Genomic DNA, 115,343 nt, shown 5'->3' with positions numbered 1-115,343 from the left:
GCCGCCTTCGGCCTGGCCGAGGGCGTGCGGATGCGCCTGTACCAGCAGCGGATCGAGGCCGTCGCCCGGGAACTGGACCGCGACCCGCGCACGATCCAGCGCCGCATCGATGACGGCGTCAAGCGCGTCGCCGAACTCGCGGCCGAATCGATGGCCCAGGAATCACTGGCCCAACAGTCGGTTTCCGCCCAGGGGGCGCCGCGGTGGCGGACCGTGGATTTGCGGGCGGCGGTGGTGCTCGACCTGCCGGTGCCCGAGGTGGTCGAGTTCCGCCGCATCGTCGCCGACCACGACGGCCTCGATGAGGTGGAACTCGGCATGACCGTCGCGGGCGGCGCGGGCATCGGCGAGATCGGCGTGGACGTGCTCTACGGCGGGGTGCTCGCCAGCCAGGCCAAGAAGTCCAGCAGCCGCGTCGGTTTCGCGCTGCGTCCGCCGCGGCCGCTGGAGCGCGGCGAGGAGCACGAGTACGCGCTGCGCGTGCGGTTCCCGCACGGGCACGGCATGGCCCCGTACTACATGTGCACGCCCCGGTACCCGTGCGCGCTGTTCCGGCTGCACGTGCGCTTCGGCCCCGGCCGGGCGCCCTCGGCGATCTGGCGGGTCCGCGACGCGCTGCCGCTGGAGATCGGCGACCCGGAGGCGTCCCGGGAGCCGGTGACGGCCGACCCGTGCGGCGAGGTGCACGCGGTGTTCACCGACTTGCAGCCCAACCTGTCCTCGGGCATCGGCTGGAGCCCACCGCGCCCGCCCAACCCGCTCACGGCCGTAGGTGCCCGAACGCGGCCGTGATCAGCGCCTTGCTCACCGCTGGCGCGAGCCCCGGCGGCGTGGCCCCGGATCGGTAGACCTCCGCGGAGATCGGGCCAGCCGGGCCGAAGGTCTCGACCCGCACCACCAGGTCGATGGCGCTGCCGTCGCGGACGCCCGCCTCGGCGAGCGGCCGGTCGGCCAGCGGTGTCTGGTCGTGCCGGAGCTGGTAGTCGAATCGCATTCCCATGGCGCCGCCGAACTTCGTCTCCACCTCGGGCAGCGCCAGCGCCGCGCGCACCAGCCGCTCCGCCTGCTCGCCGGTCGCCGCGGCGGGGACCGCGACGACGTGCGAGACCGACAGGGCGCGGTTGCGCACGTAGAGCACGATCCGGTCGGGCTCGGCCGCGGCCGGGTCGGGCACCGGGGCGGGCAGCACCGGGGTGTCCAGCGCCCGGTCCAGCCGCCAGCTCCGCACCAGCCGCTCGACGGTCTGCTCCCACGCGCCGAACGCGTCGAGGAACCGGCGCGGCGCGAGCAGCGGCGGCAGCGGGGTCTCGTCAAGCCGCACGATGAACAGGAAAGCGCGGCGGGTGTTCAGTTGCAGCGTGTACGCCGCGGTCCATTCCGCGTCCACCCACTCGCGGTGCTCCGCGGCGTGCCGGGACCACAGCAGCACGTAGTAGTCCGAGGTGGCCAGGGCGTGGTTGATGGCGAGCACGAGGTCGTCGCCGGGCGGGATGTCGTCGTCGTCCACGAACGTGTCGACGCCGTGCCCGCGCAGGTCGGCGGCGAGGCGCTTGGCCACCGGGCGGTCGTTTCCGGCGAAGGACAGGAACGCCCTCGGCCGGTCACCGGGCCGCGACGGCATCCGCTGGGGCGACGGGACCGGGCGGGCTGGCTGGGGCGAAGGAACTGCGTTGCGCGGCATGGTTTCTCCTGGAGTCGAGGACGCGGCGGACCAGTCGGCGTGGCGGACCGGCTCCGGTCTGCCACCCGGGGTCGCCGTAGAGGGTCCAGCAGGCCCAGCGGGCCGGATGGTCGTGCGGGACCGGGCCGACGGGCGCGCCCGCCGCGCCCTGGCACAGGTCCCGCAGCGCGCGCCGCAGGGCCACGTCGCGCGGCAGATAGCACAGGTAGCGCTCGAACCGGTCGAGGACGGCGGCGGCGCCGGAGTCGACCGCTTCCCAGCGCGCCGCGACGACGGCCGCCGCGCCCGCGTGCAGCGCGGCCCGGACGTGCCCGACCCGGTCGTCGCGGCCCCGGCGCTCGGCCATGCCCGAGTCGCACGCGCCGAGCACCAGCGTGGCGCAGCGGCCGAGGTCGACCGTGCGCAGGTCGTCGGGGAACAGCTTTCCGTCCGTGTCGTCCTGGGCCAGTTGCAGCCAGGACCGCGCGGTGTCGGTCTCGTCCCATTCGCCGTGGGTGTCGATCCGCACGTGGTGGTACCGGCCCGCGCGCACCGTCTCGCGCAGCCGCGCCGCGGTGGCGTCCGCGCCTTGGAGCAGGGTGCGGTTCGGGGCGGGGGCCGCCGGGCGGAGGTCGTCCGCGGGCGGGCGCACGAGCAGCACCCGGTCGCCGCGGCGGCCGAGCGCCCGGCGCCGCAGCGGGGCACGGGCGGACAGGCACGGCAGGTCCGACAGCGCGAACCGGAGGCCGAACCGGTCACCGGTCTCGGGCAGGGCCATGCCCGCGAACGGGATCTCCGACAGCAGGCCGCCCGCCACGATCGCGATCCGGTCGACGTGCGCGGGCACGGCGGCGACCACGTCGGCCACCCCGGTCAGGTCGGCGAGCGCGGCCAGCGTCTGGTCGAAATCGCCGCTCTTGACGCTGGGCTCCAGCGCGCTCGCGCACGCCGCCATCATGGTCACGGTGTCGGACAGGGCGGCCCGGTTCGCCGTCGTCGCCAGGTGCCGCAGCAGGGTGCGGCCCAGCAAGACGTGGTGCACCCGCTTGTGCGTGGCGTGCGCCAGCCAGACCACCTGGTCGCGCGGCAGGTCTCGGGTCACCCTGGCCACCCACCGCCAGGCGCCGCCGAGGTCGCTGGGCGGCGGCAGGTCGCGGGCGAAACCTGCGTGGGCGGGCAGGATGCCGCCCAGGATCGCGGCGCCGCGGGCCGCCTCGATGGCGACCGCCACCCCCGCGGCGGCCACCGGCCCGCGCTTGTCGATCGCCCGTGCCGCGGCCTCGACGCACTCGTCGTGCTCGTCGGACGCCAACTCCAGCATGCGGATGCGCCCGTCGTCGCTGAGCTGCCGCTCGGCGGCGTGCTCCTCGATCCGGTACGCCTCCCGCCAGCACGCGCCCGCCTCGTCATGCTCGGCGCGGGCGAAGCGCACCCGGCCGAGCTGCTTGAGCGCCCAGGCCCGCACCTCGGCCAGTGGCGTCGAGTCGGCCCGGCGCACGGCGACGGTGAGGTGGCCCACGGCCTCGGCCAGGAACTCCGGCTCGCCGGACTCGGCGAACCGGGCGGTCTCCAGCTCCCCGGCGGCCAGATGCCAGGTGGCGACGTCCCGATCGGACTCCGCTTCCTCGCGCAGGTCGGCGAGCAGGTCTTCGGCCTCGGTCAGCTTCCCGTCCCGGGTGAGCGCGCGGACCCGGTGCAGCCGCCGGTCGATGCGCGCCGACACCGGCCCCTCGCCGGTCAGGCTCTCCAGCGCCGCGGCGGCCGCCGCCGGGTCGGGGCTCGCGGCGACGGCCTCGACCAGCAGCGGGAACAGCCGGTCCACGGCGTCGTCGTGGCGGGTCAGCCGCAGCAGCACGGCCAGTTCGCGCAGCACCGGGAAGCGCTCCGCCGGGTCGAGGTCGGGCCGGATCACCGCGCGCAGCAGCACGTCCCGCGCTTCTTCGTAGCGCAGCTGGCGTTTGAGGGCGTGCGCGCGCCGCAGGTGGTCGGGCGCCACCCGGGGCTCGGGCGCCGCCAGTTCGGCACGCACGGCCCGCTCGTCGCCCTGCCGCACGCCGACGGTCAGCCGGTCGAGTTCCACCGCCGCGCTGCCCGCCTGGTTCCCCGCCGCCCGGAACCGCCGCTGGGCCTCCGCCAGCCGAACATCGGCGGCGGCCAGGTCCCCGCGCTCGACGGCGGCGAGGGCCTCCACCCGCAGCAGCCGCGCCTCGTCGTCTGGCCCGAGCGCGGGCACTCCCCGCCCGAGCGCGTCCCGGATCGCCTCGGCGTCCGCGCTCGCACCCGCGTGGTCACCGAGCGCGGAGCCGATTTCCGCGTGCTGCAGGCGCAGCACAAGATGGTCGGGATGCCGCGCGCGGTGCTCCCGGCAACGCCGCCGCGCCAGCGTGAGCGCCCCCAGGTCCACCAGCCGCGCCACATGGTCGACCGCGAGCGCCGCCGCCAAATCGGCGGTGAGACCGGCGGTGCCGCGGTCGGCGGCAGCGAGATCAACGGTGGTGCGGCGAGCGGCGAAGAGATCGGCGACGGTCAACCGGGCGACGGTGAAGTCGGCGGTGAAATCAGCGGCAACCGGACCAGCGGCGGCAAAACGATCGGCGGGACCGGCGGCGGTAAACCGGGCGGCGGTGCGGTCCGCCGCAGCGGAATCAGCGGCAGCAACACCAGCGGGATCGGCAGCGGTGGAACCGGCGACAGCAGGATCAGCGGCAACGGGACCGGCCACAAGATCAGCAGCGGCAAACCCGGCCGCAGCCATACGATCGGCGACAGCAGGATCAACGGCGCCGGAACTGCCTCCGAGACCAGCAGCGGAAAACCGAGCGGCAAGATCCCCGACACCGGAATCAGCAGCGACCACCCCAGCCTCGACCCCGCAATCAGCGACAGCAGGATCAACAGCGGCAAACCCGGCCGCAGCCGTGCGATCGGCGACAACGGGATCAGCGACGCCGGAACTGGCTCCGAGTTCAGTGGCGGTAAACCGGGCAGCAAGGTCCCCGGCACCGGAATCAGCGGCAGCGACAGCGGTGCCAGCGAGATCGGCGGCAGCGGAATCAGCGGCAGCAACAGCTATGCCCGCCAGATCGGCTGCGGCAGAACGGGCTAGCGATTCGGCTGCGGCGAGGTGGGCGGCGTCCACGGCGGCCACGTCGCGGCGGGCGAAGGCCGTCGCCGCGGCGGTGACGGCCGCGGCGGCGGGGTGGTCCGGGGGGATCGGGAACGACTGGGCCATCAGCCCTCGCAGCCGACGAGCGGCTGGTCGGTGTCCGGGCAGACCAGCAGGATCGTCAGGCCCGGCACGGCGGCGGTCCCGGTGGGCGCGGTGGTCCCGGATGCCGTGGTGGTCGTGGGCGTGGGGTTCGACCCGCCCGACGAGGAGAGCCGTGGGCGCAGGTCGACCCGGTGCCACTGCGCGCCCGAGTGCACCCGGACGTCGGGCTGCTCGGCGGCCGCCTCAACCGTGGCCAGCCGCTCCACCCGGGCTTCGCGCACCGTCACTTGAGCCGCGCGCGGCACGGCCGAGGCCGTGATCGCGCCGTCGTCCTGCGACCATTCCGCCCGCAGCTGCTCGTGCACCATGACAACACTTTCCGGCCGGTCCATCACCTCGCCCATCTCGACCGACGTGCGAGCCCCGGACTCGGTCAGCGGGGCGGCGTCGACGTGCACGAGCCGGTCGCCGGAGACCCTCAGTGTGGGGATTCGGCTGGCGTCGGCGCCGATCGCGCGCACCACCCGCTCGGCCCAGGCGTCCGCGCTCGACACGAGCCAGACCTCGCCGGGGCCGACCAGGGCCACCCCGTCGGAGCCAAGGTCCAGTCCGCGCAGCAGCCCGTCGCGGGCCTCGCTCGCCAGCCGCATCGCCTCTACCACGCGGGGAAACTCGCGCAGCAGCGCCGCGCCCTCAACGCTTCCGTTGTGCCCCACCAAAGCGTCGCCCACGGGCGCGAACACGTGGCCCTCGGCCCAGTGCACCTCGACCACCGTTCCATCCTTTGTGGACACTCGTGCGGTGTTCGCGTTGGCTGGCGGTTCGGTGACGAAGGTCGCGGTGGCTGGCCCGTCCGGGCTGGTCCGGATATCGATCCACCGGCCGGACGCGGTGGGCGGCGGGACGAGCGCGCCCAGCGAGAACTGGCCGCCGCCGTCCGGTCCCGGGGTGCCGAGGCGGAACCCGAGCGCGCCGCCGGGCGGCGGCACGGCGCCGTTGACGGCGAGCCAGGGCTCGTTCGGGCCGCCGACCCGACCGCGGCCCTCGACGGTGTAGAGCACGCCGCTGGTCATCGGCGGCACGCCCGCGCCCGGGTTCTCGGTGAACCGGGCCTGCACCGACTCCAGCGCGACGCGCGCCCGATCGACCAAGCCGCGGTTCCACCGCACGGTCACCAGATCGCCGCTCTTGACCGCCACCAGCGCGCCCATGTCGTACCCCTGGAACGCGACCCGCTGGGTCACCTGCCTGCCATCCGCGTGCAGGTCCAGATCGACCTTCCGGTTGACCTTCTGGTCCAGCCAGACCTTGACCTTCCCGAGCGGGGAGACCTTGCGGCCGGACGCGGTGACGCCGACCGCGACGCCGCCGTCGTCCACCGGCCGCAGGACGCGCTGGACCGAGTCGGCGACCTTGCCGTCCGCGCCGACCGAGACCTGGGTCAGCTCGCCCGTCCCGCTCGCCGGATCGTAGGTCGAGCCCCGGTCGTGCGGCCCGGCGCGGCCGGCGGCGCCCGGGATGTCAGCCTGGAACTCCGCTCCCCCGGCGCGCGCCCGCACGTCGGCGAGGGAAACTCCGCCAGAGATATAGGAAAGGCCGCACTTCTCGTACTCCTTCGACGGGATCTGCACCACGGCCTCGTCGGTGGCCGAGGGCGGCGCGACGAATCCGACCGAGGACCGCTCCTTGAGCGCGTCGTTGCCCGCGTACCAGTCGGCGAACTTCAGATCCGTGCGGATCGCGCTGTCGGCCACCTCCGGCAGTCGGGTGGAGTCCTTGTCCGTCAACCATTCCAGCGCGCCGCTCCAGCGCATGATCTGGTCAAGCCGGGCGTACTCCGACTCATAGTCGGCGACCGCCTGGTAGTGCTGGTCCCACCACCGCAGTCCGCGGCCGAAGGCGAAGGACGGCTCGACCTCCTCGCCGCCCCCGCCCGGGGCGTCCGACCGGCTGAACAGCCGAGTGGAGTGCGCGCCGATGCTGACCCGGTCGTCGTCGAAGGCGAACGCGGAATCGTTCTGCGCGAACCAGAGTCTGCCGCTCTCTCCGCCGGTGGTCGTCGCGTCGCAGTGGCTCCACGGTGTGATCGCCTTGGTGTCGGGGAGAAATCCGGGGACGGCGTTCTCCGGAACGCCGTCGCCGATGTCCGAAGTCCAGTTTTTGGCGACGTAATCGGTGTAGAACAGGGTCATGCCGACTTTGGTGCCCGCCAGGCCGCCGTAGTAGGTCGCCTGGCTGTAGGTCGGCTGCCCGTTGAGGTAGCCCGCCAGCGCCCACAGCGCGACCCGGTCCTCGGGCAGGCCCACCTCGGCCAGCACGTCCGCGGGCACGTCGCCGCCGAACAGCGCCTGGTTGACCAGTACGGCGAGTTCCCCGGCGGAGCGGACGTACGGCGCGCCGGTCCAGTCGTCGGCCAGGATGTGGTCGGCCAACTCCGGGCGCAGTCCGGGAATCGTGACGAGAAGGTCCTCTTTGGTCTCTTCGCTTTCGGGCGGGTCCAGGGAGAAGGCGGGCGTCGTCCCGCCGTTCTTGGCGTCCGCGTATCCGCGCTGCAACACGGTGATGTCCTCGGCGTCGACCAGGCCGATCCGCTCCCCCGGCCAATTCCAGCCGCCTGCCCAGATCTCCGAACCACGGCGCTCCACAAAGGACAGAGAGGTGGTGTTCGCGAGGAAGTCGGCCAGGCCCTCCGCGGTGTCCACCCGCTTGTGCACGTAGCCGTTCCTGGCCCTGGCCTCCTCCGCGGTCGTCGGGTCTTCCGAGGTCACCCGGACCGTGTGGGTCGCGCTGTCGATCGCGTAGCGATGCACGCGCACGGACTTCGGGTCGGCCCCGGTGTCGGTGCGGTGCTGGTCGATCTGCCCGCCGATGGCCCGCGCGGCGTGCGGATCTCCTTGCGGCGTCAGCACATGCAGCACGCCGTCGCCGTCGCTCAGCGACCGGCCCGGTCCGGTGGGCTGCCGGGCGAGGTCGGCGAAACCGGCGTCGCGCACCGGAAGCGTGTCGTAGAGCCCGTCCCGCAGCCGCGCGGTGTCCAGTTCGAGGTGGGCGGCCAGCGCGGTGCGGGTCCAGTCCCGCACCTGTTCCTCCGCCTCCAGGTCGTCCAGGTCCGCCAACCGGTTCGCCGCGCCCGCGTAGGACACGGTGAACCCGGGCCCCTCGGCGCGCGCGGTCTGGGCCGGGCTGGGCCACAGCAGCCACGCCGTCAGCGCGGCGGCCAGGATCACCGCGGTGGACAACAGGGCCCAGTGAAGCCGGTTCGTGCGGTCAAACATCGCCAGTCCCTCGCCGAACGTGCGCGTTGTCGATCGCCGGGCAGACAGGTGATCGACTTGCTTTCGGCGCGAGCGTAGCCGGCGGCGGGGCGCGTTCGCGGGTGGCGCGGACTCTTGTCAGGTTTGTGTCCAGAAACTGTCGTTCCCCGGATCAGCGTGCCGCCCCCTGGCGCGCGCGGTCGTCGTGGCCTTCTGCTTCGCGTTGGCGGAAAAGGTGTTCACGGGCGCCGCCGTCGTCGGATTCCTGAGCCAGCCCCTGATACATCTTGTCGGCCTTGGCGTCGGACAGGTGCGGGGCCAGCAGCGGGACGGCCGCGTCGACCACCGCCTCGATGACCACAGGCCGGTCGGCGTCGAACGCCTGGCGCCAGGCTCCGGTCACCTGCCTCGGCGAATCCACCCGGACACCGCGCAGGCCCAGCAGGTCGGCGTAAGCGGCATAAGGGAAATCGGGCACCCGCTGCGACGTCGGGAACCGCGGGTCGCCCTCCATCTCGCGCTGCTCCCAGCTGACCTCGCTGAGGTCGCGGTTGTGCAGCACCAGCACGACGAACCGGGGATCGGCCCAGGAGCGCCACCGGTCGGCGACGGTGATCAACTCCAGGAGGCCGTTCATCTGCATGGCCCCGTCGCCCGCGAGGGCCACCACCGGGCGGTCCGGGGCGTCGAGCTTGGCGGCCAGCGCGTAGGGCATGGCGCAGCCCATCGACGCCAAGTAGCTGGAGACGTGCGCGGGCGTCCCCGGCGGCAGCGCCAGGTGGCGGGCGTACCAGTAGGTCGTGGAGCCGACGTCGACGGCGACCCGGGCCCCCGCCGGGAGGTGGTCGGACAGCTCGCGGATCACCAGCTGCGGATTGAGCGGGTCGGCGGGGTCCATGGCGCGCTGTCGCGCCAGCGACCGCCACCGGGACACGCTGGCGGCCACCTCGTCGTGCCAGCCGCGGTCGGTCTTGCGCGCCAGCAACGGGATCAGCGCGCGCAGCGTCTCCGTGGTGTCGCCCACCAGCGGGACCTCCACCGGGTACTTGCCGCCCACCACGCGGGCGTCGAGGTCGATCTGCACCGCCCGCGCCTGCCCCGGGCGCGGGTAGAACTCCGTCCACGGGTCATTGGAGCCCACGATGAGCAGTGTGTCGCAGCCCGCCATCAGCTCCGCGCTGGCCGTGGTGCCCAGGTGGCCCATGACCCCGGTGTGCCAGGGCGCGTCCTCGGGCAGGACCGGTTTGCCGACCAGCGACACCGTCACCCCCGCGCCCAGCAGGTCGACCATCCGCTCGACCTCCGGACAGGCGCCCGCCGCGCCCCGGCCGACCAGCAGCGCCACCTTGCGCCCCTGGTTCAGCAGGTCGGCGGCCCGGCTGAGGTCGGCGTCCTCGGGCAGGACCCGGGGCCGGGCGATCACCGCGCTGGACGGGACGACGCCGTGCGCGTGCGGAATCCGCTTCGGCATCTCGGCGCGCTGCACGTCGTGCGGCACGATCACGCAGGTCGGCGTCCGCTCGGCGATGGCGGTGCGCATCGCGTTGTCCAGGATCATCGGGAACTGCTCCGGCGCGAACGCGGTTTGCAGGTACTGCCCGCACACGTCCTTGAAGAGGGTGTGCAGGTCGACCTCTTGGAGGTAGCCGCTGCCCAGCGCGGTCGACACCACCTGCCCGACGATCGCCACCACCGGCCTGCGGTCGAGCTTGGCGTCGTAGAGCCCGCCGAGCAGGTGGATCGCCCCCGGCCCCTGCGTCGCCAGGCACACCCCCGGCGAGCCGGTGTACTTGGCGTGCCCGGAGGCCATGAACGCGGCCATCTCCTCATGCCGGACCGGCACGAACTCCGGGTCGCCCCCCGCCCTGCGCAGCGCGGCCAGCAGCGGATCGATCCCGTCGCCCGCGTACCCGAACACCCTCGGGACCGCCCACACGCGCAGCCGCTCGACCAGCGCGTCCGCCACGGTGTTGGTCGTTTCCTGGTCGGCCATGACCCGCCCTCTCGGCCGGAGTGTCTTACGGTTCGGATGCGGGTATCCGCACGACCGGAGACGAAACCCTCGCCAGCCCGACAGGAGGAACGGCGATGCCCACGGACCGACACCGCACGCGAGAGCGGCCCAGGATGTCCGAGGAAGCCACCCTCCAGACGGCGATCCTCGCCCGCTGGGGCCTGCCGGTCGTCGCCGCCCTGGCTCTCCTGTGGCTCCTGCTCCGCCGCCGCCGCTGAAACCGCGCGCCAGCCAGCGAGCGGCGGCTCACGGGCGGCGCCGCGTCGGTGCGGACGTTGCTACGGTGACGGCCGACATCACCGGATCGTGAACCGGATCGTGGAGGAGTTGGACATGGCGGAGCCCGTCCTCGTCGAGGGTGGGGTTCGCAGCTGAGCGGCCCATCCCGGTGGGCCACCATTCCGACCGAGCGGCGGGTGCTGGCCGTGGTGCACAACGTCACCGCAGCCACCCGACTGCTCGACGTGCTCGACCTGGTGGCCGGCGACAGCAGAATCCAGGTCGAAGTCAGCGTGCCCGGGTCGTCGCCGTTCACCGCCGGGACCGAAAGGTTTCTCCACGATCGCGGAATGGCGCCGACCCCGTGGGCGCACGCCCGAACGGCTCCGTTCGACCTGGCGATCTCCGCCAGCCACGGCGGCGACCTGCACCGACTCACGCCGCCGCTGATCATTCTGCCGCACGGAATGGGTTACAATAAATACTTGCGCCGGGAATCCGGGAATCCGGGAATCCGGTCTTTGGTCTGTCGCCCGAATGGCTGCTCGCTGACGGAAAGCCCGTTCCGTCGAGTCTCGTGCTGTCCCATCCGGAGCAGTTGGCGCGGCTGGCCCGGTCCTGTCCCGAGGCCGCCGAGGTGGCCGTCGTCGCGGGCGACCCGTGCTTCGACCGGATCCTCGCCAGCGGCCCGCTGCGCGCGGTGTACCGGCGGGCGCTGGGGGTGTCGCGGGGGCAGCGACTGGTCGTCGTCTCCTCCACCTGGGGGCCGCCGTCGCTCTACGGGACGCATCCTGACCTGGTCGCGCGGCTGGCCGCCGAGTCCTGTCTGGACGAGTGGCGGATCGTGATGGCGCTGCACCCGAACGTGTGGCACTGGCACTCGCCGTGGGCCGTGCGGCGGTGGGCGGAAGGGTGCCGCCGCGCGGGGGTGACGCTCCTGCCGCCAGAAGAGGGGTGGCGGGCCGCGTTGGTCGCCGCCGACGTCGTGCTCGGCGACCACGGCTCGGTCACGTTCTACGGCGCCGCTCTCGGCACGCCCACCGTCCTGGCCACCGCGCCCCGGCACACGGTCGCGCCCGACTCGGCCGTGGCCAGGCTGCTCGACACCGTCCCCTGCCTCGACCACGCCCGCCCGCTCACCGAGCAACTGGACGCGGTGATCAAGGCGCACGACCCAGACCGGGAGCCGTTCGCGTCCGTGGCCGCGCTGACGACCTCGGTCCCCGGCCAGGCGATGCCGCTGCTGCGCGCGGAGTTCTACCGGCTGCTCAAGCTCGCCGAGCCCGACGTCCCCGCCGAGGTCCGCACGGTCCCGGCGCCAGCGGAGCCGCCGGTCGAGCCCGGCGCCCAAGTGGTCCGGGTGGACCTGCTCGGCGCGACCGCCCGGGTCACCCGGCGGCCCGCCGAGCTGCTGCGGCTGACCGGCGGCCTCCCCGAGGGCACGCACCTGAGCGTCGACGCCGACGAGCCCTACCGCCGGTTCCTCGACCTGGCCGAGATCGTCGTGACCCCCGACGGACGGGACGCCGCCGACGTCCTTGCCGCGCTGCCGGGAGCGCTGCTTTCCACCGGCCCGGTAAACGGGGACGACTGGCTTGTCGTGGACGCGGATAACCGACCGCTGCGGTTTACCGGCGCGGGGGACGCGGGCCGGGTGTGCGCGTCGTTCGTCCACGCCTGGCTTACCGAGAACCGGTCTATCGACACGATCCCCACCGAAATCACGCTCACGCTCGGAACCCGCGTTCTCCGCGTCACGGTAAGCAGTTAATGCTCAGCTCGCGGCGACGGCCAGCAGCTTCCCCTGGACCCGCCGGGCCTCGCCGACGAACCCGGACGACTCCGTGATCGCCAGCGACTCGCGGTAGCGGTCGGCCGCAACGGCCGGGTCGCCGCTGGCAGCATCGAGGTCGCCGATCGCCTCCAGCACCTGGGCTTGGTCGAACGGCCTGCGGTGCGCCCGCATCACCGCCAGCGCCTGGTCGAGGCTTTCCCGCGCCGCGGAGAACCGGGACAGCCGGGTGAGCGTGCGACCCAGCCACAGCCGCGCCTTGGCCGCGTTGTAGTCATCCACCGGGTCGAGGCCCGCGAAGCCCGCCAACGCCGCGTCGAGCAGGACCAGCGACTCGTCCGGCCCGGTCACCTTGGCCAGGTGCAGCCGGGCCAGCGCGAGCCTGCGCGGCACGCCGATCTCCTCGGCCAGGGCGAGGTTGCGGCGCAGAGCCGCCACGGCGTCGTCGTCGCGTCCGGCGGCGATCGCGGCGAGTCCCAGCGACTCCAGCGCCGTCGCCCGCAACTCGACCACGCCCGCGGCGTCGGCGGCCTCGACCGCCTGCCGGAAGGTCTCGTGGGCGCGGGCGCTGTCGCCGCTGTGCAGGTAGCCGAACCCGAGCTGGGTCGTGGCCAACGCGAGCAGGTCGGCGCGGCCGAGTTCGCGCGCCGCGGTCACCGCCCGGGTGTTGACCTCGATGAGGTCCTCGGCGTGCTTGCCGCGCTCGTGCAGCGGCCACAGCGCCACCGCGAGCAGGCACACGTCGGCGAAGCGGGCGTCGTCGTAGAGCCGCTCGACCACCGCGCGCAGCGTCGTCCGCTCGACCTCCAGCCAGGCCATCGGCTCGTCGGGGGCCGTGCGGTTCAGGTGCTCGCCGAAGAACGCCGTCAGCCAGCCGCGCAGCGGCATCGCGGCGTGCCCGGCCGCGACCGCCGTGCGCCGGTAGTGCTCGACCATCCGGCCCGCGACGGCGGCGCTCTCGTCCGCGACCGCGGCGGCGACCTCGTGCGCGTGCAGCCGCACCAGGGCGTGCGGGACGTACCGCTCGTCCGCCGTCGCCCGCAGCAGGCCCGCGGCGACTAGGTCGTCCACAGCGTCCTCGGCGCCCTCCCCCAGCGCGGCCAGCAGGACATCGACGCCCACGTCACCCATGCCGGGGTGCACACCGAACGCGCGGTAACAGCGCTGCGCCGCCGGGGACAACCGCCGGTACGCGGTGTTGAACACGGCCGTCACCGACAGGTCGTCGTCCCGGGACAGCGCCGCCAGCCTGCGCCGCTCGTCGCTCAGCTCGGCGACCAGCCGCGCGATCTTCCGCGTCGGCCGCCCGACCAGCAGCGCCCCGACCACGCACAGCGCGATCGGCAGCCCCGCGCACAGCCGCACCAGCGCCTCGACCGCGTCCGGCTCGCCCTCGGTGCGGGCGGTCCCGACCATCCGGGCCAGCAGCTCCCGGGCGGCGTCGTCCTCGAACGGCGCCAGGTCGATGAACGTCACCGCGTCGCGCACCGTCAGCCCCGACAGCGGCCCGGCCGCGGTCACCAGCACCACCGACGGCCCCGGCCCGGGCGAGAGCATCCGCACCTGCCTCGGCGTCATCGCCTTGTCGACCGACACCGCGACCCGCTTGCCCGTCGACCAACTCCGGAACGCCGCCGCACGGCCCTCCGCCGAATCCGGGATGGCCGCGGCGTCGACGTCGGCGGCCAGCAGGAAGTCCCGCAGCCGCGCGCTCTCCAGGCCGGTGTCGTCCAGCCCGCCGGAGAGGTCGGCGTGGAACTGCCCGTCCGGGAACAGGTCGGAGTGGCAGCGCAGCCAGAACCGCGCCACCTCGCGCTTGCCCACCCCCGGCGGCCCGCTGAACACCAGGATTCGCGGCCCGGCGGGCGCCTGCGTGGTGACCGCGGCGTCCGCCTCGGCCAGCACCCGGAGCTGGTTGGTGAAGTGCGGCGTCGGCGGCGGAACCAGCCGGGCTGGCTCACGGCGGCGGCCGTGGAAGTGCACGCCCCCGGTCACCTGCCCCGCCTGCACGATGATCTCGGCGTTCCCGCCGACCACATTCCGCACGGCGGACTCGTCACCGCTCACCCGGCCTCCCCACGCCCTGGCCCATCCAGCCCACCGTACCGAGATCACTACCCAAGGTCACACGAAACGGGAGAACCGGCGACACGCACTATGCTCGGCCGTCGTGTCTACGCTCCGGTTTCCCCACGTGCGTGCCCTAAGATTTGAAAAATCGCCCGGAAGCCGGAAGCCGGAAGCCGGAAGCCGGAAGCCGGAAGCCGGAAGCCGGAAGCCGGAAGCCGGAAGCCGGAAGCCGGAAGCCGGAAGCCGGAATGCGCGGACCGCCCGCGGAGGCGATCACTGTGGCTAACCTGCCGACGGACAGCGCGCGCTGGGACACGTTCCGATGGCAGCGCACCGTCCTCGCGGTAGCGCGGACCATGACCTCCGCGATCCGCCTCCTCGAAGCCCTCTCCGTGTTCGCGGGCGACCCTCGGGTGCGCGTGGTGTTCACCGTGGACCCTGGTTCCGAGTTCTCCCTCGGCGTCGCCGAGTATCTCCGGTCGCTGCCCGCCCGCGTCGAGCCCTGGGAGACGGCGTCCACCGTGGACTGCCAGCTCGTGCTCACCGCGAGCGAGAAGGTCGACGTCGAGCAGGCGGACCGCGTTCCGCTCATCGTGGTCCCGCACGGGATCGGCTTTCACAAGATCGTGCCCGACGCGGACGGCCCGGGCGACCGGCTGTCCGGCCTGGTCGCGCTGGAGGTGCTGCGCCGGGGTCAGGTGCGCCTTCTGGTCACCCACCCTGACCAAGAGGCGCAACTCGCCGCTGTTTCCCCGGAGACGATAGGACTGACCGCGCTAGGCGGCGACACCAGCTACGACGGCCTCTTAGCGTCCCTGTCGCACCGCGACCGGTATCGCCGCGCGCTCGGCGTCGCCGATCATCAGCGGCTGGTGCTCGCGAGTTCGACCTGGCGCGGGCAGTCGCTGGTCGGCGGCCGTGAGCACCTGCTCGAACGCCTGCTCGGCGAACTGCCCGCGGACGACTACCGGGTCGCCGCCGTGGTCCACCCCAATGTGTGGACCCAGCACGGCGCCGCCGAGGTGCGCCGGATCCTCGACCCCGCCCTGCGCGCCGGGCTGCTGCTCATCGAGCCGACCGCTGGCTGGCACGGCGCTCTGGTCGCCGCCGACGCGGTCGTCGGCGACCACGGCTCGGTCAGCCTCTACGCGGCCGCCATCGGCAAGCCCCTCGTGCTCGGCGCGTTCGGCGCGGACGAGGTCGTGCCCGGCACTCCGCTGGCCGAACTCGGCCGGACCGCGCCCATGCTCGACCACGCCGAGCCGCTGCGCCCACAACTGGACAAGCTGATCGCGACCCACATCCCCCCTGCCGGGCTGGCGGAGCGCCTGTTCGCGCGACCGGGCGAGGCGGCCTGCCTGCTGCGGCGGCTCTGTTACCAGGCCATCGGATTGCCCGAGCCCGCGCACGAGCCGCCGACCCTCGCGATGCCCGAGCCGCGGCCGAAGGTCACGCCGGTGTGGTCTTACCAGGTCGCGGGCAGGGTCACCGCGCCGCGCACTGTCACCCTGGCCCGATTTCCCGCCGCCGTGCGCGCCTACCGCCCCGACCCGCATCCCGAGGAGTCGCGGCACCTCGCTGTCGGCCTTGACGAACGCAACGTGCGGCTGTTCAACGACGCGGCGGTAATCGTCGCCTCTCACGGCCCGGTAGACCTACCGTGGCTCGCAGAGACGCTGGCCCGCTATCCGTTCAGCCGTCTCACCGCAGGCCCCACTCTTACCGGCTGCGCGATAGCGCTACGCGGCGGCGGCAAGCTCCTCGCCGAGGGCGCCGGTGCGGACCCCGCCGCGGTCGGATCGGCCCTCTACACGCTCTGGGTCGCGGGAGAACCCCTCGAAGGCCCGCTCACCGTGCGGATGGGCGCGACCGAGTCCGTGGTCACGGTGTGCCGGGGCTGAGCCGCGCCAGCCTGGCCACCAGGTCGGTGACGTCGGCCCCGCCCTTCTCGTGGATCTCCAGCACCCGCCGAAGCTGCGTCCGCGCGCCGTCCAGCTCCCCCGCGCGCTCCAGCAGGTCGGCCAGCGCCAGCCTGGCCTCGGCCTCGTAGGTGGCCGCCCCGCGCTGCGCAAGCACCTCAGCGGACTTCCCGAGCGCGTCGCGCGCCGCGTCGACCTCCCCGGCGCGCGCCCGCGCCACGCCGAGGCTGAGCAGGGCCCGCGCCGCCATCCTCGGGTCATTCATCTCGGTCAGGGACTCGTGCGCCTCGGTCAGCAGTGGCAGCGCCCCGGCGTGGTCCCCGGCGGCGTCGAGCGCGCGGCCCAAGAAGTAGGTCGCCAGCGCGACGCCCCGCAGTTCGCCCGCGGCCGTGTTGACCTCGATCGCCCGCCGGTAGGCGTCGACGGCGGCGGCCGGGTCTACCCGGTCGAGGTAACGGCCGGTGAACTCCCACACCGACGCGATAAGAACTAGATGCCCGGACTCCCCCGCCAGCTCCCGGGCCGCGCGCAGCTCCTCGCCCGCCCGATCCAGCTCGCCCAGGTCCGTGTAAGCGCGAGAGACCAGGCTGCGCAGCCGCGCCTCCGCGGCCGGATTGCCCGCCAGCCGGGCGGCGACGGCGCCGAGTTCACTCGACTCGATCCAGTCGGCCAGGTAGCCCTGGTTGAGGTACAGCGGCACTAGCGCCTCGGCGAGCTGCCAGGCCAGCTCATGCCAGCCCCGGTCGGCGACGGCGCGCAGCACGTGCAGCAGGTTCGCGCGCTCCCGCACCTGCCACTCCGTCGCCTTTACCGAGCTGCCGTCAAACGGGTCTGTCAGTCCGTCGGTAAGCGCTGTCGGATCGGCTATCCGGAGACGGTTAGCGCCCATGGTGGCCAGGTCGGCGAACACCGCGCGGGGAAGGTAGTGCTCCGCCACCGCGCGGACGACGCTCGCCGCCACTTCGGCGGGTTCGTCCTGGGCCGCGCGCTCGCGGGCGTGCAGGCGCACCAGAGCGTGGAAGCGGAGGCGGTCTCCCTCGACCTCGGTGAGCAGGTTGGCCTCGATGAGCCGCTGCACCGCGTCGTGAACGCCCGCGACGTTCGGGGCGGCGGTTTCGGCGACGTCCCAGGAGATGTCGAGGCAGGGCACGCACCCGAGGCGGCGGTAGACCACGGCCGCTTCGTCGGGCAGATTCCGGTAGACGTTGTCGAACACCGCGGACACCAGTCGCTCACCTCGCCTCGTGAAACCATGCAGCCTGCGGTTCTCGTCCGCCAACGTCCGCGCCAGGTCCCCGATCCGCAGCCGAGGGCTGGCCGCCAGCCGCGCCGCCGCGACCCGGAGCGCGATCGGGAGACCGGCGCACAGGTGGACCAACTCTCCGGCCGCCTCTTGCTCGGCCAGCACTCGCTGCTCACCGCACAGCTCTTGGAGCATCCGCACGCCTGCTTCCGCGTCGAGCGGTTCGAGGTTGACCGGTTCCGCGCCTTCCAGCCACAGGTCGACCAGCCGGTCGTTGCTGGTGACCACGACCGCGCTGCCCGGCGCGTTCGGCACGAACGGCAGCACCTGGGCGGGCTCGGTCACGTCGTCGAGGACGATCAGGCACCGCAGGTTCTCGGTCTTGGTGCGGAACAGCCCCGCCCGCCCGGCGGAGGACGGCGGGATGTGGTCGTTGGCGACGCCGAGACTGCGCAGGCAGTCGGCCAGCGCGTCGCCGACGGCGGTGCCCGACTCCGTGCGCAGGGCGGCGTAGTCCACATAAAACTGACCATCCGGGAACCGGCTCTTGGAAGCGTTGGCCCAGCGCAGGACGGTGGCGGTCTTGCCGACTCCCACGAGCCCGCTGACCACGCCGAGCCAGGGCCCGTCCGCGCCGCGCGCGGTCAGCCGCGCGTCGAGGTCGGCCAGTTCCGTCACCCGGTTCACGAACCGCAGCGGGGACGCGGGGAGCTGTCTCGGCACCGTCCTGCCCGCGCCCGATTCCCTGCCCGCGCCCGACCCGAAGATCACGTCGCCGGTGAGCGAGTTGACTTGCACCACGTTCCCGCCCGCGTCGGACACGATGTTGCGCACGCTCGGCTGCCCGTCGTGCCCCCGCGCGCCGGGCATCTCGCTGGGTATCGCCATCGTCCGCCCCATCCCGTGCGCCCCCGTGATCGAAGGCCACGCTACGCCCCCACGTGTCCGGACCCCGCCGACCTGATCTTCCTCGCAGGCGCGGGCGCGCGTCAACGCCGCGGGCGATGGTATTCGCTTGTCGGCGCGCCGCTATGTCCGGCGGCATATTGCATCGTGCCGTCGGCAATGATCCCGAGATAGTGCCGGAGTTCACCGAGATTCACCGGATCGGGTATGAGTTCGGGGTCTTTGCATCCGTCTGGCTCGCCGATCGCTCCTGTTTATGACAGCCCACCGCGGTCGGGGGTCGGGGTCCGGGCGGCAGCGTGCCCACCCGGCCGCGCGCGGTCGCGGCCACGCGCCCCCGACCTGCGATTTCCCCGCCCAGGCCAGGCGATCCGACCGGGTCTACCGGGGCGGGCGGAGCCGGTGGGCGAACCCCGAAAATGATCATGGTCAGCCGGACTTCCCGTGTTGTGGAAATCGTTTTGTGTCCATCAGGATTCCCGCTATGAATCACTCCAGGCCCGCAATGCCCGGGCTGTGGACTCCGGTGGCGGAGTCGGACCGAATCCCGGTCGAGTTGCGGCGCGAGGGCGCATTCACCCCGTACCCGTTGCGGACGAATCTGGTCTTGTCACCGCGCTCAGTCCGCGTGCTGGCCGACGCGCAGGAGAAGTTGGGGAGGCTGGACGAGGCGGCGCTGCGGCTGTCGCACTCCACGACGCTGGTGCGGCTCACCCAGGTACGGGAGGCGCACCGGTCGGCGGCGGTGGACGGGGTGCCCTCGGCGCTGCGCGAGGTGCTGGCCTCGCAGTTGCCCGGCGTGCGCAGGCGCAACGACCTCGAACCCGGGATCGACCGGTACCTCCGCGCCAGCGACGTCGCGTTCACCGCGCTGCGCCAAGGCGTTCCGATCGACGTGGCGCTGCTGCAGACCGTGGCCGCCGCCTTCGCTGGCGAGGGCCACGCCCCGGAGCGGGTGTGGCGCACCGAGCACACCGCGATCGGCGCGGCCAGCGTCGGCGAGGTGCTGGTGGCCACGCCCCCGGGCGCGGCGGCGCGGGCGGGCCTGGAGCAGTTGGTGACCTGGGCGGCCGAGGACGACTACCTGCAGATCGTCGGGCGGATGGCGCTGGCGCTGTACCAGCTGGAGGTGCTGCGCCCGTTCGGCTTCGGCAACGGGCACATCGCCCGGCTGTTCATCGCGATGCAGTTGGCCAGGGCCGGGCTGGTGCGCGACCACCTACTGCCCATCTCGGAGGTGATCGACAGCCGCAGCACCGAGTACTGGTCGCACATCCGCCGCATCGCCGACACCGGCGACATCGAGCCGTGGCTGGTGTTCATCGGCGAGGCGATCATCACCGTCTGCGAGGCCGAAGTCCGGCTGATCAAAACGTTGGAAGACCTGCGCAAACACCTGGTCCAAACCCTGCCCAAACGCTGCACCGGCGTCATCCGCGACGTCACCGCGGGCCTGATCGACAGCCCGGTGACCAACCCCGGCGCGATCGCCGACCGCTACGGCATCTCCATCTCGAAGGCGCACGACATCACCAACCGGCTGATGGCCGCCAAGGTGATCACCCCCCTGGACGACAAGACCTACGGCCGCGCATTCGTCTGCGAAGCCGTGCTACGCCACCTCACCCCCGGCGAGGCCCTGGCCCCGGACTCCGACGCCGCCATCACCTCCGGCGCCAGTTAGCCCTGACCGTCTTCCGGTCAGCCCCCGTCGGACAGGTCCCAGTCGGCGCCCCGCACCCGCTCAGCGCCCTCCACCCAGGGAACCCAACCCAACCCGCGAGCACGCTCAACCGAACGCTGCGGACCCAGCCACCATCAATCCTGCTCGGGCAGATCCCCTCCGCGCGCAACAACACCCACACCCGCTCAGCGAACTCATCACCGACATCCACGGCCAACGCCACCGCACGACGAAAACCACGCCGGGTCCCGCCTCGGCACCCGCCCAGCGCACCCGACCTAACCCGCAAGCGCACTCGACCGAAACCGCGGACCCAGCCACCCATCAGTCCTCATCGGGCAAGTCCCCATCCGCGCCCAACAACACCCGCACCCACTCAGCGAACCCGTGATCGACATCAACGGCCACGCCAGCGCACCGTGAAAATCACGCCGGGCCCCCGCCTCAGCGCCATCCTCCCAACGAACCCGACCCAACCCGCGAACACGCTCAACCAAACACCGCGGACCCAACCACCCCTCAATCCTCGTCAGGCAGATCCCCATCCGCGCGCAACAGCACCCGCACCCGCTCAGCGAACTCGTCATCAACGTCAACGGCCAACGCCAGCGCACGGTGAAAATCACGCCGGGCCCCCGCCTCGGCGCCATCAGCCCAGCGCACCCGCCCGAGTCGCACCAGCACGCGGGCCTGCTCGACCGGGCGCGGCGCGGTCAACCGCGCGTACGCCTGCTCCGCCTGCCCCAGGTAGTCGATCGCCGACGCCGACCGCCCGCCGCGGGCCATCAGCTCGCCGAGCCGGGCCAGGGTGCGCGCGACGTCGAGGTCGCGCTCGCGGCCGCGGTGCTCGCCCAGCATCTCGAACGCCACGTCCAGCGCGCGGTGCAGCCTGCCCCACCGCACGTACAGGTCGATCAGCGACTCCATCGCCGCCACCATCCGCGCCTCGTCCCGGCACGCCCGCCACAGCGCCACCGCGCGCACCCACTGCCGCTGCGCGGTGTCCAGGTCGTCGACGTCGGTCGCCACTACGGCCGACCGCTCCACCAGCCCCGCCAACGCCACCGCGTTCTCCCACTCCAACGCCGCGGCCTCCCCAGTCGAGGCGAGCTCCCGCCGCCACCCCGAGTCGTCCTGCAGGGCCGAGCGCTCCGCGGTGCTCGACCACAGCCGCCGCGCCAGTTCGCACGCCAGCGCGTGCAGGCCGTGCTCCCGCCCCGCCCGCACCCCCGCCAGCAGCAGCCCCCGGTGCTCCAGCAGCACCCCCGCGTCGTCCTCGCCCCCCACCTCGACCCCGGCGGCCGACACGAGCCGAGCCAGGAAGCGCCGCTGCCCACGATCACCGGCCGGATCAGCCAGCCCCACCGCCTCCCCCTCCGGCAGCCCCGTGATCGCCGCCACCGCCCACACCGGAGCAGGAACGTCCCCCACCCCCAACGCCGAACACACCTCGACCACCCTCGACCGGGTCCACCCGCTGCTCACCCGCCACCTCCCCCGGCCAGCCATCGAGCGATCCCGCACCCCCGCCGTCGCCGCGTCGAATCCCAGCGCCCCACATCCATCTTGGGTGACGACCAGCAGGGGGAACCACGCCCGCACCCCCCGATTCACCCAGAAGAACCCCACCATCCCCCGAACCGGACTCCCAGACCGACAGGCAGTCGTTCCCCCAAATCACCCGAAGTGATGGCACCCATTGACACACCACTGCCCCCTGGGTCACACGCCATGCGTCACCCGCCTGCCATCGTTCGGAGGGCACGATGAGGCCACTGTCCTCCGCGTTGCCGGGAGCGATCCTGGTAGCAGGCTCCGCAACGCATCCGATCACGCCAACCTCGACTCATCGCCGGTTCCGCCGGGTCGAAGGACGCAGGCGACCTTGACGCATCCGCGGCCAATCGGAACCAACCGGCCGCACGCGCGGAGGTTGGCGGTAACCACCCACGTCGCTCCCTCGCCCAGCTTGACCTTGTCTTATTCCAGCGCATCCAACGGATAGTTGTCCAGTAACACACGTACCGCTTTGGTTACTTGAGCGACCGTGTTGAGTTTTCGTATTTTCCGAAGAGAATCCTTGCCGACATACAACCAAAAACTCGATTAGTTCTGCTCGGTGAGCCGGTTTGTGAGATCGTCCAGGCAGGTGCCGAGTTCTTGCGGGCTCGCCAGGTCGTAATGAACATGGTCGATGACGCCAGCCGCGAGGTCCCCGGCGACGAGTTCGGCTTCGCTGCTGGTCCACACGATGAGCTGACCTACCAGCTCGCCGGTCTCGCAGTCGACCCACGCGGCGGATTTGTCGCGCTCGGGGCCGAACGTGAGCCGCCACCGGATTCCCGCGCTTTCCCACCGCGGCGCGTATGCGCGCACGGCGGCAGCGAACTGGGCGAGGTCGAGTTCGATCACGCCGGTGATGCTATGCGGCTGTGGTGGGTCTCCGGTGCCCGGTAGGAGGTGTTGGCGCGCGGCATCGGGAACAGGACATCGCGGCGGCGTCGAGCCAACAGATCAGGGCAGCATGGCATTTCTTGCCCTCAGCCCGTTTTCAGTCGCGGGTGACCGGGGCGATGCAGGCCAGGCGTAGGCGGGCAGATGACCGGAGGACTTGAACGCCGAGGCGTCGCCGATTTCAGCAGGATGCGGGCGGCCGTGTCCTATTCAACGCTCGCCACCACGAACGGATGAGCTTGCGAAGCTCTGTTTCCACATCCTCTTTCTGAATTTTTACGGCAAGCACGCATTTCACCATTCGAGCGGCTATCTCGAACACCGGAGACGCCGACTCCTGCTCATCAAATCCGGCCCGGTCGACGCGCAATTGACCGGCGGGCAAATCAGCCGAGCAGGAAGAATCATCTAATAAACCATGTAGCACCGCCTGCGCGAACTCTTCGGGAAGTCCCGCGATGAAGGGACGCCCGCGATGCCGTAGCCGAGAAGGGAACAGTGTTGCCGACCCAGACTCCACGAGGGCCCGACAGCCGTCCGCGACCTGCACCTCGAACTCCGTTTCACCACCGGTCCCGCCCACGAACTCCCCTCCCAACACGGCGGCCGGGGCATGTCCGCCATGCCTGCGTTGAATCTCCACTACTGTGCGCACCGACACAGCCGGACCCCGCCTGCCATCAGCTGACCGTGCCGCGTAAAGGCGGTTCACCGCACGGTACCGCGCGCGCTCGTCATCGCCATCAACCGCTACGAGTCTGCCGCCAATCTCAATTCTTATCACCGCGTGCCCAATCCATGTGTGCGGCCCCGGGTCCAGCGCGCCTGGCCCGGTCGACCGCTGGGGAGTTGTCCATGACAGGTCAGGATGTTCATCGCCGCCGATCCGTCGTGAGAATGCCGAGGTCTTCCGAACGGCGCGGACAGCCTCAACTATCTGTTTAGCCGCGGACCGCTCCCCGCTTGCCCAGATTCTGACCGGAGTCACCACAGTTGGCACCAACCGCAGCAACGTCTTGTCCGCTGCCCAAGATCATGCTCCATGCCAAGAGACCTAGGTGAGACCCTCTTAGCCCTCGATCGTGGGGACGCAGGGAGAGAGAAACGGATCGGTTCGCCGGGTGATCAGATCGCGGGCGAGGACCTGGACATTGAACTCGTTCGGCCCGGGTGGGGTTTGCGCCCCATCGTCCCGCAGTCGTCCTCATCAGTCGTCTCAGAGAGACTGAACCAGCCATGAAACTCGTACACTCATCTTCCCAGCTGCTCTATATCGATCGTGACTACCGCGCCGGTTCTGACTGTGCCGCTCCAGCCCGGGAGAAGCGCACGCCGTCGCCCAAGGGGCCAAGGCGGAGTAGGGCTATGTCGCGGGGATAGTTCTGGTGCAGGCGCCAAGGGGTGGCGGGGCCCTGTTTGGGGAGGCGGTGGCGGGCGCGTTCGACGTAGCCGGAGGTGAGGTCCAGGAACGGTTCCCTTGGCAGGGCGGGGTCTGGGGCCAGTGGGGTGCACTGGTCCAGACCGTTTTTGGCCATGTGGTTGAGCAGGCGGCAGACGTAGTGGGCGACCAGGTCCGCTTTGAGGGTCCACGACGCGTTGGTGTAGCCCATGGTCAGGACTAGGTTGGGGACGCCGCTGAGCATCATTCCCTTGTATGCCACGGTGTCGGCCGGGTCGATTGGGTGGCCGTCCACGGTGAGCGTGATGCCGCCCATCATGAGCAGTTCGAGGCCGGTGGCGGTGACGATCACGTCGGCGGGGAGGTGGTCGCCGGAGGTGAGGGCTATGCCGGTCTCGGTGAAGGTCTTGATGGTGTCGGTGACGACCGACGCCTGGCCCTTGCGCACGGCGCGGAACAGGTCGCCGTCGGGGACGAAGCACAGGCGCTGGTCCCACGGGTCGTAGGCGGGGCGGAAGTGGGTGTCCACGTCGTAGCCCGCGGGGAGCCTGCGGACGGCGTCGCGGCGGAGCAGGCCGCGGACCAGGTCCGGTTTGCGCCTGCTGAGCTGGAACAGCAGCGTGGCCAGCAGCACGTTCTTCCACCGCACCAACGGATACGCGACCTTCGCGGGCAGCCGCTCGCGCACCCAGTCGGCGATCGGGTCGCGGGAGCCGAGGGTGAGCACGTAGCTCGGGGAGCGTTGCAGCATGGTCACGTGCTCGGCTTTGCCCGCCATCGCGGGGACCAGGGTGACCGCGGTGGCGCCGCTGCCGATGACCACGACCCGCTTGCCGGTCCAGTCCAGCTCCTCCGGCCAGTGCTGCGGGTGGACGATCGGGCCCGCGAAGCGGTCGGCGCCGGGGAACTCCGGGGTGTAGCCCTGGTCGTAGCGGTAGTAGCCGGTGCACAGGTAGAGGAAGGCGCAGGTCATCCGCACGGTTTCCGCGCCGCGTTCCACGGTGACCGTCCACAGTGCCCGTTCGCTCGACCATGCGGCCGCGACGACCCGGTGCTGGAAGCGGATCTTCTCGGCGACGCCGTGCTCGGCGGCCACCTCGTTGATGTACTCCCGGATCGCCGCGCCGTCGGCGATGGCCTTGGCCTGGGTCCACGGGCGGAACGAGTAGCCGAGGGTGAACATGTCCGAGTCCGAGCGGATGCCCGGGTAGCGGAACAGGTCCCATGTGCCGCCTGCCGCGGCGCGCGCCTCCAGGATCGCCAGCGACTTGCCGGGGCACTTGCGGCGCAGGTGGCAGGCCGCGCCGACGCCGGACAGCCCGGCCCCCACGATCAGGACGTCAACGTGCTCGGCAGCCATGCGGGTTCCCTCCAGAGCGAGCGCCACCGGAACCTACCAACCAGTCGGTCCAGCGGAAAGGGTCAGGCTGGCTCGGTGAACCAGTCGAACGGCCGCGAGCCGCGGAACTGGATCGTCGGCAGCACGAACGGCGTGAACGCCAGGCCGAGCGGGTTGCCCTGGGCCAGCAGGGCGATGCGCGCGTGCCGCACGGCCGACCCGATCGGCAGGCCCTGGGCGAGGAAGCCGCGCAGGCAGTCCTCGGCGAACGCGGCCGCGGTCTCCTCGAACACGGTGACGTCCGCGCCGACCACCCCGCACGCCTCGGCGTCCTGGACGAAGTAGCCGACGAAGTCGAGCACGGCCTCCGGGGTCAGGCCGGGCGCGCGGCAGGCGTTGAGGAACACCAACGGCCGCCGTGTGGGCCAGCTGATCCGGCTCTGGTAGAGCGTGTCGGGGGTGATGACCGCGCCGCTGCTCACCCGCAGGTACGGCACGTGCTGCTCCACGCCGCCGCGACAGTGGAAGTAGACGACGTCGGGCTCCCCGGACCGCAGGTCGCGCAGCACGTCGTCGGCGTCCTCCGACAGCGCCACCCGGGCGAGCTTGCCCAGGGCGGCCTCGTGCTCGTGGATCTGCGGGAAGTCCCGGTTGACGCCGCCGACGAGGTCGACCCCGCCGCCGCCGAGTTCGTCGGGCAGCCCGGCCGCGGACCCGACCGACACCGGCAGGCCCAGCGCGTGCCGGTAGCCCCAGAACCCGCCGGGGCACACCACGACCGGGTCGGGCGCGACCGCTTGCGCGCACTCGCCGCGGAAGCAGTCGGCCGCGGCGACCGTGCCCTGGCGCACGGCCCGGTCGAAGTCCGCGCACAGCCGCAGCAGCGGCGCGTCGGTGTCGAGCGGGTAGTCGTACAGCAGCGCGGCGGGCAACACGTGCCGCGCGCCTTCGCGCAGGGCGATCTGGACGTAGCCGGGGCGGGCGAGGGCGGAGCGCACCGGCTCGGCCAGGTCGGGGGCCTTGCCGGTCGAGCCGAGGCCGCGGGTGAGCAGGTGGTGCAGCCGGTGCCCGGCGACCGCGAGACCGGCGAGGTCGTCGGCGAGCCGCGAGTACGACGGCGGGGTCGCGTACCGGTAGGCCAGCCCGTCGCGCCACGGGCCGTCCGCGCCCCAGGCCACCCGGTGCAGCGCGGCGCGGGCGTGGCCGATCTGCGCGCTCAGCGGCCCGTCGCCGACTCCTGCCTGCGCCCGCAGCAGCCGCGTGCCGTCGTCGGCGAAGACCCGCAGCGCGTGCGTGCCGGAGCCGTCGTCGTCCAGTTGCAGGCTCGCGGCGTATCTCGGTGCGGTGGACTCCGCCAGCGACACGGCGGGGTCGGCGACCCGGAAGTCCAGCACGGACCGCAGCGCCCCGGACAGCGGGGTCGGCTTCGCGGCCACCACGACCTCGATCAGCCGGGACTGCAACAGGAGCTGGTTCCAGTACACGTTGCAGCGCATCCGGGCGGCGCCGCGGCGGGCGGGCATCCGGACCGGGAAGGCGAGCCGGTCGGCCCACCAGCGCTTCTCGGCGAACTGGAATGGCTGGTGCAGCACCACGGCGCCGCTGTCGTGCAGCCGGAGCTGGCCGATGGTCGCGCCGTCGCGCAACTCGATCTCGCCAGGGTAGTCGAACAGCACGACGGTGACGGTCGCGTCCGGGGGCAGCTCGCCGGGCTGCGGCGGGCGCTGGGCGCCGTCGGTGTCGGCGGGGCCGATGGTGAGCCAGAACAGGTATTCCTGGCCGCTGGTCAGCGTCGTGTTCGGGTCGAGCAGCCGCGGCATCGCGCTGCGGTCGGCGAACCCGGTGCTCACCACCTGCTCCCCCGGGTCGGCGCGGCGCACCGGGATCGGCGCGCTGACCTCGGCGGCGGTCTCCGGCGGAACGTCATCGACGGGCCTGCGGCGACGCCGGTGCGCGGGCTCCTCGTGAACCGCCCCGCCCTCGTCGAAGACCGCCTGCTCGCCGAAGACGGCCCGTTCGGCGAAGGACGCGCTTTCCTCGAAGTCGGGAAGCACGAACTCGCCGCTCCCCGGCCCGCTGTCGGGAACGGGCACCGCCCCGGCAGGCCCGCCCGGTCGGCGCACGGCGGCTTCGAGAACGCCCCGGACCAGGTCGACGGGCGGCTGCGGGCCAGTCTGCGCGAGCAGCGAGCGCACCCGCCCCCGATCCGCCTGCTCGGACAGCCGGGCCGCCGCGGCCAGCCGCCGGTCAGCGGTGCGCCGGTCCCCGTGCTCCAGAGCCGTCACGGCGTGCCGCAGGGCGTCGACCAGGCTCGTCTCCAGCAGCCGCGGGATCATCACCCGCCTGCCCCAGGCCGCCGGGTCCGCCGAGTCGGCCAACCGCCAGCGCACAAGGTCGACGGCCAGGTCATGGCCGTCGGCGGCGGACAACCGCACGTCGAGTTCGGCGTCGCCAGGAGCGGGCAGGTCGAGCCGGACCAGAAACTCGTCCATACCGGACGCCGTCCACGCGGGCCCGTCGTGCTCCCCGCGCGGCCGCCACGCCGGATCGATGACCGGACGCACCCGCCGCACCGACACCCGAGTGGCCGGGTCACCGGGCCGCAGCCGCAACCGCAGCGCCTCCCCCAAGTGCCCCTCCAGGGAGAACACCGTGACCAGCGCGTGCGCCCGCCTGCCATGCCGAGGCAGGACGACATCGTGCACGACGCTCAGCCGGGGCGGCAGTCCACCCGGGTCGTCTTCGGTCATCGGCATCCCGCCCGCTCACACCTTTCGACCAGCGAAAAGATCGTCGTCTCGGTGTCGCCGGTCCAAAATGCTCCGTTACACGGGAGCCTAGCCGCACTTCATCGGGTCGGAAGGCCGATCGCGGCGGCGATCATCGGGCGCAGGCTGCGACTGAACTCCAGGTTGAGGTGGTTCGCGTCGTAGTAGACGACGACATCGCCGACGACCCCGTAGCACTGGCGCTGGTCGCAGAAGTAGTCCGTGAGGTCGATGTAGGTCACGCCCGGGTTGTCGGTCGCCTCGGCGGCGGCGCCCAGCGGGTCCGGCGGCTGCGCGACGGCCCGGTCGACCGCGCAGGCCACCGGGTCCTCGGGGTTGAGGGCGACGCAGTCCGCCGCCCGGACCTCGCCGTTGAGCGGCGGGTCGCCGAGCACGTGGACCTGGGCCCCCGCGTCGGTCCAGCGCCGCCAGTACGGCTCAAGGCCGTCGCGGTAGTGCTGCTCCTGGGTGCGGGCGGTCTTGTCGCGGGCGGGCTGCTTGCGCGCGTAGAACGAGGTGAACACCCGGTCGGGCCGGTCCTTGGCGATCTCCTCGGCCATCATGGCGGTCCAGTCGGTGCACCGCTTCGCGTCCGCGGGCGACGCCGACCCGTTGAACCCGACGAAGGGGATCTTGGCGAACGGGCAGCCGCCGAGGTAGCTGAGCTTGAGCACCCACCGGTTTTCCCGGGCCAGGTCGAGCAGCGGCCCCTGCCACTGCTGGGCATGCGAGTCGCCGACGAGCCAGACGACGGCGGGTGATGGCGCGCCGCCGCTGTAGTCGCACACCTTCGTGGTCTTGCGGTCCCCGGCGAGGTAGATGTCCAGATCCTCGCCGCACTCCGGCGGCGGCACGAAGTACTCATTGGCCGGTCCCATGTGCACGACCTTCGCCGGGCCGAACGGGTCGGCGCAGCCGCTGCCGGGAGCCAGCGCGGCTGCCCCGTGGCACGGGTCGGCGGCCGTGGCGCGCGCCTCCCGGGCGGCTTGGGCGACATGTCGGTCGTAGGTCCAGGTGAGCCCGCCCGCGACCAGGGCGATCGCGGCCATCCCGGCGACCATGGCCGCGAACGTGGCCGGGGTGCTGTTCGCCAGCGGCGCCCAGGTCATGCCGCGGTCCTCGACCAGCCGCTTGGACAGCCAGGCCAGCGCCACCGCGGCCACCAGCACCCCGACCCGGTGCGCGAAGGTCAGCGTGCCGTCGTCCAAGAGGTCGGCAAGGGCGTACGGGGCGAGCACGATCAGCGGCCAGTGCCATAGGTAGAGCGAGTAGCTGATGTTCCCGAGGAACTGCACCGGCGCGGACGAGGTCACCGCGGTGTGCCACTGCCGTTCGCCGGTGGCGCCCGCGACGATCACCAGGCCCGTGCCGACGGTGGGCACGAGCGCGAGCAGGCCCGGGAAGGCGGTGTGGTGGTCGAACAGCACAGCCGAGCCGACGATCAGCGCCAAGCCCGCTGCGGCCGCGACCCCGGCGGCGACCCTGGGCAGCGCGAGCCGCGCCCCGGCCAGCGCGATCAGGGCGCCGATGGCGAACTCCCACACCCGGCCCGGGGTGACGAAGTACGCCTGGCTCTTGGAGACCTCGGTGAAGTACACGCAGAAGGCGAGTGAGGCCGCACCCACGGCGAGGATGCCCACCATCTGCGCCCGCCTGCCGCGGATCTTGAACAACAGCAGCAACAGCAGCGGCCAGAGCAGGTAGAACTGCTCTTCGACCGACAGCGACCAGTAGTGCTGGGCGAGGCTCGCGGCGGCCGTCAGCGCCGAGTAGTCGACCGAGTTGACCGCGAGCAGCCAGTTCTCGCAGTACAGCGCGGCGGCCAGCGCCTCATGGGCGTTGGCCTGCCACTGCGGGTACGGGAGCAGGAAATACGCCGCGGCCAGGCTCGCGAGCAGCACCAGGAACGCCGCGGGCAGCAGCCGCCGAACCCGGCGGGCGTAGAACCGGCCGAGGCGGACCCGGCCGGTGCGCAGGATCTCCCGGTCAAGGTGGGAGCTGATGAGGAACCCGGAGATGACGAAGAAGACGTCCACGCCCACGTAGCCGCCGGTGAGCCCGGTTGGCCACAGGTGGTTCACCACGACCGCGAGAACCGCGACCGCGCGCAGCGCCTGGATGTCGGGTCGGAACCCGTTCGGGGTGCGGGAGGTGGCATCCGGCGGCGACTGTGCCCGGACTTGCGTAGCCATCTCCACTATTGGTCATCCCCCACAAGCGCGAAGCAAGGTCGGGGAAGTGTACGAGACGGCTCCGCACCGGAAAGGGGGCCTCACCCTGGCACTGTGGCCCCGGTCACTAGCGCGTCGGCAGGAGGAGCGTCGGACGTGATCGCGGGGGTGATCGTCGGGGTGATGCCGCCCGCGGCGGCCAGCGCGCGGTGTAGGGCCAGCTCAGCGGTCCGCCCCTCCGTCAGGAGAATGCCGGTGCAGCCCCGCTGGTCACCCAGGTGCTGGATCTGCGCGCCCACTTCCGCGGTGGGGTACCACTCGGGGGTCCCAGGGAAGGTGGGCAGCCGGTCGAGGCCGGTCCACCCGGTCAGGGTTCCCGGCTGGTTCGGGTAGACCAAGACGAACGCGACGGCCGGGCCGGTGCCGAGGGGGGCGTCGAGCAGCGCGGGCGGCTCTCCGAGTGCCATCGACACCATCGCGGTGTAGACGTTGGTGTCCAGTGACCGGCACAGCGCCTCGCCGACCAGCGCGCCGCCGATTCGCGCGTTGATTTCGACTACCTCGGGGCCGTCGGCCGTGAGTACGAACTCGGTGTGTGCGAAACCCTGCGCGTGTCCGGCCGCGGCGAGCACCCGGGTGATCCACTTTTCCAGGTCCGCGGTGTCAGCGGTGGGGAAGGCCACGGGGAACGCGGCGGCTTCTTCGCGGCGGGTTGGTTCCGGGGAGAGTTGGCGGCTGAGCACGCCCAGCAGGCGGGTGCGGCCCTGCCAGGTCACGGTTTCGGCGCTGTAGAGCGGGCCCGCGAAGAACGGCTCGGCGATGAGGTGGCCCTTGAGCGGGGTGCGGGCGGCCTCCCGCCGGACGCGGTCGAGCTCGTCGGGGTCGCGGACTAGCCAGACCGCGCGGGACGACGTGCCCGCGGAGTCCTTGACGATGAACGGGAATCCGACCGTGTCGGCCGCGGCGCCGATTCCGTCCGCCGACACGGCCATGGCCGGGGCGCGGCTGAGGCCGTCCGCGTGCAGGGCCGCGCGCACCACGCCCTTGTCCCGCAGCCCGCGCACCGCGGCGACGTCCGGGCCGGGCAGGCCCAGGCGGGCGGTGATCTCCGCGCCGGGCAGCGCCCAGGTGTCGGTGGAGCTGATCACGCCCGCCAGGTCCGCCACCGCGCGCAGCGCCGCCTCGCAGGCGGCGATGTCGGTGGTGTCGATGTCGATCACGTCGATCCGGTCCGGGGGCAGGGCGGCCAGTTCGTGGGCGTAGATCGACCGGTCGCCGGTCAGCAGGCACAGGCGGTGCCCGGCGTCCTCGGCGGCGTCGGCCAGCCTGCCCAGGCCGAAGGTGAGGGCTTCCAGCAGTGCGACGGTCACGACGCCCATCCTTCCCGCTGGGCTTCCCGGTGGTGCTGGGTGGGGATGAGGACCGGGCCGCCGTAGTCGCGGCGCGCCCAGTGCATCGCCGACCAGGGCGGCGCCAGCTCGTCCAGCGAGTCGATCTCGACCGGGGCCAGCCGGGCCGGGTCGAGCGCTTCGCGGTGGCGGGCGAAGACGCGCTCAGTGTAGCGGTGGCCGGTGTCCGCGCCGATCACCAGGTGGGTGCGCTCCGGGCGGCGGCGGGCCTCCCACGCCGCGACCAAGTGGGCGGCCCCGGTGGACAGCCCGGCGAAGACGGCGTGCTCGCGCAGCAGGCCGACCGTGCCCGCCATGGCGTGCCGGAAGTCGAGCCAGTGCACGTCGTCGTAGAGGTCGTGGTGGACGTTGTCGAACGGGATGGCGCTGCCGATGCCCGCGATGATGGCGTCCGGGTCGGTGAACCGGTCACTGCCGAAGGTGACGCTGCCGAAGGGCTGCACCCCGACCAGCCGCACGTCCGGGTCATCCGCCCGCAGCGCCTCGACCAGGCCGCCGGTGGACGCCCCGGTGCCGACGCTGCCCACCACGGTCAGCGGCCCCGCGCCGAGCGCGGCGCGGGCCAGCTCGGCCAGTTCCGCGTAGCCGAGGTAGTGCACCGGGTCGTGGTACTGGCGCATCCAGTGCATCGTCGGGTCGCGGTCGAGCAGCTCGCGCACCCGCTCGACCCGGCGCCGCTGGTCCAGGCGCAGGTCGGCCGAGGGCGGCATCTGGTCGACGGTGGCGCCGAGGATTTCCAGCTGCGCGCGCATTGTGGCGTCCACTGTGGTCGACGCGACGATGTGGCAGCGTAAACCGTAGCGGTGGCAGGCCATCGCGAGCGCCAGCGCGTAGATGCCACTGGAACTGTCCACAAGAGTCTGTCCAGTGTGGACGGTTCCGTTGGCGATCAGCGAGCGCACCGCGCCGAGCGTCGCGTAGACCTTGAGGGTCTCGAACCGCGCGAGAACCACGTTGTGCGACAGGCGGATCAGGCTGGGCGCCTTGATGGCGTCGGTGATGTGGGCGTGCACCACCGCGCCGGTCGCGGGTGCCACCGCGCTCACCGGCCGAGGGAGCGCAGGTAGGCGGCGAGGCTTTCCGCGCCTTGAACGTTGCGGGGCCCGCTGACCATGTCGCCGTAGGAGATGACGTGGAAGCGGTTGTCCCGCACCGCCGGGCTGGACGCCAGGGCCGGATTCGCCTTCAGGTAGGCGATCTTGTCCGCGGCGGGCTGGTCGGCGTAGTCGACCACGATGATCACCTCGGGCTCGGTCTTGACCACGGCCTCCCAGCCGACCGCGCCCCAGCCGTCCTCCAGGGTGTTGAACACGTTGACGCCCCCGGCCGCGGCGATGACGTCGTTGGGCGCGGCGTGGCGGCCCGCGGTGAACGCCTGGTCGGTGCCGGAGTCGTAGACGAACACCCGCACCGGCGGCTTGTCTTTGGGCGCGCCAGCGCGCACGGTGTCCATCCGGCCGCGCAGCTCGGCGACCAGTTCCTCGGCGCGCTTCTGCACCCCGAAAATCTGCCCGAGGTTCGTCAGGTCCGTGTAGAGCGCCTCCATCGGCGTCACGTCGGCCTGCGACTTGGGGTAGTCCCAGCAGGTCTCGGTGTGCAGGTAGCTGCGGATGCCGACCTGCTCAAGCAGGGTCGGGGTGATGCCGCGCTCCTCGCTGAACCCGGAGTTCCAGCCCGCGATGACCCAGTCGGCCTTGGCGTCGACCAGGATCTCCCGGGTGACCCGCTTGGTGCCCAGCCGCTCGACCTTGGCGTAGTCGTCCTTCCACGGGGAGCCCGCGATGGACGGGTCGCCCAGGGAGTTCATGACGTAGCCGCGCATCCGGCCAGCCAGGCCGAGGGAGAACATCTTCTCCACGCCGGACACGTCGTAGGCGACCGGCCGCAGCGGGACGGGGTAGGTGACCTGCGCCCCGCAGTTGGTCACCGTCGCCTCGGCCGGAGTGCTCGCGCCCGGGGCGGCGGGCTGGACCTGGGCTCCGCAGGCGGCAAGCAGCAGCGCGGTAGACGCCAACAGCGCGGCGCGGGTCCGTGTTCTGTGCGGCAGAGTCGGCGAAATCATGGTGCGATCCCCTCGGGGGTGGTGTCGGCGGTGGACCGATCAGTCCCATTAGGACTGTGGGCGGGCATGTCGTAGAGCAGTTGAAGAACACCGGTGCGCGGATGGGTGACGGCCGTGGCGTCGACTCCGAACACCGAGCGCACCAGCTCGGTGGTGAGCACTTCGGCGGGCGGGCCGCAGGCGACCAGCGCGCCCGAGCGCAGCACCGCGATCCGGTCGCAGGTGGCCGCGGCCAGGTTGAGGTCGTGCAGCGCGACCAGCACCGTGAGCCCGCAGCGGCGCAGGAACCCGAGCAGCTCGATCTGGTGGCGCACGTCGAGGTGGTTGGTCGGCTCGTCGAGCACCAGCACCGCGGGCTCCTGCACCAGCGCCCTGGCCATCAGCACCCGCTGCCGCTCGCCGCCGGAGAGGGTGAGCACGCTGCGGGTGGCCAGGTGGGTGATATCCATGCGGCGCAACGCTTCCCGGCACAGCTCGCGCTCGCGGCCGGTGAGCCGCGCGGAGCCGTTCTGGTGCGGGTAGCGGCCGAGCGCGACGATTTCTTCGACGGTGAAGTCCAGTTCGGCGCGGCTGTCCTGGGTGAGCGCGGCGATGCGCCGGGCGGTATCGCGGATGCTTTGCGCGGACAGGGCTTCCCCGTCGAGCAGCACCGCCCCCGCGGTGGGCCGCATGGCCCGGTAGACGCAGCGCAGCGCGGTCGACTTGCCGCTGCCGTTGGGGCCGAGCAGGCCGAGGACTTCCCCGCCGCCGACGTCCAGACTCAGCTCGCGGATCAGCGTCGTGCCCGCGACCTCGACGGAGATCCCGCGCAGGGACACCGGAAGGGCGGACATCAGCGGCCCCCGAACGCGTAGCCGCGGCGGCGCATCACCACGAGGAACACCGGCACGCCGATCAGCGCGGTGATCACGCCGAGCGGCAGTTCCTCCGGCGGGACCAGGGTGCGGGCCAGCACGTCCACCCAGACCAGGAACACCGCCCCGGCCAGCGGGGCCACGGCCAGCACCCGGCGGTGCCCGGAGCCGACCATCATCCGCACCACGTGCGGCAGCACCAAGCCGACGAAGCCGATGGAGCCGCTGACCGCGACCAGCAGGCCGGTCACCACGGCGGTGAGCGCGAACAGCCACCGCCGCAGGCCCGCGGCGTCAATGCCCAGGCTCGCCGCGGTTTCGTCGCCAAGGGAGAGCACGTCCATCGCGGTCCCGAGGTACATCAGCACGATCACCGCGATGATCACCCCGATCAGCGCCATCGGCAGCGACGCCCAGGTGGCCGCGCCGAGGCTGCCGAGCAGCCAGAACAGCACCGTCTGCGCGGCCTGCCCGTTGGGCGAGAGGAAGACCAGCACGCTCATCAGCGCCTGGAAGGCGTAGGCGAGGGCGACCCCGGTGAGCACGAGCCGCAGCGGGGTCAGCCCCATCGCGCTGCGCGCGGCGAAATAGACCAGCACCGTCGCCACCAGCGCGCCGAGGAACGCCGCGACCGACAGCGCGAGCACGCCGAGCCCGGCGAACAAGCCGAACACGACCACCGCCGCCGCCCCGACGGACGCGCCGGAGGAGATGCCCAGCACGAACGGGTCGGCCAGGGCGTTGCGGACCAGCGCCTGCACAGCGACGCCGATCACCGCGAGCCCGGCGCCCACCACGGCGGCCAGCAGCACCCGGGGCGTGCGGACCTCCCAGACGATCGAGTAGCCGGTGACCTCGTCGGCGCGGATCTCGCCGCCGGTCAGCGCCTTGCCCAGGAAGCGCAGGACGTCGCCGAGCGGCACCACGGTCGGCCCGAGCGCGACGCCCGCCGCGACCGACAGCGCCAGCGCCACGGTGAGCCCGATCAGCGGCAGCACCAGGCTGCCCGCGCGGCGGCCCGCGCCCTCGACTTCGGCGAACAGTCTGAGGTCTGGGCTGGTCACCGATGTCACCGATGTCTCAGTCCTCATCGGACCCCCGGACACCGCGCACGATCAGCCGACGCGCCTTGTTGTCATACGGAGAGCCGTCGAAGTCGCCGAAGCACTCCACGCCGGTGAACCCGACCGACTCGAACAGCGCGCGCAACTCGGCGGCGCTGTAGAGGAACGACAGGATCGACGCGTGCCGCACGGTGTCGCCGCGCACCAGCGTCCAGTCGGTGCGCAGGCGGGTCCAGTCGTCGAGGATTGTGTCGCGCATGAACACCGTGCCGTCCTCGGTGTCCACGGCCTGCGGGCGGCCCACCCAGCTCGCCAGGACCTCCTTGCCGAGCACGTCGATCAGTAGCGTGCCGCCGGGCGCCAGGCTGGTGAAGGCGTTGCGCAGCACCGTCAGGTTGTCGCCGGGGTCGGTGAAGTAGCCAAAGGAGGTGTACATGTTGATGATCAGGTCGTAGCGGTCCGGCTCGACGTGCTCGCGCATGTCCGCCTGGACGAACCGCGCGCTCACCCCTGCCCGTGCGCAGGTCTCGCGTGCCCGGGCCAGCATCGCCGCGCTGAGATCCACTCCGGTCACCTCGGCGCCCCGGCGGGCCAGCGGGGCGACGTGGAACGCGGGCCCGCAGGCCAGGTCCAGCACCCGTGCCCCGGCCGCGACCTTGAGCAGCGGGGAAGTCTCGATCAGGTCGGCGGCCTCGGCCTCCCGGCGCGCGGGGAACATCGCGCCAGCGAAGCCGACCCACAGGTCGTCGTCCTCGAACCACTGCATACGGCTGCCACTCCTCGCCCGCTCGGCTGTCCGTCCAAGGAGTCGCCCCGCCGCCGCCGGTGGTTCCAGCGCGGGCTCACGATCTTGCAGTGTGGGAAAAACACGGGAAAGGATGGGAAATCGCGGGAAACCCGCAACCGCCGGGAACTCAGGTCACTCGGGAACGACCGAGCGCGCGCGGCACCAGCAGCGCGGCCGCCACGCCCGCGGCGGTGATCGCGCCGAACACCGCGGCGGCGCCGGGGTATCCGGCCAGGCCCAGGCCGAGCGCGCCCAGCGCGGAGCCGGTGAAGGTGCCCAGGCTCATCGCCGCCCCGTTGACCGCGAGGGCCGACCCGCGCAGCGCGCCGCCGTGGCGCACGAGCAGGGTCACCACGCAGGCGGCGACGGTGGCGTGGCTCGCGGCGAGCAGGGCGGTCAGCGCCAGCGCGGCGGGCAGCTTGGTGGTGAAGAAGATTCCGACCACGGCGCCGAGCGCGACCAGCAGGCCGACGAGCAGCAGGCGTTCGGGCGGCAGCCACGGCCGGGTGGCGTTGGCGATTCGCCCGGCCGCGAGGTTGCCGAGGAAGAACGCCGCGCCGCTGAGTGTCCACACCAGAGCGAACGGGCCCGGCGCGAGGTGGAAGCGGGTGTCGTAGAACGCGGCCAGATAGGACAGGTAGCCCATGAACGCCGCGGTGCGCAGCAGCGCGACGGCCAGCAGCGGCGCCAGGCCGGGCACCCGGGCCAGCGCCCGCAGCGCCGCGCGGTAGCCGACCCGTTCGCCGGTGCCCGGACGGCGGGCGGGCTCGCGGCGGACGAAGACGGCGGCGAGTCCGGCGGCCAGCACCGCGATCGCGATCAGGTCTCCGCGCCAGCCCCAGACGGTGGCGGGCAGGGCGATCACCGGGGCGGCGAGCATCGCGGTCAGCGACTGGGTCGCGGTCACCAGCGTCGCCGCCCGGCCCGCGGCGGGGCCGTCGAACCGGTCGGCGGCGATCGCGCCCAGCGCCGGGGCCAGCACGGCCATCGCCGCGCCGACCAGGAAGCAGAACACCGCCAGCGCGGCGAACTCGCCGAGCGCGCCGATCCCGGCGGCGACCGCCAGCAGCCCCAGGCTCCCCGCGACGCTGCGCTCCCGCGGCCACCGGTCGATCAGCGGCGCGGCGGCGGCTCCGACGACCAGCGAGGCCAGCCCGCCCAGCCCGCGCAGACCCCCCGTCTGGGCGATTCCGGCGCCAGCCGCGTCGGCGATCGGCACCAGGAACGTGCTGAACACCGTGTACGGCAGCAGCCCGGCCGCCGAGGCCACCAGCACCGGCCACAGCGCGCGGGCCATGCGCAGGTCGCCCGGCGGCGCGGGCGCCCGGTCGTTGACGCAGGTCACTAGTCCGCCTCCCCGGAATTAACCTTGGTGGGCACGTTGGGTTTGGATTGGCCGGTTGACGGGGTTTCGGTGGCTAGGTCGCATCTCGGTCCCCTTGGGTGCGGCGGGCAGCCACGCGACGCTGGTCGGCGACCGGGGAGTGACCCAGCGGGTTCATCGCTCGCTCTCGCGCTGGTGGCCGCTGGTCACGATCCGGCCTCGGGACGGGCACTCCCCGGGCGTCGCCGCCGCTGGACTCACTCGTTGGAGTATCACTGGTTTCGGGCAGGCTATTGTCACCCACGTACGAAACGTGATCGTGGTCGACCGGAAGAGTGAGCGTCCGGTCGCTCGGCGACGAGCAAGGCTCACGGTCTCGTACCAGCGGCCCGCACCTGGGCGCGTTCGCTCACAGGCGTCATAGGATGCGGGACACATCACAGAAACGGGTGGCCCGAGCGGGGTGAGTGGGACGACGGTGTTCACAGTCAACGGGGAAGGCGCGGTCGCGGGCTCCCTGCCCGCGGAGGTCACCACCTACGTGGGCCGCCGCGCCGAGCTGGCCGAGGTCAGGCGGCTGCTGACCAGCACGTGCCTGGTGACGCTCACCGGGCCCGGCGGGGTCGGCAAGACCCGGCTGGCCACCCGGCTGGCGAGCGAGGCCGAGGACGACTTCCTCGATGGCACGGTGTTCGTCGGGCTCGCCGAGCTGCGCGACCCCAGCCTGCTGGTCAGCACGGTCGCCACCAGCCTCGGTCTCGGCGACCGCTCCGCGCGCCCCGGCCTCGACCTGCTCATCGACGCGCTGCGCCCGCGCAAGCTGCTGCTGGTCCTGGACAACTGCGAGCACATGGTCGACGCGTGCGCCCGGTTCGCCGCCGCCGTGCTGGCCAACTGCCCCGACGTGGTGGTGCTGGCGACCAGCCGCCAGTCCCTGGGCGTGCCCGGCGAGCGGGTGGTCCCGGTGGGGCCGCTGGCGGTGCCCGAGCCCGGCGTGCCGCCCGCGCGGCTGATGAACTACGACGCGGTGCGGCTGCTGCGCGACCGGGCCACCGCGGTGGTGCCCTCGTTCCAGATCACCGACGACAACGTCCAGGACGTGGCCCGGCTGACCCGGGCGCTCGACGGGCTGCCGCTGGCCCTTGAGCTGGCCGCGGTGCGGCTGCGGGTGCTCTCGGTCGGCCAGCTCGTCGACCGGCTCGACCACCGGCTCAACCTGCTCAGCGGCGGCAACCGGCGCGGGCCGAGCAGGCACGAGACGCTCACCGCGCTGATCGACTGGAGCCACGAGCTGTGCACCGAGCCGGAGCGGCTGCTGTGGGCGCGGGCGTCGGTGTTCAGCGGCGGCTTCGACCTCGACGCGGCCGAGGAGGTGTGCTCCGGAGCCGGGCTCGACCGGCACGCGGTGCTCGACGTCATCGACGGGCTGCTGGACAAGTCGATCCTGCTGCGCGACGAGCACCGCGGCGTCGCCCGCTACCGGATGCTGGAGATGGTCCGCCAGTACGGCGAGAACCACCTGCGCGCGGCGGGCGAGCTGGTGCGGCTGCGCCGCCGCCACCGCGACTGGTGCCTGGAGCTGGCCAAGCGGTGCGAGGCGGACTGGTTCGGGCCGCGCCAGGTCGAGTGGATCGGGCGGCTCAAGCGCGAGCACGCGAACCTGCGGGTGGCCCTGGAGTTCTGCGCGGGCGACGCCGAGGAGGCCGTCGTCGGCCTGCGGATGATGTTCGCCATCAAGGAGTACTGGATCGTCCGCGGGTTCAACACCGAGGGCCGGATGCACACCGACAAGCTCGTGCGCGCCGCCCCCGACAACGCCCCCTACGCGGCGCACTCCCTGTGGATTCACGGGTTCTTCGCACTCGTGCAGGGCGACCTGCCCGCCTACGAGCGCACCGTCGCCGAGGCCGCGCGCATCGCCGAGGAGACCGACGACGACAAAGCCCGCGCCTACGTCAACCATGTGCGCGCCTACGCCGCGCTCATCGGCAACGACATGCCCCGGGCCGTGGAGCTGTTCGGCGCCGCGAGCGAGATGTTCGCCCGGCAGCGGGACCCGGGCGCGCAGCTGTGGTCGCGGTTCAACTACGGCTTGGCGCTGAGCCTCGCCGACAGCCTGGACGCGGGCAGGCAGGTGCTGATCGAGTGCGTCGACACCTACACCAAGCGGGGCGAGGTCTTCTGGCGGGCGTGGGCGCTGTGGTCGCGCGGAGCCGCGGAGTACCTGCACGGCGACATCGCCGAGTCCCGCGCGGCGTGCCTTGAGGTGCTGCGGATACAGCGCCGCCTGGGCGACCAGGTGATCCTGGCGTTCTGCCTGACGGTGCTGTCCGGCTGCGCCGCGCACAGCGGCGAGTACCCCAAGGCGGCCCGCCTGCTCGGCGCGGCCACCACCGTCTGGCAGTGGCTCGGCGCGTCCCCGATGAGCTACGGCGCGTTCGTCGAGCCGATCCAGCGCGACATCGGCCTGGTGACCAAGGAGCTGGGGCCGGAGGCGGCGGCGGAGGCGTTCCTGGAGGGCACCAACCTGTCCACCGAGGAGGCCACCCTCTACGCGCTCGGCGAGGCGACCCGCCCCGAGGGCGCGGCCCAGCCGGTGGAACACCCGCTCACCAAGCGGGAAGCCGAGATCGCGGGCCTGGTCGCCAAGGGGCTGACCAACCGCGAGATCGCCGCCAAGCTCGTCATCGCGCAGCGCACCGCGGAGAGCCACGTCGACCACATCCTGACCAAGCTCGGCTTCACCAACCGCGCCCAGATCGCCGCCTGGGTCGTGGAGACCCGCGCGGTCTGACGGCCCGCCCGACCCGGCTGCCCGGTACTGAGGTCAGCGGCGATTTCCCCATCACGTTAGATGGGAGGCCGGTCCAGGCAGCGGCAGCGGAGGAGTGAGACGTGGGAACCAGCGGTGGCGCCGACACCTTGGCGTCGGATGTGCTGACCGCGGCGGGGCAGCGGCGCACGTTCGCGGTGATCAGCCACCCGGACGCGGGCAAGTCGACGCTCACCGAGGCGCTGGCGCTGCACGCGAAGGTGATCACCGAGGCGGGCGCGGTGCACGGCAAGGCAGGCCGTCGGGGCGTGGTGTCGGACTGGATGGAGATGGAGAAGGCCCGCGGCATCTCGATCACCTCGGCCGCGCTGCAGTTCGCCTACCGGGACCGGGTGATCAACCTGGTCGACACCCCCGGCCACGCCGACTTCTCCGAGGACACCTACCGGGTGCTCACCGCGGTCGACAGCGCCGTGATGCTGCTGGACGCGGCCAAGGGCCTGGAGCCGCAGACGCTCAAGCTGTTCGAGGTGTGCAGGCACCGGGACATCCCGGTGATCACGTTCATCAACAAGTGGGACCGCCCCGGCCGCGACGCGCTGAGCCTGTGCGACGAGTTGGTGGAGCGCATCGGGTTGCAGCCGATGCCGCTGACCTGGCCGGTCGGGGAGCCCGGGCACTTCCGCGGCGTGGTCGACCTCGCCGAGGGCGGGTTCGTCCGCTACCAGCGCACCGCGGGCGGGGCCACCGCCGCGCCGGAGGAACGGCTCACCGCCGAGGAGGCCGAGGCCGCCGAGGGCGAGGAGTGGACCCGGGCGGTCGAGGAGGCGCACCTGCTCACCGAGTCCGGCGGCGGGTTCGCCGCGTCCCGCTACCTGGCCGCGACCGCGACCCCGGTGCTGTTCGGGGCCGCCGTGCTCAACTTCGGCGTGCGGCACCTGCTGGACCTGCTGGTGTCGCTGGCGCCGGGCCCCGGCCCGCGCCCGGACTCCCGCGGCACGCCGCGGCCGGTGGACGCGCCGTTCTCCGGGTTCGTGTTCAAGGTGCAGACCGGCATGGACCCCGCGCACCGCGACCAGGTCGCCTTCGCCCGGGTGTGCTCGGGGACCTTCGAGCGCGGCATGGTCGTCACCAACGCCACCACCGGGCGGCCGTTCGCGACCAAGTACACCCAGCAGATGTTCGGGCGCGAGCGCACCACGGTCGACACCGCCTACCCCGGCGACGTCATCGGCCTGGTCAACGCCACCTCGCTGCGGGTGGGCGACACCCTCTACGCGGACAAGCCGCCGGTGAAGTTCCCGCCACTGCCGACGTTCGCCCCCGCGCACTTCGCCGTGGCCCGCCCGGTCGACCTGGGCAAGGCCAAGCAGTTCCGCCGCGGCGTGGAGCAGCTCAACGCCGAGGGCGTCATCCAGGTCCTGGTGTCCGACCGGCGCGGCGACGCGGCCCCGGTGTTCGCCGCGGTCGGGCCGATGCAGTTCGAGGTGGCCGCGCACCGGATGGCCGCCGAGTTCAAGGCCGCGATCCGGCTGGACCCGCTGCCCTACTCGACGGTCCGCCGGTTGAGCGACCCGGCGCAGCGCGCCATGGTCGACTCCGGCTCCCGCGGCGAGGCCCTGCTGCGCTCGGACGGGGTGTACCTGGCGGTGTTCAACGACGACATCGCCCTGGGCATGGCCCGTCGCCAGCACCCGGACCTGAAACTCGAATCGGCGCTGCACGACGCCTGACCGGCGCGCCCGACCGAGCACCCGAGGCCACCAGATCACCCAGATTGTCGCCACAGACGGTGACCGCCTGCCAGGATGGCAGCGGACACTGGTGACAGGGAGTGCGGGCTGGAGGTGTGCGGAAGGTGTCGGACTCGGCGGCGGCACGCCCCCCGGCCACCACCCTGACGACCGAGGTGACCAGTTACGTCGGCCGCGCGGCGGAGATCAGCGAGGTCAAGCGGATGCTGGGCGTGTCGTCGCTGGTCACGGTGACCGGGCCGGGCGGGGTCGGCAAGACCCGGCTCGCCGCCGAGGTCGCCGCGGCGGCGCGGGCCGCGTTCGACGACAACGTCGTCTGCGTGGCGCTCGCCGAGCTGCGCGAACCGGAGCTGGTGGTCAACACCGTCGCCGACCACCTCGGTCTCGGCGACCGCTCCCGCTCGCCGATCGAGCTGGTCATCGAGCACCTGCGGGAGCGGCGGATGCTGCTGGTGCTGGACAACTGCGAGCACCTGATCGAGCCGTGCGCGCGCCTGGTCCACGCCCTGCTGAGCAGTTGCCCCGAGCTGGTCGTGCTGGCCACCAGCCGCCAGTCGCTCGGCGTGGCCGGGGAGCGGGTGCGGCCGCTGGCCCCGCTGGCCGTCCCCGAGCCGGGCGAGCAGGTGGCGGGGGTGCAGCGGTACGACTCGGCGCGGCTGTTCCTGGACCGGGCGACCGCGGTGGTGCCGTCGTTCGCCATCACCCAGGCCAACGTCGAGGACGTGATCCGGCTGTGCCGGGCGCTCGACGGCCTGCCGCTGGCCATCGAGCTGGCCGCGGTGCGGCTGCGGTCGCTGTCGGTCCGCCAGCTCGCCGACCGGCTCGACCAGCGGTTCACCCTGCTCAACCGGGGCCGCCGGTGGGCGCCGAGCAGGCACGAGACGCTGCGGGCGCTGGTCGACTGGAGCCACGAGCTGTGCGACGAGCGCGAACAGCTGCTGTGGGCGCGGGCGTCGGTGTTCTCCGGCAGCTTCGACATCGACGCGGCCGAGGAGGTGTGCGCTGGCGACGGCCTCGACCGGGACGCGGTGCTCGACGTCATCGACGCGCTGATCGACAAGTCGGTCCTGGTCCGCGAGGAGCACCACGGCACCGCGCGCTACCGGATGCTGGGGACGCTGCGCCAGCACGGCGAGGACCGGCTGCGGGAGACCGGTGAGCTGACCCGGATCCGGCGGCGGCACCGCGACCGGTACCTGGAGCTGACCCGCCGGTTCGCGGCCGAGTCGCTGGGCCCCGACCAGGTCCGCTGGCTCGACCGGCTCACCGTCGAGCACCCCAACCTGCGCCGGGCGCTGGACTTCTGCGCCAGCGATCCGGCGGAGGCCGCCGTGGGGCTGCCGATGATCCCCGCGGTCAAGGAGTACTGGATGGTGCGCGGGCTCAACACCGAGGGCCGGATCTGGCTCGACCGGCTGGTCAGGGCGGCCCCGGCGGACGCGCCGGGCCGGGCGGACGCGCTGTGGATGCACGCGCTGCTCGCGCTCGTCCAGGGTGACCGGCCCGCGTTCGCCGCCATGCTCTCCGCCGCCGCCGAGACCGCCGAGGCCACCGGCGACGACCGGGCCCACGCCTACGTCCGCCACGTGCGCGGCTACCAGGCGCTGATGGACGCCGACGGCTCGGCCGCCGTCGACCTGTTCGGCACGGCGGCGGCGATGCTGCGCGCGCACGGCGACGTGAGCGGCGAGCTGTGGGCGACGCACAACCTCGGTCTGGCGATCAGCATCGCGGGCGACCCGGAGCGCTGTCGCCGGGTGCTGCGCGACTGCGTCGCCGCCTGCGTCGCGCGCGGCGAGGTCGTCTACCGGTCGTGGGCGCTGTGGTCGCTGGCCGCGTGCGAGTACCTGTTCGGCGATGTCGACGCGGCGCGGGAGCACGCGCTGGAGGTGCTGCGGCTGCAACGCCGGGTCGACGCGCGCACGATCACCGCGTTCACCCTGGCGACCCTGGCCGGGTGCGCGACGCACGCGGGCGACCTGCGCCGGGGGGCGCGGCTGTTCGGGGCCGCCGCGGCGGTGTGGCGGTCGCTGGGCTCGTCGCCGAACAAGTACCCCGCTTTCGACGAGCCGGTCCGCGCGGCCACCGAGGTGGTGATCGCGGGCCTGGGCGACGGCGAGGCGCTGGCCGAGTTCGCCGCGGGCGCCGCGTTGGGCTTCGCCGACGCGGTGTCCTACGCGCTGGGGGAATCGGCCGAGGAAAACGAGCACCAGATGGCTCGGCGCGACGATCCGCTCACTAAACGCGAACGCGAGATCGCCGAACTCGTGGCCCAGGGGATGACCAACCGGGAGATCGCGGGCAGACTGGTGATCGGCCCGCGCACAGCCGAATCACATGTGGAGCGGATCCGGACCAAGTTGGGTTTCACCAACCGCGCGCAGATCGCCGCGTGGGTGGCCCGGCGCGGTTCAAACCGATAGCGGGAAAGCATTATTTGTGCGCTGAGGTGAACCACGTCACGTGTTTTTATGCCATTGGCTCAGGTGACCCTCCGTCGCCGAACGGCGACGCTCTGAGTAGAGTATGCGCCGGTCGGAGCCCCGGAACCCAGTCTCACCAGGCAGGATGTTGGCTGCGTCACAAACCGGCGGGTCCATGATGTGCGGCCCGGTGATAAATCGTCGCTGGTCCTTGTGTGAAGTTCTTGTTGCTGTCTAATCTGTCAATCGGCGGCTATCGAAGAGACTTCCACCTCACTTCCACCGGAATACTCGCCCCTGGCACTACCGAGCGAATCGCTTCGCTCACGTATCACCGTTGATACCTTAGGAAGGAAAACCCCCGTGACTCCTCGCAAGGTTTCCAAGAAGCTGGTGGCGGGTGTCGCCGCGACCAGCGCGGCCGGGCTGGTCGCCACTGGCCTGCTGCTCGGCTCGGGCACGAGTTCGGCGGCTCCGGTCTCGCTGACGCTGAACTACACGTGTCCGTTCCCGCTGATCGGCGACCAGCCGATCAAGGTCGTGATTCAGAGCGACATGCCCGCCTCGATCGGTGTGGGGCAGCAGACCGGCGTGTTCGACATCAAGGCGACCTCCACCGTTCCGGAGACCGCGACCCAGGGTCTGACCCTGGTGGGTGCGACCACGATCGAGGGCAAGGCCGTCTCGGGCGCCAAGGTCGACGCCCCCGGCATCTCGCTTCCGGTGAACGTCCCGGTGACGATCGCCAAGACCCCGGTTCCGGCTTCGGGCGCGTTCGACGTGGTGGCCACCGGCCAGACCCCGTCGCTGTCGTTCACCCAGCCGGGCACCGCGAAGATCACCGTCAGCGAGCTGAACCTGACGCTGACCCCGCGCAAGGCCGACGGCACCGAGACCGGCCTGGGCACCTTCCCCTCGGAGTGCAAGCTCAACCCGGGCCAGAACAACGTCCTGCACACCTTCGAGATCACCGGCGGCAGCAGCACCACCCCGCCGTCGAGCACCACCCCGCCGAGCAGCACCACGCCGCCCAGCAGCACCACCCCGCCGAGCAGCACGACCCCGCCGTCGAGCACCACGCCGCCCAGCAGCACGACTCCTCCGTCGAGCACCACGCCGCCGAGCAGCACCACCCCGCCGCCGAGCAACGGCGTGAACATCAGCTACGGCCTCAAGGGCACCTCGACTCTGAAGGCGCTCAACGGCTCCGTCGCCCTGGCGGGCAGCTTCGACGCGGTGGCCGACCTGGCCGCGGGCAAGTACACCGGTGACCTGAAGCTGAACCCGACCTCGGGCAAGTTCAAGATCGTCGGTTTCCTCCCGGTCGACGCCAACATCAAGTTCGCCCCGGTGGGCAAGTCGAACGGCACCGTGGCCACCGGCGCGATCACCTACGAGTCCAAGCTCGACATCATCCTGACCAAGATCTCGGTCTTCGGTTTCCCGATCTACCAGGGTGACACCTGCAAGGCGCCGAACCCGACCGACATCAAGCTCAAGTCCGTCGGCACCTTCGACGTCCTCAAGGGCGGCAAGCTCCAGGGCACCTACGACCTGGCCTCGCCGACCAACTGCGGCGCGCTCAACGACTTCATCGGCCCGCTGGCGGCCAGCCCCGCCAACCCGATCGATCTCGACCTCGTGAAGAAGTAAGCGCGTCACCGCTCCCCTGAGACAGGGTCTTCCCGGCTTCGGCCGGGAAGACCCTGTCCTTTTTTTCCGGCCCGGAACAGCGAAGGACCCCGCCACCTGATCGCTCGGTGGCGGGGTCCTCGGCCGGTCCGGGGGAACTCAGAACCCGGAAGCCGGGCCTTCCTCGGCCGGGTTCTCCTGGGCGGCGCGCAGCAGGGTCGCGCGCACGGCCAGCTCCAGGTCGAACCGGTTGCGCGGGTCGGCGAGCTGCTCGCCGAAGAGTTCCTGGAGCCTGCCGACGCGGTAGCGGATGGTCTGCGGGTGGACCCGCAGCCGCTCCGCCATGTCCGCGACCCGGCCGCGGGTGGCGAACCAGGCGCTGAGCGTGGCGAGTAGGCGGTGCCGCTGGTAGGCCTTGAGCGACTTCAGCGGCGCCAGTTCCCGCTCCACCAGCTCGGCCATGAGGAACTCGTCGGCCAGCAGCGTCAGGGTCAGCAGGTGGTCGGCGCAGTGCACGATCCCGGCGGGGTCCTCGACCTGGATCAGCCCGCGCTCGACCAGGTCGATGGCCAGGTTGGCCACCCGCAGCGAGTCGCGGACCTTGCCGATCGGGGTGACCGGGCCGATCGCCGCGGTCCAGCCGGGCAGCGCCGTGCGCAGGGTCGTCGCCAGCCAGGTCGCGGGCACCCGGCTCGCCGCGACGACCGCGCACGGCCGCGGGCCGTCGAGGTCGAGCAGGACCTGCGCGCCGAGGTTGGCGCGCGGGGTGTGGTCGGCGCCGTCGCGGCGGCGCAGCGCGACCACCCGGACCGCGGCGTGCAGGTCCCAGTCCGCCTCGGCGGCGACCTCGGCCAAGTGCGGCCCGCTCGCGGCCTGCTCGTCGAGCAGCATCCGCAGCAACCGGGCGCGGACCACCGCGACGGAGGCCGCCGCGGTGGCGGGCGGGGCGAAGCTCGACACCGCGGTCAGGTAGGCGAAGATCACTTCGGCGCTGCGGGCGACCGCCGCGGACGACACGCCGTGCCGCCGGGCGTACTCCGACGCGTGCCGCCACGCGATCTGACCGCCGATCCGGTAAGCGCGCAGCAGCAGTTTGCGGTGCGCGCCCTCGGTCAGCTCGCCGCGGCGGAAGCGGAAGATCGCCGCCCACTCCTCCCCCACGTATTCCTCGGGGTGGACCATCGCCTCGACGCAGCCGAGCACGGTCGTGCGGATGGTGTCGACCAGCGGCTCGATCAGCGCCTCCGGCAGGCGGGCGATCTCGGCGTGGCCGCGCGCCTCGGCCGCGATGTCCCGCCGCAACTGGTCGCCCGACCCCCGCTGTCCCGGCTCTGGCGCCCGCGCGCGGTGATCCACGACCTGCGATGCAGTCATCTTGGCTCCGTGTACCTCATGGCGTGTCTCTCCGGTTGTGGCCATCGCAGGCCAACCTGCTTGACCGGGATGCGAATCACATCTGTAGATCTACCGAGTTACTTACGGAAGGCCCCCACGTCACCCGGATGCCGGGAACCAGGCCGCTACTCCGAACGACCTAGTGATCGCCCTGCATGGGCCACGCACGCCGGGTCGGTCCGCGCCTCGCCCACCGACCCGGCGTCCCTTTTAACACCTCACACCGCCCCGTCCCAGGTTGCGAGATTCTCGGTTCCTGATGGTTACCTCGGGTTGCCTGGAACACGCGAACGTCCACTACGTTTCCGGAGGTGTGAGTGGATCAGGACTGGCACCCGACGAGGTCACCGCGTGGGCCTTCGCCGCCCAACGCGGCGACCGCACCGCCCTGGAGCGTTTCGTCCGAGCCACCCAGCACGACGTCTGGCGGTTCGTGGCACACCTTTCCGACGTGCACTTGGCCGACGACCTGGCCCAAGAGACGTACCTACGGGCCCTGACCGCCCTCCCCCGGTTCGAGGGCCGCTCCTCAGCCCGCACCTGGCTACTGTCCATCGCCCGCCGCGTAGCCGCCGACCACGTCCGAGTGGCCCGCATCCGCCCCCGCCGAGCCAACGTCGCCGACTGGCAAGACGCGGCGGAACGAGCCCTATCCCCCGGCGCCTCCCGCTTCGAGGAACACCTAGCCCTAGGCGAACTGGTCAACGCCCTATCCCCCGACCGCAGAGAAGCCTTCGTCCTCACCCAAACCCTAGGCATGTCCTACGCAGAAGCCGCAGAAGTCTGCAACTGCCCCGTAGGCACCATCCGCTCCCGAGTAGCCCGAGCCCGCGACGACCTCATCACCGCCACCCGCGAAACCGACCGCCCCGACGGCCGACGCCTGGCCACCTGACTCCCACAGGCGCCTGAACAAAGCGGACAGGGCCGCAGGTTTCCACAGTGGCCGTAGCGCCCGGTGGAAAGCAGTGGCCAAAGAGGACGGAAAAGCACACCCGCTCGGCCAACCCAAGCCTGACTGTGCCAACTACCAGACAGGTGAAGCAGGGAGCACAACGCCCACCTGCCAACCGTGCCCGCCCCCAAACCGCGCGATGACCTCAGGGAACACACCCAAGCATCTGCCAGGCCGCACCCACCCCTGCCAGGTGCTCGACAGGAGCGGAACAGCAAACCCACGCCCCAACCAGGCCGCACCCGAGCCTGCCAGGTGCTCGATGGGGTGGAGTGGTTTCTTTGGGGGTGAAGGAAGATCCCTAAACTCGCCGTGGTCGTGGGGCCGAAGGCTCCCCACCCGTCTTTCCCACGACGGGATCTTCCTTCGTAGGGGCCCCAAAGAAACCACTCCACCCCATCGAGCAGACAGCACGCAAGCGAGCCCCCGCGACACCCCAAGAGGCATCGCGGGGGCCCCGAACCCTACCCAGCGAGCTGAAAACCAGCCCCCGACACCACCGCATCAAGATCAGCCCCAGCAACAGGAGCCTCACTGACAATCGCCAGCCTCCCACTGGCAACGTCAACCTCCACTCCAGTCACCCCAGCCATAGCCCCCACCTTCTCCGTCAACTTCGACGCGCAGTGCCCACACGACATACCGCTGACCGTGTAACTGGACTCATGCATCACGAACCCCTTCCAAGACGATGTCGTACTGACAGAGTCGGCTACCGACGCACTCCAGTTCCCCGCACAACCTTCCGAGCGGCGTCCAGCACGACAAAGGCGACCAGACTGACGCCAAAGACCGGCATAGCCCACCCCAGCCCAGCGATCACCAGCACGATCACGAAGACCACCGGCTGCGACATCCGCCCCCAAGCCGCGGGCGGAGCCGCGCCAGCGGGCCGCCGCTTCCACCACATCCGGTACCCCAGCGCCAACAGCACCAAGGTCCCCAAGGCGAGCAGCCCCATCGCGATCTGATTCACCAGCCCCAGCAGCGTCCCGCTGTGCGCCTGAATCCCCAGCGTCGTCAGCTTCGCCAGCAGCGGGTAGTCCTGCCAGCCCATCCGCCCCGTCACCTGCCCGGTATACGGATCGATCGCGACGCTGTCCTTCTGAATGGGCAATCCCTCAGCGGACTCGTTCACCTTGAACGGCTTGTCGTTAGCCGCAGGCAGGGTCAGCGTCACCTGCCCCGTCAGCCCCTCGGCGCGGGCGATGTCGATCACCCGGTCCACACTGATCCGCTCTCCCCCGTCCGGAACAGCCACCTTGGGCGCGCTCAGGCTCGGCGATTTGGCGTCGAGCGCCGCGATCAACTGGTCGACCCGTCCACCCGCGTAGGTCGACCAGGTCAACCCGGTGACGCTGACCGCGAGCAGTCCGATCGCGAGCCACAGCCCCAACGGCCCGTGCAGTGCCCGCGCCCGCGGCCGACCGGCCGGGAGTCCCCGCGCGGGCAGCAGCAGCCCCCGCAGTCGGTTCTTCCGCCGCCGCTGCCCGATCCAGAGCACCAGCCCGCCGATCACGATGATCGGCAGCCAGCTGGCCACGAACTCCGAGTAGAGCCGCCCCGGCTCCCCCAGGTGCAGGTTGCCGTGGAACTCGCGCAGCCACACCTGCGCGGGCGGCCGGTTGTTGACCGTCACCAGGTCACCGGCGACCCGAGCCGTGTAGGGGTCGACGTAGACGGTGCGCATCTCGGCGGAGAAGGCGTCACCGGGTTTCAGGGTCGGATCGGCGAGCACGACCTGCGTGGTGCGGTCGGCCTCAGCGGCCGGAATGACGCTCCGAAGGGAACCCTGCGGATAAGCGGCCAACGCGGCGTCCACCTGCTCCGACACCGGACGGGTCGGTCCACTTTGGATGTCCACATAGAGCTTGTCCGAGTAGAACAGGTCGTTGATCTGCGGGCTGAACGCGTAGGCGAGCCCGCTTAAGCACAGAACCGCGAGGAACGGGGCCACGAACAACCCGGCGAGAAAGTGCACCCGCCGAGCGAGCATCCGCAGCGCCACACCGGGCCGCGCGGACGGTTCCCGGGCTCCGGTTTCCGCGGCCTCGGCGGTGGCGCTGGGGGTGGTGGGGTCTTCGCCGGGCGGGGAGGGGTCGGTGATGGTGGTGGTCATGATCACTCCAAAGAGGACTGTGCGGCAGGGAAAGTTTTTCGGGGTCGCCGACGGCACCGGTCAGCGAGACCGGTGTGGGCGAGACATGGCAGGGAACCTCAGCCAGCCGCGGGCGGGCCGCGCAGGACGATGGCGTGGCGCAGGAGCACCGGCCGCCGGACGGGCTCGGCGGGGCCGGTGGGGACCCAGGTGGTCACCGCGCCGAGCGGCCGAGGCCGGGCGGTGGCGGCCGACAGCACGGCCGCGATCACCCGGCGAGCGCACGCCCAAGCCGCGCGCTCGCCCCGGCGCAACCACCACCCGGCGACCAGAGCGGCGGCCAGGTGGCCAACCAGCGCGGGCCCGGCGGGCAACACGTCCAAGGCGGTCGCCACCGGGTGGTGCCCCGCGCCGGACGGCGCGAACAGAACCAGTGCCGCGTGGGTGAGCATCTGCCCGACCACCAGCAACGCGGCGATGGCGGGCAGCCGCTGCTCCCGCCGCGTCAGCAACCAGGCAGGACCAACCAACACCACCGCGGCGACCAAAATCGCCCGCGCCGACCACGGCCCGACCATGGCCAGGTGCCCAAGACTCCCGGTGACCAGCGCGGCCGCGACGCCACTGAGCGCCCGCACCCCACGGGCAGGCGGGACCCTCAGCTCCCCGCGCCTACCCGCTCCCCCACCCCCGCCGTCCAACCCCCCACCCCGGCGAGCCACCGCGACAGCGGCGAAGCCACCCTGGCGAACCATCCGCCCGACACCACCGAAACCACCCTGACCGGACGCCCCACCACCAGCGGAGCAGGCTCGGCCACCCACCCCGCCACCACCAAGACCAACCCGACGAACCGCCCCACCACCAGCGGAACCGCCCCGGCCAACCAGCCCAACGCCCCCACCGGCGAAACCGACCCGACCATTCGTCCCACCACCAGCCGAACCGGCCCAGCCAACCACCGCACCAACACGACCGGCGAAACCGACCCGACGCTTCATCCCACCAGCACCAGCGGAACCGGCCCAGCCAACTACCCCACCAACACCACCACGACGAACCGCCCCACCACCACCAGCCGAACCAACCCGACCAACCACCCCAACGCCACCACCGGCGAAACCGACCCGGCCCACCACCCCAGCACCACCATCGGCAGAACCGACCCGACCATTCGTCCCACCAGCACCAGCCGGACCGCCCTGGCCAACCTGCCCGCCAACACCACCAGCGCAACCGACCCGGCCGACCACCCCACCACCAACGCGACGAACCGTCCCGCCAACACCAACCGAACCGGCCCAGCCAACTACCCCAACGTCACCACCGCGACGCACCGCCCCACCAGCACCAGCCGAACCGGCCCAGCCGACCACCCCAACGCCACCACCAGCGGAACCAGCCCGGCCGACCACCCCAGCACCACCGGCGGAACCGGTCTGGCCGGTCGTCCCACCACCAGCCGAACCGACCTGGCCAACCTGCCCACCAACACCACCAGCGGAACCAACCCGGCCAACCACCCGATCGACACCAACGCGACGAACCGTCCCACCCGCGCCAGCCGGACCGGCCCGGCCAACCAGCCCAACGCCACCGCCGGCGGAACCGATCGGGCCAACCACCCCAGCACCACCACCGGCGGAGCCGGTCTGGCAGGCCGTCCGGTGGGCGCCGGTGGGTGGGCGGTCGGTGGGCGGGGGCGCCGCGTCGGAGGTGGGGCGGGGCATCGGGGTCAGCCCAGCATCTGGGCGAACATGTAGGCCATGGCCAGGCCCATGACCACGTGGCAGGCGGTGCTCAGGCGGGGCTCGACCAGGAGCGCGGGGACGGTGGCCACCGCGCCCTCGGGGCGGGGGGCGGGCTCGGGGGTCCGCACGGCCGCGGCCAGGGTCCACAGGGCGTGGGCGAGGAAGTAGAGGGCCAGCGCCGCTGTGAGGGGAACAGGGTTGACGCCGCCCGCGCTGTGGTCGTGGGCGAGCACCGCGCCGGTCGCGGGGAGGGCGACGACGGCGGTGGGGGCCGGGGCCATCAGGGCGAGCATGTAGACCATCGCCGCGCTGGAGACGGCCAGGTGCAGGTGGTGGCGCTGGTCGCGGCCCCAGCGGCCGTTCGCCGCCAGGGTTTTGGGGAGTCCGGCCAGGAGCCAGGCGCCGTTGAGGATGAACACGGTGAGCCACACCCAGCGGGGGAGCGGGTCGGCCGAGGGCAGGAACATCGCGGCCATGCCCAGGGCCATCAGCAGGTGGGTCGCCTCGCCGAGCGGGTGGATCCGGGGCTCGCCGCGGCGGGACGCGGCCAAACGGCCTATTGAGTACAGTGCCGAAAGCACGAGCAGTGCGCCGAAAATGCCGTCGACCCAGGACGAGCCTGCCACGGTTCACCCCTAACGGAATCCGAGCGATATTCGGGAAAAAGCGCGCCCGTCGAACGGCCGCCGCTCATGTCAGGGAAAGACTAAGCGAACGGGGGCCGCCGATCCACGCGCCGGTCAACACATTACAAGAACGAAACACACGCCCACCAGGGCCGATCCAGCGATCTCCGCCCACGTCGCACGGGGTGGCGGAAAAGTTCCCGGTGTCGGTGGAAAACTCCGTTCCGTCATCTTCGCGTCCCGACTCACGGGTCCACGGGCACCCGCAAACCATGATCCACAAACACCGAAAAGGCGGTTTTATCGGTGATTCACCATTCCGCTCCGCCGACGGTTTTCCGAGTCAGGAAAACAGTCGGTTACCGCGCCATTCCAGTGGTTGGGAGCGCGCGCCGCCGCCTGCCAGGAGGGGTGCGGGCCGCCACCCCAGGAGCAGGGGGGCGGGGCGAGTGACGCACGACACGGAGAGTGGCCGGGGCGGCGCTCCGGAGAGCACGGTTTGCGCTATCGGTATATCTCTACGTCCCCCCGGTTGTAGTTCCGTACGTAGTTCTCCGTATTTCTCCCGATGTGCGGAGAACGCACCGTGAGGCACGGTGGTGGCCGTAGCGCGATCGGAGTAGCGCTCGGGACCAGTCGGAGGCAGGCATGACCGCGATGCGGGTTGTCGAACAGGACGCGTCGAGGCAGGGGACCGTCGAGGACGCGATACGGCGCGAGGTCCTCGCCGAGGTGCGGTCGGCGTTGCGCGCCGAGGCGGCCGAGATCGTCGACACGGCGATCGAGCCGCTGGTCGCCACGGTGATGGCGACGGTGCACTGCTGCCTTGACACGCTGTTCCACCCCGAGCGGGAGCGCACCCCTGCTTTCCGCCTGCAAGACGGCATGTTCGCCGACAGCCCGTACCGGGAGCCGCTGCTGCGGGCATACCGGATCGGCGGGCAGGTCGCCTGGCGGCACGTGTCCCGCTACGCGCGCCAGCACGGCCTCCCGGCCGGGGCGGTCGCCCGCTCCGCCGAGGTGATCTTCGCCTACCTCGACCAGCTCTCCACCGTCGCGGGCACGCCGCGGTCGACGTTCAGCCGGACGTCGGCGCGCAAGCGGCTGGTCCGCCTGCTGCTCGCCGAGGCCCCCGCCCCGCGCGGCGAGCTCACCGAGGTGTCCCGGACCGCGGAGTGGGAGCCGCCCGCGACCGTGCGCGTCATCGCGCTGCGCAGGCAGGACAGCACCGCGGCCTTCCGCCCGCACTTGGCCGACGGGTTCCTGGTCGACCTGGAGGGCGCCGAGCCGTGCCTGGTGATGCGCGGGACCGAGGCGACCCCGAGCGCCGACGCGCTGCGCGCCATGCTGCCCGGCTGGATCGCCTCGATCGGCCCGGTCACGCCGCTGGCCCAGGCGCGGGCGTCGCTGCGGGTGGCGGTCCGGGCGCTGACCCTGGCCGAGCGCGGGCTCATCCCCACCAGCCCGGTCCTCGACTGGGCCGACCACCCGCTGACGCTGTCGCTGTTCACCGACGAGCTCTTGGTCGACCAGCTGGTTGAGCAGCGGTTGGCTCCGCTGGCCGATCTCACTCCCCGCCAGCGCGACCGCATGATCCTGACTCTGCACGAGTGGCTGGCCAGCCAGTGCCGGGTCAGCGACACCGCGGTCCGGCTGGGCGTGCACCAGCAGACCGTCCGGTACCGCATCCAGCGGATTGAGGAGCTGTTCGGCGACCAGCTCGCCGACCCCCGCGGCCGCTTCGAGCTGGAGCTGGCGGTGCGGGCGACGGTGCTGCGGGGAGACCTTGCCCAGCTCGCGAGCTAGGCCCTGCCCTCCCGGGGGGATCGCGGCGACTCGCCCGCGCAATCGTCATTACACTCGGTCGACCGGATGGTTGACGAGGCGGATGGTGAGCGCGCTTACGGTCGTTCCCGACAGCTTGCACTCCGGTGGGTCGGTGCCCACCGAGGTGACCAGCTACGTGGGCCGTGTCCGGGAGCTGGCGCAGGGCCGCGGACTCCTGGCCGAGGCCAGGCTGGTGACGTTGGTCGGGTCCGGCGGTGTCGGCAAGACCCGGCTGGCCGGGCGCATCGCCGCGGCGGCCGCGGCCGAGTTCGACGGCGTGGTGTTCGTGGAGCTGGCCGAGCTGCGCGATCCGGCGCTGGTCGCCGACGCGGTGGCGAGCCGGTTCGGGCTGCGCGACCGGTCGGCCCGCGCCAGTGTCGACGCGCTGGTCGAGCACCTGCGCGACCACGCGACGCTACTGGTGCTGGACAACTGCGAACACCTTGTTGACGCATGCGCCGCGCTGGTCCGCGAGCTGGTCGCCCGGTGCCCTCGGCTGCGGGTGCTCGCCACCAGCAGGCAGTCGCTGGGCGTCGCGGGCGAGCGGGTGCAGCCGGTGCCGCCGCTGTCGGTGCCGGACCGGCAGGTGCGCTCGCCAGCCGAGTTGCTGCGCTCGGAGGCCGTGCGCCTGTTCGTCGACCGCGCGAAGGCCGTGACGCCGTCGTTCGCGGTCACCGAGGACAACGCCGCCGACCTCGTGCGGCTGTGCAGGCACCTGGAGGGGCTGCCGCTGGCGATCGAGCTGGCCGCGGTGCGGACCCGGGCGCTGTCGGTGCGCCAGCTCGCCGAGCGCCTGGTCCGGCGGCTGCCCGCGCTGATCAACGGCCCGCGCACCGCCCCTCGGCGCCAGCAGACGCTGCGCGCGACCGTCGAGTGGAGCCACGGCCTGTGCTCGCCCGCCGAGCGGCTGGTGTGGGCGCGGGCGTCGACGTTCTCCGGCGCGTTCGACCTCGACGCCGCCGAGCACGTGTGCGGCGGGGCGGGCGTCACCCCGGCCGAGGTGCGCGCGCTCATCGACGGGCTGGTGGACAAGTCGGTCCTGATGCGCGAGGAGGAGAACGGCGTCCCCCACTACCGAATGCTGGAGACCCTGCGCGAGTTCGGCGCCGAACAACTCGACCGACACGGCGACCGGGCACGGGTGGCCCGCCTACACCGCACCTGGTACGCGCGGCTGTCGGCCCGGTTCGCCCAGGAGTGGGTGCGCCCCGACCAACTGCGCTGGGTACGCGGACACTAGGCCAGGATCCCGAACCGCCGAACCCGCAAGCTGAACACCCCTGCGCAACTCCGGCACCCAGCAACTCGAACAGCACGGCGACCGGGCACGAGTAGCCACCTACACCGCACCTGGCACACACGACAATCGGCCCGATTCGCCCAGAAGTAGATGCGCCCCGATCAACTACGGTAGGCGGGCGGACACTAGGTCGGGCCTCGACGGGGTCCGGAGTGGCCCTCTGGCGTCAGGACACCGGAACCGGCACGTCGGCCCCCCACGTCCGGTCCCGCGTCATCTCGTCCCCGCGCTCGGCGCGTCGGGTCAGGTCGTCCTGGGCCGTCGCGGGCACTACGACGGCGACTAGTTCCGGCCGCGCTCCTGGCTTGGCCGGTGGGTTTGGGCGCGTGTCGCACCGCCACTGCTCACGCGAACCGGTCGCCCGCACACAGGGCGCCTGCGGGTAGTAGGCGTCGCCGACTACGACGAACGCGAAGACCCACTGGTCCGCGCCCGGTGGCGGCACGATGAGCGCGGGCCCGCCCACCCCGCCCGCTGGGCTCCGCGGGCTCCCGGTGTCCGCCGTGCCGGGGTCCTCCGCGCCGCCAGGGTTCGTCGTGCCGGGGTTCTCGGCGCCGGGGTTCGCCGTGCCGGGGTTCCCGGTGGCCGCTGTTTCCTCCGGTTTCGGCGCGGGCGCCTGTCCGTCCAGTGTGGACAGCGACGGCGCGGTGGCCGCCGCGCCGGACTCGCGGGCCTCGGCAGAGCGGCTGCCCGCCTGGCAGCCCAGCATGAACACCAGAAACAGCACCGCGGCCACGGCCAGCGAGGCGACGAGGAAAAAGTGCTTTCCGCGGCGGGCCGCCCGCAGTGTCCGCGCCACCCGGTTCGCCGGGAGCGGCTTGGGCGGTCGGCCGCCGTCGGTCCACCGCTTGACCGCGGCGGTGAGGATCTGCTGGACGCCCTGCTTCTGCGCGCCCGCGCCCAGCATCGCCGCGAGCTGTTCGGACCGGCTGCGCTCGACCAGCACCGCGGCGTGCTCCTGGGCGGTGAGGTCGCCCTTGAGGTCGCCGAACTCGTGCCCGTAGACCGCGTGCAGGAACGTCCGCAGCAGTTCGTCCAGGGCGTTGACCTCGACTTTCTCGGCGATCCGGTCGACGGCGGCGATGTCGAGCGCCGCGCGCAGTTCGGTCCGCTGGGCCGGTTTCAGCGCCGCCAGCGCCGCGAGTTCGACTTGGAGTCCGGCCAGGTTGTCCGCTTCCAGCAGGTTCCCCACGAGGTCCCCCGAGCGGCGCCGGGGCCGTGGCGGGCCGACCGGCTGCTGCCCCGGCTGACCCCCGACCGGTTGCTGGCTGTCTGGCTGCTGGTAGTCCGGCTGGTTCTGGTGCTGCTGCTGATAATCCTCCTGTCGGTCATAACCCGGCTGGTTGTAATCCGGCTGGTTGTAATCCGGCTGCCGATAGTCCTGTCTGACGCGCGGCGGGGCATACGCGGTGTCGCTCCGGCGGCCCGCGCGGGCGATCTCACGCGTCGGCTCGGGGACCGGGGGCGCGCCGCGCAGCAGCCGGGCCACGAGGTCGGCGGCGACCGTGGTCAACTGGCTCCCGGTGGCGGTCGGCTGGTCGATGTTGACGACCGTGCGGCGCGCGACCCCGCCCGCGGGAATCGCGGGCAGGAACACGATTTCCGGCAGATTGGTGATGCTGTCCTCATGGCGCTTCTCATAGGTCGAGAACGACCACCGCTTGGTCACCCCTTCGGCCATGCGGAGGTGTTCGTCCGCGGCGGCGCGCAGTCCCCACACCATCGCCAACCGGTCGCCGTCAGGGCAGCCGAGGATGCTCAACGGAAGGTCCGGTCTGTCCAAGAGTCGCGTGAGGACGGTGACCAGCGCGGATTCCAGCCCCGCCGCCCGCGCCCGCAGCCTGTCGGTCCCCAGACCCGCGATCCTCACGAGGTACTGCGTCTCGACGGTGTTCATCCACATGCTGCCGTTGTCGCTGTCCTTCCAGCCCGCGTAGTTCTCCAGGCCGAGCGCGAGCGAAACATCCAAGGTGGCGGCAGAGCCGATCAGCACGTGCGCGTTCCCCCGGCCCTCCGAGTAACCGATCGCGACTCGGCGCACGAGCGCGGCGGTCGCGCCGTCGTCAAAGAGCACATAGGACAGTGCGCTCGGCGGCAGCTCCGTGCCCTGGACCGGTTGCAGCCGGACATGGTCCTTGAGCCGCGTGCGCCAGATCCCATCCTCGATGCCGCTGGAGCGGGACAGGATGGTGTGCGCGCGCTCATCGTGCGACCAGCCGAAGAACACCTGCTGGAGGACCTCCTCTGGCCGGGGCTCGGTCATGGCATTCCCACCTTCTCGGCTTCCGGGCCGGTGATCATTCCGGTCATCGCGAGGATCGACACCAGAGGTTCGAGCACCCGGGTCGGGCGGAACCCGTGCGGAAAGTGCTTTTTGGACTTCTCGTCGTTCGGATCGACGCGCACCGCGTCGCCGCCGCTGGCCGAGACGAAGTGCAGGGTGCACCGGGTGAACGCGCCGAACGGGCCGAGCGACGCCCCGGCGCCGACGTGGTGCAGGTAGGCGTAGACGTCGCGACTCTCGGCGCGGATTCTGGCCGCGTCCACGGCGCGCTCGTCGCCGCGGTGCAGCCACCGGTCGGCCGGGGGGACGTACCGCAGCCGGTCGGCCTTGGTCACCGCGATCGCCGCGGGCAGCCCGCGCCCGCGCAGCCGTTCGACGGCCAGGGCGAACGACTGGTTCTCGCTCTCGGCCACCCGGCCGACCTCCAGCGGGTCCTCCGCGGCGTGCACGAAGATCACCGCCGTCGCCCCGACCAGGAACCGGGTGGCCCGGTTGCGCGCGTCGGTGCTTTCCAGGTCCTCCCCCGCGACGTCGAAGAACGTCACCGGGCGCTGCCCGCCGGGGCCGCGCAGCAGCAGGATGTCGGCGGCCTCGACCATGCCGGTGTCGGTGCCCGCGAGCGCGCCGCCGTCCTCGAACGGCTTGATGAACTGCGTGCGGAAGTGCTTGTGCCTGCGGAAGTCCAGCGCCGCCGCGGTCACCCCGTGCGCGATGAGCCCATTGCCGTAAGCCTGCCGGATCATCGCGGTCAGCAGGTGCGTCTTGCCCGAGTCGGGGGCGCCGACCAGGCCGATCACCAGCGGGTCGCCGTAGCTGGCGTAGGTGGCGGGCAGGTAGTGCTCCGCGGTGTCCCCCGACGGGTTCGGGCACTCCCGGTAGGCCTTGCGCTCCAGGTCGGCCAACTTCATCGCCGACAGCGACGCGGTGTTGACCAGGTCGTAGCTGTCGTTGTCCTCGTCGTAGACCGCGAGGGTGCGGTCGTCCGGCCACTCGAAGTCGTCGGCGCAGATCGGGCAGCGCAGCCGCCGCCCGCGGTTGGCGTTCTCCCGAATCGGCTTCATGGCCGGAACGCCGCGTGGCAACCGGGCGACGAGATCGCTCGCGACAACGGCCGACAGACGCCCCGCGACCGGCGGCCAGTCGAAGTTGACGACCGTGCGGCGCGCGACCCCGCCCGTGGGAATCGCGGGGAGGAACACGATTTCCGGCAGATTCGTGATGCTGTCTTCATGACGCCTCTCGTAAGTTGAGAATGACCACTTCCGGGCGACTCCTTCAACCACGCGGAGGTGTTCGTCCGCCGCCTCGCGCAGTCCCCACACCATCGCCAACCGTTCGTCGTCAGGACAACCGAGGATGCTCAACGGAAGATCAGGGCTGTCCAAGAGTCGTGTGAGGACGGTGACCAGCTTGGGTTCCAGTCGCGCGGCCCGCGCGCGCAGCTTCCTGATCTCCGGGGCCGCGACCGACGCGAGATAGGACGTCTTGATCGTGGCCATCCACAGGTTGCCATCGTAAGTGGTCTTCCACCCAGCCCAATGCGCCAAGCTGAGGGCGAGCGACACGTCCAGGGTGGCGGCCGAACCGATCAGCACGTGCGCGTTCCCCCGCCCCAGCGAGTAGCCGACCTCGACTCGGCGCACCAGCGCGGCGGTCCTGCCCTCGTCAAAGAGCAAATAGGACAGTGCGCGCGCAGGCGACTCCGCCCCCTGAACCGATTGCATCCGCACGTGGTCCTTGAGGCGCGTGCGCCAGATCCCACCCTCGACGCCATCTGAGTGGGGGAGGATCGTGTGCGCGCCCTCGTCATGGGACCAACCGAAGAACACCTGCTGGAGAACCTCCTCAGCCCGGGGCTCGGTCACGGCATTCCCACCTTCTCGGCTCCGCGCCGGTGATCATTCTGCGGGTCATGCCAGCACCATCCCGACGATCACGGCGGTGACGAAGACGATCGCGACCACGAACGGGAAGATCCATCTGGCGCGGCCGACCGGCGCGGGCGGGGGTGGCGTGACCGGTGCGGGCGCGCGTTTGCCCTGGCTGACCTGCTCGAACAGCTCGCGGCCTGGCGCGAGGGCGGCGTCGGGGTCGGTGAATGGCGGCATCCGGTTGTCCGCGCGCAGTTTGGCGAGCAGTTCGCCCGCGTGCGGCCACGCTTCCACCGGGTTGTCGAAGATCGGGTCGAGCAGGGCGCGTAGCCGGTCTGGGTCGTGGTGGCGGTCCGGTGGCGCCACGCCTAGGTGGAGCCTGCGCACGAGCAGCGCGGCGGCCCACAGGTCGTCGCGGGCGTCGACGGTTCCGCGGCCCGCGCGCCGGGTCTCGCCGACCCGCTCCGCTGACTCGAAGTCGACCAGTTGCAGCCGCCCGCCGTGCCAGCGGACCGCGTCCATGCCCAGCGCGCCGTGCGCGACCCCGGCCGCGCCGGTGAGCTGCACCGCGCGGAACAGGCCCTGCTCGAACTGCCTGCGGGCGGCGTCGTCGAACCGGGGGACCAGGCCTGCCGCGGGCTCCCCCAGGTACTCGTGCAGCAGCACGAACGGCTCCTCCGCGTCGATGTTGTAGGCCGCCAGGCAGGCCAGTTCGGGCGGGAACCGGTCGCCGTAGACCTGCCCGAGCCGGGCGCCCGCCCGGATCTCGTTGTCCAGCAGGTCGTAGAGCCGGGGGTTGCGGCTGCCCGCGGCCTTGGACACGAACTTGCGCACGAACGTCCGCCCGTTCACCCGGACGAGCCGCTGCTCCAGCACCGACCCTGGGGACAGGAACTCGTTGAGGTCTTCCATGGTGATCTCGCGCAGCACGCCGGAGACGAACCGGCAGCGCACCACTTCGGCCGCCATCTACCGCACCCCGCCCAGCACCTGGCGCACCGACTCGGGCCGCAGCGGCAGCAGCCGCAGCGCGCCGACGAAGTCGCCGTCCGGGCTCCACACGATCCCGGGGGCCACGGCTGCCTCGCGGTGGGCGCCGTCGAGGACCCGCCGCAGCCGCTGCGGCGCGAACCGGATCAGCGCGGGCTGGGCGGCGGTGCTGAGGTAGCCGAGTTGCCCGCCGCGGCACAGCTGCGTCATCTCGCCGTCCACTTCGGCGCGCAGCGCGGCCGGGGCGGCTGGCGACTCCGACCACAGCCGCGCCATCAGCGCGTCCCGGGGGGCCGGGTCGCGGCTGAGCCGGGTCGCCGACATCAGGCCGTCGCGGCGGACGTCGGCGCCGTACTCGCCGAGCAGGCGGTCCAGCCGCTGGGCGTACACGCCGTCGGGGGTGCGCAGGGCGGCTTCCGCGGCGGGCCAGGCCGGTTCGAGCGCGGCGCGGCACACGTCGACCAGGTCGCCGCGGACGACGGCGTAGAGCTCCTGGGGGACCGGCCGGATCAGGTGCACCGGCCCGTCCGGGGGCGCCGCGGGGCGGGGGGCGATGAACAGCCGGTTGCCGGTTTCGGCGAGGGTTCCGGCGATCTCGTCCAGGCCCGCGGCGACCTCAGCTGCCGCCACCGCGAGGGCTCGCCGACGCCGCATCGGCGCCCACTCGCGGGCGGTCGTCTCCTGGGCGAGCCGGGTCAGCTCCTCGACGGCGCGGTGCAGCTCGGCGAGGGGCAGCGCGGCCCGCCAGCGGCGCACCGCCCAGTGCCAGCTCACGGCGACCGCGCCCACGCTCACCAGGACCACGAGCACGGCCAGCAGCTGGCCGGTCAGCGCGGAAGGCGCCCACCGCCCGGTCCGCGCGGCGTTGGCGAGGGCGACCCCGACCACGACGCCCAGCAGCGCGGGCGGCGAGTAGACCAGCGCGGCCGGGCCCAGCGCGGGCCGCAGCCCGACCTCGCCGTCGGCGTCCGGGCGTCTGCCCAGCAGCAGCCAGCCCGCGCCGAACCAGCCCGCGGCGAGCAGCCCGCCCGCCAGCGCGCCGGACCAGCCGGGGCCGAGCAGGAGCGCCAGGGCGGCGCAGCTGAGGAAGACCAGCGGCAGCAGTTCCAGTTCCAGCGGCCACCGGCGGAACGCGGGCATGGCCAGGCCGAGCGGGCCGCGGGCGCGCACCCGGTCCAGCGCGTCCGTGCACCCCTGTGGTCCGCTCTTGGCGGCCACCAGCCGAAGCTCTTGGGCCAGCGCGGGCAGCGCGGCCCCGTCGGCGAGCCGGGCGTCGACGGCGTGGCGCAGGTCGGCGGCGATCTCGCCGCCGTCGGCGTCCCGGGGCGCGCGGACGCCGAGTTCCATGACGTCCTCGACGGCGGGCCGCCCGACCTGGAGCTGGCCGTCCATCCGGTTGAGCAGTTCGGCGATCACCCGGCGGTAGTTCTCCACCGCCTGCCCCGCCCACACCACCTGGCGGCCCAGGGTCTCGGTCGGGCGCGGCGAGCCGAACAGCGCCTTGGGCGTCCCGAGTTCCCGGGCCAGCCCCTCGATGTGGGTCAGCCTGCGGAACGCCTCGACCTGGCCGGCTTGCACGGGCCCGGACAGCACCGCGCCGTCCCGGTCGCCCGCCGGGGCGGACTCCCGGATCGCGGCGACCAAGTCGTGGGCGGCGGACTGATCGGCGGCGCACAGCGACCGGACGGCCGCGGCCCTGGCCTCGGCGAGCTCGACCGGGTCGGCGGCGTTGGACACCAGCCGGATGCCCGGGTTGGCCGCGCCGCCGGACAGCTCCTCGGCGACGGCGACGACCTGGTCGAACAGCGCGGGCACGCGCAGCGCGGCGATCAGGTCGTCCAGCGCGACCCCGGACCGCTCGACCGGCCGGGGCGCCGAGCGCTCGGGCGCCCACTCCACCCCGACCGGGTCGCCGACCCACAGGACCGTGGCGTGCCGCAGCGCGGGCGGCACGGTGAGCACCACGCCGTCCGACCCGCCGGGCACGTCGGCGGGCGCGGACTCGCCGACCGCGACGCACACGACGGCGGTGACCATGTCCCCGCTGAGCAGCGACAGGTACGTCTCCGCGTGCTCGACCAGCGCGTCGGCGTTGTCCACGACCAGGACCCCGCCCGCGAGCGTGGCCGGGCCGGTGTTCGCGAGGACACTGTCGGCGTCCTGGTCGCGCAGGTCGAGCAGGACGACCTTGGCCGTGTTCATGCCGCGCCGTCACCGCCCAGGTCGCGCGCGCCCAGGTTCCGCGCGAAGTCGACCTGCTCGCGCAGGTCAAGCAGGTTCTTCTGGGTGTTCCCGACGGGCTGGCGCAGCGCGGCGGGCAGGGTCCGCGTCCAGAACTGCCGGAACACGGCGAGCTGCGGGTCCTGGCTGAGCACCCGGTGCTGCTCGGCTTCCTTGATCTTGAGCAGTTCGCCTTCGGCGAGGTCCACGACGGCGGCGAACTCGGGCGCGGGCGGCGACGGCGACCGGTCGGCCCGCGCGGGCATGCTCGCCATGAGCCGGGCCGCGAGGCTGCGCCGGGTCGGGTTGTCGTCGGTGATGACCCACCGCTCATACGCCTGTAGCACGCTGGCCCACGACGACAGCGCGCCCAGCGGGGTCAGCTCCAGCTTCATCGACACCGCTTCCCGGCTGCCCAGCTCCACGGTGATGTGGTCGGGGCTGGCGAGCCTGCCGGAGATGGCGACCTTGCCGTCCCAGGCCGCGCAGAGCAGCCGGTGCAGCACGTGGCCGCGGTCGGCCTCGTCCATGAGCAGGTAGTCCGAGTCCTGGCTCAGCCGCCGCCGCCAGGCCAGCGTGTCCTGCGGCTGCGGGTCGTGCTGCGCCCGTGCCCACAGCTTGATCACCCGGCGCAGCTCGGGCACCTCGGTGACGCCCATCGAGCTGCGGTTGAGCACCACGACCATGGCGTCGGCCTGCACCGCGCGGAACTCCGGCTCGCCGACCAGGTCGACCGGCAGCGCGACCTCGCGGCGCAGGAACCGCTCGATGTCGTCGTTCTCCTGCGCGGCGGGGTAGGTGAACAGCGCCTGGAGCGGGGCGTGCCCGTCCGGGGCGAACCCGCCGGGGACCAGTTCGGCCAGCTTCTGCCGGAACCGGATCAGGTCGCTCTCAGTGACGCTGTTGTCCCGCCGCTGCACGGCGTTGACCAGCAGGTCCTCCATCCTCGGCACCAGCGCGGGGCGGTTGCGGTCGCCGGGGCGCACCTGCTCGGCGACGGCCTGCTTGATCCGCTGCCGGACGTCGGCGACCGCGGCGGCCGGGTCCTGGCGGCCCTTGGCGAACGCCTCGGCCCAGCCGTCCTGGCCGAGCAGCAGGTTGAGCACGTGCCCCTCGTTGGCGTTGGGGCCAAGGTGCGGGGACAGGTCTTCCTTCAGTCGCGCCAGCACGCTCTGGTAGAAGCCCTCCAGGCCGCGGTCCTCGGCGGGCAGCAGGTAGGTCACGCCGACGCGCGACTTGTAGAGGTCCTTGGCGCGCTGGTCGAACTCCAGCGGGTCGTTGCGGGCGTGCGCGAGGAACTGCTCGTGCACGGCCCGGAAGTCCTCGATGAACGCCTGCCACGGCCGGTTCCACAGCCGGTGGCTGTCGTTCCAGGCCGCGTTCCAGATCCGCCGGGTTTGCCAGGCGTACCAGGCGTTCTGGAGTTTGAGCACGGCTTGGACCGGCTCGACGTCGATGCGCAGCCGCTGGAGGAGTTTCTTGGGCAGGCTGTTCGGCAGCGGCGGGCCCGCGTTGTTCAGGCCCGGCGGCGCGGCGGGCGGGGTGCGCCAGCCCTCCAGCAGCGCCCGGAAACCGCCTTTGTCCAACGGGTCGGTGAAGTCGCGGTGCCCGAACACGGTGCGCTGCAAGCGGAACAGGTCCAGCTCGCGCAGCAGCACCGCGGCGGCCTCGGCCGGGTCGAAGTCCTGCGCGAGCGTGGCGATCGGGCCCCCGAGCGCTTCCCGGCCGCGCTCGATGTTGGCGGCCATGACGTTGGCGCGCTCGGTCAGCGCCGCCACGACCGGCCCATAGCCGACCGGGTTGCCCAGCGCGGGGAGCCCCACGGGGGTCGCCTCCAGCAGCCGGTCCAGTCCGGCTGCGGTGATGAACTTCCGGATGTGCGCGCGGTTGCTTTCCGCGGCGCCCGGCGGGACCTGCAACTCGGTGACCGCGTTGGCGAGCAGGTGCGAGGCGACCACGTCGGTCAGCTCCAGCAGCGGCGTGGTCAGCGCGGCGACCGCGCTGGTGGTCACGCCGCGGCGGCCGACGCCGGTGTCGGCGGTGGCGTGCCGGTCGACCTTGCTGTTGATGAACCCGTCGGCGAAGGTCTGGTACGGCCGGTTCGCGCCGTCCTCGTCGTCGTCCTGGTCGGTCGGCCCGGCCCCGATCAGCGAGGTCATCAGCGAGACCATCGAGCGGTTGAGGTCGTCGCGGCGGACCCCGCCGACCGGGCGGCCGAACAGGAACGCGGTCTGCACGGTGTTCGGCCGAAGCTGGACCTGGCCCAGCTTCGGGTAGCGGACCGAGACCGCGCCGTGCGTGCCCTTGTCGTCCAGCTCGTCCGGCGAGCCCTGGGCGTTCTGGTCATCGATGAGCCGGAACAGGTCGACCAGGGCCGCGCCCGCGTTGAGGTCGGCGGGCCTGCCGCCGCCTTGGCCGTCGTCGAAGGCCGACGGCATGAGCACCAGCGGGTAGATCTCGGCTTCCTTCTGCCCCTGCCGCATCAGCTCGCCGATCAGGTGCAGGTAGTCGTAGAAGATCCCGCTGCCGGTGCCGCCCGCCACGGAGAACACCACGAACACGATCACCGGGTCGACCCGCTGGGTGCGCTTGCCGCTGACCACGAACAGGTCGCCCGCGGACTCGTTGATCGCCGCGATCGCGTTCTTGATCGCCAGCAGCGCGGTGTCCGGGTTGCGCCGGATCGTCTCGAACAGCACGCCCCGGCCCACGGTCGGCAACTGGCCCGCGCCGCGCAGCAGCGGCCCGATCCTCGGGTCGCTTTCCTTGGCGGGCAACCAGCTGATGGTCTCCTCGTCGGTGTTGATCCGCAGGCTCTGCGCGACGTCGGCCGAGTTCGCCAGCCGCGCGGGCACCAGGTCGAGGATCTGGTGCATCGTCTTCTGCGCCGCCTGCTCGTGCTCGCGGCCGGGCACCACTTCCCGGCGCACCCGCTGCAATTCGGTGGCGCTGAGGTCGGCGTAGACGAACTGGAGGCACGACGGAAGCTGGTAGGGCAGGTAGTTGGGGTTCTGCATGTCCGCCTGCAACCGGGTGCCGTCCGGGCCGCACAGCTCCTCCCGCAGCCGCTTCTCCAACTCGGCCCCGACCTTGCACCCGGTGCCGCCGAGTCCGACGAACAACATCGGCTGGTAGATCCTCATGACGTGGTCGTCCTCACGCTCGCTGGCCGGGTGGCTGGGTGGCTGGGTGGCTGGGTTCAAGTCTCATGTGGACACTCGCTGGTGGGATCTCGGGCGCCTGTCAGCCGAAGGGGTTGTCGGGGTCGTAGGGGTCCCGGCTCGCGCCGCGCCCGGAGCCGAACCGGTCCGCGCCGAACGGGTCCCCGCCGAACGGATCGGCGCCGTGACCCGGGGCCTCGGGACCGTGGGAATCGGGAGCGCGGGAGTCGGTGCCGAACGGGTCGCCGTTAGGCGGTGTGGCGCGGTGCCCGCCGCCTGCCGAGCCGTTGCCGAACGGGTCGGCGTACGAGCCCGCGAACGGGTCGGCAGGCGGCGTGGCCACCTGCTGGGTCCGCGCCGCCGAACTCGCAAACCGGTCCATAGTGGACGTCCCAAAGGGATCGTCGGGCGGCCCGGGCGTCGTCCGGCCGTCGACCGCCCGGGTGGCGTCGAGGATGGCGACGGCGAGGTCCCCGCCGATCTCGCGGCGCTCCCCGGGGGCCAGGACCACCGGCGGCGCGCCCGGCGCGGTCAGGCTGACGCCCTGGCCCGCGCGTCGGACCTGGTACGCGTCGGCCTCGCCCGGCCCGGCGTGCCGTAGCTGCGGCCCGGTGAAGTCGGTTTGCACGACGAACCCGAAGACCTTGCTGTTCGGGTCGCGGGGCACCAGCTCCCCGGCGAGGGAGCCGTTCCGCCAGAGCTGCGCGGTCAGCCCGCGCGCCTTGGCCGCGTCGCGGCGGGCACGCGCCTTGACCGCCAGCCACGCCAGCCCGATCAGCGCCAGCGCCAGCAGCGAGATCCACAGCCAGGAGTACTTCTCGATAATCCCCGGCTCCGGGGTGACCTCGGCGGAGAACAGCCGCTCGGCCACCACGACCGCTGGGTCCGCGTCGTCCACCAAGCGCAGCGTCGCCCCGCTCGTGCCCAGCGCGGTGTCCGCGCCGAACCGCAGGGCGAACGGGAAGTCGGTCGCCCCCGGGTTCGCCTGCACGATGGCCGGATCGACGGTCAGAGTGGTCCCAGGCACGGCGTCGGCGACTTCCAGCCGCAGCCGGGCGGGCCTGCCGGAGTTGTTCAGCACCGACACCGTGCCGGTGACCGTGCCACCCGGCGTGACACTCGCCCGGTTGACGTCGAAGAGGACCTGCGCCGTGATCGCGGCGGCGCTCTTGAGCACCTTGGCCGCCAGCACGCGGGTGTCGCCGCCGACGCCGATGCCGGTGACCTCGCCGGTGTAGGTGAGTTCGCCGGAGGCGTTGTCCGGCACCTTGAGCTGCCCGGTGAACGTGCCGTCGCCGTCGGCGTCGGCGAGGGTGACCCGCTGCGGGGCGAAGCCCGAACTGCCGGTCATCGTGGTGACGAAAGTGAGGCCCTGCAACGTCTGCGGGTCGGTGACCGCCCGGTTGCGGGCGCGCACCTGCATGCCGACCTCGACCGTCTGCCCGGCGGCGGGCTGCGGCGGCGTCGCGGTGAGGTACGCCTTCACGGCGGCCTGGTAGACCACGGTCGCGGCCACGTCCTGGGCGGGCACGTCCGCCGAGGACAGCCGGATGGTCCACCGCCCGGGTTCGGGATCGGTGACCCGGACCGATTCCGTCGAGGTCGTCTGCCCGGCGAACTCGAATCGCGTCCCGCCCGCGGCGGGCGCGGGCCGGTCGGCGTTGGGGGCCCGGTACTCCACCTGCACCCGCGCGTCGCGCTTGTAGACGACGATGGACGCGTCGCTGGCCACCGAGGGGATGTCGACGTGCAACTCGACCGAGCCGCCCTGCGGGACGCTGCCGGTGTCCAGCGGGCCGTACTTGACGCAGCTCGCCGAGCTGAGCGCGTTCGACACGGCGGCGAGGAGTTCGGTCGAGGTGGGCACGACCCGCTCGTGCGGGTTGGGCGCCGCGGGCGTGCAGCTGGCGCCCTTGGCGAATCCACGCAGCGCGCCGATGTCCACCGCGCCGAAACCCAGTGGCCACACCTGGGCGCCCGCCCGGTCCAGGTCTCCCAGCACTTCCTGGGCCTTGGCCGCGGCGGCGCCGTTGCGCCGCTCGGGAGTGTCGCCCCAGGACGGGCTTTGCGAGACGTCGAGTTTGCCGTCCGTCAGGAGGAACACGACTTTCTTGTCCGGGCCGTCCCCGTTGACGAAGGCCAGCGCCTGCTGGAGGGCGGCGACGTGGTCGGTGCCGTCGCCTTCGGCGTCGGTGCGCTTGCGCAGGCCGTCGACGCACTTGGCGAGCGCGTCGCGGTTCTGCGGCGCGTCGAGCCGGGTCGGCTGGCACACCACGTCGACCGCGCTCTGCCCCGGCCGCTCCGAGCTGCCGAATCCGACCACGGACACGACCGAGCCGGGGGCGAGCGCGCTGAACACGATCGTCCGCGCCGCCTCCTGCTCCTTGACGAGGTCGGCGTCGTTGATGCTGCCCGACTCGTCCACGAGCACGACGATCCGCAGCGGCGGCAGTGTGGCCGCCGGTTCCTGCGCGACTCCGGTCGCCGCCGTCGCGGGGGCGAGCAGTGCCGCGACGGCGAACGCCGCCGCCAGGAGAACTCGTCGGTAGGTTTTCTTTCCGCGCCATGCCATGCGGTTGCGCCAATCCACGTTCGCTGCTGCCAACGACTCTTCCAGCACTTCTCGGACGTCGGGTATCGCCAAGATCGACCCCCGGCCGCATTCCGTTACACCGAAATGGGGGAACGTTCCGCTCTTGTGTCCGCTCACCGGTAACAGTACAGGCAGAACAGAAGGAAACCGGCAAGAACGGGACACGTCAAGCATTCGTCCGAGGATCGACCGATGCCACCGATGTGACAACTGGTCACATTTCCGACGTCAGCAGCGAATACCGTGTCAACCCTTTCCAGTATTTGTCCTGTTTTTGTCAGATTGACTGGCAGGAAAGCGCCAGAGGCGAGAAGTGTTCATTCGCGCGGCCCGCTCCCCGCCTGTGAACCAGCCCACTAACGGGTGAAACAGTGCGGCGTCCGGGTACGCCACCGGTGACGGCCCAGCCCCGACGGGAGGGAGAGCTGTGACGGACGGCTGGCTGCGGGTCGGGTCGGCGGCGGTGGTCGCGGTGCTCGCCTACGGGGTGTTCCTGCTCGCCGAGCGGCTGCTGCGGCGGGCGCTGCGCAGGCTGGGGCAGCGCTCGGCGCTGCTGCTTGAGCTGACCGAGCACACCGCGCGCCCGCTGCGCTGGTTCGTGGCGATGGTCGTGCTGCGGGTGACCGTGGGCGTCGCGCTGCCCGCCGGGCCGTGGCGCGAGCCGCTCTCGCACGCGCTCACCCTGGCGCTGATCGCGACCGGGGCGTGGCTGCTGGCCGGGGTGCTGGTGTCGGTCGAGCAGACTTTGCTGTCGCGGCTGCGGGTGGACGAGCGCGACAACCGGCACGCCCGACGGGTGCAGACCCAGATCACCCTGGTCCGGCGGGTCACCGTCGCCGGGGTCGCGGTGCTGGCCCTGGGCACCATGCTGATGACCTTTCCCGCCGCCCGCGCCGCGGGCACGAGCCTGCTGGCCTCGGCCGGGGTCATCGGCGCCATCGCGGCCCTGGCCGCGCAGTCGCTGCTCGGCAACGTCTTCGCTGGCCTGCAGATCGCCTTCAGCGACGCCATCCGGCTCGACGACGTGGTGATCGTCGAGGGCGAGTGGGGCCGCATCGAGGAGATCACCCTGACGTACCTGGTCGTGCACATCTGGGACGACCGGCGGCTGGTCATCCCCACCTCGTACTTCATGTCCAAGCCGTTCGAGAACTGGACCCGCCGGGAGGCCGCACTGCTGGGCACGGTGGAGCTCGACGTGGACTGGACGATGCCGGTGGAGCAACTGCGCGCCGAGTTGCGGCGGATTCTGGAGAGCACCGACCTGTGGGACGGCCGGGTCTGCGTGTTGCAGGTGACCGACGCGGTCAACACGCTGGTCCGCGTGCGGGCCCTGGTGAGCGCGGCCGACGCGCCCACCCTGTTCGACCTGCGGTGCCTGGTCCGCGAGCGGCTGGTCGGCTGGACCCGGGCCAAGCACCCGTACGCGGTGCCGCGGCTGCGCACCGAGCACGTGCCCACGGTCTCCCCCAACGGGTCCCGGGCCGGGCTCACCGAGCCCGACCACGACGCCCGCCTGTTCGGCGAGAGCCCGGACGGCCGCGAGCGCGTGCAGACCTTCACCGGCCCGGAGCCGACCACCCGGCCCGCCGACTGACCCGTTTGACCTCTGGTTGGCCCTCCCGGCTCTGCCCTACCGTGCCGCGGTAGCCGCGGTTGCCGTGCTGAGGGGATGGCCGACAGTGAGCGCTTGGCCCGAGTTGCGGGTGTCCCGAACGATCCGCGCGGGCAGCGCGCCCGGGACTGTCATCCGCTGCGGGGTGCTGGACACGGCGCTGGCCGACGTGCCCGTCTCGGTCGTGTTCTTCTTCCGGCGGGCGGTGGACGAGATCCGCCTCGCCGATGGCCTGGCCCGCGCCCTGGCCCGCCTGCCGCTGTTCGCGGGCAGGCTCCGCACCCGCGCCGACCGCCTGGACCTGGTCTGCGACGACGCGGGCGTCCCGTTCACGGTCTTCGACGTGGCCGAGACGCTGCCCGAGGCGGTCGCCCGCGCGCCCCTGCCCGGCTCCGGCTACGTCGAGCACGTCGAGGCCCCGAAGGCCAGGGCGGGCGGGCTGCCGCTGCTCACGGTCCGGGTCACCCGGTTCTCCGACGGCGCGATGGCCCTGGGCTGCTCGTGGCACCACGCGGTGGGCGACCTGGCGACGTTCGCGCTGCTCATGCGCACGTGGTCGGCGGTGGTGGCGGGCCTGCGGCCACCCGAGGTCGAGCTGGTCGCCGACCCGGACGCGCGCCTGGGCCGGGTCCTGCCGCCGGGCGGCTCCGACCGTCCCGGCTTCCGCCTCCCCGACGCCGAGGACGCCGCCCGGCTGCTCCAGGAGCTCGACTCCGCGGTCCGGGCGAACCACACGGCGCAGATTTACTTCGGCGACGCCGAGCTGACCCGGCTGCGGGCGGCGCTGGCCGCCGAGGGCGGGCTCTCTGTCGACGGCCTTTCCGTCAACGCGGCCCTCTGCGCCCATGTCACCACCACGATTCGCGCTCTGGACGACGACCGGGAGCCGCGCCTGCTGGCCATGCCGGTGAACAGCCGCCGTTTTCTCGGCCTGTCTCCCGCGGTGACTGGCAACCTCGTGACCGAGATCGTCCTGCGCTGCCCGCCCCAGGCTGGCGCCGGGGCGCTGGCGGCCGAGATCCAGGCCGCCGTGACCGGGTTCGCGGGGGCGCACCTCAATTTTCGCGCCACTCTGGAGTTCCTGGCCGCCGTCGGCCACGCCCGCCTGCGCGACTGCGTCCCGGTCGGTTTCGATCCGGGAAACCGCACCATGCTGGTCAGCAATTGGAGCCGTTTCGGCTTCTACGACATCGCCTTCGACGGCGAGCGCCCCGCGTTCTTCAGCCCGACCGCCGCCCTGCGGCTCCCCTGGGGGGCGGCACTGGTGGAGGGTTTCGACAACACGGGAATGCTGTGCACGGTGACGCTTCCCGCCCGGCTCGCGGCCGCATTGCGCGACTCAGCGGGCACAGCGGCGCTGCACCGGTTTCGACACCCCGCCGACGTCTTGCCCCCGCTCGCGTCGGCGGTCCGCGCACTGATCTGAACGCGTTTCGGCTAGCGCGAAGACGTTTCGTAGGCGCGCAGGATGGTTTGCTCGACGGTGTTGCCTTCGGCGTCCGCCGCGGTCGCGCGCAGCGCCACATGGCGGGTTCCCGGTGGGTGGGTGATGGTGGCGACGGCGTCCGGCGATCCCGGGGCGCGGGTCACCGGGACCGGGAACCAGGTGCGGCCGTCGTCGACGGACGCGGCGACCGCCAGTGTGGGGATCGTGGTCGGCGGGGCTCCTTCTTGTCGTTGGACGGCAAGGGGGACACGCACGCTCGGGGCGGTCACCTGGTTGTCGGCGTTCAGGTCCGGCGGGGCGAAGCGGACGGCCATCAGAGGCAGCGGCACGCCGCCCTTGCGGGTTTCCGGTCGGGCCGAGGTGAAGGTCCAGGCGCAGGCGATTTCCGTGCTGTACCGGGAAAAGGCGGCGCGGGTGGCCCTGGCTTCCAGCCGGTAGCGGGCCGGAGCCGCCGGGACGTCGAACGTGCCCTGGCCGGGCAGGTCGGTCTCGCCGATCTTGTCGCCTTCCCGGTACAGCGCCGTCGCCGCCGAGTCTACTATGGACACACCGGTGCGGTCGAACCCCGCGTCGCCGAACAGCGGGATGGTCAGCGACATCGTATCCGCGGACCGGGAAGCCCAGTCGCCGTGCGCCAGCGAGGGGGTGAACACGGCCGAGTTCCACTGGTCCGCGTAGGTTTTTCCGGGCTGGTGGTCTTGCCCGCCGCCGGTGAGCACGGTTTCGGTGCGCCTGGCGTCGCGGACCGGTTTCCACTGCTGGAACTCCGCGGACCACCGGAGGCCGTCGGCGTTGTGGTACTCGACGCGGGTCGAGGGGATGGGCAGGGTCAGGCCGTAGCCGGTGGCCGCGCCGAACAGCGGCTCCTGGGCTATCCAGAGCTTGGTTCCACCGCGCCCCTTGGCTTGCTCCCGATACACGGTGTCCACTTTGGCCAGTCCGGCGTCGGCGACCGTGCGGGTGAAGCCGGTCGGGAAGCGGCCGTAGTCGAACCAGTTCAGGGCGTAGGTCACCGGACTGCCGGGCAGGTCCCACGCCGCCGATGCTGGCGATGAGTTCCCCGTCCGGAACGGGCCCGCCGAGCTGGCCGATGAAGATCCGCTCGAAGGTGTCGCCGAGGACCCCGGTCGACAGGGCGCCGCGGGTATAGGCCGCGCCGACCGCGCGCGGGCGCACGCCGGGGCGGGTGAAGGAGACCACGACCGGGCGGGCGGCCGCGGCGGCGAGGACGACCGTGGTGTCCGCGGTGACCTCGACCGAGGGGTGGACGACCTTGTGGGAGTTGGCCGTCACGCCGTCCGGGCGGGCGGTGGCCAGCACCGCGTCCACGTGGTAGCGGCCTTTGCGGACCCGCACCGTGCCGACGCCGCCGACGGTGGCGACCGGGCGGTAGGCGACCAGGTCGAATACCAGGGCGAAGTTGCGGTCGGAAAGCTGGCCGTTGCCGTCGACCGCGCGCAGGGTCAGGTCGTAGCTCTCCGGCTCCCGGTCCACGGCGACCGGCGTGGTGATCCGCCGCCCGCCCGCCTCGGCCAGGATTCGGGCGCTGAACGCGCCGTCCGGCCCGGGAAGCGCGGTGTCCGCCGAGACCTCGACGCTCGCGGCGCCGTGGGCGGGCACGACGATCTCGCTGGCGGACAGGCTGAACATGCCCGCGGGCGCGTCGGAATCGGCCAGGGACAACCGGAACGTGACGGGCTGGTCCTCGGCGTTGTGATACGTCACCGTTTTCGTGGTCACCGGGTCGTCCCCGTGCGGCCACGGCTGCCTGCCCAGCGACACCGACGCGGGCTCGGCGTGCCCGGTCTGCGCCACCGCCCGCCCGACGTCCACCCGGCCCGCGCCTTGCGCGAACCCGCCCGCGCCCGCGATCGGCGCGGCCGACCCCAGCAGCGCCGCCTTGATCCGCGCCCCGGTCCAGTCCGGCCGAAGCTGCGCCACGATCGCCGCCGCCCCCGCGACGTGCGGGGCCGCCATCGACGTGCCGCTGCGCGACCCGTGCCGCGCGCGCCCGGGAACCGCGGCGGTGATCTCGACGCCGGGCGCCACGATGTCCGGCTTGAGCGCGGCGTCGCGCACCCGGGGCCCGCGCGCGGAGAACCCGGCCAGCGCGTCGTCCCCGTCGACCGCGCCCACCGCCAGCGCGGCGTCCGCGCTCGCGGGCGAGGACACCGTCTCCGCGCCGTGCCCGCCGTCGTTGCCCGCGGCGACGACGAACAGCGTGCCGTGGGTGGCGCTGAGCCGGTTCACCGCGGTCTCCAGCAGGTCGTCCTCGGCGGTGTCGGGGCCGCCGAGGCTGAGGTTGACCACCTTCGCCCCCGCCTGCGCCGCCCACGCCATCCCGGCGAGGATCGCCGACTCCGGGCAGCCCTGGGCGTCGCACACCTTGCCGATCAGCAGCGACGCCTCGGGCGCGACGCCGACGTAGGCGCCGGACCCGGCGATCGTGGCGGCGACGTGCGTGCCGTGGCCCACCTCATCTGTCACCTGCCCGTCCGCCGCGTTCCGGCCGGTGAACGCGCGCGTCTCGGCGATCCGCCGCCGCAGGTCGGGATGGGTGGTGTCGGCGCCGGTGTCGAGGACGGCGACCCGCACCCCCTTCCCGGTGAGCCCGGCCCGCCACGCGGTCGGCGCGCCGATCTGGGGGACGCTGTGGTCGAGGCTGAGCGCGCGGACGCCGTCCAGCCAGATCCGGCCCCCGGCCCGCGTCGCGCGCTCGCGCCAGAACCCCGCGGCGTCGCCCTTGGGCACCCGGACGGCGGTCATGCCCACGGCCGACAGCGCGGTGCCGCGCACGCCAGTGGCGGGCGTGATCAGCGGCAGGTCCGCGGCGCGCTCGTCGGAGTACCCGGCCCGCAGCAGCCCGGCCACGTCGAAAAGCCGCTGGTCCAACCGGTTCGCGTGCAGGTCGGCCCACGCGTCCGACGGGACGACCAGCAGCCGGGGACCGGCGCCCGCCGTGGCGAACTGGACGTGCTCGCGGCCCGGCCCCGGGTCGACCGCGGGAACCAGTCGCTCGCCCACCCGGCGCACGGTGACGTGGTCGCCGGTGATCAGCGTGACCGACCCCAGGTACGCCGACGGCGGCGCGGGCGCGCCCGCCTGGCCCACGCCGGGCGCCGCGACGCCGAGCGCGGCGGCGCTGACGACGGCCACGAGAGCAGGCAGTTTCCGCATGTCCCCAACCAAGTCGAGGGCCGAGGGCGGCGTCAAGATCCGATCGTAGGGACCTCGCGTTCAGTCCACAGAGGACACTGTGTCCCAAATCCGCGCCCCGGGCGCGTAGTCCAGGGAGTCGACGGCGACGACCCGCCTCGATACGCTCGTGATCAACCGACGCGGAGGTGGCATGGCCGACGAGGTGAGCTTCGGAACGGCCCTGCGCCGGGGACGCCTGGCCGCGGGGCTGTCGCTGGCCGCGATGAGCCGCGCGGTCAACTACTCCAAGGGGTACCTGAGCAAGGTCGAGACCGGGGTCAGCCCGCCGACGCCGTGGCTGGCCCGGCGCTGCGACCAGGTGCTCGGCCTCGGCGGCACGCTGGCCGACCTGGTCCCCGCCGACTCCCCCGGGCCAGCCGAGCGGGTCGCGCCCGCCGGGACCGTGTGGATGATGGGGCTGGGCAACAGCGGGTCCTGGTACGCGCCGATGGAGGCGCACGAGGCCGCGGCGCTGGCGGCGACCCCGGCGATGGCGTTCCGGATCGCGGCGGACACCGTGCCCAGCGCGGTCGCCCACGACAGCGTGGCGTCGGGGTTTTCCGCGGTGTTCGACCATTTGCGCTCGGTCGGCCGGGCCACGCTGCCCGGCACGGTGCTGCCGGTGCTCGTCTCGCAGGTGCAGGTGATCCGCGGGCTCGCCGAGAGTACGAGCGGGCAGGCGGCCACCCGGCTCACCGCCCTGTCGGCCCGCTGCGCCGAGTACGCGGGCTGGATGGCCCAGGAGGACGGCGACGACCGCGCCGCCCGGTGGTGGACCGCGCTGTCGGTCGAGCTGGCCGAGCGCGCGGGCGACCTGGACCTGGTCGGCTACGGGCTGGTGCGGGAGGCCGAGATCCGGCTGTACCGCGAGGACGCCGACGGCACGGTGGAGCTGGCCGCGCGGGCCGGGTCGCTGCCCGGGGTGCTGCCGCGCACCCGGGCGCTGGCCGCGCACCGCGAGGCGCAGGGCCATGCGCTGGCCGGGCGGATCGGCGCGTGCGCCGCCGCGCTCGACCGGGCGCGCGAGCAGTGGGCCGAGTCCGCCCGCGCCGCCCGAGGCGACGCCCCGCTGGGCACGACGACGGTGACCGACCTCGGCGCGATGGTGGAGGGCTGGTGCGCCTACGAACTGGGCGCGCCGCACGACGCGATCGACCGGCTGCACGTGGGATTGTCCGGCACGCCAGAGGATTCCCTGCGCATCCGCGGGCTCATCGGGATGCGGCTGGCGCTGGCCTACGAGGCCGTCGGCGAGCTGGCGGAGATGGAACGGTTCGCCCGCGCGGCTTTGGCCGCTGTGCCCACGGTCCGCTCGGCCACTGTCCTGAGTCAACTGCGGCTGCTGTCGCGGGCGTTGGGGCGGCACACCGGCAAAAGCGCGGCCGCCGAGCTGCGCGCCGACATCGCCCAGACGGTGGCGCGGCTGCGGCGGGAGGACTGAGACGGTGACTGTCCTCTCTGGACCGACTCAGGCGCGCCGATGACGTGGTTTTATTATCTCATGCACAATAAGCCGTCTCCGCCCTGGCGCACGGTGTCCAGCGACATCGCGCATCGGAACCCCTGGTTCGTCCTGCACCGCGACGAGGTGATCCGGCCGGACGGCGAACCCGGCCAGTACTACCACGTCCGCTCGCCCGGCGCGGTGACGGTGCTCGCCATCGATGAGACGGATCATGTGCTGGTGACCCGGCAGTGGATCTACACCCACGGCGGAGCCGAGTGGCGGCTGCCCGCCGGCGCGATCGACGACACCGACGCCGACCCGTTCGCCGCGGCGCGCCGGGAACTGGCCGAGGAGACCGGGTTCCGGGCGGACACGCTGCGCCCGCTTGGCCGGATCAGCGGCTGCGACAGCTTCTCCGACCACGTCGACCACGTGTTCGTCGCGACCGGTCTGACCCCGGGCAGACCCCGGCCCGCTGGCGGCGAGTTGGACCTCACCACGCACTGGCTGGACTTCGCCGAGGGCCTGGCTCTGGTCCGGCGGGGCGAGATGCGGCACGCGCCCAGCGCGCACGCCTTTCTGACGATAGCGCTCGAACGCGCCACCCGGGAATAGCGCCACAACGCCCGACAGGGGACCACACGATGTGGTCCCCTTGGGGGCCGCGAAAGCGGCTTAACACAGACAGAAGTCGGATGTGGCGGCTCAGGCGGAGAGCCCGGCGAGCTGGGCCAACACGATCAGCACGGCGTGGGTCTGCATTGTTCTCGCACCTCCCTCCCCTTTCTCGTGGACCCACCGCGGGCCGTTTTCCGGGCGCGCGCCACCCACCCAGCGACCGGGTGCGCGTCGCGTTCCTTTCTCGACCGGATCGGTCTCGCGTTGTCGAGTCCTTTACCGCGCCGCCGGAAATGTCCGCGGCTTTCGGTGTCCACTCCATGGTCGCGTGGCGCGCGCCGGGGCCACCAGGGGTTTCCTGTTGCCTTCCGCGCGGCTGGGGCGGGAAACGTCGGCCCGTCGGCTGACGATGATCCGCCCCGTATGGTTACGTGACCGGCGACTGGTGCAGTACGCCGCAGGGAGGCGCCCCATGACCGAGCCGCTGGACCGACTCGTCGGCGACCTGAAGGCGTTGCGCAAGGGCCGGGGCATCCACGCCCCGAACCTGGTGCGGCTCGCCTCGGGCGCGCTCGGCCAGGCCTGCGCGGTGCTGGCCGAGGACGAGCCAGCCCGGGTGCGGGCGAAGGTGCGGGACCGGTTGCGCGGCCTGGCTTCCCTGTTGCAGGAAGACCTCCGGGTCGCCGCGTTCGCCGCGTTCGCCTTGGACGAGGACTTCAACCAGGCCCTCTACACCGACCGGCTGCAACTGGCCGGGGCCCGGCTCAGCCGGGACGTGCGCACCGTCCGCCGCCGGGTGGACGAGGCGATCGACCGGATCGCCGAGCTGGCGCTCACCCCGGCGGGCGAGAGCGACGCGGCGGAGGCGGCGCGGATTGGCTGGCACACGGTGTCTCTGCGCGCTTTGGTCGTGCTCGACGGGCCCGCGCCCGAGGTCATCGAGTTCCGCAGGATCGCCGCCGACCGCGACGGCCTCGGCGAGGTCGACATCGCCATCACCAAGGCGAACGACACCGAGCCGCTGCCGCAGATCCTGCACGGCGGCACCCTGGTCCACCTGTCCTCGGACAAGCCCCGGCGGCCCCGGCTGGGGCTGCGGATGAGCGAGCGCCTTGACCGCGCCGACGAGCACGAGTTCGTCCTGCGCCGCCGCGTTTCCAGCCACGAGCTGATGCTGCCGTATTTCGCCTGCACGCCGGAGAACCGCTGCGACCACTTCGATTTGCGGGTCAGGTTCGACCGCGGCAGGCCGCCGCGGCGGGTCGCCCGGATTTCCCGGGCGATGCAGGACGATCTGCTGGACCCCGGCTACCAGGGGGAGCCGATCCAGCCGGACTCGGTGGGCGATGCGCATGTCTCCTTTGACAATCTGACCCTCAATCGCGCCTACGGGCTGGGCTGGTGGTGGACCTGACGGCCGAGCGGGTCGGCGGGTAGCGCCAGGTCCGCCAGGTCCGCCGCCGTCGCCATGGTCTCCGTGTGGCGCGGACCGAGCAGGACGCGTTGCGCCGCAAGCACTTCGGTCAGGACGACGCGCTGTTCGTCCAGCTTTCCCAGTGCCCGCAGCGCTTCGGCCATGCCGTGCCGCAGCCGCGGCCACAGCGGCTCGCCGTCGCCGACCTCGGACCGCACCAGCTCGGCCGCCCGCCGCAGCGCGGTCAGCGCCTCGCTCGGCGCGCTGGCGACCAGCGCGCGGCACCGCCAGACGGCCGCGGTGAGCGTGAGCAGGCTGCGCTCGCCGTGGCGTTCGCCGTAGTCGGAGTAGAGGACTTCCAGGTCTGCCAAGGAGGCGCGGCGCGGGTCGGGCAGGCCGGTGCGCGCGGCGAGGTCGCGGGCGAGCCGCGCGTCGGCGAACACGCACCGGGCCGCGACGAACCACCGGTGGTGGAACAGCCCGGCGCGCTCGTGGTGGCTGATCACCGACCGGGCCGCGTCGATCGCGCCGCCGATCTCGCCAGCGGGCAGCGCGGAGCGGGCGTATTCCAGCCGGGCCTCGACCAGGTTCGGCGCGGGGATCTCGGCGGCCGGACCGGCGGGCAGGTCGACGGCGAGGACCCGCAGCGCCTCGGCCGGTCTGCCGCGCAGCCGCAGCCCGGCCGCCCGGCCGACCCGGAACGCCACCGCGTCCGGCCCGGCTCCGGTGAGTTCTCCCCGTGCCCAGCACAGGTCGTCGGCCTCGGCGTACTCCCCCAGCCGGTCGCAGGCCCGCGCCGCCAGGACCCGGGCGCGGTGGAGTTGGTCCGCCGTCGCGGATTCCCGCGCCAGCACCGCCCGCGCCACCCGCAGCGACTCGGCGTCGGCGCCTGCCGCGCCGTGGGCGGCCGCGGCGGCGAGCAGCGCGCCGACGTCGTCCGGGCGCAGCCGCGCGATCTCCGCGCGCAGCGTCGCGGCGTCGCGCGCCTGCCCGCGCTCGGCCCGCGGTCGGGCCAGCGCTCCCAGCAGCGCGACCCGCCGCGGCACCCCGATCCGCTGGTCGAAGGCGAGCGCTTCGGCATGGTGCTCCTGGTCCAGCGCAAGGGTTTCCGCGCGCAGGATGGCCTCGGCCGCGGCGATCGCGTCCGCGCGTGACGCCGCGTAACGCGCGCCGCCGCGGTCCTCGGCATCGACAGCGGCGTCGACAACGATGACCTCGCCGGGAATGTCCGGGCTCGCCGCCACCCCGGTAAGCAGCGTCCGGACATGCTCGGACGGCACGACGAGCCTGCGCACCTCATCCGGGGTCAGCAGCGACGGCGGCACGTCCTCGACAATCCACAGCACCGGCAGCGCCGCCGCGTCGACGGCGCCCGCGATGGCCCGCCGGATGCGGGCCGGACTCGCGCCGTCCACCCGCACCCCGACCTCGGCCGCGATGCGGTGCAGGTCGGTCAGATACCGCCCCAGCGCGCCGATCGGCGTCTCCGGGCAGGCGGCCAGCGGCCCCGACCGGTGGATGCCGCCGGGATAGGCGTGGGCGTAGGACTCGGCGTACTCGTCCAGCAGGGCGGAAAAATCCGTCCGGCCCACCACCGCGACCGGCGCGGCCGAGGACAGCGCCTCGTGCACGGAGTCGAGCACGCCCGCGACCGGGCGGGGCGTCCACCGCGCCCACAGCGCGAGGCGTTCCCGGGCCTCGTCGGCGTCGAGCACCACCTCGACGGCCGCGTCGGCGTCGGCGGGCAGCGCCAGGGCCGCCCGCCAGACCCGGAGCCCGAGCAGGTCCCGGGCGCGGGCGGCGGCCGCGGAGTCCGGGCGGGCGCGGAAGCCGACGAGGACGAGCACGGTCGGCAGCGCGTGCGCGTCCGCGCCGTCGCGGCCGACGCACAGCAGGCCGTGCTCGACGTGGTCGACCGCCGTCGGCGCGTCCAACAGGTCGGCGACCAGCGCGTCGTCGGCGCGTCGATAGGTCAGCGCGACGCCGGGCCTGCGGACCCAGGCCACCCTGGCCAGCATCCGGCGAACTGGCGTGACCGGCCGATCGGCAAGCGTATCCACCACGGCTACCTTCCTCGCGTTCTGGCGAAAACCCAGGCGCTCCGCCCGAACACCTACGGCGCGGCCACCGCGCCCGTGACTCCGGAGTGGACAAATAATGGACAATCTCCTTTCCCCGCCGTCGATATCCCCCTACTGGAGGAACCGGCACACCTTGTCGTGCGCCTGCCTGGCCAGCCGGACCACCTCGCCGGGGTCGACGCCGAGCCGCCGCGCGGTCTCCGCCGGGTCGCGGTCGCGGCGCCGGTCGCGGTAGGCGACACGCTCCTCCTCGGTCAGCCCCATCGCCTCGCACAGCGTCTTCGCTGCCCGCGACTTGTTCTGCCGGGTCGCCTCGTGCGAGCGCCCGAGCAGGTCGGCGATCTCGACCAGGGACACCGAGTCGCCGCGCACCAGCGCCTCGACCACCGCCCGCTGGGCCTCCGGCAGGACGGTGTCGAGCAGGCCGACCACCCGGTCGGTGTCGTCATCGTCGTCCCACCGCGCCGGAGCCAGGGCCGCCAGCGTCTCGGCGTCGGTGGCGACCGGTGCCCGGCCCGCCTTGCGCAGCAGTTCGAGTTCGGCGAACCGCACGCACCGGGCGACCCACGCCATCAGCTGCGGGTGCTCCGGGTCCACCGTCGCCTGCTTGAGCAGCCGCTCGATCGACTCCTGGTACAGCTCGTCGAAATCCAGCCGGGACCGCCGGGCCCAGGTGAACACGCAGCGCCGAAACCCCCGGTCGTACTTGCCCGTGATCAGGTCGACAACCGCGCGCCCCGGCTCGGTCGCGGCCCGGTCGCTCTCGTGCGCCCGGCGGACCCGCCGGGGCGACGGGAGATCGCCCGCGCCCCCGAGCGGGACCCCCTCTTCGTCTGCCATGCCATGCCTACTCTCGCCAACCTGCCGTCCTCCCCTGGAGCAACAGGATGGCTTGCGCGACAACGGTTCCGCTGCCCCAAACGCTGGACAATGCGGTAGCGAGTGGACAGTGCGGCGTCCACTGGACGGATACTGGCCATCGAGTGGACACCGCCGTCCGGCCCGGTCGGCGCCCGCGCTGTTTCCGCGCATCTTGTTTACGGAGCGGCGTCGGCGACTGTGACCGCCCGCTCCACCTCGACTTGCCCGGGGGCCGACAGCACGTCCCTGGGCGGGGGCGGCGGCAGTTGCGCGGCATCGGCGGACGCGGCCTGGTAGCCGACCGCGATGCCCAGCGCGAAACCGATGACCACCAGCCAGAACCCGAACCGCACCGCCGACACCGCCGACATGAGCACCTGCATCGCGAACTCCTTCGGTGAGACGAGACCACTGCTTGATGACTCGATCATCACGCGCGAGAACGCTTGTGAGACAGGGGTTTCCCGTTGCCCCGGGTTGCGAAAGCCCGTCAGCGCAACGGATGCGCAGTTCCGCCTGGGGATCTTACCGGCCGCGGACACCAGAATCCTGTCCACAAACCGGGATTCGCGCAACCGCCCCTCAGCGGGACACCAGCGGCAGCAGGCCCCGGATGAGGTCGACCAGGTTGTCCGGGGTCACCCTCGGGTCGATGACATGCCGGGTGGCCAGGCCGACCGCGAGGTTCACGGCCGACTCGACCAGCGTGCGCACCGGCACGCCCGGGGTGACGCCGTGGTCGGCCAGCCGGGTCTCGATCGCCGCGGCGAGGGTGTCGACCACCGACCGCTGCCGGTCGGCCTCGGCGTTCACGAGCCGCGCCTCGTCGCGGGCGTCGAGCGCGAACTCCAGTTCCAGCCGGGGCCAGCCGCTGGCCATGGCCGTGGCCGTCCAGTCGCGGAGCCGGTCGAGGCCGTCGGCGATGGCGCCCGCGCCGCCGATCAGGTCCTGCAACTCGCCGATGCGCTCGCGCTGGATGTCGCGCAGGACGAGCAGGGCCAGTTGCGCCTTGCCGTCGAAGTTGGAGTACACCGCGCCGGTGGTGACCCCGGTCTCCTCGGCGATTCGCGCGATGGACGTGGCGTGGTAGCCGTCGCGGAGGAACAGGTCGCGGGCGGTTCGCAGCAGCGCCTCGCGGTTCCTCGTCTGAGCCTCGGCCCGGCTGAGACGCGCCATGGGGGGAATCCTAATCGGTGGACCCGAAGCGTTGACAACGCCCACATACCCACGATATCCAGATAGCGACATTATTCCAAGCGTGCGGCTGAGCGGAGGTCGGTCAGATGGCAGCCCGCCGCCACCCGCTCCTCACGCGCCTGTCCCGCAGCGGGGCCGCGCACTGGATGGCCAATCCGCGCTCCCACGTCGACGCGGCCGACCTGCGCGCGGCCGTGTCCGGCCGGGTCGTGCTGGTCACCGGCGCGTCCTACGGCCTCGGCGAGGCGACGGCCCGGCGCCTGGCCCAGGCCGGGGCGACGGTGCTGCTCGTCGCCAGGACCGCCGCCGCGCTCGACGCGCTGGCCGCCGACCTGCGCCGCTCGGGCGCGACCGCGCACCCCTACCCGACCGACCTGACCGACCCCGGGCAGGTGGAGGCGCTCACCGAGCGGGTGCTGTGCGAGCACGGGCACGTGGACATCCTGGTCAACAACGCGGGCAAGTCCATCCGCCGGTCCATCGCGAAGTCCACCGGCCGGTTCCACGACTTCGAGCGCACCATCGGGGTCAACTACCTCGGCCCGGTCAAGCTGTTCCTCGGCCTGCTGCCCGCGATGCGCGCCCGAGGTCGCGGGCACCTGGTCAACATCTCCACGATCGGCGTCCAGGTCCCGCCCGCGCCGAGGTGGGCGGCCTACCAGGCGTCCAAGACCGCGTTCGACGTGTTCTTCCGCAGCGCGGCGACCGAGATCGCCCGCGACGGGGTCACCGCCACCTCGGTCTACATGCCGCTGATCCGGACCAGGATGAGCGCCCCCACCCGCGTGTTCGACAACCTGCCCGGGATGTCGGCCGACGAGGCGGCGGGCGTGGTGTGCCGGGCGATCGTGCGGCGGCCCAGCCAGATCAGCCCGTGGTGGGCGGACCTGACCGAACTCGGCGCCGCCGCCACTCGCCGCCCCTGGCAGGCGATCGCGAGCCGGTTGCACGCGGGCGGCAGACGCGGGAGCGTGCGGACATGAGACGACTGGGTAGCGCGGGGAAGCTGACCAGCGGAGCCGCGATCCTGCGGCACACCGCCGCCGCGCTGGTGAGCACCGGTCTGGCGCGGCAGTCCCGGCCCGCCCAGCTGCGCGACATGCGGCGTGCGGTGCGGCACACCGGCACCTCGCCCGCCACCCTGCTCGCGGTCGCCGCCGCGCACCGGCCGGACGCGCTGGGCCTGGTCGACGACCGCGGCACGCTCACCTTCGGCCAGTTGAACGACGCCGCCGCCCGGCTGGCCCGCGGCCTGGTCGACCGGCACGGGCTGCGCCCCGGCGCCACCGTCGCGGTCCTGTGCCGCAACCACCGCGGCTTCGTCCTCGCCAGCGCCGCGGCGGGCCGGGTCGGCGCGGACGTCGTCTACCTCAACACCGAGTTCTCCGGCCCGCAGCTCGCCCGGATCTGGTCCCGGCTGGGCGCCGATGTGCTGGTGGTGGACGAGGAGTTCCTGCCACTGGTTCCCGCTGGCACACCGAGAGTCGTCGCCTGGCACGAGACCGCGACCGGAGAGTCCACTGTGGACGAGTTGGTCGCGGGCCACGCGCCGCTGCCCGCGGTGGGCAGGCTGCGGCAGGGGAAAGTCACCATCCTGACCTCCGGGACGACCGGGACGCCCAAGGGCGCGCCGCGCACGCCGAGCCCGCTGGCCGTCCTCGGCCCAGCCGTGACGATCCTGCGCCGCACCAGGCTGCGCTCCGGCGACCCGGTGCTGATCGGCCCGCCGCTGTTCCACGGCTTCGGGCTCGCCGCCTGGGCGCTGGCGGTGTTCCTGCGCTCGCCGGTGGTGCTGCGGCGGCGGTTCGACCCGGAGGTCGCGCTCGCCGACATCGAGCGGCACGGGATCGCCTTCGTGGCCGCGGTTCCGGTGATGCTGCAACGGATTCTCGCGCTGCCCCCGGCGGTGCGGGAGGGCTACGACCACAGCTGCCTGCGGGCGGTGCTCTCCGGCGGCGCGGCGCTGCGGCCGGTGCTGGCGGAGCGGTTCATGGCCGAGTTCGGCGACGTGCTCTACAACGGGTACGGGTCGAGCGAGATCGGCATCGCCGCCGTCGCCACCCCGGCGGACCTGCGGGCCGCGCCGGGCACGGTGGGGCGGCCCACGGTCGGTGTTCCGGCCCGGATCCTCGGCGACGACCGGCGGCCGGTGCCCGCCGGTCAGCCGGGGACCATCTTCGTCGGCGGGCCGCTGGTGTTCGAGGGGTACACCGGCGGCGGGACGAAGGAGATGGTGGACGGGCTGATGAACACCGGCGATGTCGGCCGGATCGATGGCGAGGGCCGTCTGCACGTCGACGGCCGGGCGGACGACATGATCGTGTCCGGGGGTGAGAACGTGTACCCGCAAGAGGTGGAGGACGTGCTCGCCCGGCACCCGGCCGTCGCCGACGTCGCGGTGATCGGCGTGGACGACGAGGAGTTCGGCCAGCGGCTGGTCGCCTATGTCGTCGCCCGCGACGCGCCGCCCGATCCGGCCGACCTCGCCTTGCACGTCAAGGAGAACCTGGCCCGCTACAAGGTTCCCCGCGCGTTCGTGTTCCTCCCCGAGCTGCCGCGCAACCCCACTGGGAAGCTGCTGCGCGGCGGGCTGCCGCGATGACCCGGCGCGGGCTCGTGGTGGGCTGCGGCGGCACTGTGGGCTTCGCGTGGTCGGTCGTCGCGCTGCGCGCGCTGGGCCGGGACCTGGGCTGGGACCCGCGCTCGGCGGAGGTCATGGTCGGCACGTCGGCTGGCGCGGAGCTGGTCGCGATCCTCGCCGCCGGGTTCACCTTGGACGATGTGCTGGCCGCGCTGACCGATCAGCCGCACGCGCCTGCCCTGCTGCGGGACCATTTCGCCGCCGGACCCGGCGCGCTGCCGCCGGTGCCCGCGCCGGGGTTCGCCGCGCCGCGCCTGGCGCGGGTGGGCGCGCATCCGCTCGCCCGGCTGGCGGGCCTGCTGCCGCTGGGACGCGGCGACCAGACGTGGCTGCGCCGCCTCGGCGACGCGCTGGCCCCGCGCGTCACGCGCCAGGACACGCTGCTGGTGGCCGCGGACCGCGACACCGGTGAGCGGGTCGTCTTCGACGCGGCCACCGGCCCGCTCGGCCCGGCGATCGCCGCGTCCTGGGCGATTCCGGGATGGTTTCCCCCGGTGGAAATCAACGGGCGCTCGTACCTCGATGGCGGGGTGCTCTCGCCCACCTCGGCCGACCTGCTTGTCGGTCGCGGGCTGGACGAGGTCGTGGTCGTCGCGCCGATGACCTCGTCAGGACCGGCGCCCGCGCGCGGGCTCAGCCGTCTGGAACGCCTGCTGCGCAAGCCGATGAGCCGACTGCTGGACGCGGAGGTCGCCGCCCTGCGCGCGGCGGGCACGGTCGTGCGCCGGATCGAGCCCGGCCCGGAGGACCTGGCCGCCATGGGGCCCAACTTCATGAACCCCCGCCGCGCTCTATCCACAGTGGAAACAGCGTTGCGCGTGCGGCGGCCCCGGTGACCCGCTCGTTCGAGGTGCTGGTGATCGGCGCGGGCGCGTCGGGCATCGGCGCGGCGATCCGGCTCAAGCAAGCCGGGATCGACTTCGCCGTGCTGGAGAAGGCCGACGGCTTCGGCGGCACCTGGCGGGCCAACACCTATCCCGGCTGCGCCTGCGACGTGCCCTCCGCGCTGTACTCGTACTCGTTCGCCCCGAATCCACTGTGGAGCCGGGTGTTCGCGACACAGCCGGAGATCCGCGCCTACATGGCCCGGACCGCCGACGCGCATGGCATCGCCGCGCACACCCGTTTCGGCGTCGAGCTAACCGGCGCGCAATGGGACCCCGCCGCGGGCCGGTGGCGGGTCGAGACCACCGATGGGCGCTACGACGCGCGGTTCCTCGTTCCCGCGCTGGGGCCGTGGAACGAGCCGCTGATCCCCGATATCCCCGGCCTGGCGGGCTTTCCCGGCGAGGTCTTCCACTCGGCGCGGTGGAACCACGGCTACGACCTGACCGGCAAGCACGTCGCCGTGGTCGGCACCGGCGCGTCCGCGGTGCAGTTCGTGCCGGAGATCGCCGCGCGCACGGCCCGGCTGCACCTGTTCCAGCGCACCGCGCAGTGGGTGCTGCCCAAGCCGGATCACCGGGTGTCCGGCGTCGCCCAGGCTCTGCTGCGGCGGTTCTCACTGGCGCGGCGGGCTGTTCGCGCGGGCCAGTACGCGATCCTGGAGACCCTGGGCGTCGGCTTCCGCGTCCCCCGGCTCCTTCGGCTGGTGCAGGCGCTGGGCCGCGCGCACCTGCGGCTCACGGTCCGCGACCGGGCGCTACGGGCGAAGCTGACACCGGACTACACCATCGGCTGCAAGCGCCTGCTGTTCTCCAACAGCTACTACCAGACCCTGGCGAAGTCCACAGTGGACGTGCACGCCTGCGCGGTCGCGGAAGTCCGCGGCTCGACGGTGATCGGCGCGGACGGCGACAGCGCCGACGTCGACGCCATCATCTTCGCCACCGGGTTCCACATCCTCGACTCCCCGCTGCGCGGCCTGGTCCGCGACGCGCGCGGGCGCACCCTCGACGACCACTGGAACGGCAGCCCCCAGAGCTACCTCGGCACCGTCGTGTCCGGTTTCCCCAACCTGTTCCTGCTGCTCGGCCCGAACCTCGGCACCGGGCACTCCTCGGCCTTCGCCGTCCTCGAAGCGCAGTTGGACTACGTCCTGGCCGCGATCACCCACGCCCGGGCGGAGAACTGGACCAGCATGGACGTGCGCGCGGAAATCCAGGCCGCCTACAACGCCGACGTCCAGCGGGCCCTCGCGGGCACCGTCTACAACACCGGCGGCTGCGCCAGCTACTACTTCGACGCCAACGGCCGCAACAGCTTCAGCTGGCCGTGGTCCACCAGCAGGCTCCGCGCCCGAGTCAGCGCGTTCGACCCCCGCGCCTTTGTGGCGAATTGATAAAACACCGCGGATCAACTCGCGGGGAATAAGACATCCGGCGGTAGTCACTGGTTCTCGCAAATCATAATCTGAGCGCGTGACTTCACTCAAGAAACGCACTCTGACCCTGTCCGCCATTGTTGCTCTCGGGATGAGCGTCGCCGCGACTGCCGCGGCGCACACCGCCCCCGCCGTTCTCGACCTGGGCACACCGCCCGGCGACGGGGGCGGTGTCGCCATCGCGGTCAACGACCGGGGACTTATTGTCGGCAACACCGGATTCCACGCCGTGACCTGGAGATCGGGCACGGTCACCATTCTCGGCGACGGCGTCCCCACCGCCGTGAACAACCGGGGCGAGACGGTCGGCAGGGAGCAGGTGAGCGGCGACCCTATCGGCTATCCGCAAGCCCGTTATTGGGCCTCGGGCCAGGCGGTGAACATTCTGCCGGACAATCGAGGAGCCAGCGAAGCCCTCGACATCAACGAGACGGGACAGGTGCTGGTGAAGTTCGGCGCCGAACCGCCGGTCTTCCCCGTGTTTTGGCCGCTGCAGGACAGGCTGGGCCTGTGGCGGGCGGGCGAGTTCACCGAACTCGCGGTCCCCGGGTCCGGCGAGATCCGCGGCGCGGTGCTCAACGACCGGGGCGTGATCGCGGGCGCCCGGGACGGCTCGCTCGCGTTCCGATGCGACGCGGGCGTCTGCGCGCCACTGCCCGGGGTCTCGGACAGCGAGCAGTACTACGTGCGGGCGATCAACCGCTCCGGCCAGGTCGCGGGCTCCGTCCAGCCCAAGAGCGGCCCGGGCACCGAGGCGGTGCTGTGGTCCGGCGGCCACATGATCCGGCTGGGCACCCTAGGCGGCCAGGACAGCGACGCCGCCTCCAACCCGCAGGCAATCAACCGGACGGGCGACGTGGTGGGGACAAGCACCACCGCCGGCTCGCAACGGCACGCCTTCCTGTGGCGGCGCGGCCAGATGATCGACCTCGGCACCCTCGGCGGGACATTCAGCTCAGCCACCGCCGTCAACGACCGAGGCGAGGTGCTGGGCATCAGCACCACCGCGTCCGAGGACCACCTACGCGCGTTCCTGTGGCGCGACGGGACAATGATCGACTTGGGCACCGTCGGAGGCAAGAACGCGTACCCCTTGGCGCTAAACAACCACGGCCAGGCCGTCGGCTCCAGCGAAGGCGACCCATACACCGGGTCCCGCCCCACCCTGTGGACAACCCGCTGACCCAACCCCGCCGCGTCCGCACGACCGGAAAGCGACAGCGACCAACGTAGCGGTGACCGCGGCCGTGCTCGTCGTGAGCACGGCCGCGGCTGCGCGGGGCAACTGCTCACCACCGCGTCAACCACCACCGTGTCGGCCCCCGCCGTGCCCAACCGGCTCACCCGCACCGCGGGAATCACCCAGTTTGCCCGCCGCGGCCTAGCTGGTCTGGATAGTCGTCCTGCCGCGGTCGCTCAGCGCGACCCCCCTTCCCCACCACCACAACCACTCCGCCGCGACCCTCACCTCACTCCCTCACCCTCCCCACCACCCACTTGTGGCCCTCGGCTCCCAGCCAGCCACTTCCCGGTCTTCGGCTCGCAGCCAGCCTCTCCTCAGCCCCCGGCACCAGCCAGCCACTCCCCGGCCCTCGACTCCCAGCCAGGCGCTCCCCAGCCCACCGGCACCAGCCAGCCACTTCGCAGCCCTCGACTCTCAGCCAGCCACTCCCCAGCCCCGGCATCCAGGTAGCCACTCCCCGGTCTTCAGCTCCCAGCCACTCCACTGCGAGCTGCCTCTTCCCCGGCCCCTCTCCCAGGCGCCTCGTCTTCCACCCTCAGCCCCCTCACCCAGCTCCTACGCCCGGCTCACAGCTCCAACCCCCAGCTACCAAGCCCGGACTCCCCAGCTGCCCGCTCCCAGCCACCGACCCAGCTCCTAGGCCCCCGGCCCAACTCCGACTACTGGCCCAGTTCCCAGCCCCAACTACCGACCCCGGCTCCAACATCTAGATCCCCGCCCAGTTCCCAGCCCCCGCCTCAGTTCCCTACCTCCCAACTCCACCCCCATCACCGCCACCCTCCCCCGCCCCGAGCGCGCCATCCCCGCAGAACAACGTCCACCCACTCCAGGCGATCAGCTCCCCCGCCCCAGGCCGCGCCCGCGCCCCCGCGCTCAGTCGGCGGCGCGGCGTTCCAATAGGACAGTGTCCCGCCACACCCCGTGCTGCCGGGCGATGCGCTCCCGCACGGCCAAAGTGCGGAAGCCCGCCCCATGGTGCAGCGCGAGACTGGCGCGGTTCTCCGGGAAGATCGAGGTTTGCAGCGTCCACAGGCCACCCTCGTCCGCAGCCGTGACCTGCTTGTGCAGCAACGCTTTCCCGACGCCTCGGCCTCGGTAGTCCGCGCCGACGTAGACCGAGGTCTCAGCCACTCCCGCGTAGCACTCGCGGCTGGAGGCCGGGGTTGCCGCGGCCCATCCGGCGACTTCGCCGTCGATTTCGGCGACCCAGCGGTGCGCGGGCAGCCACTTGGCCTCCAGTGTCTTGCGCGCGGGGACTTCGGTCTCGAACGTGGCGTCGCCCGTGGCGATGCCTTCGCCGTAGATTCGCCGCACGGCTGCCCAGTCTCCCGGCCGCAGGGCCCGCACGGCGACGTCGGCGGGCAGGTCGGTGGGGCAGCAGGGGCGCGGGGCCAGCACGCCCATCACCGCGTCCGCTGCGTGCGGCAGGCCGGTGCAGCATGCGGCGTTCACCGTGACCAGCGTCGTCGTCCCTTCCTTGCGCAGCAACACAAATCCGACGTCGGCGAGCTTGCGGATGTGGTGGGAGCAGGTGGACTGGCTGATGCCGATCCGCTCGGTCAGCTCGCCGATGGTGACCGGCCCACCGGCGACGGCGACCGCGTGCAGCAGCCGCACCCTGGTGGGCTCGGCTAGGCAGGCGAACCACTCGGCGTAGGTGTCGGCGTCGTGCGGCGCGAGCAGTCCGGCGGGGAGGGTCATGCGACCAGTATCGACCACGCTCGATGGTTGCGTCAATCGATACCGGTCGATACAGTTCCGGCCGTTGGATCGATGAACTTCGATGTATCGCTCTCGCAAGGAGGAATCATGGACGAACTCCCCGTGGTCGTGGTCGGCGCTGGCCCGATCGGTTTGGCGGCGGCGGCGCACCTGGCCGAGCGCGGGTTGCGCCCGCTGGTGCTGGAGGCGGCCGACCGGGCCGGGGCGGCGGTGGCCCAGTGGCACCACGTCCGCCTGTTCTCGGCTTGGTCGGAGCTGGTCGACCCCGCCGCCGCCCGGCTGCTCGCCGCCACCGGCTGGCAGCAGCCTCCCGCCGACACCTACCCCACCGGCGCCGAATGGGCGACCGACTACTTGACTCCACTGGCGGCAGCCCTGGGCGATCAGGTCCGCTGCAACGCGCGCGTCGTGGGCGTCGCCCGCCGCGGCCGCGACCTGGTGGTCGACGCGGGCCGCGACACCGAGCCGCTGACGGTGCACGTCCGCACCCCGCACGGCGAAGAACTGATCACGGCTCGCGCCCTGATCGACGCCTCAGGCACCTGGACCACCCCGAACCCGCTGGGCGGTGACGGCCTCCCCGCCCTCGGCGAAGCCGCGGCCGCCGACCGAATCACCTACCGCGTCCCCAACTTCGCCGACCCCGCCACCCGCGCCCGCTACGCGGGCAAGCGCGTCGCCCTCGCGGGCAGCGGCCACTCCGCGTTGACCGCCTTGATCGCCCTCACCGACCTCCCCAACACCGAAGTCCTGTGGCTCCTCCGCCGCGGCGAGCCAGGCCGCCTCTTCGGCGGCGGCGACGCCGACCAACTCCCCGCCCGCGGCGCCCTGGGCCGCAAGGCGCAAGAGGCCGCCCGAGCAGGCCAGGTCCGCACAGTTACCGGTTTCCGCACCGCCACGGTCGAACAAACCCCCGACAGCGTTGTCCTGACCTCTATAGAAGGCCAACGCCTAACCCCCGTGGACGAGGTAGTGGCACTCACCGGCTTCCGCCCCGACCACACCTGGCTCTCCGAACTCCGCCTAGACTTGGACCCAGTGCTCCGCGCCCCCACCGCGCTAGCCCCGCTCATCGACCCCAACATCCACTCCTGCGGCACCGTCTACCCCCACGGCGCCACCGAACTGACCCACCCCGACCCCAACGTCTTCCTGGTCGGCATGAAGAGCTACGGCCGCGCCCCCACCTTCCTCGCCATGACCGGCTACGAGCAGGTCCGCTCAGTAGCCGCCGCCCTCGCAGGCGACCAGGAATCCGCCACCAGGGTCGAACTAACCCTCCCCGAAACCGGCGTCTGCGGCGGCTCCGGCCTCTTCGACACCGACACCGACGAAGCACAGCCGCCAACCGGAGGCGGCTGCTGCGCCCCCGCCCCGAAGATGCTGTCCCTGACCAAACCCTGATCCCGGTGGCGCTGGTCTGACGTGGTGCACCACCTCAGACCAGCAGCGTCGGCGCGTCAGGAGCGCGCCGCCCACCGCTCCCGGTGCCAGGTGAAGTACCGCTCGGTCTCCGCCCGGTGCGCCCCGCACCGTTTGCCGCGCAGCAACGCCAGGTGATCGCCGAACCGAGTCCCGCCAGCCCCGGACTCCGAAACCACGATGCCCCCGTCCGCCCCCACCGTCACCACGCCACGCTCGAACAGCGCGTCGCACCCGAACGAGCAGGCGAGCATGGCCACGTTGGTCAGGTCCCGCCGCTCGTCGTCGTCGCACGCGGCCCGCTGCTTGATGTGCGCGGCCACCAGAAACCGCACCGGGAACTCGTCCCCGCACAGCGCGCACGCCGCGACTTTCTTCGCCCCGACCAGCCGCGCCCGCAGATCCGCCTGCTCCACCCGGTATTTGACCTCGGTGGCGCGGTCGAGCACCGCGTAGCTCTTGTCCTTGCTCCGGCTTTCCTCCGTGCCGTGGTCGAGGACGACCGTCGAGCCGACCAGCGCCGCATCGGGCAGCCGCGCCAGCACCCTGCCGACAAGGTCCCCGTCGTCCCCCAACTCGGAAAGCGCAACGGTCCCCTGCTGCCACAGCCGGTCGAAGCCCGCCTGCACCTGCGCGATGGGCACTGGCTCTGCGGCCGCTGAGTCCTCGGGGGCGATCAGCACCAGCGTGCCGTCGACCTTGAGCAGGAGGTCGTCGCCCCCGATGGCCGCCCCCTCCAGCGAATCGAGAACCTCGCGGACATCGGGCCCCACTCGCGGGTTCGCCACCACGGCAGCCAACTCGGCCGCCTCGTGCGGCCCGTAGCCAGGCACCTGCAACCGAATCCGGATGCGTTTGCTGTTGTTGCTGTCGCCGGTCGCCCCTGCCGCTCGCCCCACCTTGCTTTGCGGGCTGGTCAACTGCTTACGCACGTCCTCGGCATTGATGGTCGGGTGGAGCACTATCGGCTTAGTGATCAGGGCGCGCTCGCTCTCGGTCAGGCCCATCTTGTGCACCTGCCGTGAGTCGACCACCGCTGAGGTGATCACCGCCCGCAGCCCGGCGAGGCGGCTGATCAGCAGCCGCAGCGTCTCGACGTAGTCCTTGTTGCGGGCGTGCGGGCTTCCTTTGACCTTCCCTCCCGCGCTCTCCAGCACGAGGGCGAGGTGATCGCCCTCCCGCTCGAAGGCAAACTCGGCGATCAGTTCGCGGCCGTCGTCAGCAAAAGCGTGCACGAGAGTCAGAACTACACCATCGAGGGACCCGACGAGACACTTTCGAGGACGCAGAGGGTGACTTGTTCGGTCCGGTCGTATACAAGGAGTAAGAGGGTAGACCTCGGGTGTCACCACTGTCGGGTGACATGGCACCATCTGCGCACGCGCGGGCGGCAGCGGGAAGGAAGTACCCATGAACGACCGGACCGAACAGATGGATGACCTCCAGTTGGTCGCCCTGCCCAGCGCGGTGGGGTGCACGGAGATGTTCGTGCGGTTCTCGCTGACCGAGTGGGCGTTGCGGCCGATGCGGGAGGTGGCTTCCGCGGTGGCGCGGGCGATGGCGGAGGCTGTCGTGGCCGCGGCTGATCCGGCGGGGCCGGGGATGATGATCGCGCGGGTGCGGCTGTCCGGGGGCGACCTGATCATGGAGATCGAGTCGCCGCGGGAGGTGTTCGCGCCAGCGGCTCCGCCGGGAGGGCACACCGGGGTGGTGGATCTCGGGGCGGGGCGGTGCCTGTTGTGGGCGAGCCTGCCGCTGCCCGGGGGCATGGAGGCTTCGGCCGTGCCGTTGCCGCGGCGGCAGCGGCGGCCGTCGCAGGCCGCGGCGATCGAGGCGGCGCGGGAGCCGGTGGAGGCCGACCCCGACGTGATGCAGCGGATTCTGTACGGGCTGGCGAGCAGGCACGACCGCCGCCAGCGGTAGCCGAAAGAACCACCACGCGACACCACCGTTTGGGGTGACCCGTCGGGGTGAATGCGGCGACGTTCCGGTATCTGGGATGCGCTGGGCCGCCTCCTCCTGGTAGACACCAAGGAGGGGTTGACGGTGAATGAGAGCGGCGTTTCAGCAGGTCACAGCCGGTTCACCGGGATGAGCACGCGGCGGGGGCCGCTACCCATTCGGGGGTCGGGGGCGGAATTCAGCGGGGTTTTACCCGCCCAAAAGTCACGCTTTGTAACGTGTCCGGGGTCGCACTCCGATGGACCCAATGAGCAGGAAGAGACTCCACAACAGGGGGAACCATGAAGGCCACCAGCACACCGTACGAACTGAACTATCGCGTCCTGGCGATGCTCCGCGCCGTCGACGCGGGGCGCGCGCAGATCAGCTGCGGCAGCGAGCCCGACCTCTACATCGATGGCGTGCCGTGCTGCGACCAGTTCGCCGCGCACACCCTCACCCACGACGGTCTGATCACCGGCGACCAGGGCCGGTTCGGCCAGCTGGTGCCCGCGAGACTCACGGTGGCGGGGGCCGCCGCGCTGGCCTCGTTCGCCGTCGCCGCCTGAGGCGCCCACAAACCCGACGGCCTTCCGGATCAACCGGGGGGCCGTCGAGCTGTTTCCGCTGCCTGGTTCGCGCCGCCCCGCCGGTTCCAGCAAACCTGGCACGGCCACTGAGCTTCCGATGATCGCAAGCCATAGACAGGACATGCGCGCTTCTTCTGCAGTCGCGTGTGCTCCGTTCTGGCTCAAGTCGACCGCTGCTGTGGCTTGCCCTCGGCCGGTAGAGGTATGCGGGTGTATCGGTTCGGGGTGTCGGGGGCGATCATGAGGGAATGGGCGAGGACGTGGTCGCGGGGCAGGGCGGCGCCGGGGTGGGGAACTCGGTGGCCGGTGATGTGCCGGGGCAGGTGATGCAGGCTCGGGACGTGCACGGCGGTGTCCATTTCCACGGCGCCACGGGTTTCGCGGTGCGGGAGCGGTTGTGGTTCGGGGATTTCCCGGTGCGGGCGAGCGGTTTTCAGGAGCGGGCCGCGGAGGCGGAGTTGTCCGCCGGGGGCCCGGTGGTGTTGACGGGCATGGGCGGGGTGGGCAAGACCCAGCTTGCGGCCGGTCACGCCGATCGGGTGTGGCGGGCCGGTGCGGTGGAGTTGGTGGCGTGGGTGACGGCCGGGTCGCGGGAGCACGTGATCTCCGAGTACGCGCGTCTGTTGGGGGAGCTGACCGAAACGGTCGTGACGGACCCGGACGCCGCGGCGCGACGGCTGGTGCAGTGGTTGGGAACGACCCGGACGCGGTGGCTGCTGGTGCTCGATGACGTGCGTTCACCGGCAGACCTGGTCGGTTTGTGGCCGCCGGTGACCGCGACGGGTCAGGTGGTGGTGACCACGCGGCGGCTGGACGCGGCGGTGCGGACGCAGGGCAGCCGGTCGGTGCCCGTAGGGGTGTTCACCGAGGCCGAGTCCGCGGCGTATCTGGAAAAGGTGTTGGCCGGTGACCGGCACCTGCTGACCGGGGCACCGGAGTTGGCGACCCAGTTGGGGCATCTGCCGTTGGCCCTGGGCCAAGCCGCCGCCTACATCAGCGACCGGCTGATCACCTGCGCCGAGTACGTGCGGCGGTTCTCCGACCGTAAACGCCGCCTGGTGTCGTTGTTTCCCGAGGCAGACGGTTTACCGGACGGACGGCGGGACACGGTGGCGACCACCTGGTCGATGTCCGTCGAACTAGCCGACTGGTTGGAACCGGTTGGCCTGGCCAGACCGCTGCTGCAGGTGGCGGCGATGCTGGCCCCCAACGGCATCCCCCTCGACGTGCTCACCGCACCCCCCGTGCTGGACTACCTCTCCACCGGCACGGGAGAACAGGTGGACGCCGAACGCGCGCGGGACGCGCTGAGCTGCCTGCACCGCCTCAACCTGATCACCCTCAACGCAGAAGCGGGCGACGTGCACGTGCACGCCCTTGTCCAACGCGCCACCCGCGAACAAACAACTGACGACCGCCACCCAGTGCTCGCCCACGTCGCCGCCGAGGCCCTGCTCCACGCCTGGCCAGACATCGAAAACGACACCACCCTGGCGAACACGTTGCGCGCCAACACAGCCGCACTCACCGACGTCGCGGGCACCCACCTCTGGGAACCCCGCTGCCATCTGGTGCTCTTCCGCACAGGCCGCAGCCTGGGCGAGGCAGGCCAAGTCACCGCAGCACTCGAACACTTCCAGGCCCTGCACACCACCGCCACCACCCACCTCAGCTCCGACCACCCCGACACCCTGACCACCCGTAGCAACATCGCCTTCTGGCGCGGGGAATCCGGTGACCCGGCAGGCGCATTAGCCGAATTCGAAGCACTGCCCACCGACTGTTCCCGGGTGCTGGGACCCGACCACCCCGACACCCTCACCACCCGCAACAACATCGCCTCATGGCGCGGGGAATCCGGTGACGTCGCAGGCGCATTGGCCGAATTCGAAGCACTGCTCACCGATTATTCCCGGGTGCTGGGACCCGACCACCCCCACACCCTCACCACCCGTGGCAACATCGCCTCATGGCGCGGGGAATCCGGTGACGTCGCAGGCGCATTGGCCGAATTCGAAGCGCTACTCACCGACTGTTCCCGGGTGCTGGGACCCGACCACCCCGACACCCTCACCACCCGCAACAACATCGCCTTCTGGCGCGGGGAATCCGGTGACGTCGCAGGCGCATTGGCCGAATTCGAAGCACTGCTCACCGACCGATCCCGAGTGCTGGGACCCGACCACCCCCACACCCTCACCACCCGCAACAACATCGCCTCATGGCGCGGGGAATCCGGTGACGTCGCAGGCGCATTGGCCGAATTCGAAGCGCTACTCACCGATTATTCCCGGGTACTGGGACCCGACCACCCCCACACCCTCACCACCCGCGACTACATCGAATACCGGCGAGAGATTGTCGCCAGCGACGAAGCGACCGAAGAGTGATCGGCAGGTCACGCGTGTTCCCGGAGACGCGTGTCATGTCGCCTGGGTGGTGGGGGCGACCGGCACGTGCACGGAGGCCGTGGGGGAAGGCCGCGCCGTGGCGTAGTGGATACGCCGATTTCGGTGCCTGCGGCACCTCTCCCTGACCTGCCAGGTGCGACAAGGTGGGGCGGCAATCCCCACCAAGCCCGCCCCTATCGGGGCTCGGCGGGGCAAAGAGCACCCGCCCTCCGGTCAACCGCGCCCCCGCCGAACACCCGATAGAAGAAAGACCCCCGAACCCGCCTGGGTCGTAGGCCCCACGCCGAAATCTCCTTCGCACGGCCCCAAAGGCCCGTTCACACCGCGGGAAACTCCCCGAACACCGGCCCAGACGCGCGGTCGGCGCCCGCCTCAGTCCACCACTCCACCTGCGCCGAAGTCTCCAGCCCCGCGACCATCACCGACACCCCCGTCTCCCGCACCATCGGCACCAAATCCCGGATCGCCCGGGTGAACAGGGCCTCCGGCCGTGGGTCCACCAACCGGGCCACGACCAGGTCAGCCATCCGCACCGTCTGGATCGGCAGGTCCTCGACGCAGGCCAGGTCGCCGCGGGTGCGGCCGAAGCCGGTCAGGACGGAGTGGACGCCGAGGTCCACGAGCACGCCGAGGTTGTCTTCGGCTTGGCCGTCCGCCATGCACAGCGATTCGACGGGCATGCCGATTTCCATTTCCTGAGGGTCTAGCCCGGATTCGCGCAGTGCCCGCCGGACCGCCGCGATCAGGTCTGGGTCGCCGGATTGTTCGGGGGTCAGTTCGACGTAGAGGCGGGGTGCGGCGCCGGTGTGTTCGCGGAGGGTGACGAGGCGTTCGGCGGCGTGGTGCAGCAGCCAGTGGCCCAGGGGCACGCCGAGGCCGGTGTCGAGCAGGACTTCGTGGCAGCGGCGGTTGTCGATCATGCCTTGGGTGGGGTGCGTCCAGCGCAGCAGTGCCCGCGCCGCCGAGGTTTCCTGGCGGTCGGTCAGCACTACCGGCTCGAACTGGACGTCGAGTTCGCCGTTCTCCCAGGCGCCGGGGATGGACGCGGCCAGCCGGTAGTGCTCGCGGAAGCGGCGGTTCTGCTCCGGGTCGACCAGGCACCATTGGCGGCGGCCCGCGGCTTTGAGTCTTCTGACCGCGATGTCGGTGGCGCGTAGCAGGTCGCCGGGTTCGGTGTCGGGCGCGGGGAGCCGGACCACGGCGATGGTCGCGGACGCCGCGATGCCGTCGCCGCCGACGTAGGTGGGTTCGGACAGCACGTCGTTGATTTCGGTGGCGATCGCGCCGATGTCGGTGTCGGGGCCGTGGTGCAGCAGGATGGCGAACTCGTCGCCCGCGACTCGGGCGACGACGCCGGGGTGGTCGGCGGCGGCGTGCGCGGTGGCGACCATGGACAGGCAGGCGGCGACGTGGCGCAGCAGGTGGTCGCCCGCTTCACGGCCGATGCCGTCGTTGACGACGGCGAAGTCGTCCAGTCCGAGGTGGAACACCGACAGGTCCGCGCCAGCGCCGAGCGCCTCTTCGAGTCTGGTGACGAACGACTGCCGGTTCCGCAGCCCGGTGAGCGGGTCGTGCGTGCCCTGGTGGCTGATCTGGTGTTCGAGCAGGTGCAGGTCGGAGATGTCCTGGACCATGGTCACGTGGTGGTCGGGCTGGCCGTCGCGGTCGCGCAGCACCGAGACCGCGATCCGCACCCACACGGTTTCGCCGTCGGCGCGGACGAAGCGGGTGCGCTCGTGCAGTTGGTCCCGGCCGGTGGCGGCGAGCAGTTCGCTGTAGCGGGACCGCAGGTAGTCGCGTTCGTCGGCGTGGAACAGGTCTTCGAGGCGTTTGCGGAACAGGGTGCCTGGCTCGTGGCCGAGCATGTCTTCGAGCGCTTCGTTAGCGCGGGCGACGCCGCCACCGGGGTCGCTGATCACCATGCCCAGCGAGGAGGTCGCGAACACCTCGCTGAAGCGCGCTTCGCTGGCCCGCAGGTCGCGTTCGACGTTTTCCTTGGCGCGCACCAGGGCGCTGCGCAAATCTTCCTGCTCGAAGAACAGCCGGTCCCGGGTGGCTTCGGCGAATCCGGCCGCGATGGCGGCGAACACCGGCAGCAGCGACGATTGCACCAAACCGTCCACTTCGGACCGCTCGGCGAGCTGGGTCAGCTCGGGCGCGAGCAGGTCGATGGAGGCGCGCACGCAGACCGGGTTGTGGAAGCCCGCCTCGACAAGCCGTTTGCCCACCACGGCGGCGGATTCGGGGTCGACGTCCGCGCGCAGGCAGCCCGCGATGGTGCCGAGCAGGTCGGCGAGGTCGCGTTCGATGGCGTCGCGCGACCGCGGCACGTAGACCATCTGGGTCAGCGCCGCGGCCCATCTTTTGGCCAGTTCAGTGCATCTGTTGGCCAGTTCAGCGCGGTCCATGCGGACCGTCCGGACGGCACGTCATCGAGTGTCCTTGTCGGTGCGATCGGTGCTCCAGGAAAGGGAGTACCACTCTGCACCCGCTTCGGCACTGAGCGCTACCCCGATGATCCACCTCTCGCGGAGCCCTTCTACTCCGATCAGGTGGCCTTCACGGTTTCCGGGCCACGCCCGCGTAGAGATTCGAGCGTTCGGCGTTGTCTCCGACGTCTTCTGGCCGCTCCGGCCGCCACTGCGGGGTGTAGACGAGCCCGGGGTCGACGAGGTCGAAGCCGTCGAACATCCGCATGATCTCCGCGTGGGTGCGCGGGAAGATCGGGTCTTGGCTGTTTTTGAACACCTCGACCGCCCCGGCCATCCCGGCTGGCGCGTTGTCCCACGTGAACGCGGACAGTGCGAGGTAACTGCCGGACGCGAGGGCGTCGCGATAGCGGGCGGCCAGCGCCCACGGGTCGTCCGCGTCGGGGATGAACTGCACGACGCCGACCATGAGCAGCCCCAGCGGCTGGTCCAGGTCGAGCAGGCCGCGCACGCGCGGGGAGCCCAGGATCTTGTCCGGGTCGCGCATGTCGGCCTGCAGGATCGTCGCGTTCGGCACGTCGGCCAGCATCAGTTCGCTGTGCGCCACCGCCACCGGCTCGTAGTCGACGTAGACCACGCGGATGTCCGGGTCGGCCGAGTGGGCGATCTCGTGCACGTTGCCCACGGTCGGGATGCCGGAGCCGAGGTCGAGGAACTGGGTGATGCCCGCCTCGACCAGGTGCAGCACCGCGCGGCGGAGGAAGGCGCGGTTGAGCCGGGCCATGTCCCGGGCGGGGACGACGGTCACCAGCTTCTCGGCCAGCGCGCGGTCGCCGGAGAAGTTGTGTCCGCCGCCGAGGAGGTAGTCGTAGACGCGGGCGGCGCTCGGCAATGCGGTGTTCACGCCTTCGGGCACCCAACTGGAAGAGTCGGTCACGGGGACGGCACCTCAGGGGAGGGGACAGGGTCCGCTGAGGCTACTGGCCACCCCTGACGTCCAAACGGGTTACATCGCCCCTCGGCACCACTACGAAGAGTCACCACCGGCTGGGGTAGTGGTGAACACCACGTGCTCCGGCCGTATCGGAATCCGGGTCAGCGCCGCGCCGGTCGCCGCGCGGACGGCGGCGACGATGGCCGGGGTGGCCGAGATCGTCGGCGGCTCCCCGACTCCGCGCAGGCCGTAGGGGGCGTGCGGGTCGGCGAGTTCGAGCACGTCGATCGGCATCGGCGGCATGTCCGCGATGGTGGGGATCAGGTAGTCGGTGAACGACGGGTTGACCACCTTCCCGCCGACGACCTGGATTTCCTCCATCACCGCGAGCCCGAGCCCCTGGGCCGACCCGCCCTGGATCTGCCCGACGACGGCCTGCGGGTTCAGCGCCCGGCCGACGTCTTGCGCGCAGGCCAGTTCCACGACCCGCACCAGACCCAGGTCGGTGTCGACGTCGACCACCGCCCGGTGCGCGGCGAAGGCGTACTGGACGTGCGCGTTGCCCTGCCCGGTCACCGGGTCCAGCGGCTGGGTCGGCCGGTGCCGCCACTCGACGGTGTGCTCGACCACCCGGTCCCCGAGCAGCGCGGCCACGTCGGCGACGGCCTCGCCGGTGGACGCGATGACCTTGCCGCCGTTGAGGTAAAGCTCGCCGCCCGAGCCGAGCACGTCCGCCGCGATCGCCAGCACCTCCGCGCGGACCGCCTCGCAGGCGGCTTTTACCGCGCCGCCGGTTACATAGCTCTGTCGGGACGCGGAGCTTGATCCGGCACTTCCGATAGCGGTATCCGCGGGCAGGATAGTCACCTGGTGCACGCCGAGTTCAGTGCGCGCGATCTGGGCTTGCAGCGTCACCAGCCCCTGCCCCACCTCGGCGGCGGCGGTGTGCACGGACACGACCGGCTCCCCGCCGATCACCTCCAGCCGCACGCGGGCGGTGGAGTAGTCGTCGAAGCCCTCGGAGAACGCGACGTTCTTGATGCCCACCCCGTACCCGACGCCGCGCCGCACGCCCTCGCCGCGCGTGGTGTTGGCGACCCCGCCGGGCAGCTCACGCGGGTCGGCGACCGGCGCGGGCAGCGGCTTGTCGCGCACCAGCCGCAGCAGCTCGGCGACCGGGGCGGCGGAGTCGATCACCTGGCCGGTGGGCATCGTGGAGCCCTCGCGGACGGCGTTGCGCACGCGCAGGTCCACCGGGTCCATGCCGAGCGCGGCGGCGAGCTTGTCCATCTGCGACTCGTAGCCGAAGCACGCCTGCACCGCGCCGAACCCGCGCATCGCCCCGCACGGCGGGTTGTTGGTGTAGAGGCCGTAGGCGTCGACGTGCACGTTGGGCACTTCGTACGGGCCGACGCCGAGCGTGGCGGCGTTGCCGACGACCGCGCCGGTGCTGGAGGCGTAGGCGCCGCCGTCGAGCAGGATGCGGGCGCGCACGTAGACGAGCCTGCCGTCCTCCGTCGCGCCGTGCTCGTACCGCAGCACGGCGGGGTGGCGGTGGACGTGGCCGAAGAACGACTCTTCGCGGCCGTAGACGAACTTGACCGGCTTGCCGGTGTGCAACGCCAGCATGCACGCGTGCACCTGCATGGACAGGTCTTCGCGCGCCCCGAACGCGCCGCCGACTCCGGCCAGCGTGATCCGCACCTTCGCCTGCGGCAGCCCCAGCGACTCGGCGATCTGCCGCTGGTCGACGTGCAGCCACTGGGTCGCCACATAGAGGTCGACCCCGCCGTCCTCGGCGGGCACGGCCATGCCGGACTCGGGGCCGAGGAACGCCTGGTCCTGCATCCCCACGGTGTATTCGCCGGTGACCACGACGGGCGCGGTCGGCTCCGGGTCGCCGCGTCGAATCGGCACGTGGCGCACCAGGTTCCCGTCCGGGTGCAGCGTGGGTGTGCCCTCGGCCAGCGCGGTCTCCGGGTCGGTGATCGGGTCGAGGACGTCGTAGTCGACCTCGATCAGCGCGGCGGCGCGGCGCGCGGTCTCCGGGTGGTCGGCGGCCACGACGGCGACCGGCTCCCCCTGGTAGCGCACGATGTCTTCGGCGAGCACCGGCTGGTCGGCGTGCTCTAGGCCGAACCGGTTGCGGCCGGGCACGTCGTCGTGGGTGAGGACCGCGTGGACGCCGGGCAGCGCGAGGGCCCGCCCGATCCGCACGGCGGTGATCCGGGCGTAGGGGTGCGGGCTGCGCAGGGTCGCGCCCCACAGCATGTCCTCGGCCCACAGGTCCGACGAGTAGGCGAACTCGCCTTTGACCTTGAGCGCGCCGTCCGGGCGGATCGGGCTGCCGCCGATTCCGGCGGTCGTGTCCGTGCGGTCGGTGGATGACCGTGTCATCGCGTTATCCCCGCTTTCCTGGCCAAGACAGCGCTAACGGCCGCCAGGTCGCGCGCGACGTCGGTTTCGGTTACGCGTACCGACTCGTCGTCCTCGATCACCGGTCGCCCGCCTGCCAGCAGCAGCTTCAGCGGCGGCAGGGCGCCGAACACCAGCGCGGCCACCGGGTCGGCGATCCCGGCGTGCTCGACCCCAGTCAGCCGCCACAGCGCGACGTCGGCGAGCTTCCCCGGCTCCAGCGACCCCAGCTCGTCCTGCCTGCCCAGGCACGCGGCCCCGCCCATGGTGGCCAGCCGCAGCGCGGCGCGGGCGTCGAGGGCAGCGGCGCCGCCGCGCAGGCGGGCCAGGTAGGTCGCCTGCCGCAGTTCGACGCCGAGGCCGCCGTCCTCGTTGGACGCCGCGCCGTCCGCGCCCAGGCCGACCGGGGCGCCCGCGGCCACCAGGTCGGCGACCCGGGCGATGCCCGCGCCGAGCCGGGCGTTGGAGGTCGGGCAGTGCGCGACCCCGGTCCGGGTGGCCCCGAGGGCGCTGACCGCGTCGTCGGAGAGGTGCACGCCGTGCGCGAGCCACACGTCCGGCCCGAGCCAGCCCAGCGTCTCGACGTATTCGACTGGGGTGCGGCCGAACTCGGCCACGCACTGCTTCTCCTCGTCCAGCGTCTCGGCGAGGTGGGTGTGCAGCCGGACGCCCGCCGCGCGGGCGAGGTCCGCCGCGCCCGCCATCAGCTCGGAGGTCACCGAGAACGGCGAGCACGGCCCCACGGCGACCCGGACGAACGCCGCGCGGTCGGGATCGTGCCAGCGGTCGATGGCTGCCTGGGTGCCGGAGAGCGCGGTATCGGTGTCCTCGACCAGGGAATCCGGCGGCAACCCGCCCGCCGACTCCCCACGGTCCATCGACCCGCGCACCGCGTGCAGCCGCACCCCCACCGCGCGAGCCGCGTCGATCGTCGCGCCGAGCAGGTCCCCACCGCCTTCGGGGAAGACGTAGTGGTGGTCGGCCGCGGTCGTGCACCCGGTGCGGGCGAGCCGGTACAGCCCCGCCGTGGCCGCGGCCCGGGTGATGTCCTCGTCCAGCCGCGCCCACACCGGGTACAGCTCGACCAGCCAGTGGAACAGGTCGGACTGCTGGGCGTAGCCGCGCGTGGCCCACTGGTAGAGGTGGTGGTGGGTGTTAACCAGGCCCGGGGTAAGCAGGCACCCGCGCCCGTCTATCCGGCGGTCGGTAAGCACGTCCACGGGCGCGGGACCGGGGCCGACCGACTCGATGATCCCGTCCGCGACGACCAGGTGCCCCTCGGCGTGCTCGGTGTCGGCGGCGTCCACCGTGGCGATGGCCGCGCCCTCGATGACGATCCTCATCCCGCGCCCCCCATCCGCTCCGCGGCGAGCCGCACGGCGTCGAGGATCTTCTCGTAGCCCGTGCAGCGGCACAGGTTCCCGGCCAGTGCCTCGCGGATCTCCAGGTCGGATGGGCGCGGAACGCGGCGCACCAGGTCGTGCGCGGCGACGATCAGCCCGGGGGTGCAGAAACCGCACTGCACCGCGCCCGCCTCAACGAACGCCTGCTGCATCGGGTCGAGCCGGTCGCCATCGGCGAGCCCTTCGACCGTGCGGACCGACCGGCCCTCGGCTTGTCCTGCCGCGACAAGACAGGCGCAGACCGCGACGTCGTCCAGATAGACCGTGCACGAACCGCACTCACCCTGTTCGCAGGCGTTCTTGGAGCCCGGTAGCCCCAACCGCTCGCGCAGCACGTAGAGCAGGCTTTCGCCTTCCCACACGGTGTCCGCGACCCGCTGTTCGCCGTTGACCTCGATGTTCACGCGCATCGCGACCAGCTTCCCGTCCGGTAGTCGTCCCAGGCCCAGGTGAGGGCGCGGCGGGCGAGCACGGCCAGCGCGTGCCGCCGGTATTCCGCCGTGCCGCGCACGTCGTCTATCGGTTTCGCCGCCGCCGCGACCAGGTCCCCGAACCGGCGGAGCACGCTGTCGGGCAGCGGCCCCGGCGCGGCCCACCGGCCTTCCAGTTCGGCGGCGGCGAACAGTTGCGCGTCCTCGGCCCGCAGCGGCGTCGGCCCGGCCGAGCCGATCCCGGTGCCGACCGCGCCGGTCTCCGGGTGCAGCGCCAGGCTGAACGAGCACACCGCGATCACCATCGCGTTGCGCGTGCCGACCTTGGCGAACTGCTGCGGTCCGGTGGCCACCGGCAGGTGGACCGCGACGACCAGTTCGTCCGCCGCGAGCGCGGACCGCTTGGGCCCGTGGAAGAACTCGACGGCCGGAATCCGCCTGCTCCCCCGGGTCGACGCCGCCTCGACCACCGCGCCCGCCGCCAGCAGCGGCGGGTGCGCGTCGCCGGCCGGGGACGCCGAGCCCAGGTTCCCGCCGACCGTGCCCCGGTTGCGGATCTGCGGGGACCCGACCGTGCGCGCGGCCATGGCGAGGCCGGGCAGCCGCCCGCCGAGTTCGCCGATGATCCGGCTGTAGGAAACCCCCGCGCCGAGCCGGACGGCGCCGTCGTCGGTGTCCCACTCGGCCAGTTCCGCGACGCCGGTCAGGTCGAGCAGCGCGCTGGGGCGGCGCTTGTCGAAGTTCAACTCCACCATCACGTCCGTCCCGCCCGCGATCGGCGTGGCGTCCGGGTGGGCCGCCTTGGCTTCCAGCGCCTCGGTAAGCGAGGCCGGTCGCAGAAACTCCATGGGTTCTCCTACCACCAAGCAAGACCGGGATCGGGCGCGTCAGCGCGATAGACCGTGCCCTCGATTAGCCCGTACGGTCGGTCGGCGGCAAAGAAGACCTCGCCCGGGTTGTCCAGACCGAACGGGGCCAGGTCGACCAGGAAGTGGTGCTTGTTCGGCAGCGCCAACCGGATCTCCACCAGGTCTTCGTCGCCGCTGAGGACGCGCTCGCCCATGGCGTGCAGGGTCTGTTGCAGCGACTTGCTGTAGGTGTCGGCGAACGCGGTGAGCAGCCGCTCCCTGGCCCACTCGAACGAGTCCGCCCAGTCCCGGGTCCCGGCGTCGCGGTGCCGCCACCGCGCGGTGACGGCGGTGGCGAGGATGCGGTCGGCCGTCTCAGGCAGCGAGGTGTACTGGTCGCGGCGGAACCCGCGGAACTCGGAGCCCGTGGTGTTGAGGACGGTCACGTCCGCCACCCCGGACACCAGGGTCGCGTTGTCGCCGTCGTAGGTGGCCGTGGCCGTCCGGGTGCCCGCGGCCTGGGCGAAGGAGTGGCCGGTCGCCGGGATGCGGTCCCAGGAGTACTGCTCGATCGCGACCCGCGCCCGGCTGACCGTGGGCGTGGTGTCCACGAAGTGGCGGGCCAGCCGCAGCGCGAAGTCCTCGATCTGCCCGACGCCGTCGCGGGCGAAGGCGTAGACGGTGTTCTTCTGCGTGTCGGTCGGCAGGACGCCGCTGTTGTCGCCGGTGAGGTGCGTGGCGGCGAGGTCACCGGCGAGCGTGGTGGTCACGTTGAGGTCGGTGACGACGTGCGTGTCGCCGCCGCGGTCGACCCGCACGAGCCGCGTCTCCGCCTTGCCGTACTGGTTGTCGCCAAGCTGGATCTCCGTCACCTCAACTCCCCCGGTAGGTGCTGTAGCCGAACGGACTGATCAGCAGTGGGACGTGATAGTGCCCGTCGGTGACGCGGAAAGCGACGACGACCTCCGGGTAGAACGCGTCCGGGCCGAGGTAGGCGCCGGTGTCGAAGACGAACCGGTGCTCGCCGGGCTGCGCTGTCCACCCCGAGATCCGCCCGTCGTCGTCGGTCCGCGCCTGGCCGACCGGGCGCCACTGGCCGTCGCGGCGCTCGTCGTGCCGGACGGCGACATCGGCGGCGGGCGTGCCGCGGCTGGTGTCGAGGATGTGCGTGGACAGGGTCGCGGTCATCGGCCCACCAGCTTGCGCAGCCGCAGTCCGACGATCTTCGCGAGTTCGGCGCGGACGATCTCGCGCTCGGCGGCCTCGTCGTTGCCCAGCCGCGCCCGCAGCGCGGACAGCACCTCCCCAGCCGACAACCCGGTGGCGCAGATGAGGAACACGTGCCCGAAGCGCTCCTCGTACCGGACGTTGCCCTCGACCAGTTCGGCCTGCACCCGCTCGTCGTCGGTGGCCGCGGCGGACTGCTCGGCGCGCGACCACGCGGCCTCCCGATCAGTCCCGGTCGCGCGCTCCCCGATGCGCGGGTGGGCGTCGATCGCCTCGCGCACGTCCGCCCAGTCCAAATCGGCCAAGACGTCGGCGGACACGCGTTCCAGCGTGTCGACAGAGGGGAAAGGCCCGCGCGCGGCAACCTCTGTCGCCCACCTCTTAGACGCGCAACAGGACAGCAGATCACCGACCTCTAGCGATAAGACAGCCGCCACAGACACTCCCCAATAAGACACCGGTTAGCACAGACCGGCCACGGGCGAAAGCCACAAAAGAACAGCCCCGCCCCCGCCTGTCTCTTGTAGGTTCCTCCAACCGGTCTACCACGGTGGAGGACTAGTGAACCTGCGGATGCTGCTGGACCACCCGGACCTCGACCTCGACGTCTTGGTCCCGCCGGAGAATCCCGACCGGCCGATCCGGTACGTCTACACCACCGACCTGCTGGACCCCAGCCGCTACCTGTCCGGCGGTGAACTGGTGCTGACCGGCCTGGTCTGGTGGCGCGAGCCGGGACAGGCGGAGCCGTTCGTCGCCGCGCTGGCCGCCGCCGGGGTCGCGGCGCTGGGCGCGGGCGCCGCCGAGCACCACGAGATCCCCGACGACGTCGTGCAGGCGTGCAGGCGGCACGGGGTGCCGCTGTTCGAGGTGCCCGCGCACGTGTCGTTCGCGGCGCTGACCGAGTACGTGGTGCTGGGCGCGGCCCGGGTCCGCGCCCGCGCGGGCGTGGGTGTCCCGGACCTGGGCACGGCGCTGGCCAACGCGTCGACGGCGCTGGACGCGGGCGTGTGGGTCTTGTCGCCTACCGGGCGGGTGGTAGCGGGCACTACGTCGGTCCCACCGATCGCCGTACGGCAGCTTCTTGCCCGCCGCTTCTTGGACGCGACACGCCTACCGGTCACCGTGCGCGGCCCTGGGCACCCGCCGCACACCGTCGCGGAGGGCTCGGTCACCGGGACCCGGGCGCTGGACTGGTTCCTCGCCACCCCCGGCGACCAGGCCGAGTGGACTTCGCACCAGCGGCACCTGATGGACATCCTGGCGGTCGCGGCGGCCACCGAACAGTCCGCCCAGCTCCCCACCCCGTCCGACCTGACGCCGGAAACCCTGCGCGCCGCCGGTCTCACCGACCCGGACGGCGTGTGCGCGGTGAGCGCGTCCGCCGACCGCGCGACACCAGAGATCGCCGCCGCCGTGCTGGCTGAACTCGCCGCGTCCCTGGGCGTCGTCTCCGTGCTCGGTGACACGGCCGACCCGACCGGGGAGGTGCGCGCGGCCTGGGGCGTCGACCGCAACCGCCGCGACCGCGTGCTGGACGAACTGGTCGACCTGATGCGACTCCTGGAGCCCGGTTTCGGCGACATCCGGTTCGCGCTCGGCATCGGCGGCCCCGTGGGCTTGGCGACCTCCCTCGACCAGGCCCGCAACGCCCGCCGGGTGGCCGAGCGCCGCGGCTGCCGCGCGGGCGTGCAGGACGGCGCCCGCCTCGGCGCTTTCCACACCCTGCTGGTCATGGTCCCCGACGACCAGCGCGCCGCCTTCCGCCGCTGGGTTCTGGGCCCGGTCATCGACTACGACGCCGAACACCAGTCCGACCTGCTGCGCACGCTGCGGGTGTTCCTGGCCTGCTCGGGGTCGTGGACGAAGGCGGCCGAGCAGTTGCACGTCCACGTCAACACCCTGCGCTACCGCATCGGCCGCGTCGAAGAACTAACCGGCCGCGACCTGTCGTCCCTCCCCGCCCAGGTGGACCTGCACCTGGCGCTGGAACTGGGCACGGCCGCCGACACCTGAGCCGGATCAGGAGGTGACGGCGATGCCCTCGGGGTTCACGCCCACCGGAACCGTGTTGACCACGGTGTTGGTGGTCGGGTCGATCATCGACATGGTGTGCGACCCGGTGTTGGTCACCAGGACGTAGCTGCCGTCGGGCATCACGGCCACCCCCTCGGGCTGGTCGCCGACCGGGATGGTGGCCACGACGTAGTGGCTCCTGGTGTCGATGACCGACACCGTGTCGGACATCTGGTTGGCGACGTAGACCATCCCGGACGGGGCCATCGCCACGCCGAGCGGGGCCTGCCCCACCGGGATCGACCCGAGCGCCGCGGCCGTGTAGGTGTTGATGACGGTGACCGAGTCGTCGCCGGTGTTGGCCACGTACCCGAGCCCGGTGCTCGGGTTCAGGTCGATTCCCGAGGGGTACAGCCCGACGGGGATGGTGTTGACCACGGTGTTCGTCCTGGTGTCGATCACCGTGACGCTCTTGCTGCCGTTGTTGGTCACGTAAACGCAGATGCCGCCGTGCCCGACCACGGGCGTGTGCGGGAACAGGCCGACCGGGATCGTCGTCATCAGGGTGTGCGTCGAGGTGTCGATGACGCTGACGGTGTTGGAGCCGAAGTTGGCGACGTAGGCCCGGTTCGACACGGGTCTGGAGGCGACGCCGAAGGGGTGCGAGCCCACCGGGATGGTGGCGACGACGGCAAGGTTTCTGGCGTCGATCACCGACAGCGTGTCGGCCGCCTCGTTGGTGACATAGACGCGGTCACCATAGAGGTTTACCGCGACGCCGACAGGCGTGTCCCCCACCGCCGGGACAGTTTTGGACTGTCCCAACCGGGTGTCGTAAGCGGTGACGTTATCCGAGCCGCTGTTAGCCACGAACACTTGCACTCTCGCCGGAAAGGGCCCCACTGCCTGTCCCTGTCCGGCGGGGACGGCCAAGGTCATTGTCGAGGCGACCAGCAGAGCGGCGGCGCGGCACAGGACGCGCCTGCGCAGCCGTGGTTCCGCGTGCATGCCGATTCCTCCTGGTCAGGATTCCGTTTAACGGTAATGTCCTAACCAGACGCCTTCCCTCGGAACTTCACAAGGATGAGGCGTAACTCGCCCCCGGTAGTGTGAGGGGCGTCCGTCCGCTTTGGAGGGTCCAACGGCAACGGCCGCCCGTCGCCGGAGCGACGGGCGGCCGTGTGCCGGGTGGTCGGGCCGTCGGGGTTACTCGAAGACCTCGCCCTTCTCGGCCTTCTCGACCAGGGACGCGGGCGGGGTGAACCGCTCGCCATAGCGCGCGGCCAGTTCCCGCGACCGTGCGACGAAGCCCGCGAGCCCGCCCGGGTAGCCGTTGATGTACTGGATCACGCCACCGGTCCAGGGCGGGAACCCGATGCCGAAGATGGAGCCGATGTTGGCGTCCGGCACGGTCCGCAGCACGCCTTCGTCAAAGCACTTGACGGTTTCCAGCGCCTCGGCGAACAGCATCCGCTCCTGCATGTCCACGAACGGGATGTCCGCCGACCCCGACCCGAACGCGTCCTTGAGCCCCGGCCACAGCCCGGTGCGCTTGCCCTCGTCGTCGTACTCGTAGAACCCGGCCCCCGACGAGCGGCCCTTGCGGTCGAACTCATCGATGAGCCGGTCGAGCACGCCTTCGGCCGGGTGCGTCGGCCAGACGCCGCCCGCGGCCTCGATGGCGGCCTTGGTCTCGTCGCGGATCTTGCGGGGCAGGGTGAGGGTCAGCTCGTCCAGCAGTTGCAGCGGCGGAGCCGGGTAGCCTGCCTGCGCGCCCGCCTGCTCGACCGACGCCGGGTGCGCGCCTTCGCCGACCATCGCCACGGCCTCGTTCATGAACGTGCCGATGACCCGGCTGGTGAAGAACCCGCGGCTGTCGTTGACCACGATCGGGGTCTTCTTGATTTGCAGCGCGTAGTCGAACGCCTTGGCCAGCGCGACGTCGCTGGTCTTCTCGCCGACGACGATCTCCAGCAGCGGCATCTTGTCGACCGGGGAGAAGAAGTGCAGGCCGATGAAGTCCTCCTGCCGCTTCACCCCTTCGGCGAGCTGGGTGATCGGCAGCGTCGAGGTGTTGGACCCGAGCAGCGCGTCCGGCGCCACCAGGTCTTCGATCTCCCCGAAGACCTTCTTCTTCAGCTCCGGGCTCTCGAACACGGCCTCCACGACCAGGTCCACACCAGCGACGTCGGCCGGGTCGGCGGTCGGGGTGATGCGCGCCAGCACCTCGTCGGCCTTGTCCTGGGTGAGCTTGCCCCGGGAGACGGCCTTGGCGAGGATCTTCTCCGAGTACGCCTTGCCCTTCTCGGCGGCCTCGATGGTGACGTCCTTGAGCACGACGTCGATGCCCGCCCGGGCGCTGGAGTAGGCGATGCCCGCGCCCATCATGCCCGCGCCGAGCACCGCGACCTTGCGGGCGGTGTACTGGGGCTGGCCAGCCGGGCGGCTGTTGCCCTTGTTGATGGCCTGGAGGTGGAAGAAGAACGCCGTGGTCATGTTCTTCGCGACCTGGCCGACCGCCAGGTTCACGAAGTACTGCGTCTCGATCTTGGCGGCGGTGTCGAAGTCGACCTGCGCGCCCTCGACCGCGGCGGCCAGGATGTTGCGCGGGGCGGGCATCGGCGCGCCCTTGAGCTGCTTGCGCAGGTTCGCCGGGAACGCGGGCAGGTTCGCCGCGAACGCCGGGGTAGACGGGGTGCCGCCGGGGATCTTGTAGCCCTTGACGTCCCAGGGCTGCTGCGCCTCCGGGTTGGCCTTGATCCACGCCTTCGCCGCCGCCAGCAGCTCCTCCGGGGTCGAGACCAGCTCGTCCACCAGGCCCAGTTCCTTCGCCTTCGCCGGCTTGTGCCGCTGGCCCTGGAGCAGCACGTTGAGCAGCGCGCCCTGGATGCCGAGCAGCCGCACGGTGCGGGTCACGCCGCCCGCGCCGGGCAGCAGGCCGAGGGTGACCTCGGGCAGGCCGATCTCGCTGCCCTTGACGTCGAGGGCGACGCGGTGGTGGGTGGCGAGGGCGATCTCGTAGCCGCCGCCGAGCGCGGCGCCGTTGATCGCCGCGACCACCGGCTTGCCCAGCGTCTCCAGTCGGCGCAGGTTCGCCTTGACCCCGTCGACGGACTCGGTCATCGCCGCCGCGTCCTCGGGGGCGGCCTTGATGAGCTGGTTGAGGTCGCCGCCCGCGAAGAAGGTCTTCTTGGCGGAGGCGATGACGACCCCGGTGATGCTGTCCTTCTCCGCTTCGAGCCGGTCGACGGTGGCCGCCAGCGACGCGCGGAAGGTGTCGTTCATCGTGTTGGCGGACTGGCCGGGGTCGTCCATCGTCAGGGTGACGATGCCGTCCGAGTCGGCAGCCCAGTTGATCATGTTCTCACTCATGTCAGGTCAGTCTCTCCGGCTCAGACTCGCTCGATGATGGTCGCGACGCCCATGCCGCCGCCGATGCACAGGGTGACCAGGCCGCGCCGCGCGCCGCGCCGCTCCAGCTCGTCCACGACGGTGCCGGTGATCATCGCGCCGGTGGCGCCGAGCGGGTGGCCCATGGCGATCGCGCCGCCGTTGACGTTGATCTTCTCGTGCGGGATGCGCAGGTCCTTCATGAACTTGAGCACCACCGCCGCGAACGCCTCGTTCAGCTCCCAGACGTCGATGTCCTCCGGCGTCAGACCCGCCAACGCGAGCGCCTTCTCCGCCGCCGGGGTCGGCCCGGTCAGCATGATGGTCGGCTCGGCTCCGGTCACCGCGGCCGAGACGATCCGGGCGCGCGGGGTGAGCCCGGCGGCGTTGCCCGCGGCCTCGTTGCCGATCAGGACAAGCGCCGCGCCGTCGACAATGCCGGACGAGTTCGCGGCCGTGTGCACGTGGTCGATCTTCTCGACCCAGTGGTACTTCTGGAGCGCCACCGCGTCGAAGCCGCCCATCTCGCCGATGCCCGCGAAGGACGGGTTGAGCTTGCCCAGACCCTCCACAGTGGACTCCGGGCGCATGTGCTCGTCGTGGTCGAGCAGGACGACGCCGTTGCGGTCGCGCACCGGCACGACCGACTTGGCGAAGTACCCCGCCGACCAGGCCGCGGCGGCGCGGCGCTGCGACTCGACGGCGTAGGTGTCGACGTCCTCGCGGGTGAAGCCCTCGGTGGTGGCGATCAGGTCGGCGCTGATGCCCTGCGGGACGAAGTAGGAGTCGTAGTTGGTCTCCGGGTCGTTGAACCACGCGCCGCCGTCGGAGCCCATCGGCACCCGCGACATGGACTCGACGCCACCGGCGATCATGAGCCGGTTCCAGCCGGAGCGGACCTTCTCGGCGGCGGTGTTGACCGCCTCCAGCCCGGACGCGCAGAACCGGTCGATCTGCAGACCGGCCACCGAGTCGGGCAGGCCCGCGGCGATGGCGGCGCTGCGCGGGATGACCGAGCCCTGGTCGCCGACCGGGGACACCACGCCCAGCACGATGTCGTCGATCGTGGCCGGGTCGAGGTCGGGGTGTCGGGCCGTGAGCTCGTGGATGAGCCCCACGACGAGCGAGATGGGCTTGACCCCGTGCAGCGAGCCGTTCTTCTTGCCGCGGCCACGCGGCGTGCGGATCGCCTCATAGATGAAGGCTTCGGTACTCACGCTCGTCCGGTCCTCTCCTGGGCTACGCAAAGTGAGATGGTACTGCTAATCGCCATTAACATCTTGCCCCGAATCCGCTGGTTGTCAACGCCTGGCGTCTCCCTTACGGTTGTTATGGCAGTCTCACGGACTGCGAGTGACCGCGAGGAGGCCGCCGGGTGACCGCCGAGATAAGTCGGCCTCGAAGACCACGCAACCGCAAGGCGCAGTTGGCCGAGGCCGCCGCCGAGCTGTTCGGCAGGCACGGCTACCACTCGGTGGGCGTCAACGACATCGCGGCGGCGGCGGGCATCACCGGCCCCGCCCTCTACCGGCACTTCCAGAACAAGCAGGACGTGCTGGGGTTTGTGCTGCTCACCGGGGTCGACAAGCTCGCGGAGCGGGTCCACGACGCGGTGTGCGCGACCGAGGACGCTCCGGAACGCGGCCTGCGGCCCCTGTTGCTGGCCGCGGCGGAGGTATCGATCGAGCAGCGCGCGTTGACGGCGCTGTGGCGTTGGCAGGGCCGCCACCTGCACCCTGGCGACCAGAAGGAGATCCGGCGGCGGGCGGGCGCGCTGCTGGGCCGGTGGCTGACCGGCTTGCGCGGTTTGCGCCCGGAGTTGGACGCGGGCGAGGCCGACCTGGTGTGCTTCGCGGCGTTGAGCGTGTTCGGCAGCGTCGGCGACCACCACGCCACCCTCCCCCGCGACGAGTTCGCCGCCCTGCTCGCCCGGCTCGGCGAGGCGGTCGTCCGCGCGCCGCTGCCCGAGCCGAGCGCCGCGCCCGCGTGGCGGGTCCGCGCGCAGGCGCAGCCGACCCGCCGCGAGGAGTTGCTCTCCGCCGCCACCCGCCTGTTCCGCGAGCGCGGGTTCCACGCGGTGAGCATGGAGGACATCGGCGCGGCGACGGGCATCGCGGGCCCGAGCATCTACCGGCACTTCGCGAGCAAGACGGATATTTTGCTGGCCGCGAGCCGCCGCATGGCCGACCGCCTGACCCTGGGGCTGGAGGATTCCCTTGCCGCCGCGTCCGATCCCGAGGACGCCTTGCGGCGCCTAGCTCGGTCCTATGTGGACACGGTGTTGCGCTCGGACGACTTGATCGCCGTGTATGCCAGCGAGTTGGCCAACCTTCCCGAACGCGACGGCAAGGAATTGCGGCGACTGCAACGCGGTTACGTCGCCGAATGGGTCCGCCTTCTGCGGGAACTCACCCCCGCGCTGTCGGAATCCGCCGCGCGGATAGCGGTGCAATGCGCGCTTACCATCGTCAACGACATTCCGCGCACGCGACGGTTCAGCGCGCGGCCCAACCTTCCGGCGGAACTGACCGCGTTGGCGGTTTCCGTGGTTCGGGAAGCCGCGCGCGGTTAGGTGGCGATGGTCAGGCGCGCCTTGGCGTGCTCGGCGTTCTCTTCCTGCAACTCTTGCAGTGCGCCTTCGGCCACCGTGATGAAGCGCCGTAGGCTCTCGGCGTCGAAGTCGAACTCGAACCCTTCGCCGCGAGATCCGCCGAGCAGGAAACTCACGTCGTCCAAGGTGGAGATCTGGTAGGTGATGTCGCAGTCCTTCTCGATGCGCAGCCACAGTCCGGCTCGCAGATCGCTGATCACAGGTTTTCGCCT

81 protein-coding genes (1 of these 81 cut by a window edge) are annotated in these 115,343 nt (G+C 72.1%); 30 read left to right on the top strand and 51 right to left on the bottom strand.

What is annotated here, in order from left to right; genetic code table 11:
- On the top strand, positions 1-792 hold the 3' portion of the coding sequence (locus tag ACZ6SD_RS05115; RefSeq protein ID WP_465315618.1) for a hypothetical protein. 219 nt of this gene lie to the left of the window's left edge; only the last 792 of its 1,011 coding nucleotides appear in the window; its start codon lies off the left edge, out of view; the stop codon is at positions 790-792.
- On the opposite strand, the gene ACZ6SD_RS05110 is transcribed toward ACZ6SD_RS05115, so the two are convergent.
- Positions 761-1,681 carry a toll/interleukin-1 receptor domain-containing protein gene (locus ACZ6SD_RS05110; RefSeq protein WP_465315617.1) on the bottom strand — a complete coding sequence of 307 codons (921 nt, stop codon included), beginning with the start codon at positions 1,679-1,681 and terminating at the stop codon, positions 761-763. The two genes, ACZ6SD_RS05115 and ACZ6SD_RS05110, sit on opposite strands and share 32 nt — an antisense overlap.
- The gene (locus ACZ6SD_RS05105) at positions 1,602-4,076 is read right to left on the bottom strand and encodes a CHAT domain-containing protein (protein ID WP_465315616.1); all 2,475 of its coding nucleotides are present in this window, start codon (positions 4,074-4,076) and stop codon (positions 1,602-1,604) included. The genes ACZ6SD_RS05110 and ACZ6SD_RS05105 overlap by 80 nt, the downstream gene beginning before the upstream one ends.
- On the opposite strand from ACZ6SD_RS05105, the gene ACZ6SD_RS05100 reads away from it, so the two are divergent.
- The gene (locus ACZ6SD_RS05100; protein WP_465315615.1) at positions 4,077-4,766 is read left to right on the top strand and encodes a hypothetical protein; all 690 of its coding nucleotides are present in this window, start codon (positions 4,077-4,079) and stop codon (positions 4,764-4,766) included.
- Positions 4,767-4,891: 125 nt separating this feature from the next.
- Here the strand turns inward: ACZ6SD_RS05100 and ACZ6SD_RS05095 are convergent, their stop codons facing one another.
- Positions 4,892-8,146 carry a hypothetical protein gene (locus ACZ6SD_RS05095; protein ID WP_465315614.1) on the bottom strand — a complete coding sequence of 1,085 codons (3,255 nt, stop codon included), beginning with the start codon at positions 8,144-8,146 and terminating at the stop codon, positions 4,892-4,894.
- 151 nt (positions 8,147-8,297) lie between these two features.
- Positions 8,298-10,118, bottom strand: a complete 1,821-nt coding sequence (locus ACZ6SD_RS05090) for a thiamine pyrophosphate-requiring protein (RefSeq protein WP_465315613.1) — start codon at positions 10,116-10,118, stop codon at positions 8,298-8,300.
- Positions 10,119-10,213: 95 nt separating this feature from the next.
- Here ACZ6SD_RS05090 and ACZ6SD_RS05085 point away from each other — a divergent pair, with 95 nt between their 5' ends.
- Complete coding sequence (locus tag ACZ6SD_RS05085) at positions 10,214-10,357, top strand: hypothetical protein (protein WP_465315612.1); 144 nt, start codon at positions 10,214-10,216, stop codon at positions 10,355-10,357.
- 578 nt (positions 10,358-10,935) lie between these two features.
- On the top strand, positions 10,936-12,129 hold the full coding sequence (locus ACZ6SD_RS05080; protein ID WP_465315611.1) for a hypothetical protein: 1,194 nt from the start codon (positions 10,936-10,938) through the stop codon (positions 12,127-12,129).
- A 3-nt stretch (positions 12,130-12,132) separates the two neighbouring features.
- Here the strand turns inward: ACZ6SD_RS05080 and ACZ6SD_RS05075 are convergent, their stop codons facing one another.
- Positions 12,133-14,217, bottom strand: coding sequence for a tetratricopeptide repeat protein (locus tag ACZ6SD_RS05075; protein WP_465315610.1), 2,085 nt, complete (start codon positions 14,215-14,217; stop codon positions 12,133-12,135).
- 281 nt (positions 14,218-14,498) lie between these two features.
- On the opposite strand from ACZ6SD_RS05075, the gene ACZ6SD_RS05070 reads away from it, so the two are divergent.
- Positions 14,499-16,121 carry a hypothetical protein gene (locus ACZ6SD_RS05070; protein WP_465315609.1) on the top strand — a complete coding sequence of 541 codons (1,623 nt, stop codon included), beginning with the start codon at positions 14,499-14,501 and terminating at the stop codon, positions 16,119-16,121.
- Here the strand turns inward: ACZ6SD_RS05070 and ACZ6SD_RS05065 are convergent.
- Positions 16,102-18,270 carry a hypothetical protein gene (locus ACZ6SD_RS05065; protein ID WP_465315608.1) on the bottom strand — a complete coding sequence of 723 codons (2,169 nt, stop codon included), beginning with the start codon at positions 18,268-18,270 and terminating at the stop codon, positions 16,102-16,104. The two genes, ACZ6SD_RS05070 and ACZ6SD_RS05065, sit on opposite strands and share 20 nt — an antisense overlap.
- A gap of 502 nt (positions 18,271-18,772) precedes the next feature.
- On the opposite strand from ACZ6SD_RS05065, the gene ACZ6SD_RS05060 reads away from it, so the two are divergent.
- Positions 18,773-19,972, top strand: a complete 1,200-nt coding sequence (locus ACZ6SD_RS05060) for a Fic family protein (protein ID WP_465315607.1) — start codon at positions 18,773-18,775, stop codon at positions 19,970-19,972.
- Positions 19,973-20,491: 519 nt separating this feature from the next.
- On the opposite strand, the gene ACZ6SD_RS05055 is transcribed toward ACZ6SD_RS05060, so the two are convergent.
- From ACZ6SD_RS05055 to ACZ6SD_RS04990, 14 genes are all read right to left on the bottom strand, one after another.
- On the bottom strand, positions 20,492-21,457 hold the full coding sequence (locus tag ACZ6SD_RS05055; protein WP_465315606.1) for a hypothetical protein: 966 nt from the start codon (positions 21,455-21,457) through the stop codon (positions 20,492-20,494).
- Between the two features lie 621 nt (positions 21,458-22,078).
- A complete protein-coding gene (locus tag ACZ6SD_RS05050) occupies positions 22,079-22,384 on the bottom strand; it encodes a hypothetical protein (protein ID WP_465315605.1) in 306 nt (101 codons plus the stop codon).
- 223 nt (positions 22,385-22,607) lie between these two features.
- On the bottom strand, positions 22,608-23,009 hold the full coding sequence (locus ACZ6SD_RS05045) for a hypothetical protein (RefSeq protein ID WP_465315604.1): 402 nt from the start codon (positions 23,007-23,009) through the stop codon (positions 22,608-22,610).
- A 486-nt stretch (positions 23,010-23,495) separates the two neighbouring features.
- Positions 23,496-23,624, bottom strand: coding sequence for an Imm7 family immunity protein (locus ACZ6SD_RS05040; protein WP_465315698.1), 129 nt, complete (start codon positions 23,622-23,624; stop codon positions 23,496-23,498).
- A gap of 85 nt (positions 23,625-23,709) precedes the next feature.
- Positions 23,710-25,185: a flavin-containing monooxygenase gene (locus ACZ6SD_RS05035; RefSeq protein ID WP_465315603.1), complete on the bottom strand. Its 1,476-nt coding sequence runs from the start codon at positions 25,183-25,185 to the stop codon at positions 23,710-23,712.
- A gap of 62 nt (positions 25,186-25,247) precedes the next feature.
- Positions 25,248-27,920 (bottom strand): hypothetical protein, encoded by a 2,673-nt coding sequence (locus ACZ6SD_RS05030; RefSeq protein ID WP_465315602.1) that lies wholly within the window; start codon positions 27,918-27,920, stop codon positions 25,248-25,250.
- Positions 27,921-28,012: 92 nt separating this feature from the next.
- Positions 28,013-30,124, bottom strand: coding sequence for an acyltransferase family protein (locus ACZ6SD_RS05025; protein WP_465315601.1), 2,112 nt, complete (start codon positions 30,122-30,124; stop codon positions 28,013-28,015).
- Between the two features lie 80 nt (positions 30,125-30,204).
- Positions 30,205-31,482 (bottom strand): ATP-grasp domain-containing protein, encoded by a 1,278-nt coding sequence (locus ACZ6SD_RS05020; protein WP_465315600.1) that lies wholly within the window; start codon positions 31,480-31,482, stop codon positions 30,205-30,207.
- Positions 31,470-32,558, bottom strand: coding sequence for a pyridoxal-phosphate dependent enzyme (locus ACZ6SD_RS05015; protein WP_465315599.1), 1,089 nt, complete (start codon positions 32,556-32,558; stop codon positions 31,470-31,472). Before ACZ6SD_RS05015 ends, ACZ6SD_RS05020 begins: the two co-directional genes overlap by 13 nt.
- Positions 32,555-33,574, bottom strand: coding sequence for an ABC transporter substrate-binding protein (locus ACZ6SD_RS05010; protein ID WP_465315598.1), 1,020 nt, complete (start codon positions 33,572-33,574; stop codon positions 32,555-32,557). The genes ACZ6SD_RS05015 and ACZ6SD_RS05010 overlap by 4 nt, the downstream gene beginning before the upstream one ends.
- Positions 33,571-34,407, bottom strand: coding sequence for an ABC transporter ATP-binding protein (locus tag ACZ6SD_RS05005; RefSeq protein WP_465315597.1), 837 nt, complete (start codon positions 34,405-34,407; stop codon positions 33,571-33,573). The genes ACZ6SD_RS05010 and ACZ6SD_RS05005 overlap by 4 nt, the downstream gene beginning before the upstream one ends.
- The gene (locus ACZ6SD_RS05000; protein ID WP_465315596.1) at positions 34,407-35,519 is read right to left on the bottom strand and encodes a FecCD family ABC transporter permease; all 1,113 of its coding nucleotides are present in this window, start codon (positions 35,517-35,519) and stop codon (positions 34,407-34,409) included. Before ACZ6SD_RS05000 ends, ACZ6SD_RS05005 begins: the two co-directional genes overlap by 1 nt.
- Positions 35,509-36,258 carry a class I SAM-dependent methyltransferase gene (locus ACZ6SD_RS04995; protein WP_465315595.1) on the bottom strand — a complete coding sequence of 250 codons (750 nt, stop codon included), beginning with the start codon at positions 36,256-36,258 and terminating at the stop codon, positions 35,509-35,511. Before ACZ6SD_RS04995 ends, ACZ6SD_RS05000 begins: the two co-directional genes overlap by 11 nt.
- A 148-nt stretch (positions 36,259-36,406) precedes the next feature.
- Positions 36,407-37,624, bottom strand: a complete 1,218-nt coding sequence (locus ACZ6SD_RS04990; protein ID WP_465315594.1) for an MFS transporter — start codon at positions 37,622-37,624, stop codon at positions 36,407-36,409.
- Between the two features lie 457 nt (positions 37,625-38,081).
- Between ACZ6SD_RS04990 and ACZ6SD_RS04985 the strand changes: the two genes are divergently transcribed.
- From ACZ6SD_RS04985 to ACZ6SD_RS04970, 4 genes are all read left to right on the top strand, one after another.
- The gene (locus ACZ6SD_RS04985) at positions 38,082-40,397 is read left to right on the top strand and encodes an ATP-binding protein (RefSeq protein ID WP_465315593.1); all 2,316 of its coding nucleotides are present in this window, start codon (positions 38,082-38,084) and stop codon (positions 40,395-40,397) included.
- A gap of 101 nt (positions 40,398-40,498) precedes the next feature.
- Positions 40,499-42,109 (top strand): peptide chain release factor 3, encoded by a 1,611-nt coding sequence (locus tag ACZ6SD_RS04980; protein WP_465315592.1) that lies wholly within the window; start codon positions 40,499-40,501, stop codon positions 42,107-42,109.
- A gap of 125 nt (positions 42,110-42,234) precedes the next feature.
- A complete protein-coding gene (locus tag ACZ6SD_RS04975; protein ID WP_465315591.1) occupies positions 42,235-44,553 on the top strand; it encodes an ATP-binding protein in 2,319 nt (772 codons plus the stop codon).
- 363 nt (positions 44,554-44,916) lie between these two features.
- Positions 44,917-46,206, top strand: a complete 1,290-nt coding sequence (locus tag ACZ6SD_RS04970; protein ID WP_465315590.1) for a DUF6801 domain-containing protein — start codon at positions 44,917-44,919, stop codon at positions 46,204-46,206.
- 138 nt (positions 46,207-46,344) lie between these two features.
- On the opposite strand, the gene ACZ6SD_RS04965 is transcribed toward ACZ6SD_RS04970, so the two are convergent.
- A complete protein-coding gene (locus tag ACZ6SD_RS04965; RefSeq protein WP_465315589.1) occupies positions 46,345-47,559 on the bottom strand; it encodes a PucR family transcriptional regulator in 1,215 nt (404 codons plus the stop codon).
- A gap of 334 nt (positions 47,560-47,893) precedes the next feature.
- Here ACZ6SD_RS04965 and ACZ6SD_RS04960 point away from each other — a divergent pair, with 334 nt between their 5' ends.
- Positions 47,894-48,475 carry a sigma-70 family RNA polymerase sigma factor gene (locus tag ACZ6SD_RS04960; RefSeq protein WP_465315588.1) on the top strand — a complete coding sequence of 194 codons (582 nt, stop codon included), beginning with the start codon at positions 47,894-47,896 and terminating at the stop codon, positions 48,473-48,475.
- 524 nt (positions 48,476-48,999) lie between these two features.
- Here ACZ6SD_RS04960 and ACZ6SD_RS04955 read toward each other — a convergent pair.
- The 3 genes from ACZ6SD_RS04955 to ACZ6SD_RS04945 all read right to left on the bottom strand — a co-directional run bounded on the left by ACZ6SD_RS04955 (position 49,000) and on the right by ACZ6SD_RS04945 (position 51,211).
- The gene (locus ACZ6SD_RS04955) at positions 49,000-49,206 is read right to left on the bottom strand and encodes a heavy-metal-associated domain-containing protein (protein WP_465315587.1); all 207 of its coding nucleotides are present in this window, start codon (positions 49,204-49,206) and stop codon (positions 49,000-49,002) included.
- Between the two features lie 41 nt (positions 49,207-49,247).
- Positions 49,248-50,654 carry a PepSY-associated TM helix domain-containing protein gene (locus ACZ6SD_RS04950; protein WP_465315586.1) on the bottom strand — a complete coding sequence of 469 codons (1,407 nt, stop codon included), beginning with the start codon at positions 50,652-50,654 and terminating at the stop codon, positions 49,248-49,250.
- Positions 50,655-50,752: 98 nt separating this feature from the next.
- Complete coding sequence (locus ACZ6SD_RS04945; RefSeq protein ID WP_465315585.1) at positions 50,753-51,211, bottom strand: hypothetical protein; 459 nt, start codon at positions 51,209-51,211, stop codon at positions 50,753-50,755.
- 6 nt (positions 51,212-51,217) lie between these two features.
- Between ACZ6SD_RS04945 and ACZ6SD_RS04940 the strand changes: the two genes are divergently transcribed.
- On the top strand, positions 51,218-52,396 hold the full coding sequence (locus tag ACZ6SD_RS04940) for a hypothetical protein (protein WP_465315584.1): 1,179 nt from the start codon (positions 51,218-51,220) through the stop codon (positions 52,394-52,396).
- Here ACZ6SD_RS04940 and ACZ6SD_RS04935 read toward each other — a convergent pair.
- Positions 52,369-53,010, bottom strand: a complete 642-nt coding sequence (locus tag ACZ6SD_RS04935) for a DUF5134 domain-containing protein (RefSeq protein ID WP_465315583.1) — start codon at positions 53,008-53,010, stop codon at positions 52,369-52,371. The genes ACZ6SD_RS04940 and ACZ6SD_RS04935 overlap by 28 nt on opposite strands.
- Before the next feature lie 648 nt (positions 53,011-53,658).
- On the opposite strand from ACZ6SD_RS04935, the gene ACZ6SD_RS04930 reads away from it, so the two are divergent.
- Together ACZ6SD_RS04930 and ACZ6SD_RS04925 are read left to right on the top strand one after the other, a co-directional pair.
- On the top strand, positions 53,659-54,816 hold the full coding sequence (locus tag ACZ6SD_RS04930; RefSeq protein WP_465315582.1) for a PucR family transcriptional regulator: 1,158 nt from the start codon (positions 53,659-53,661) through the stop codon (positions 54,814-54,816).
- Positions 54,817-54,901: 85 nt separating this feature from the next.
- Positions 54,902-56,077, top strand: coding sequence for an ATP-binding protein (locus ACZ6SD_RS04925; protein ID WP_465315581.1), 1,176 nt, complete (start codon positions 54,902-54,904; stop codon positions 56,075-56,077).
- Positions 56,078-56,303: 226 nt separating this feature from the next.
- Here ACZ6SD_RS04925 and ACZ6SD_RS04920 read toward each other — a convergent pair whose 3' ends face one another.
- The 6 genes from ACZ6SD_RS04920 to ACZ6SD_RS04895 all read right to left on the bottom strand — a co-directional run bounded on the left by ACZ6SD_RS04920 (position 56,304) and on the right by ACZ6SD_RS04895 (position 69,235).
- Positions 56,304-58,400, bottom strand: a complete 2,097-nt coding sequence (locus tag ACZ6SD_RS04920) for a hypothetical protein (protein ID WP_465315580.1) — start codon at positions 58,398-58,400, stop codon at positions 56,304-56,306.
- Positions 58,397-60,286, bottom strand: coding sequence for a P-loop NTPase family protein (locus tag ACZ6SD_RS04915; protein WP_465315579.1), 1,890 nt, complete (start codon positions 60,284-60,286; stop codon positions 58,397-58,399). The genes ACZ6SD_RS04920 and ACZ6SD_RS04915 overlap by 4 nt, the downstream gene beginning before the upstream one ends.
- A 45-nt stretch (positions 60,287-60,331) precedes the next feature.
- A complete protein-coding gene (locus ACZ6SD_RS04910) occupies positions 60,332-61,261 on the bottom strand; it encodes a hypothetical protein (RefSeq protein ID WP_465315578.1) in 930 nt (309 codons plus the stop codon).
- On the bottom strand, positions 61,262-63,484 hold the full coding sequence (locus ACZ6SD_RS04905; RefSeq protein WP_465315577.1) for a hypothetical protein: 2,223 nt from the start codon (positions 63,482-63,484) through the stop codon (positions 61,262-61,264).
- Entirely contained in the window at positions 63,481-66,645 is a 3,165-nt protein-coding gene (locus ACZ6SD_RS04900; RefSeq protein WP_465315576.1) for a tubulin-like doman-containing protein, read from the bottom strand. Before ACZ6SD_RS04900 ends, ACZ6SD_RS04905 begins: the two co-directional genes overlap by 4 nt.
- A gap of 100 nt (positions 66,646-66,745) precedes the next feature.
- The gene (locus ACZ6SD_RS04895; protein WP_465315575.1) at positions 66,746-69,235 is read right to left on the bottom strand and encodes a VWA domain-containing protein; all 2,490 of its coding nucleotides are present in this window, start codon (positions 69,233-69,235) and stop codon (positions 66,746-66,748) included.
- Between the two features lie 448 nt (positions 69,236-69,683).
- On the opposite strand from ACZ6SD_RS04895, the gene ACZ6SD_RS04890 reads away from it, so the two are divergent.
- The gene (locus tag ACZ6SD_RS04890; RefSeq protein WP_465315574.1) at positions 69,684-70,853 is read left to right on the top strand and encodes a mechanosensitive ion channel family protein; all 1,170 of its coding nucleotides are present in this window, start codon (positions 69,684-69,686) and stop codon (positions 70,851-70,853) included.
- 85 nt (positions 70,854-70,938) lie between these two features.
- Positions 70,939-72,297, top strand: a complete 1,359-nt coding sequence (locus ACZ6SD_RS04885; protein ID WP_465315573.1) for an acyltransferase — start codon at positions 70,939-70,941, stop codon at positions 72,295-72,297.
- Here ACZ6SD_RS04885 and ACZ6SD_RS04880 read toward each other — a convergent pair.
- Entirely contained in the window at positions 72,211-75,531 is a 3,321-nt protein-coding gene (locus tag ACZ6SD_RS04880; protein WP_465315572.1) for a S8 family serine peptidase, read from the bottom strand. The two genes, ACZ6SD_RS04885 and ACZ6SD_RS04880, sit on opposite strands and share 87 nt — an antisense overlap.
- A 136-nt stretch (positions 75,532-75,667) precedes the next feature.
- Between ACZ6SD_RS04880 and ACZ6SD_RS04875 the strand changes: the two genes are divergently transcribed.
- From ACZ6SD_RS04875 to ACZ6SD_RS04865, 3 genes are all read left to right on the top strand, one after another.
- Positions 75,668-76,957 (top strand): helix-turn-helix domain-containing protein, encoded by a 1,290-nt coding sequence (locus ACZ6SD_RS04875; protein ID WP_465315571.1) that lies wholly within the window; start codon positions 75,668-75,670, stop codon positions 76,955-76,957.
- Between the two features lie 60 nt (positions 76,958-77,017).
- Positions 77,018-77,578: an NUDIX domain-containing protein gene (locus tag ACZ6SD_RS04870; protein ID WP_465315570.1), complete on the top strand. Its 561-nt coding sequence runs from the start codon at positions 77,018-77,020 to the stop codon at positions 77,576-77,578.
- Between the two features lie 475 nt (positions 77,579-78,053).
- The gene (locus ACZ6SD_RS04865; RefSeq protein WP_465315569.1) at positions 78,054-78,995 is read left to right on the top strand and encodes a hypothetical protein; all 942 of its coding nucleotides are present in this window, start codon (positions 78,054-78,056) and stop codon (positions 78,993-78,995) included.
- Here ACZ6SD_RS04865 and ACZ6SD_RS04860 read toward each other — a convergent pair.
- The 4 genes from ACZ6SD_RS04860 to ACZ6SD_RS04845 form a co-directional block, all read right to left on the bottom strand.
- A complete protein-coding gene (locus tag ACZ6SD_RS04860) occupies positions 78,968-81,055 on the bottom strand; it encodes a hypothetical protein (protein ID WP_465315568.1) in 2,088 nt (695 codons plus the stop codon). The two genes, ACZ6SD_RS04865 and ACZ6SD_RS04860, sit on opposite strands and share 28 nt — an antisense overlap.
- Before the next feature lie 132 nt (positions 81,056-81,187).
- Positions 81,188-81,916, bottom strand: a complete 729-nt coding sequence (locus tag ACZ6SD_RS04855; RefSeq protein WP_465315567.1) for an RNA polymerase sigma factor — start codon at positions 81,914-81,916, stop codon at positions 81,188-81,190.
- A 197-nt stretch (positions 81,917-82,113) separates the two neighbouring features.
- Positions 82,114-82,320, bottom strand: coding sequence for a hypothetical protein (locus ACZ6SD_RS04850; protein WP_465315566.1), 207 nt, complete (start codon positions 82,318-82,320; stop codon positions 82,114-82,116).
- Between the two features lie 199 nt (positions 82,321-82,519).
- Positions 82,520-83,113, bottom strand: a complete 594-nt coding sequence (locus ACZ6SD_RS04845) for a TetR/AcrR family transcriptional regulator (RefSeq protein WP_465315565.1) — start codon at positions 83,111-83,113, stop codon at positions 82,520-82,522.
- A 107-nt stretch (positions 83,114-83,220) separates the two neighbouring features.
- On the opposite strand from ACZ6SD_RS04845, the gene ACZ6SD_RS04840 reads away from it, so the two are divergent.
- From ACZ6SD_RS04840 to ACZ6SD_RS04820, 5 genes are all read left to right on the top strand, one after another.
- Positions 83,221-84,117, top strand: a complete 897-nt coding sequence (locus ACZ6SD_RS04840) for an SDR family NAD(P)-dependent oxidoreductase (RefSeq protein WP_465315564.1) — start codon at positions 83,221-83,223, stop codon at positions 84,115-84,117.
- A complete protein-coding gene (locus tag ACZ6SD_RS04835; protein ID WP_465315563.1) occupies positions 84,114-85,736 on the top strand; it encodes an AMP-binding protein in 1,623 nt (540 codons plus the stop codon). The genes ACZ6SD_RS04840 and ACZ6SD_RS04835 overlap by 4 nt, the downstream gene beginning before the upstream one ends.
- Positions 85,733-86,611: a patatin-like phospholipase family protein gene (locus ACZ6SD_RS04830; protein ID WP_465315562.1), complete on the top strand. Its 879-nt coding sequence runs from the start codon at positions 85,733-85,735 to the stop codon at positions 86,609-86,611. The genes ACZ6SD_RS04835 and ACZ6SD_RS04830 overlap by 4 nt, the downstream gene beginning before the upstream one ends.
- Positions 86,608-88,056: a flavin-containing monooxygenase gene (locus ACZ6SD_RS04825; protein ID WP_465315561.1), complete on the top strand. Its 1,449-nt coding sequence runs from the start codon at positions 86,608-86,610 to the stop codon at positions 88,054-88,056. Before ACZ6SD_RS04830 ends, ACZ6SD_RS04825 begins: the two co-directional genes overlap by 4 nt.
- A 79-nt stretch (positions 88,057-88,135) precedes the next feature.
- Positions 88,136-89,281 carry a hypothetical protein gene (locus ACZ6SD_RS04820; RefSeq protein ID WP_465315560.1) on the top strand — a complete coding sequence of 382 codons (1,146 nt, stop codon included), beginning with the start codon at positions 88,136-88,138 and terminating at the stop codon, positions 89,279-89,281.
- A gap of 933 nt (positions 89,282-90,214) precedes the next feature.
- Here ACZ6SD_RS04820 and ACZ6SD_RS04815 read toward each other — a convergent pair.
- On the bottom strand, positions 90,215-91,042 hold the full coding sequence (locus tag ACZ6SD_RS04815) for a helix-turn-helix domain-containing GNAT family N-acetyltransferase (RefSeq protein WP_465315559.1): 828 nt from the start codon (positions 91,040-91,042) through the stop codon (positions 90,215-90,217).
- Between the two features lie 108 nt (positions 91,043-91,150).
- Here ACZ6SD_RS04815 and ACZ6SD_RS04810 point away from each other — a divergent pair, with 108 nt between their 5' ends.
- Positions 91,151-92,467 (top strand): FAD-dependent oxidoreductase, encoded by a 1,317-nt coding sequence (locus tag ACZ6SD_RS04810; RefSeq protein WP_465315558.1) that lies wholly within the window; start codon positions 91,151-91,153, stop codon positions 92,465-92,467.
- Between the two features lie 56 nt (positions 92,468-92,523).
- On the opposite strand, the gene ACZ6SD_RS04805 is transcribed toward ACZ6SD_RS04810, so the two are convergent.
- Positions 92,524-93,720, bottom strand: coding sequence for a hypothetical protein (locus tag ACZ6SD_RS04805; RefSeq protein ID WP_465315557.1), 1,197 nt, complete (start codon positions 93,718-93,720; stop codon positions 92,524-92,526).
- A 175-nt stretch (positions 93,721-93,895) separates the two neighbouring features.
- On the opposite strand from ACZ6SD_RS04805, the gene ACZ6SD_RS04800 reads away from it, so the two are divergent.
- The 3 genes from ACZ6SD_RS04800 (at position 93,896) to ACZ6SD_RS04790 (ending at position 97,406) form a co-directional block, all read left to right on the top strand.
- Complete coding sequence (locus tag ACZ6SD_RS04800) at positions 93,896-94,408, top strand: ATP-binding protein (RefSeq protein WP_465315556.1); 513 nt, start codon at positions 93,896-93,898, stop codon at positions 94,406-94,408.
- A gap of 320 nt (positions 94,409-94,728) precedes the next feature.
- A complete protein-coding gene (locus tag ACZ6SD_RS04795) occupies positions 94,729-94,995 on the top strand; it encodes a hypothetical protein (RefSeq protein WP_091448861.1) in 267 nt (88 codons plus the stop codon).
- A 269-nt stretch (positions 94,996-95,264) separates the two neighbouring features.
- Positions 95,265-97,406, top strand: a complete 2,142-nt coding sequence (locus ACZ6SD_RS04790) for a tetratricopeptide repeat protein (protein WP_465315555.1) — start codon at positions 95,265-95,267, stop codon at positions 97,404-97,406.
- Between the two features lie 338 nt (positions 97,407-97,744).
- Here ACZ6SD_RS04790 and ACZ6SD_RS04785 read toward each other — a convergent pair whose 3' ends face one another.
- The 9 genes from ACZ6SD_RS04785 to uraD form a co-directional block, all read right to left on the bottom strand.
- Positions 97,745-99,835 (bottom strand): EAL domain-containing protein, encoded by a 2,091-nt coding sequence (locus ACZ6SD_RS04785; protein WP_465315554.1) that lies wholly within the window; start codon positions 99,833-99,835, stop codon positions 97,745-97,747.
- A 151-nt stretch (positions 99,836-99,986) separates the two neighbouring features.
- Positions 99,987-100,793, bottom strand: coding sequence for an SAM-dependent methyltransferase (locus tag ACZ6SD_RS04780; protein WP_465315553.1), 807 nt, complete (start codon positions 100,791-100,793; stop codon positions 99,987-99,989).
- 90 nt (positions 100,794-100,883) lie between these two features.
- On the bottom strand, positions 100,884-103,187 hold the full coding sequence (pucD, locus tag ACZ6SD_RS04775) for a xanthine dehydrogenase subunit D (protein ID WP_465315552.1): 2,304 nt from the start codon (positions 103,185-103,187) through the stop codon (positions 100,884-100,886).
- Entirely contained in the window at positions 103,184-104,548 is a 1,365-nt protein-coding gene (locus ACZ6SD_RS04770; RefSeq protein WP_465315551.1) for an 8-oxoguanine deaminase, read from the bottom strand. The genes pucD and ACZ6SD_RS04770 overlap by 4 nt, the downstream gene beginning before the upstream one ends.
- Positions 104,545-105,018 (bottom strand): (2Fe-2S)-binding protein, encoded by a 474-nt coding sequence (locus tag ACZ6SD_RS04765; RefSeq protein ID WP_465315550.1) that lies wholly within the window; start codon positions 105,016-105,018, stop codon positions 104,545-104,547. Before ACZ6SD_RS04765 ends, ACZ6SD_RS04770 begins: the two co-directional genes overlap by 4 nt.
- Complete coding sequence (locus ACZ6SD_RS04760) at positions 105,009-105,887, bottom strand: FAD binding domain-containing protein (protein WP_465315549.1); 879 nt, start codon at positions 105,885-105,887, stop codon at positions 105,009-105,011. The genes ACZ6SD_RS04765 and ACZ6SD_RS04760 overlap by 10 nt, the downstream gene beginning before the upstream one ends.
- An 8-nt stretch (positions 105,888-105,895) precedes the next feature.
- A complete protein-coding gene (gene pucL, locus ACZ6SD_RS04755; RefSeq protein ID WP_465315548.1) occupies positions 105,896-106,759 on the bottom strand; it encodes a factor-independent urate hydroxylase in 864 nt (287 codons plus the stop codon).
- A gap of 1 nt (position 106,760) precedes the next feature.
- Positions 106,761-107,075, bottom strand: a complete 315-nt coding sequence (gene uraH, locus ACZ6SD_RS04750; RefSeq protein ID WP_465315547.1) for a hydroxyisourate hydrolase — start codon at positions 107,073-107,075, stop codon at positions 106,761-106,763.
- Positions 107,072-107,551, bottom strand: a complete 480-nt coding sequence (gene uraD, locus ACZ6SD_RS04745; RefSeq protein ID WP_465315546.1) for a 2-oxo-4-hydroxy-4-carboxy-5-ureidoimidazoline decarboxylase — start codon at positions 107,549-107,551, stop codon at positions 107,072-107,074. The genes uraH and uraD overlap by 4 nt, the downstream gene beginning before the upstream one ends.
- 124 nt (positions 107,552-107,675) lie before the next feature.
- Between uraD and ACZ6SD_RS04740 the strand changes: the two genes are divergently transcribed.
- Complete coding sequence (locus ACZ6SD_RS04740) at positions 107,676-109,130, top strand: helix-turn-helix domain-containing protein (RefSeq protein ID WP_465315545.1); 1,455 nt, start codon at positions 107,676-107,678, stop codon at positions 109,128-109,130.
- A gap of 6 nt (positions 109,131-109,136) precedes the next feature.
- Here the strand turns inward: ACZ6SD_RS04740 and ACZ6SD_RS04735 are convergent, their stop codons facing one another.
- The 3 genes from ACZ6SD_RS04735 to ACZ6SD_RS04725 form a co-directional block, all read right to left on the bottom strand.
- Entirely contained in the window at positions 109,137-110,138 is a 1,002-nt protein-coding gene (locus ACZ6SD_RS04735) for a YVTN family beta-propeller repeat protein (RefSeq protein ID WP_465315544.1), read from the bottom strand.
- A gap of 198 nt (positions 110,139-110,336) precedes the next feature.
- Entirely contained in the window at positions 110,337-112,502 is a 2,166-nt protein-coding gene (locus ACZ6SD_RS04730) for a 3-hydroxyacyl-CoA dehydrogenase NAD-binding domain-containing protein (protein WP_465315543.1), read from the bottom strand.
- Between the two features lie 20 nt (positions 112,503-112,522).
- On the bottom strand, positions 112,523-113,737 hold the full coding sequence (locus tag ACZ6SD_RS04725) for an acetyl-CoA C-acetyltransferase (protein ID WP_465315542.1): 1,215 nt from the start codon (positions 113,735-113,737) through the stop codon (positions 112,523-112,525).
- A 158-nt stretch (positions 113,738-113,895) separates the two neighbouring features.
- Here ACZ6SD_RS04725 and ACZ6SD_RS04720 point away from each other — a divergent pair, with 158 nt between their 5' ends.
- Positions 113,896-115,092 carry a TetR/AcrR family transcriptional regulator gene (locus ACZ6SD_RS04720; protein ID WP_465315541.1) on the top strand — a complete coding sequence of 399 codons (1,197 nt, stop codon included), beginning with the start codon at positions 113,896-113,898 and terminating at the stop codon, positions 115,090-115,092.
- On the opposite strand, the gene ACZ6SD_RS04715 is transcribed toward ACZ6SD_RS04720, so the two are convergent.
- The gene (locus ACZ6SD_RS04715) at positions 115,089-115,331 is read right to left on the bottom strand and encodes a hypothetical protein (RefSeq protein WP_465315540.1); all 243 of its coding nucleotides are present in this window, start codon (positions 115,329-115,331) and stop codon (positions 115,089-115,091) included. The two genes, ACZ6SD_RS04720 and ACZ6SD_RS04715, sit on opposite strands and share 4 nt — an antisense overlap.
- Between the last annotated feature and the right edge of the window lie 12 nt (positions 115,332-115,343).

This window comes from Actinokineospora sp. NPDC051303, from assembly GCF_055586285.1.
Note: the sequence above shows the minus strand (reverse complement) of the source record. Positions and strands in the feature narration are given on the sequence as shown.

Bases quoted from the DNA above. Each gene is read 5' to 3' on its own strand.
- uraH (WP_465315547.1), bottom strand. From the start codon at position 107,075: ATGACCGCGACCCTGTCCACGCACATCCTCGACACCAGCCGCGGCACG.
- ACZ6SD_RS04870 (WP_465315570.1), top strand. From the start codon at position 77,018: ATGCACAATAAGCCGTCTCCGCCCTGGCGCACGGTGTCCAGCGACATC.
- ACZ6SD_RS04920 (WP_465315580.1), bottom strand. From the start codon at position 58,400: ATGACCGAGCCCCGGCCAGAGGAGGTCCTCCAGCAGGTGTTCTTCGGC.
- ACZ6SD_RS05100 (WP_465315615.1), top strand. From the start codon at position 4,077: ATGGTCGACCGCGAGCGCCGCCGCCAAATCGGCGGTGAGACCGGCGGT.
- ACZ6SD_RS05095 (WP_465315614.1), bottom strand. From the start codon at position 8,146: ATGTTTGACCGCACGAACCGGCTTCACTGGGCCCTGTTGTCCACCGCG.
- ACZ6SD_RS04850 (WP_465315566.1), bottom strand. From the start codon at position 82,320: ATGCAGGTGCTCATGTCGGCGGTGTCGGCGGTGCGGTTCGGGTTCTGG.
- ACZ6SD_RS04730 (WP_465315543.1), bottom strand. From the start codon at position 112,502: ATGAGTGAGAACATGATCAACTGGGCTGCCGACTCGGACGGCATCGTC.
- ACZ6SD_RS05025 (WP_465315601.1), bottom strand. From the start codon at position 30,124: ATGGCTACGCAAGTCCGGGCACAGTCGCCGCCGGATGCCACCTCCCGC.
- ACZ6SD_RS04965 (WP_465315589.1), bottom strand. From the start codon at position 47,559: ATGACTGCATCGCAGGTCGTGGATCACCGCGCGCGGGCGCCAGAGCCG.
- ACZ6SD_RS04760 (WP_465315549.1), bottom strand. From the start codon at position 105,887: ATGGAGTTTCTGCGACCGGCCTCGCTTACCGAGGCGCTGGAAGCCAAG.
- ACZ6SD_RS04930 (WP_465315582.1), top strand. From the start codon at position 53,659: ATGACCGCGATGCGGGTTGTCGAACAGGACGCGTCGAGGCAGGGGACC.
- ACZ6SD_RS05065 (WP_465315608.1), bottom strand. From the start codon at position 18,270: ATGGCGATACCCAGCGAGATGCCCGGCGCGCGGGGGCACGACGGGCAG.
- ACZ6SD_RS04855 (WP_465315567.1), bottom strand. From the start codon at position 81,916: ATGGCAGACGAAGAGGGGGTCCCGCTCGGGGGCGCGGGCGATCTCCCG.
- ACZ6SD_RS04905 (WP_465315577.1), bottom strand. From the start codon at position 63,484: ATGAACACGGCCAAGGTCGTCCTGCTCGACCTGCGCGACCAGGACGCC.
- ACZ6SD_RS04945 (WP_465315585.1), bottom strand. From the start codon at position 51,211: ATGGTCGGGCCGTGGTCGGCGCGGGCGATTTTGGTCGCCGCGGTGGTG.
- ACZ6SD_RS04830 (WP_465315562.1), top strand. From the start codon at position 85,733: ATGACCCGGCGCGGGCTCGTGGTGGGCTGCGGCGGCACTGTGGGCTTC.
- ACZ6SD_RS04795 (WP_091448861.1), top strand. From the start codon at position 94,729: ATGAAGGCCACCAGCACACCGTACGAACTGAACTATCGCGTCCTGGCG.
- ACZ6SD_RS05090 (WP_465315613.1), bottom strand. From the start codon at position 10,118: ATGGCCGACCAGGAAACGACCAACACCGTGGCGGACGCGCTGGTCGAG.
- ACZ6SD_RS04895 (WP_465315575.1), bottom strand. From the start codon at position 69,235: ATGGCATGGCGCGGAAAGAAAACCTACCGACGAGTTCTCCTGGCGGCG.
- ACZ6SD_RS05010 (WP_465315598.1), bottom strand. From the start codon at position 33,574: ATGATTTCGCCGACTCTGCCGCACAGAACACGGACCCGCGCCGCGCTG.
- ACZ6SD_RS04845 (WP_465315565.1), bottom strand. From the start codon at position 83,113: ATGGCGCGTCTCAGCCGGGCCGAGGCTCAGACGAGGAACCGCGAGGCG.
- ACZ6SD_RS04835 (WP_465315563.1), top strand. From the start codon at position 84,114: ATGAGACGACTGGGTAGCGCGGGGAAGCTGACCAGCGGAGCCGCGATC.
- ACZ6SD_RS04865 (WP_465315569.1), top strand. From the start codon at position 78,054: ATGACCGAGCCGCTGGACCGACTCGTCGGCGACCTGAAGGCGTTGCGC.
- ACZ6SD_RS04900 (WP_465315576.1), bottom strand. From the start codon at position 66,645: ATGAGGATCTACCAGCCGATGTTGTTCGTCGGACTCGGCGGCACCGGG.
- ACZ6SD_RS04950 (WP_465315586.1), bottom strand. From the start codon at position 50,654: ATGACCACCACCATCACCGACCCCTCCCCGCCCGGCGAAGACCCCACC.
- ACZ6SD_RS05030 (WP_465315602.1), bottom strand. From the start codon at position 27,920: ATGCCGATGACCGAAGACGACCCGGGTGGACTGCCGCCCCGGCTGAGC.
- ACZ6SD_RS04735 (WP_465315544.1), bottom strand. From the start codon at position 110,138: ATGCACGCGGAACCACGGCTGCGCAGGCGCGTCCTGTGCCGCGCCGCC.
- ACZ6SD_RS04810 (WP_465315558.1), top strand. From the start codon at position 91,151: ATGGACGAACTCCCCGTGGTCGTGGTCGGCGCTGGCCCGATCGGTTTG.
- ACZ6SD_RS04790 (WP_465315555.1), top strand. From the start codon at position 95,265: ATGGGCGAGGACGTGGTCGCGGGGCAGGGCGGCGCCGGGGTGGGGAAC.
- ACZ6SD_RS04910 (WP_465315578.1), bottom strand. From the start codon at position 61,261: ATGGCGGCCGAAGTGGTGCGCTGCCGGTTCGTCTCCGGCGTGCTGCGC.
- ACZ6SD_RS05085 (WP_465315612.1), top strand. From the start codon at position 10,214: ATGCCCACGGACCGACACCGCACGCGAGAGCGGCCCAGGATGTCCGAG.
- ACZ6SD_RS04765 (WP_465315550.1), bottom strand. From the start codon at position 105,018: ATGCGCGTGAACATCGAGGTCAACGGCGAACAGCGGGTCGCGGACACC.
- ACZ6SD_RS04785 (WP_465315554.1), bottom strand. From the start codon at position 99,835: ATGGACCGCGCTGAACTGGCCAACAGATGCACTGAACTGGCCAAAAGA.
- ACZ6SD_RS05000 (WP_465315596.1), bottom strand. From the start codon at position 35,519: ATGAGGACTGAGACATCGGTGACATCGGTGACCAGCCCAGACCTCAGA.
- ACZ6SD_RS04875 (WP_465315571.1), top strand. From the start codon at position 75,668: ATGGCCGACGAGGTGAGCTTCGGAACGGCCCTGCGCCGGGGACGCCTG.
- ACZ6SD_RS05020 (WP_465315600.1), bottom strand. From the start codon at position 31,482: ATGGGCGTCGTGACCGTCGCACTGCTGGAAGCCCTCACCTTCGGCCTG.
- ACZ6SD_RS04800 (WP_465315556.1), top strand. From the start codon at position 93,896: ATGAACGACCGGACCGAACAGATGGATGACCTCCAGTTGGTCGCCCTG.
- pucD (WP_465315552.1), bottom strand. From the start codon at position 103,187: ATGACACGGTCATCCACCGACCGCACGGACACGACCGCCGGAATCGGC.
- ACZ6SD_RS05110 (WP_465315617.1), bottom strand. From the start codon at position 1,681: ATGCCGCGCAACGCAGTTCCTTCGCCCCAGCCAGCCCGCCCGGTCCCG.
- ACZ6SD_RS05005 (WP_465315597.1), bottom strand. From the start codon at position 34,407: ATGTCCGCCCTTCCGGTGTCCCTGCGCGGGATCTCCGTCGAGGTCGCG.
- ACZ6SD_RS04815 (WP_465315559.1), bottom strand. From the start codon at position 91,042: ATGACCCTCCCCGCCGGACTGCTCGCGCCGCACGACGCCGACACCTAC.
- ACZ6SD_RS05060 (WP_465315607.1), top strand. From the start codon at position 18,773: ATGAATCACTCCAGGCCCGCAATGCCCGGGCTGTGGACTCCGGTGGCG.
- ACZ6SD_RS04995 (WP_465315595.1), bottom strand. From the start codon at position 36,258: ATGCAGTGGTTCGAGGACGACGACCTGTGGGTCGGCTTCGCTGGCGCG.
- ACZ6SD_RS05035 (WP_465315603.1), bottom strand. From the start codon at position 25,185: ATGGCTGCCGAGCACGTTGACGTCCTGATCGTGGGGGCCGGGCTGTCC.
- ACZ6SD_RS04840 (WP_465315564.1), top strand. From the start codon at position 83,221: ATGGCAGCCCGCCGCCACCCGCTCCTCACGCGCCTGTCCCGCAGCGGG.
- ACZ6SD_RS04770 (WP_465315551.1), bottom strand. From the start codon at position 104,548: ATGAGGATCGTCATCGAGGGCGCGGCCATCGCCACGGTGGACGCCGCC.
- ACZ6SD_RS04955 (WP_465315587.1), bottom strand. From the start codon at position 49,206: ATGCATGAGTCCAGTTACACGGTCAGCGGTATGTCGTGTGGGCACTGC.